This window comes from Kribbella sp. NPDC004536, from assembly GCF_042873835.1.
GTDB lineage: Bacteria > Actinomycetota > Actinomycetes > Propionibacteriales > Kribbellaceae > Kribbella.
On sequence record NZ_JBIALY010000002.1, the window covers coordinates 1801853 to 1916333 of the forward strand.

Annotated in this window: 104 protein-coding genes, 1 tRNA gene and 1 riboswitch (2 of these 106 cut by a window edge); of the genes, 38 read left to right on the forward strand and 67 right to left on the reverse strand. The window is 69.3% G+C overall.

Annotation, left to right across the window (positions count from 1 at the left end; all coding sequences use genetic code 11):
* Together ACFYRU_RS23415 and ACFYRU_RS23420 are read left to right on the forward strand one after the other, a co-directional pair.
* Nucleotides 1-456: the end of a glycoside hydrolase family 15 protein gene (locus tag ACFYRU_RS23415; RefSeq protein ID WP_387662309.1), read on the forward strand. The gene continues 1398 nt to the left of window position 1, outside the view; the window shows 456 of its 1854 coding nt (coding positions 1399-1854); its start codon lies beyond the left edge, outside the window; the stop codon is at nucleotides 454-456.
* A 49-nt stretch (nucleotides 457-505) separates the two neighbouring features.
* A complete protein-coding gene (locus ACFYRU_RS23420; protein WP_387662311.1) occupies nucleotides 506-1288 on the forward strand; it encodes an SDR family oxidoreductase in 783 nt (260 codons plus the stop codon).
* Between the two features lie 90 nt (nucleotides 1289-1378).
* Here the strand turns inward: ACFYRU_RS23420 and ACFYRU_RS23425 are convergent, their stop codons facing one another.
* Complete coding sequence (locus ACFYRU_RS23425; protein WP_387662313.1) at nucleotides 1379-1852, reverse strand: carboxymuconolactone decarboxylase family protein; 474 nt, start codon at nucleotides 1850-1852, stop codon at nucleotides 1379-1381.
* Between the two features lie 64 nt (nucleotides 1853-1916).
* Nucleotides 1917-3005: a DNA polymerase domain-containing protein gene (locus tag ACFYRU_RS23430; RefSeq protein ID WP_387662314.1), complete on the reverse strand. Its 1089-nt coding sequence runs from the start codon at nucleotides 3003-3005 to the stop codon at nucleotides 1917-1919.
* Between the two features lie 157 nt (nucleotides 3006-3162).
* Here ACFYRU_RS23430 and ACFYRU_RS23435 point away from each other — a divergent pair, with 157 nt between their 5' ends.
* From ACFYRU_RS23435 to ACFYRU_RS23460, 6 genes are all read left to right on the forward strand, one after another.
* Entirely contained in the window at nucleotides 3163-4758 is a 1596-nt protein-coding gene (locus ACFYRU_RS23435; protein ID WP_387662316.1) for a M4 family metallopeptidase, read from the forward strand.
* Nucleotides 4759-4860: 102 nt separating this feature from the next.
* Nucleotides 4861-6585: an FAD-dependent oxidoreductase gene (locus ACFYRU_RS23440; RefSeq protein ID WP_387662318.1), complete on the forward strand. Its 1725-nt coding sequence runs from the start codon at nucleotides 4861-4863 to the stop codon at nucleotides 6583-6585.
* Nucleotides 6578-7960, forward strand: a complete 1383-nt coding sequence (locus ACFYRU_RS23445; RefSeq protein WP_387662320.1) for an adenylate/guanylate cyclase domain-containing protein — start codon at nucleotides 6578-6580, stop codon at nucleotides 7958-7960. Before ACFYRU_RS23440 ends, ACFYRU_RS23445 begins: the two co-directional genes overlap by 8 nt.
* A 73-nt stretch (nucleotides 7961-8033) precedes the next feature.
* Nucleotides 8034-10418: a lamin tail domain-containing protein gene (locus ACFYRU_RS23450; RefSeq protein WP_387662321.1), complete on the forward strand. Its 2385-nt coding sequence runs from the start codon at nucleotides 8034-8036 to the stop codon at nucleotides 10416-10418.
* A gap of 71 nt (nucleotides 10419-10489) precedes the next feature.
* On the forward strand, nucleotides 10490-10906 hold the full coding sequence (gene msrB / locus ACFYRU_RS23455) for a peptide-methionine (R)-S-oxide reductase MsrB (RefSeq protein WP_387662323.1): 417 nt from the start codon (nucleotides 10490-10492) through the stop codon (nucleotides 10904-10906).
* Nucleotides 10907-10942: 36 nt separating this feature from the next.
* Complete coding sequence (locus ACFYRU_RS23460; RefSeq protein ID WP_387662325.1) at nucleotides 10943-12988, forward strand: AAA family ATPase; 2046 nt, start codon at nucleotides 10943-10945, stop codon at nucleotides 12986-12988.
* Here ACFYRU_RS23460 and ACFYRU_RS23465 read toward each other — a convergent pair.
* The 5 genes from ACFYRU_RS23465 to hemE are packed head-to-tail and all read right to left on the reverse strand — an operon-like array spanning nucleotide 12985 to nucleotide 16995.
* Nucleotides 12985-13332, reverse strand: coding sequence for a VOC family protein (locus ACFYRU_RS23465; RefSeq protein ID WP_387662327.1), 348 nt, complete (start codon nucleotides 13330-13332; stop codon nucleotides 12985-12987). The genes ACFYRU_RS23460 and ACFYRU_RS23465 overlap by 4 nt on opposite strands.
* Before the next feature lie 19 nt (nucleotides 13333-13351).
* A complete protein-coding gene (gene hemQ / locus ACFYRU_RS23470; protein ID WP_387662329.1) occupies nucleotides 13352-14056 on the reverse strand; it encodes a hydrogen peroxide-dependent heme synthase in 705 nt (234 codons plus the stop codon).
* Nucleotides 14053-15453, reverse strand: coding sequence for a protoporphyrinogen oxidase (gene hemG / locus ACFYRU_RS23475; RefSeq protein WP_387662331.1), 1401 nt, complete (start codon nucleotides 15451-15453; stop codon nucleotides 14053-14055). Before hemG ends, hemQ begins: the two co-directional genes overlap by 4 nt.
* Nucleotides 15450-15947: a GNAT family N-acetyltransferase gene (locus tag ACFYRU_RS23480; RefSeq protein ID WP_387662333.1), complete on the reverse strand. Its 498-nt coding sequence runs from the start codon at nucleotides 15945-15947 to the stop codon at nucleotides 15450-15452. Before ACFYRU_RS23480 ends, hemG begins: the two co-directional genes overlap by 4 nt.
* Entirely contained in the window at nucleotides 15934-16995 is a 1062-nt protein-coding gene (hemE, locus tag ACFYRU_RS23485; protein ID WP_387662335.1) for a uroporphyrinogen decarboxylase, read from the reverse strand. Before hemE ends, ACFYRU_RS23480 begins: the two co-directional genes overlap by 14 nt.
* Before the next feature lie 95 nt (nucleotides 16996-17090).
* Here hemE and ACFYRU_RS23490 point away from each other — a divergent pair, with 95 nt between their 5' ends.
* Both ACFYRU_RS23490 and ACFYRU_RS23495 read left to right on the forward strand, forming a co-directional pair.
* Complete coding sequence (locus tag ACFYRU_RS23490) at nucleotides 17091-17705, forward strand: DUF3000 domain-containing protein (protein ID WP_387662337.1); 615 nt, start codon at nucleotides 17091-17093, stop codon at nucleotides 17703-17705.
* Nucleotides 17702-18961, forward strand: a complete 1260-nt coding sequence (locus ACFYRU_RS23495; protein WP_387662339.1) for a ribonuclease D — start codon at nucleotides 17702-17704, stop codon at nucleotides 18959-18961. The genes ACFYRU_RS23490 and ACFYRU_RS23495 overlap by 4 nt, the downstream gene beginning before the upstream one ends.
* Nucleotides 18962-19302: 341 nt before the next feature.
* Here the strand turns inward: ACFYRU_RS23495 and ACFYRU_RS23500 are convergent, their stop codons facing one another.
* The 6 genes from ACFYRU_RS23500 to ACFYRU_RS23525 all read right to left on the reverse strand — a co-directional run bounded on the left by ACFYRU_RS23500 (nucleotide 19303) and on the right by ACFYRU_RS23525 (nucleotide 23549).
* Nucleotides 19303-19785, reverse strand: coding sequence for a VOC family protein (locus ACFYRU_RS23500; protein ID WP_387662341.1), 483 nt, complete (start codon nucleotides 19783-19785; stop codon nucleotides 19303-19305).
* Complete coding sequence (locus tag ACFYRU_RS23505) at nucleotides 19724-21040, reverse strand: MFS transporter (protein ID WP_387662343.1); 1317 nt, start codon at nucleotides 21038-21040, stop codon at nucleotides 19724-19726. The genes ACFYRU_RS23500 and ACFYRU_RS23505 overlap by 62 nt, the downstream gene beginning before the upstream one ends.
* Nucleotides 21037-21627 carry a winged helix-turn-helix domain-containing protein gene (locus ACFYRU_RS23510; protein WP_387662345.1) on the reverse strand — a complete coding sequence of 197 codons (591 nt, stop codon included), beginning with the start codon at nucleotides 21625-21627 and terminating at the stop codon, nucleotides 21037-21039. The genes ACFYRU_RS23505 and ACFYRU_RS23510 overlap by 4 nt, the downstream gene beginning before the upstream one ends.
* Before the next feature lie 121 nt (nucleotides 21628-21748).
* Nucleotides 21749-22237, reverse strand: coding sequence for a glutathione peroxidase (locus ACFYRU_RS23515; protein ID WP_387662943.1), 489 nt, complete (start codon nucleotides 22235-22237; stop codon nucleotides 21749-21751).
* 2 nt (nucleotides 22238-22239) lie between these two features.
* Nucleotides 22240-22884, reverse strand: coding sequence for a dienelactone hydrolase family protein (locus ACFYRU_RS23520; protein WP_387662346.1), 645 nt, complete (start codon nucleotides 22882-22884; stop codon nucleotides 22240-22242).
* Nucleotides 22881-23549, reverse strand: coding sequence for a hypothetical protein (locus ACFYRU_RS23525; protein ID WP_387662348.1), 669 nt, complete (start codon nucleotides 23547-23549; stop codon nucleotides 22881-22883). Before ACFYRU_RS23525 ends, ACFYRU_RS23520 begins: the two co-directional genes overlap by 4 nt.
* Before the next feature lie 267 nt (nucleotides 23550-23816).
* Between ACFYRU_RS23525 and ACFYRU_RS23530 the strand changes: the two genes are divergently transcribed.
* Nucleotides 23817-25016: a thiolase family protein gene (locus ACFYRU_RS23530; protein WP_387662350.1), complete on the forward strand. Its 1200-nt coding sequence runs from the start codon at nucleotides 23817-23819 to the stop codon at nucleotides 25014-25016.
* Nucleotides 25013-27124 (forward strand): 3-hydroxyacyl-CoA dehydrogenase NAD-binding domain-containing protein, encoded by a 2112-nt coding sequence (locus ACFYRU_RS23535; RefSeq protein ID WP_387662351.1) that lies wholly within the window; start codon nucleotides 25013-25015, stop codon nucleotides 27122-27124. Before ACFYRU_RS23530 ends, ACFYRU_RS23535 begins: the two co-directional genes overlap by 4 nt.
* 407 nt (nucleotides 27125-27531) lie before the next feature.
* Here the strand turns inward: ACFYRU_RS23535 and ACFYRU_RS23540 are convergent, their stop codons facing one another.
* The 6 genes from ACFYRU_RS23540 to dxs all read right to left on the reverse strand — a co-directional run bounded on the left by ACFYRU_RS23540 (nucleotide 27532) and on the right by dxs (nucleotide 35312).
* Entirely contained in the window at nucleotides 27532-27744 is a 213-nt protein-coding gene (locus ACFYRU_RS23540) for a hypothetical protein (RefSeq protein ID WP_387662353.1), read from the reverse strand.
* Nucleotides 27745-27785: 41 nt separating this feature from the next.
* Nucleotides 27786-29072: a hypothetical protein gene (locus ACFYRU_RS23545; RefSeq protein ID WP_387662355.1), complete on the reverse strand. Its 1287-nt coding sequence runs from the start codon at nucleotides 29070-29072 to the stop codon at nucleotides 27786-27788.
* Nucleotides 29073-29134: 62 nt separating this feature from the next.
* Nucleotides 29135-30613 (reverse strand): amino acid permease, encoded by a 1479-nt coding sequence (locus ACFYRU_RS23550; protein WP_387662357.1) that lies wholly within the window; start codon nucleotides 30611-30613, stop codon nucleotides 29135-29137.
* A gap of 70 nt (nucleotides 30614-30683) precedes the next feature.
* Nucleotides 30684-31964 (reverse strand): hypothetical protein, encoded by a 1281-nt coding sequence (locus ACFYRU_RS23555; RefSeq protein ID WP_387662358.1) that lies wholly within the window; start codon nucleotides 31962-31964, stop codon nucleotides 30684-30686.
* A gap of 117 nt (nucleotides 31965-32081) precedes the next feature.
* Nucleotides 32082-33422 carry a hypothetical protein gene (locus ACFYRU_RS23560; protein WP_387662360.1) on the reverse strand — a complete coding sequence of 447 codons (1341 nt, stop codon included), beginning with the start codon at nucleotides 33420-33422 and terminating at the stop codon, nucleotides 32082-32084.
* Nucleotides 33423-33431: 9 nt separating this feature from the next.
* Complete coding sequence (dxs, locus tag ACFYRU_RS23565; protein WP_387662362.1) at nucleotides 33432-35312, reverse strand: 1-deoxy-D-xylulose-5-phosphate synthase; 1881 nt, start codon at nucleotides 35310-35312, stop codon at nucleotides 33432-33434.
* Nucleotides 35313-35420: 108 nt separating this feature from the next.
* Between dxs and ACFYRU_RS23570 the strand changes: the two genes are divergently transcribed.
* Complete coding sequence (locus ACFYRU_RS23570) at nucleotides 35421-35939, forward strand: DUF402 domain-containing protein (protein ID WP_387662944.1); 519 nt, start codon at nucleotides 35421-35423, stop codon at nucleotides 35937-35939.
* A 147-nt stretch (nucleotides 35940-36086) separates the two neighbouring features.
* A complete protein-coding gene (locus ACFYRU_RS23575) occupies nucleotides 36087-36581 on the forward strand; it encodes a DUF402 domain-containing protein (protein ID WP_387662364.1) in 495 nt (164 codons plus the stop codon).
* On the opposite strand, the gene ACFYRU_RS23580 is transcribed toward ACFYRU_RS23575, so the two are convergent.
* A complete protein-coding gene (locus ACFYRU_RS23580; RefSeq protein ID WP_387662366.1) occupies nucleotides 36578-38086 on the reverse strand; it encodes a CocE/NonD family hydrolase in 1509 nt (502 codons plus the stop codon). The two genes, ACFYRU_RS23575 and ACFYRU_RS23580, sit on opposite strands and share 4 nt — an antisense overlap.
* Before the next feature lie 132 nt (nucleotides 38087-38218).
* On the opposite strand from ACFYRU_RS23580, the gene ACFYRU_RS23585 reads away from it, so the two are divergent.
* Complete coding sequence (locus ACFYRU_RS23585) at nucleotides 38219-40126, forward strand: Na+/H+ antiporter (RefSeq protein WP_387662368.1); 1908 nt, start codon at nucleotides 38219-38221, stop codon at nucleotides 40124-40126.
* A complete protein-coding gene (locus tag ACFYRU_RS23590; RefSeq protein WP_387662369.1) occupies nucleotides 40126-40542 on the forward strand; it encodes an HIT family protein in 417 nt (138 codons plus the stop codon). Before ACFYRU_RS23585 ends, ACFYRU_RS23590 begins: the two co-directional genes overlap by 1 nt.
* Here ACFYRU_RS23590 and ACFYRU_RS23595 read toward each other — a convergent pair.
* From ACFYRU_RS23595 to ACFYRU_RS23630, 8 genes are all read right to left on the reverse strand, one after another.
* The gene (locus ACFYRU_RS23595; protein ID WP_387662371.1) at nucleotides 40519-40986 is read right to left on the reverse strand and encodes a GNAT family N-acetyltransferase; all 468 of its coding nucleotides are present in this window, start codon (nucleotides 40984-40986) and stop codon (nucleotides 40519-40521) included. The two genes, ACFYRU_RS23590 and ACFYRU_RS23595, sit on opposite strands and share 24 nt — an antisense overlap.
* Before the next feature lie 46 nt (nucleotides 40987-41032).
* The gene (locus ACFYRU_RS23600; RefSeq protein ID WP_387662373.1) at nucleotides 41033-41584 is read right to left on the reverse strand and encodes a HEAT repeat domain-containing protein; all 552 of its coding nucleotides are present in this window, start codon (nucleotides 41582-41584) and stop codon (nucleotides 41033-41035) included.
* A 213-nt stretch (nucleotides 41585-41797) separates the two neighbouring features.
* Nucleotides 41798-42022, reverse strand: coding sequence for a cold-shock protein (locus ACFYRU_RS23605; protein ID WP_387662375.1), 225 nt, complete (start codon nucleotides 42020-42022; stop codon nucleotides 41798-41800).
* A 1-nt stretch (nucleotide 42023) separates the two neighbouring features.
* Nucleotides 42024-44798 (reverse strand): aconitate hydratase AcnA, encoded by a 2775-nt coding sequence (gene acnA, locus ACFYRU_RS23610; protein ID WP_387662377.1) that lies wholly within the window; start codon nucleotides 44796-44798, stop codon nucleotides 42024-42026.
* 145 nt (nucleotides 44799-44943) lie between these two features.
* A complete protein-coding gene (locus tag ACFYRU_RS23615) occupies nucleotides 44944-45876 on the reverse strand; it encodes an LLM class F420-dependent oxidoreductase (protein WP_387662379.1) in 933 nt (310 codons plus the stop codon).
* A gap of 10 nt (nucleotides 45877-45886) precedes the next feature.
* The gene (locus ACFYRU_RS23620) at nucleotides 45887-50776 is read right to left on the reverse strand and encodes a hypothetical protein (protein ID WP_387662381.1); all 4890 of its coding nucleotides are present in this window, start codon (nucleotides 50774-50776) and stop codon (nucleotides 45887-45889) included.
* A gap of 37 nt (nucleotides 50777-50813) precedes the next feature.
* Nucleotides 50814-52013 (reverse strand): class I SAM-dependent RNA methyltransferase, encoded by a 1200-nt coding sequence (locus ACFYRU_RS23625; RefSeq protein WP_387662946.1) that lies wholly within the window; start codon nucleotides 52011-52013, stop codon nucleotides 50814-50816.
* Between the two features lie 8 nt (nucleotides 52014-52021).
* Nucleotides 52022-54049 carry an APC family permease gene (locus tag ACFYRU_RS23630; RefSeq protein WP_387662383.1) on the reverse strand — a complete coding sequence of 676 codons (2028 nt, stop codon included), beginning with the start codon at nucleotides 54047-54049 and terminating at the stop codon, nucleotides 52022-52024.
* 95 nt (nucleotides 54050-54144) lie between these two features.
* Here ACFYRU_RS23630 and ACFYRU_RS23635 point away from each other — a divergent pair, with 95 nt between their 5' ends.
* From ACFYRU_RS23635 to ACFYRU_RS23645, 3 genes are read left to right on the forward strand one after another with little or no spacing between them, the layout of a single operon-like run.
* Complete coding sequence (locus ACFYRU_RS23635; protein ID WP_387662384.1) at nucleotides 54145-54807, forward strand: potassium channel family protein; 663 nt, start codon at nucleotides 54145-54147, stop codon at nucleotides 54805-54807.
* A 9-nt stretch (nucleotides 54808-54816) separates the two neighbouring features.
* A complete protein-coding gene (locus ACFYRU_RS23640; protein WP_387662386.1) occupies nucleotides 54817-55509 on the forward strand; it encodes a potassium channel family protein in 693 nt (230 codons plus the stop codon).
* 43 nt (nucleotides 55510-55552) lie between these two features.
* The gene (locus ACFYRU_RS23645) at nucleotides 55553-56410 is read left to right on the forward strand and encodes a phosphotransferase family protein (RefSeq protein WP_387662388.1); all 858 of its coding nucleotides are present in this window, start codon (nucleotides 55553-55555) and stop codon (nucleotides 56408-56410) included.
* 4 nt (nucleotides 56411-56414) lie between these two features.
* Here ACFYRU_RS23645 and ACFYRU_RS23650 read toward each other — a convergent pair whose 3' ends face one another.
* The 4 genes from ACFYRU_RS23650 to dut form a co-directional block, all read right to left on the reverse strand.
* Nucleotides 56415-57110: a DUF3159 domain-containing protein gene (locus ACFYRU_RS23650; RefSeq protein WP_387662389.1), complete on the reverse strand. Its 696-nt coding sequence runs from the start codon at nucleotides 57108-57110 to the stop codon at nucleotides 56415-56417.
* Nucleotides 57103-57492, reverse strand: coding sequence for an OB-fold nucleic acid binding domain-containing protein (locus tag ACFYRU_RS23655; RefSeq protein WP_141861856.1), 390 nt, complete (start codon nucleotides 57490-57492; stop codon nucleotides 57103-57105). The genes ACFYRU_RS23650 and ACFYRU_RS23655 overlap by 8 nt, the downstream gene beginning before the upstream one ends.
* 19 nt (nucleotides 57493-57511) lie before the next feature.
* On the reverse strand, nucleotides 57512-58153 hold the full coding sequence (locus tag ACFYRU_RS23660) for a DUF3710 domain-containing protein (protein WP_387662390.1): 642 nt from the start codon (nucleotides 58151-58153) through the stop codon (nucleotides 57512-57514).
* Nucleotides 58154-58240: 87 nt separating this feature from the next.
* Entirely contained in the window at nucleotides 58241-58693 is a 453-nt protein-coding gene (dut, locus tag ACFYRU_RS23665; RefSeq protein WP_387662392.1) for a dUTP diphosphatase, read from the reverse strand.
* 24 nt (nucleotides 58694-58717) lie between these two features.
* Between dut and ACFYRU_RS23670 the strand changes: the two genes are divergently transcribed.
* Nucleotides 58718-59185 carry a DUF3093 domain-containing protein gene (locus ACFYRU_RS23670; protein ID WP_387662394.1) on the forward strand — a complete coding sequence of 156 codons (468 nt, stop codon included), beginning with the start codon at nucleotides 58718-58720 and terminating at the stop codon, nucleotides 59183-59185.
* Nucleotides 59186-59212: 27 nt separating this feature from the next.
* A complete protein-coding gene (locus tag ACFYRU_RS23675) occupies nucleotides 59213-59524 on the forward strand; it encodes a DUF4235 domain-containing protein (protein WP_387662396.1) in 312 nt (103 codons plus the stop codon).
* Nucleotides 59525-59615: 91 nt separating this feature from the next.
* Here the strand turns inward: ACFYRU_RS23675 and ACFYRU_RS23680 are convergent, their stop codons facing one another.
* The 3 genes from ACFYRU_RS23680 to ACFYRU_RS23690 all read right to left on the reverse strand — a co-directional run bounded on the left by ACFYRU_RS23680 (nucleotide 59616) and on the right by ACFYRU_RS23690 (nucleotide 62087).
* A complete protein-coding gene (locus tag ACFYRU_RS23680; RefSeq protein ID WP_130379292.1) occupies nucleotides 59616-59915 on the reverse strand; it encodes a DUF4193 domain-containing protein in 300 nt (99 codons plus the stop codon).
* A gap of 295 nt (nucleotides 59916-60210) precedes the next feature.
* Nucleotides 60211-61005 (reverse strand): inositol monophosphatase family protein, encoded by a 795-nt coding sequence (locus ACFYRU_RS23685; protein ID WP_387662398.1) that lies wholly within the window; start codon nucleotides 61003-61005, stop codon nucleotides 60211-60213.
* Nucleotides 61002-62087, reverse strand: a complete 1086-nt coding sequence (locus tag ACFYRU_RS23690) for a ferrochelatase (RefSeq protein ID WP_387662399.1) — start codon at nucleotides 62085-62087, stop codon at nucleotides 61002-61004. Before ACFYRU_RS23690 ends, ACFYRU_RS23685 begins: the two co-directional genes overlap by 4 nt.
* 48 nt (nucleotides 62088-62135) lie before the next feature.
* Between ACFYRU_RS23690 and ACFYRU_RS23695 the strand changes: the two genes are divergently transcribed.
* Together ACFYRU_RS23695 and ACFYRU_RS23700 are read left to right on the forward strand one after the other, a co-directional pair.
* The gene (locus tag ACFYRU_RS23695) at nucleotides 62136-63335 is read left to right on the forward strand and encodes an MFS transporter (RefSeq protein ID WP_387662401.1); all 1200 of its coding nucleotides are present in this window, start codon (nucleotides 62136-62138) and stop codon (nucleotides 63333-63335) included.
* Between the two features lie 40 nt (nucleotides 63336-63375).
* Nucleotides 63376-64086, forward strand: a complete 711-nt coding sequence (locus ACFYRU_RS23700; RefSeq protein WP_387662403.1) for a MerR family transcriptional regulator — start codon at nucleotides 63376-63378, stop codon at nucleotides 64084-64086.
* Here the strand turns inward: ACFYRU_RS23700 and ACFYRU_RS23705 are convergent.
* The gene (locus ACFYRU_RS23705) at nucleotides 64069-64674 is read right to left on the reverse strand and encodes a trimeric intracellular cation channel family protein (RefSeq protein ID WP_141861874.1); all 606 of its coding nucleotides are present in this window, start codon (nucleotides 64672-64674) and stop codon (nucleotides 64069-64071) included. The two genes, ACFYRU_RS23700 and ACFYRU_RS23705, sit on opposite strands and share 18 nt — an antisense overlap.
* Before the next feature lie 45 nt (nucleotides 64675-64719).
* On the opposite strand from ACFYRU_RS23705, the gene ACFYRU_RS23710 reads away from it, so the two are divergent.
* Together ACFYRU_RS23710 and fdhD are read left to right on the forward strand one after the other, a co-directional pair.
* Nucleotides 64720-65709: a phosphotransferase family protein gene (locus ACFYRU_RS23710; RefSeq protein ID WP_387662405.1), complete on the forward strand. Its 990-nt coding sequence runs from the start codon at nucleotides 64720-64722 to the stop codon at nucleotides 65707-65709.
* Nucleotides 65706-66539, forward strand: coding sequence for a formate dehydrogenase accessory sulfurtransferase FdhD (gene fdhD / locus ACFYRU_RS23715; RefSeq protein WP_387662406.1), 834 nt, complete (start codon nucleotides 65706-65708; stop codon nucleotides 66537-66539). The genes ACFYRU_RS23710 and fdhD overlap by 4 nt, the downstream gene beginning before the upstream one ends.
* On the opposite strand, the gene ACFYRU_RS23720 is transcribed toward fdhD, so the two are convergent.
* Both ACFYRU_RS23720 and ACFYRU_RS23725 read right to left on the reverse strand, forming a co-directional pair.
* On the reverse strand, nucleotides 66523-69285 hold the full coding sequence (locus ACFYRU_RS23720; protein ID WP_387662408.1) for an AAA family ATPase: 2763 nt from the start codon (nucleotides 69283-69285) through the stop codon (nucleotides 66523-66525). The genes fdhD and ACFYRU_RS23720 overlap by 17 nt on opposite strands.
* Entirely contained in the window at nucleotides 69282-70406 is a 1125-nt protein-coding gene (locus ACFYRU_RS23725; RefSeq protein ID WP_387662410.1) for an exonuclease SbcCD subunit D, read from the reverse strand. The genes ACFYRU_RS23720 and ACFYRU_RS23725 overlap by 4 nt, the downstream gene beginning before the upstream one ends.
* A 141-nt stretch (nucleotides 70407-70547) precedes the next feature.
* Between ACFYRU_RS23725 and ACFYRU_RS23730 the strand changes: the two genes are divergently transcribed.
* Together ACFYRU_RS23730 and ACFYRU_RS23735 are read left to right on the forward strand one after the other, a co-directional pair.
* Nucleotides 70548-71108 carry a GNAT family N-acetyltransferase gene (locus ACFYRU_RS23730; RefSeq protein ID WP_387662412.1) on the forward strand — a complete coding sequence of 187 codons (561 nt, stop codon included), beginning with the start codon at nucleotides 70548-70550 and terminating at the stop codon, nucleotides 71106-71108.
* A complete protein-coding gene (locus ACFYRU_RS23735) occupies nucleotides 71101-71595 on the forward strand; it encodes an HAD family acid phosphatase (protein ID WP_387662414.1) in 495 nt (164 codons plus the stop codon). Before ACFYRU_RS23730 ends, ACFYRU_RS23735 begins: the two co-directional genes overlap by 8 nt.
* Nucleotide 71596: 1 nt before the next feature.
* Here the strand turns inward: ACFYRU_RS23735 and ACFYRU_RS23740 are convergent, their stop codons facing one another.
* From ACFYRU_RS23740 to ACFYRU_RS23760, 5 genes are read right to left on the reverse strand one after another with little or no spacing between them, the layout of a single operon-like run.
* Entirely contained in the window at nucleotides 71597-73243 is a 1647-nt protein-coding gene (locus ACFYRU_RS23740; RefSeq protein ID WP_387662416.1) for an ABC transporter substrate-binding protein, read from the reverse strand.
* A 28-nt stretch (nucleotides 73244-73271) separates the two neighbouring features.
* Nucleotides 73272-74264 (reverse strand): ABC transporter ATP-binding protein, encoded by a 993-nt coding sequence (locus tag ACFYRU_RS23745; RefSeq protein WP_387662418.1) that lies wholly within the window; start codon nucleotides 74262-74264, stop codon nucleotides 73272-73274.
* A complete protein-coding gene (locus ACFYRU_RS23750; RefSeq protein WP_387662420.1) occupies nucleotides 74261-75259 on the reverse strand; it encodes an ABC transporter ATP-binding protein in 999 nt (332 codons plus the stop codon). Before ACFYRU_RS23750 ends, ACFYRU_RS23745 begins: the two co-directional genes overlap by 4 nt.
* Nucleotides 75252-76250: an ABC transporter permease gene (locus ACFYRU_RS23755; protein WP_387662421.1), complete on the reverse strand. Its 999-nt coding sequence runs from the start codon at nucleotides 76248-76250 to the stop codon at nucleotides 75252-75254. The genes ACFYRU_RS23750 and ACFYRU_RS23755 overlap by 8 nt, the downstream gene beginning before the upstream one ends.
* Nucleotides 76250-77179: an ABC transporter permease gene (locus ACFYRU_RS23760; RefSeq protein ID WP_387662423.1), complete on the reverse strand. Its 930-nt coding sequence runs from the start codon at nucleotides 77177-77179 to the stop codon at nucleotides 76250-76252. Before ACFYRU_RS23760 ends, ACFYRU_RS23755 begins: the two co-directional genes overlap by 1 nt.
* A 157-nt stretch (nucleotides 77180-77336) precedes the next feature.
* On the opposite strand from ACFYRU_RS23760, the gene ACFYRU_RS23765 reads away from it, so the two are divergent.
* The 4 genes from ACFYRU_RS23765 to ACFYRU_RS23780 are packed head-to-tail and all read left to right on the forward strand — an operon-like array spanning nucleotide 77337 to nucleotide 81807.
* On the forward strand, nucleotides 77337-78191 hold the full coding sequence (locus ACFYRU_RS23765; RefSeq protein WP_387662425.1) for an alpha/beta fold hydrolase: 855 nt from the start codon (nucleotides 77337-77339) through the stop codon (nucleotides 78189-78191).
* The gene (locus ACFYRU_RS23770) at nucleotides 78191-78877 is read left to right on the forward strand and encodes a nucleotidyltransferase domain-containing protein (RefSeq protein ID WP_387662427.1); all 687 of its coding nucleotides are present in this window, start codon (nucleotides 78191-78193) and stop codon (nucleotides 78875-78877) included. The genes ACFYRU_RS23765 and ACFYRU_RS23770 overlap by 1 nt, the downstream gene beginning before the upstream one ends.
* A gap of 21 nt (nucleotides 78878-78898) precedes the next feature.
* Nucleotides 78899-80410 carry a TldD/PmbA family protein gene (locus tag ACFYRU_RS23775; RefSeq protein WP_387662429.1) on the forward strand — a complete coding sequence of 504 codons (1512 nt, stop codon included), beginning with the start codon at nucleotides 78899-78901 and terminating at the stop codon, nucleotides 80408-80410.
* Nucleotides 80407-81807: a metallopeptidase TldD-related protein gene (locus ACFYRU_RS23780; protein WP_387662431.1), complete on the forward strand. Its 1401-nt coding sequence runs from the start codon at nucleotides 80407-80409 to the stop codon at nucleotides 81805-81807. Before ACFYRU_RS23775 ends, ACFYRU_RS23780 begins: the two co-directional genes overlap by 4 nt.
* Here ACFYRU_RS23780 and ACFYRU_RS23785 read toward each other — a convergent pair whose 3' ends face one another.
* Nucleotides 81808-82560 (reverse strand): class I SAM-dependent methyltransferase, encoded by a 753-nt coding sequence (locus ACFYRU_RS23785; RefSeq protein ID WP_387662433.1) that lies wholly within the window; start codon nucleotides 82558-82560, stop codon nucleotides 81808-81810.
* 666 nt (nucleotides 82561-83226) lie between these two features.
* Between ACFYRU_RS23785 and ACFYRU_RS23790 the strand changes: the two genes are divergently transcribed.
* The 3 genes from ACFYRU_RS23790 to ACFYRU_RS23800 all read left to right on the forward strand — a co-directional run bounded on the left by ACFYRU_RS23790 (nucleotide 83227) and on the right by ACFYRU_RS23800 (nucleotide 86642).
* Entirely contained in the window at nucleotides 83227-84561 is a 1335-nt protein-coding gene (locus ACFYRU_RS23790) for a PfkB family carbohydrate kinase (protein WP_387662434.1), read from the forward strand.
* Between the two features lie 225 nt (nucleotides 84562-84786).
* The gene (locus tag ACFYRU_RS23795; protein ID WP_387662436.1) at nucleotides 84787-85053 is read left to right on the forward strand and encodes a hypothetical protein; all 267 of its coding nucleotides are present in this window, start codon (nucleotides 84787-84789) and stop codon (nucleotides 85051-85053) included.
* Nucleotides 85054-85121: 68 nt separating this feature from the next.
* Nucleotides 85122-86642 carry a PfkB family carbohydrate kinase gene (locus ACFYRU_RS23800; protein ID WP_387662437.1) on the forward strand — a complete coding sequence of 507 codons (1521 nt, stop codon included), beginning with the start codon at nucleotides 85122-85124 and terminating at the stop codon, nucleotides 86640-86642.
* Between the two features lie 4 nt (nucleotides 86643-86646).
* Here ACFYRU_RS23800 and ACFYRU_RS23805 read toward each other — a convergent pair whose 3' ends face one another.
* The 21 genes from ACFYRU_RS23805 to ACFYRU_RS23905 form a co-directional block, all read right to left on the reverse strand.
* Nucleotides 86647-87597, reverse strand: a complete 951-nt coding sequence (locus ACFYRU_RS23805) for a hypothetical protein (protein ID WP_387662439.1) — start codon at nucleotides 87595-87597, stop codon at nucleotides 86647-86649.
* Between the two features lie 67 nt (nucleotides 87598-87664).
* Nucleotides 87665-88381: a hypothetical protein gene (locus tag ACFYRU_RS23810; protein WP_387662441.1), complete on the reverse strand. Its 717-nt coding sequence runs from the start codon at nucleotides 88379-88381 to the stop codon at nucleotides 87665-87667.
* 192 nt (nucleotides 88382-88573) lie between these two features.
* Entirely contained in the window at nucleotides 88574-90265 is a 1692-nt protein-coding gene (locus tag ACFYRU_RS23815) for an IucA/IucC family protein (protein WP_387662443.1), read from the reverse strand.
* Nucleotides 90262-91518: a lysine N(6)-hydroxylase/L-ornithine N(5)-oxygenase family protein gene (locus ACFYRU_RS23820; RefSeq protein ID WP_387662444.1), complete on the reverse strand. Its 1257-nt coding sequence runs from the start codon at nucleotides 91516-91518 to the stop codon at nucleotides 90262-90264. Before ACFYRU_RS23820 ends, ACFYRU_RS23815 begins: the two co-directional genes overlap by 4 nt.
* 1 nt (nucleotide 91519) lies before the next feature.
* A complete protein-coding gene (locus ACFYRU_RS23825; protein ID WP_387662445.1) occupies nucleotides 91520-92035 on the reverse strand; it encodes a GNAT family N-acetyltransferase in 516 nt (171 codons plus the stop codon).
* Nucleotides 92032-93648, reverse strand: coding sequence for an IucA/IucC family protein (locus ACFYRU_RS23830; protein ID WP_387662447.1), 1617 nt, complete (start codon nucleotides 93646-93648; stop codon nucleotides 92032-92034). The genes ACFYRU_RS23825 and ACFYRU_RS23830 overlap by 4 nt, the downstream gene beginning before the upstream one ends.
* Nucleotides 93645-95135, reverse strand: coding sequence for a pyridoxal phosphate-dependent decarboxylase family protein (locus ACFYRU_RS23835; RefSeq protein WP_387662449.1), 1491 nt, complete (start codon nucleotides 95133-95135; stop codon nucleotides 93645-93647). Before ACFYRU_RS23835 ends, ACFYRU_RS23830 begins: the two co-directional genes overlap by 4 nt.
* Before the next feature lie 105 nt (nucleotides 95136-95240).
* The gene (locus ACFYRU_RS23840) at nucleotides 95241-96953 is read right to left on the reverse strand and encodes a hypothetical protein (protein ID WP_387662451.1); all 1713 of its coding nucleotides are present in this window, start codon (nucleotides 96951-96953) and stop codon (nucleotides 95241-95243) included.
* A gap of 24 nt (nucleotides 96954-96977) precedes the next feature.
* Nucleotides 96978-97047 (reverse strand) — tRNA-Gln (locus ACFYRU_RS23845).
* Nucleotides 97048-97084: 37 nt separating this feature from the next.
* Nucleotides 97085-98401: a serine hydrolase domain-containing protein gene (locus ACFYRU_RS23850; RefSeq protein WP_387662453.1), complete on the reverse strand. Its 1317-nt coding sequence runs from the start codon at nucleotides 98399-98401 to the stop codon at nucleotides 97085-97087.
* Nucleotides 98401-101253, reverse strand: coding sequence for an aminomethyl-transferring glycine dehydrogenase (gene gcvP / locus ACFYRU_RS23855; RefSeq protein ID WP_387662455.1), 2853 nt, complete (start codon nucleotides 101251-101253; stop codon nucleotides 98401-98403). Before gcvP ends, ACFYRU_RS23850 begins: the two co-directional genes overlap by 1 nt.
* Nucleotides 101254-101326: 73 nt before the next feature.
* Nucleotides 101327-101416: riboswitch (glycine riboswitch) on the reverse strand.
* A 15-nt stretch (nucleotides 101417-101431) separates the two neighbouring features.
* Nucleotides 101432-102292, reverse strand: a complete 861-nt coding sequence (locus ACFYRU_RS23860; protein WP_387662456.1) for a dihydrodipicolinate synthase family protein — start codon at nucleotides 102290-102292, stop codon at nucleotides 101432-101434.
* A gap of 47 nt (nucleotides 102293-102339) precedes the next feature.
* Nucleotides 102340-102957, reverse strand: a complete 618-nt coding sequence (locus ACFYRU_RS23865) for a MerR family transcriptional regulator (RefSeq protein WP_380196031.1) — start codon at nucleotides 102955-102957, stop codon at nucleotides 102340-102342.
* A gap of 192 nt (nucleotides 102958-103149) precedes the next feature.
* Nucleotides 103150-103644, reverse strand: a complete 495-nt coding sequence (locus tag ACFYRU_RS23870; protein WP_387662458.1) for a bifunctional nuclease family protein — start codon at nucleotides 103642-103644, stop codon at nucleotides 103150-103152.
* 61 nt (nucleotides 103645-103705) lie between these two features.
* Nucleotides 103706-104404: a MerR family transcriptional regulator gene (locus tag ACFYRU_RS23875; protein ID WP_387662460.1), complete on the reverse strand. Its 699-nt coding sequence runs from the start codon at nucleotides 104402-104404 to the stop codon at nucleotides 103706-103708.
* Entirely contained in the window at nucleotides 104391-104927 is a 537-nt protein-coding gene (locus ACFYRU_RS23880; RefSeq protein WP_387662462.1) for an FHA domain-containing protein, read from the reverse strand. The genes ACFYRU_RS23875 and ACFYRU_RS23880 overlap by 14 nt, the downstream gene beginning before the upstream one ends.
* A gap of 122 nt (nucleotides 104928-105049) precedes the next feature.
* Complete coding sequence (gene gcvH / locus ACFYRU_RS23885; RefSeq protein WP_387662464.1) at nucleotides 105050-105433, reverse strand: glycine cleavage system protein GcvH; 384 nt, start codon at nucleotides 105431-105433, stop codon at nucleotides 105050-105052.
* 42 nt (nucleotides 105434-105475) lie between these two features.
* A complete protein-coding gene (locus tag ACFYRU_RS23890) occupies nucleotides 105476-106234 on the reverse strand; it encodes a DUF881 domain-containing protein (protein ID WP_387662465.1) in 759 nt (252 codons plus the stop codon).
* A gap of 83 nt (nucleotides 106235-106317) precedes the next feature.
* A complete protein-coding gene (locus ACFYRU_RS23895) occupies nucleotides 106318-106650 on the reverse strand; it encodes a small basic family protein (RefSeq protein WP_132285273.1) in 333 nt (110 codons plus the stop codon).
* Entirely contained in the window at nucleotides 106647-107525 is an 879-nt protein-coding gene (locus tag ACFYRU_RS23900) for a DUF881 domain-containing protein (RefSeq protein ID WP_387662468.1), read from the reverse strand. The genes ACFYRU_RS23895 and ACFYRU_RS23900 overlap by 4 nt, the downstream gene beginning before the upstream one ends.
* Complete coding sequence (locus tag ACFYRU_RS23905) at nucleotides 107522-108118, reverse strand: CDP-alcohol phosphatidyltransferase family protein (protein WP_387662470.1); 597 nt, start codon at nucleotides 108116-108118, stop codon at nucleotides 107522-107524. The genes ACFYRU_RS23900 and ACFYRU_RS23905 overlap by 4 nt, the downstream gene beginning before the upstream one ends.
* Before the next feature lie 126 nt (nucleotides 108119-108244).
* On the opposite strand from ACFYRU_RS23905, the gene ACFYRU_RS23910 reads away from it, so the two are divergent.
* Both ACFYRU_RS23910 and ACFYRU_RS23915 read left to right on the forward strand, forming a co-directional pair.
* Entirely contained in the window at nucleotides 108245-108613 is a 369-nt protein-coding gene (locus ACFYRU_RS23910; protein ID WP_387662472.1) for a YciI family protein, read from the forward strand.
* The gene (locus tag ACFYRU_RS23915) at nucleotides 108613-109806 is read left to right on the forward strand and encodes an RNA polymerase sigma factor (RefSeq protein WP_387662474.1); all 1194 of its coding nucleotides are present in this window, start codon (nucleotides 108613-108615) and stop codon (nucleotides 109804-109806) included. Before ACFYRU_RS23910 ends, ACFYRU_RS23915 begins: the two co-directional genes overlap by 1 nt.
* Here ACFYRU_RS23915 and ACFYRU_RS23920 read toward each other — a convergent pair.
* The gene (locus ACFYRU_RS23920; RefSeq protein WP_387662476.1) at nucleotides 109784-110545 is read right to left on the reverse strand and encodes a class I SAM-dependent methyltransferase; all 762 of its coding nucleotides are present in this window, start codon (nucleotides 110543-110545) and stop codon (nucleotides 109784-109786) included. The two genes, ACFYRU_RS23915 and ACFYRU_RS23920, sit on opposite strands and share 23 nt — an antisense overlap.
* A gap of 151 nt (nucleotides 110546-110696) precedes the next feature.
* On the opposite strand from ACFYRU_RS23920, the gene ACFYRU_RS23925 reads away from it, so the two are divergent.
* Complete coding sequence (locus ACFYRU_RS23925) at nucleotides 110697-112904, forward strand: glycoside hydrolase domain-containing protein (protein WP_387662478.1); 2208 nt, start codon at nucleotides 110697-110699, stop codon at nucleotides 112902-112904.
* Nucleotides 112901-114202: a glycosyltransferase family 4 protein gene (locus ACFYRU_RS23930; RefSeq protein ID WP_387662480.1), complete on the forward strand. Its 1302-nt coding sequence runs from the start codon at nucleotides 112901-112903 to the stop codon at nucleotides 114200-114202. The genes ACFYRU_RS23925 and ACFYRU_RS23930 overlap by 4 nt, the downstream gene beginning before the upstream one ends.
* Here the strand turns inward: ACFYRU_RS23930 and ACFYRU_RS23935 are convergent.
* A protein-coding gene (locus ACFYRU_RS23935) for a hypothetical protein (protein WP_387662482.1) crosses the window boundary here: on the reverse strand, nucleotides 114199-114481 show its 3' end. Its footprint extends 524 nt past the window's final position; only the last 283 of its 807 coding nucleotides appear in the window; its start codon lies off the right edge, out of view — the gene reads right to left on this strand; the stop codon is at nucleotides 114199-114201. The genes ACFYRU_RS23930 and ACFYRU_RS23935 overlap by 4 nt on opposite strands.

Here is a 114481-nt window from a genome sequence, read left to right on the forward strand (position 1 = left end):
CCGGACCGGAACACGTTCACGCAGGCGTACGGCAGCAAGGCGCTGGACGCCGCCGTGCTGCTGATCCCGCAGGTCGGGTTCCTGCCCGCGGACGATCCGCGGGTGGCCGGCACCGTGGACGCCGTCCAGCGCGAACTGGCCTCGGACGGCTTCGTCCGGCGCTACCTGACCGAGCACACCGACGACGGGCTGAGCGACGACGAAGGTACGTTCCTGATCTGCTCGTTCTGGCTGGCCGACGCACTGGCGATGATCGGCCGGGTCGGCGAGGCCCGCGACCTGTACGAGAAGCTCGTTGCCCTGCGCAACGACGTCGGCCTGCTCGCCGAGGAGTACGACGTGCGCTCCGGGCGGATGCTCGGCAACTTCCCGCAGGCGTTCTCGCATCTCGGCCTGGTGAACACCGCCTGGCACCTGACCACAGCCGAGTCCCCACTGCGGAAGTCCGCGTACTAGACGCCCTCCAAGTTCTTGCCGTTGGCTACAAGATGCGCGTGGTGGTGCAGTGCGGCAGGATGGTGTCGTGGACCTCGGACTGCGCGATCGCACCTACATCGTCACCGGCGCCAGCGCCGGACTCGGCTTCGCCACTGCGAAGGCGCTGGCCGCCGAAGGCGCGCGGCTGGTGATCTCCAGCCGCAGCGAGGAGTCGATCGCGCGGGCCGCCGCCGAACTGTCGGAGCTCGGTGGGGAGGTCGTCGGGATCCCCGTCGACAACGCCGACCCGGAGAGCGCCGAGCGGCTGGCCGCGACCGCGATCGCCAAGTGGGGCGACCTGCACGGTGCACTGATCAGCGTCGGCGGACCGCGGGCCGGGACCGCGCTGGACTCCGCCGAGGACGACTGGCGGGCCGCGTTCGACAGCGTGTTCCTCGGCGGCTTGCGGATCGCCCGCGCGGTCGCCCGGGCCGGGGCGGAGGGTACGTCGATCGCGTTCGTGCTGTCGTCGTCGGTGAAGTCCCCGATCAACGGGCTGGCGATCTCGAACGGCCTGCGCCCCGGGCTGGCGATGGTCGCGAAGACGCTCGCCGACGAGCTCGGCCCGAACGGCATCCGGGTGAACGGCCTGATGCCGGGCCGGATCTCCACCGACCGGCTGAAGGAACTCGACGGCAAGTCCGGCGACCCGGAAGCGGTCCGGCGCGCGTCGGAGAAGACCATCCCGCTGCGCCGCTACGGCACGCCGGACGAGTTCGGCCGGGTCGCCGCCTTCGTCCTCTCCCCGGCCGCCTCCTACCTGACCGGCGCCATCATCCCGATCGACGGCGGCGCCCTCCGCACGATCTGAACCGCCAGGCCATCACATTCGGGCGCGGCGGCACCGCCCACGCTCAGGCCCGCGGTTCGGCGGCGATTGTGATGGCCTGGGCGTCCGCCATCAGCCCCACTGGCCCGGGACGTAGTCGCCGGCGGGCTGTTGGGTGATGACGTTCAGGCGGTTCCAGGTGTTGATGCCGGCGATGGCGGCAACCAGAGCGGCCAACTGGTTCTCGTCGTAGTACTTGGCGGCGTTGAGCCAGACGTCGTCGGAGACTCCACCGGCCGCGTCGGCGAGCCGGGTGCCTTCCTCGGCGAGGGCGAGCGCGGCGCGTTCCGCGTCGGTGAAGACCGTCGCCTCGCGCCAGACCGCGACCAGGTTGATCCGGACCGCCGTCTCGCCGTGGTGGGCGAGGTCCTTCGAGTGCATGTCGACGCAGTACGCGCAGCCGTTGATCTGGCTGGCCCGCAGCTCGACCAGCTCGAGCGTCGCGAGCGGAACTCCGGCGTCGAGAACGGCCCGCCACGCGGAGTTGAGGTGCTTGATGAACTTGCCGAGCACCGGGTTGGTGAACATGTCCAGCCGTGCATCCATGACAACTGTCTCCTAGCGAATGAGCTTGTTCGATACCCATCCGACGAGACAGCCCACACAAGTGTCAGTCCGGGATCCGGTTTCCCTGCTCGTCCCAGTGCTCCGCGACCTTCTTGCTCGGTTGTACGCGCGGCGGTTCGCCCGGCATCTTCGGGTAGTCGGGCGGGAAGTTCAGCTCGCCGCCGGGCAGCTCCTCCCACAGCCGGAGCAGCGGGTCGAGGGCGTACGCCGTACTGTCCATGTCGGCCCACGGGTCGCCGTCGGCGAGGTACTCCGGGACGGTGTGCAGGTTGAACGCGCGCGGGTCGTCGACCTCGGCGAGCCGCTCCCACGTCATCGGCGTACTGACCGGGGCGCCCGGCCGCGGCCGCAGCGACCACGCACCGGCGACGGTCCGGTCGCGGAGGTTCTGGTTGAAGTCGAGGAAGATCGACGCCTCGCCGCGCTCCTCCTTCCACCAGGCCGTGGTGACGCCGTCGTCGCGGCGCTCGAGCTCGCGGCCGAGGCCGATCGCGGCGTGCCGGACCTCGTCGAACGACCACTCGGGCCGGATCCGGACGTAGATGTGGATGCCGCGGTTGCCGCTGGTCTTCGGGTACCCCCGCAGGCCCAGCTCGTCGAGCAGTTCGCGCGCGACGGCGGCCACCCGCCGGGCGTCGGCGAACGTCGCCCCGGGCTGCGGGTCGAGGTCGATGCGCAGCTCGTCAGGCCGGTCGAGATCGGTTTTCCGGACCGCCCACGGGTGGAAGGTCAGCGTGCCCATCTGCGCCGCCCAGACGGCCGCCGCGGGCTCCGACAGGCACAGCTCGTCGATCGGTCGGCCGTTCGGAGTCAGCACCCTGCAGGTCTCCAGCCAGTCCGGAGCGCCCTTCGGCAGGCGCTTGGAGTAGAACCCGTCGCCGGTCTGCCGGCCGATCGAGTCGACCGACAGCGTCATCCCCTCGCGCCACCCGCCGGGCCAGCGCTCGAGCGCCACCGGCCGGTCCCCCGAGGCACGCATGAACGCCGGCGCCACGGCGACGAAGTACTCGCAGACCTGCAGCTTGGTGACCTCCGGAGCCCAGTCGGTCGCCTCGTAGACGACCCGCTCGGGACTCGAGACCCGGACCTCACGCTCCCCCACGGTGAGCATCACCGCCGTGCTCTTCGCCATGCCGAGACGCTATCGCCCCGGACCGACCAAATCCGGATCCGCGGCGGAACGGCAACTTTTCCCAACCTCTGGCCACCTTAGGTGACCGGGCGGTAACGTTCCAGCACCTCGTTCCTGGGGCGTGAGGCCCCCGGGACACCTGACAAGGAGCGCGAGGATGAACAGATCCGCCCTGTTCGCCGCTGCGACAGCAGTGGCGACAACCACCGCCCTCGGACTGACCAGCGCATCTACTGCCACCGGTGCGCCGACGGCGTCCCCCGTCCCCACCCCGGCCGCGGCCGTCGCGAAGGCCAAGGAGGCGATCAGCAGCAACCTGACCGCACTGCGGGCCAGCACCGCGGACGCGTTCGTGGTCAAGGACGTGATCGTCGACAAGGACGGCAGCAGCCACGTCCGGATGGACCGCACGATCGGGGGTCTCCCGGTTCTCGGTGGCGACGTCGTCGTCCACGAGACCAAGGACGGCGCCTTCAAGGGCGCCAGCCTGACGCTCACGAAGAGCGCGAACATCAGCCGGACGCCGAAACTCGCTGCCGCCACCGCGACCGCGAAGGCGCTCACCAAGGGCCTGAAGGCCCAGGGCAAGCCCAGCCTGGTGATCGAGGCCCGCAAGGGCGCGCCGCGGCTGGCCTACCTGGTCACCACGGCCGGCACCCAGAAGGACGGCACGCCGAGCCTGATCACCACGACCGTCGACGCCCTGACCGGCGCCAAGCTGATCAGCGAACAGCACATCGAGACGGCCACCGGCGACGGCAAGAGCCTGTACTCCGGCACCGTGCCGCTGGACACCAGTACGGCGACCGGCGGCTACACGCTGACCGACGCGACCCGCGGCGGCGGCTGGACCGGCGACGCGAACAACAAGACCGACTCGATCCTGTGCCAGCTCTTCCAGCTGGGCTGCACGGCGGCGACGAAGTTCACCGACGCCGACAACCACTGGGGCACCGGCACGACCGCCGACCGGGCCAGTGCGGCCGTCGACGCGCACTACGGCGCCGCGACGACGTACGACTACTACAAGAACGTCCACGGCCGGAACGGGATCTTCGGCGACGGCAAGGGCGTCCCGAGCCGCGTGCACTACGGCTCCAACTACGTCAACGCGTTCTGGGACGGCAAGCAGATGACGTACGGCGACGGTGACAACGTCGCTGCCGGTCCGCTCGTCTCGCTGGACGTCGCCGGTCACGAGATGTCCCACGGCGTCACCGAGCACACCGCGAACCTCACGTACTCCGGTGAGTCCGGCGGCCTGAACGAGGCCACCAGCGACATCCTCGGCACGATGGTCGAGTTCTACGCGAACAACGCGTCGGACCCGGGTGACTACTACATCGGCGAGAAGATCATGAAGGACCGGGTTGCGCTGCGGTACATGGACAAGCCGAGCCGGGACGGCAACTCGCCGGACTGCTACTCCTCGAGCGTCGGAAACCTGGACGTGCACTACTCCTCCGGGATCGCCAACCACTTCGCGTACCTGCTCGCCGAAGGCACCGGCGCGAAGACGATCGGCGGCCTGCCGCACAACTCGCCGACCTGCAACGGTTCGACGCTGACTGGCATCGGGCATGACAAGCTCGGCAAGATCTGGTTCCGCGCGCTGACCACCTACATGACCAGCGGTACGACGTACGCGCAGGCCCGGACCGCGACACTGAACGCGGCCACCGACCTGTACGGCGCCAACAGCGCGGAGAAGGCCGCCGTCGCGGCCGCCTGGTCCGCGGTAGCCGTCAACTAGCAAGGAGCTTCGCCGGGGCCTGTCCCACTGGGGCGGACAGGACCCGGCGAACAAGCGTTTTGTCCATTGCCTCCTCGTGGGTCCGGACCTACCGTCACAGCTATGGGTGGGGACCCCGGGGACGGCCCACGGCTACGTGGTGCGCGGCCGCTGCTGCTCGTCGTGGACGCTGACCCGGAGCGTCTGGAACGGTGCGAGACAGAGCTCGACCGTGGTTTCGGCGCGGACTTCCGGGTCCGCGGTGAGCTGACGGCAGCGGCCGCGCTCGACTGCCTGCGGCGGGCGCACGACTGGGAACAACGGGTGGCCGTCGTACTGGTCGACCACGCCCTGCCCGACGACGAACGGGCCGGCGTGCTCGCGGCGTCGCGGACGCTGCACCCGGACGCACGCCGCGCCCTGCTGATCGAATGGGGTGCCTGGGCCGACCGTACGACCGCGTCGGCGATCCTGTCGGCGATGTCGGTCGGCGACATCAACTACTACGTGCTGAAGCCCTGGATCGCGCACGACGAACTGTTCCACCGGACCGTTGCGGAGTTCGTCCAGGAGTGGTCGCGGTACGAGGTCGCCAACCTGCGGGAGGTGGTCGTGATCGCGGCCGGCAACTCGGTCCGCGGTCAGGCGATCCGCAGCCTGCTGGCCCGCAACGGGATCCCGAGCGCGTTCCGGGAGAGCGGCTCGGCGCTCGCGAACGACGCACTGGAGTTCATCGGCGAACCGGATCCCGGTGCCGGAGTGCTGGTGTGGATGCCGGCCGTCGGCGGAACCGTACTGCACGATCCGACCGATGCTGAGATCGCGGAGGCGTGGGGAGTCCCGACGACGCTGGAGTCCGACGACCCGGCGTTCGACGTGCTGGTGATCGGGGCCGGGCCGGGTGGGCTCGCAGCCGCGGTGTACGGATCGTCGGAGGGGCTGCGGACGCTGGTCGTGGAGCGCGAGTCGATCGGCGGGCAGGCGGGGACGAGCTCGCTGATCCGGAACTACCTCGGGTTCTCCCGCGGCATCCGCGGATCGGAACTGGCCCAGCGCGGATACCAGCAGGCGTGGGTGTTCGGCGCCCACTTCGTCCTGATGCGGACCGTCCGGCAACTGGAGCGGCGCGACGGCCGGTTCCACGCGGTGATCGGCGACGTCGGTGAGGTCACGGCCCGTGCGGTCGTGCTCGCGACCGGCGTCTCGTACCGGCGGCTCGACGTACCGTCGCTCGAGCGGCTGGTCGGGAACGGCGTGTACTACGGCGCAAGCGTCTCGGAGGCGCACGGGCTGAAGGACCGGGACGCCTGCGTGGTCGGCGGTGGCAACTCGGCCGGGCAGGCGGTGCTGCATCTGGCCCGGTACTGCCGGCACGTACTGCTGGTGATCCGCGGCGAGGCCCTGTCGGCGAGCATGTCGCAGTACCTGATCGACGCGATCGATGCCGCGGGCAACGTCACGGTCCGGTCGTCCAGCGAGGTGGTGGACGGTGGCGGCGACGGGCGGCTGCAGCGGTTGACGCTGCGGGACCGGAAGACAGGTACCGACGAGGACCTGCCGATCGACGGGCTGTTCGTGATGATCGGTGCGGTGCCAGGGACGAGTTGGCTGCCGGACGAGGTCGCGCGGGACAAGCTCGGCTTCGTACTGACAGGCTCCGACGCGGGTGCGGATCCGCTCTGGCCGGAGAGGCGCCCGCCGCTGCCGTACGAGACGACGCTTCCCGGGCTGTTCTCGGTCGGCGACGTGCGATCCGGATCGGTCAAACGAGTGGCGTCCGCGGTCGGCGAAGGGTCGGTGGTGGTGTCGCAGATCCACACGCACCTCAAGGTCGCCCCCGATGCGTGAGCGGCGGTTCGTCTACACGCCCGCCATGGTCGGGCTGACGGCGCTCGCCCTGCTGATTCCGATCGCGGGCCTGTGGTTGCTGCGCCGCGAACCCACGCTCGATGTGCACTGGGAACATCACCCAACGCACTTCTGGCTGGTACTGCTCACCGCGTCACTGGGCGCGGTACTGGCGTATCTGACGGGTGCTGCGGCGCTGCGGCGAGGTGATGCGCGGGTGTTGTTCGTGTCGCTGGCCTTCCTGTCCGCGGCCGGGTTCCTCGGCCTGCACGCGCTGGCGACGCCCAAGGTCCTGCTGGACACCCCGAACGCCGGGTTCACCCTCGCGACGCCGGTGGGCGTGGCGCTGGCTTCGGTGTTCGCGTTCCTGTCCAGCCTGACCGTCTCCGGCACCACTTGGGGACGGCGAGCGCGGGCCGGGCTGCTCGTACTGATGGCGTTGTGGGCCGTGGCCTCCGTACTGCGGCTGCCGCCCTTGCACGCGACGTCGGTCCCCGAGGTCGCCGACGGCATCCTGCGCGGCCTCGCCGTACCCGCCGTCCTGCTGTACGGCGTCGCGGCGGCCCGCTACCTGCGGACCTGGTGGGCGCGGCCGTCGCTGATGGTGCTGTCGATGATCTCCGCGTTCGTGCTGCTCGGCGAGGCGATGATCGCGCTGGTGTTCGCGCGGAACTGGGCGCTGTCGTGGTGGGAGTGGCACGTGCTGATGCTGGCCGCGTTCGTCCTGGTCGTGGCCGGGGTACGGATCCAGTGGTACGAGGAACGGTTCGCGGATCTCTACCAGCCGGACACCGTGTCGGGGCGCCGGGAACTCAGCGTGCTGTTCGCCGACCTGCAGGGGTTCACGACGTTCTCCGAGCAACACGACCCGGCCGAGGTCACGGCGATGCTCAACACGTACTTCGAGGTCGTCGTCCCGCCCGTGGTCCGGCGGCACGGCGGTGAGGTCGACCGGATCATCGGGGACGCGCTGATGGTCACGTTCAACAAGCGCGGCGACCAACCGGATCACGCCGCCCGCGCTGCCGCGGCCGGGCTTGCGTTGCAGGAGGCTGCGACCGCCGTTCGCGCGGCTCATCCCAACTGGCCGCAGTTCCGGGTCGGGATCAACAGTGGGATCGCGTCGGTCAGCCTGCTCGGCACGGAGGGCGGGCGGACGTTCACCGTCATCGGTGACACGGTGAACGTCGCGTCCCGGATCGAAGGCAAGGCACCTGCTGGTGGGGTCGCCATCGGGGTGGCCACGAAAGCGCTACTGCCGCAGGCACGCACCGAGTCCCTCGGACTGGTGAGTTTGAAGGGGAAGGCCGAGCCCCTCGAGGTGTACAGGTTGCTCGGGCTGGACGCGGCATCGCCGCCGACGTCGCGTGCATGATCACCCCTGCCTTCGGCACGTGTTCACGTGTTGGACCTTGGAACGACCACGTGCCGGTGTGAGAATCCGGGCCATGTCTGCCCTGATCCGACCGCGGCGCCGCCTGGGCGTACTCGTGGTCACTTCGAGTCTCGTCCTGGCCGGCGCCGCCGCGCTGGTGGCCCGGCCTGCTGACGCCGCATCCACCGATGTGGTCATCACCGAGGTGTACGGCGGTGGCGGCAACAGCGGCGCGCCGTACACCAACGACTTCGTCGAGCTGACCAACAACAGCTCCGCGCCGGTCGACGTGAGCGGCTGGTCGATCCAGTACGCGTCCGCGGCCGGTACGTCGTGGCAGGTCACGAAGCTGACCGGCAGCATCGCGCCGGGCGCCGCGTACCTGGTCCAGGAGAGCGGCGGCGTGAACGGCCAGCCGATGCCGACGCCGGACGTGACCGGGACGATCCCGATGTCCGCGACGGCCGGGAAGGTCGCGCTGGTCACCAACCAGACCGCGCTCGCCTGCGGCTCCGTCTGCCACGCCGACCCGGCGGTCCGCGACTACGTCGGCTTCGGTACGGCGAACGACTCCGAGACCGCGCCGGCGCCGGGTCTGTCGAACACGACCTCGGCCGCCCGGTCGAACCCCAAGCAGGACACCGACAACAACAGCGCGGACTTCACCGCGGGCAACCCGTCGCCGGGCACGCTCACCGGCGGACCGGCCCAACCGCCGCTCGACGCGAAGATCCACGACATCCAGGGCGCCGCACACCGTTCGCCGCTGGACGGCAAGCGGGTCGGCAACGTCACTGGTGTGGTGACCGCCAAGAGCAGCAACGGGTTCTGGTTCCAGGACACCCAGCCGGACGACAACCCGGCCACCAGCGAAGGCATCTTCGTCTTCACCAGCTCCGCGCCGACCGTGTCGGTCGGCGACGCACTGAACGTCGAAGGCACGGTCGCCGAGTTCCGCCCGGGCGGCTCCGGCGGTACGACGAACCTGACGACGACCGAGCTGACCAACGCCAAGATCACCGTCACGGGCACGGCTCCCGTACCGGCTCCGACGATCGTCGGTCCGGGCGGCCGGGTGCCGCCGTCGACCGTGATCGAGGACGACTCGAACGGCGACGTCGAGACGACCAGCACCGCGTTCGACCCGGCGAACGACGGCATGGACTTCTGGGAGTCGCTCGAGGGCATGTGGATCGGCATCGACCAGCCGGAGGTCACCGGCCCGACCAGCTCGTTCCGCGAGCTGTCGGTCGTACCGGCCGGCTCCGGCGTACGTACCGTGCGCGGCGGGATCCTGCTGCAGAAGACCGACTCGAACCCGGAGCGGATCCTGCTGGACGACGTCCTGACGCCGATCCCGGACGCGAAGACCGGGGACAAGCTGGCCAGTACCGTGACCGGTGTCGTCGACTACTCGTTCGGCAACTTCAAGTTCCTGCCGACCACGACGCCGACCGTGATCGACGGCGGCGTGCAGCGTGAGGTCACCAAGGCCTCGTCGCCGGTCCAATTGTCGGTGGCGACGTTCAACGTGGAGAACCTGGATCCGTCCGACGGCGACGCCAAGTTCGACGGGCTCGCGCAGGCCGTCGTGCACAACCTCGCGGCGCCGGACATCCTCGGGCTCGAAGAGGTGCAGGACAACGACGGCGCGGTCAACTCCGGTACGACGGCCGCCGACAAGACGCTGAACATGCTGACCGCGGCGATCGTGAAGGCGGGCGGACCGCAGTACGCATGGCGGGAGATCGACCCGGTGAACAACGCCGAGGGCGGCGAGCCGGGCGGCAACATCCGGGTCGCGTTCATGTACCGCACCGACAAGCCGCTGAAGTTCGTCGACACGCCGGGTGGCGGCTCGACCACCGCGACCGCGATCGTCACCGACCACGCGGGGCGTCCGCACCTGAGCTCCTCGCCGGGGCGGGTCGACCCGGCCAACCCGGCCTGGGCCGCGACCCGGGTGCCGCTGGCGGGCGAGTTCAAGTGGCACGGGCAGACCGTGTTCGTGGTGGTGAACCACTTCAGCTCCAAGGGTGGCGACGACCCGCTCTGGGGCCGGTTCCAGCCGCCCGTGCAGTCCAGCGCCCCGAAGCGGCACGAGCAGGCCGCCGCGGTGCGCGGCTTCGTGGACCAGATCCTGGCCAAGGACAAGGGCGCGAACGTCGTCGTACTCGGTGACCTGAACGACTTCGACTGGTCGCAGACCGCCGACATCCTGGTCGGCTCGGGCAACACCGCGCTCGTCGACCTGCCCCGGACGCTGCCGCTGCCCGAGCGGTACAGCTACGTGTTCGAGGGGAACAGCCAGATCCTGGACCAGATCCTGATCTCGCAGAACCTCCGCCCGGCGTCCTCGTACGACGTGGTGCACATGAACGCGGAGTTCCCGGACCAGATCTCCGACCACGACCCGCAGGTGGTGAAGCTGATCCCGCTGCCCTCCTGGGTGCGCTGACCCCACTTACACCAGTGTTACGTCGGTCGCCCGGGCGGGGTTTTCGCGTCCGGGCGACCGATACTGGTGTCGTGACAGATGACACCAAGCAGTACGCCGTCCAGAAGTCCGACGCGGAGTGGAAGGCCCAGCTCTCCCCCGCCGAGTTCCACGTCCTGCGCCAGGCCGGTACCGAGCGGCCGTTCGTCGGCGAGTACACCGACACCAAGACCGTCGGTGTCTACAAGTGCCGCGCCTGCGACGCCGAGCTGTTCCGCAGCGAGACCAAGTTCGACTCGCACTGCGGCTGGCCGTCCTTCTTCGCCCCGCTCGCCGAGGACCGCGTCGAGTACATCGAGGACTCCACCCTCGGCATGAAGCGGGTCGAGGTCCGCTGCGCCAACTGCGGCTCCCACCTCGGCCACGTCTTCGAGGGCGAGGGCTACGGCACCCCGACCGACCTGCGGTACTGCATCAACAGCATCAGCCTCACCCTCGCCCCGTTGTAGATTGGATCGGCTGGTCGAGTCTGGGGAAGGAAATCGGTGGCTGACGAGGTCCGTAGACCGCGGGTTCTGGATGTGCTGTCGGCAGTGGAGCCGTGGGAGGTGCCGTCGGCCTGGGTCGAGGGCGTTCGGGCTCAGCTGAAGGCGTGGGCCGCCGATCCCGAGGCGTTGCGGCCGTTGCGCGCGGAGGCCTTCCCGGACTTCGTCAAGGGCACCCCGGCGGCCGTCTGGTTCACCCATCAGGTGGCGCCGCTGCTGACCGGCTGGATCCCGGTCCTGCACGGCGAGTATGCCGACCTGTCCACCGAGCTGACCCACGACTTCTACCGGCCGTCCTCGCGCCTGGGCGGGAACGGCCACGTGATCTACGTGGCCCCGACCGACTGGCACCTGCAGGCGATCGCCGGAGCGCGCGGCTTCCGCGAGCTCGGTCGCAAGCACGCGCTGCAGGTGTCCCGGGACGTGGTCCGGTTGTTCGTCGACGCTCCCCCGATGGCCGCCCGCGCCGAGGCACTGACCACGGCGTTCGACCGGGTCCTCGCCGACCGTGAGGCGACCCACCTGCACATCACCGGCGAGTACGACGAGATCGCGAAGTACTGGCGTACCGACGCCCTGCGGCCCGGCGAGCGGGCGGTACTGCCCGAGCTGGCCGGCCCGACCGCCGCCCTGCGGTACTCGATCAACTCGATCCGCGACACCCACGCCCGGCTGCTGATGACGAGCCCGGACGAGTACGCCGGCGACTTCGCCCAGGTGCTGGCCGAGCTGATCCTGGCATCCGGTCTGCGCGGCATCCCGCAATCGGTGGCGAACATCCTCGGCGACGCGACCATCGACGTCCACCACGCGCTCGAGGAGATCGCGCCGCGGTTCAGCCTGCAGACCTGGCACGGTCACGTCAACCAGTGGATGTCGCGCGCGATCCGCAGCGGGCAGTCGCCGCTCGCCCGGGCCTGGGGCGCCGCTGCTGCGCGGGTCGGAGTACACCTGTCCGGCGTACTGGCCAAGCAGCCGTGGCCGGAGCCGGAGATTCCCGACCTGACCACGCTGTTCCGGATCCTCGACCGGGAACGCTGGAGTGCCCTCGAAACCGCCGCCGCGGCCGAGCAGGACAACTCGCTCTCGGCCGCCTGGGACAGCGTCAAGAAGGACGCCGCGGAGGAGCGGGCGCCGGCGAAGAGCAGCGGCTTCGACGAGAACCAGCCGCTGCCGCCGAAACCGGTCGACCTGACCGACAACCCGATCGCCGAACTCGACTCGCTGATCGGCCTGGAGTCGGTCAAGGACGCGGTCCGCAAGATGGTCGCCGAGGTGAAGACCAACCTGCGCCGCACCGAGCTCGGTCTGCCCAGCCACGAGCGGGCCCGGCACATGGTGTTCGTCGGCAAGCCCGGTACGGCGAAGACGACGATCGCGCGGCTGCTCAGCCGGATCTACCACCAGCTGGGCGTCCTCGAGAAGGGCCACGTGGTCGAGGTCGACCGGTCCGACCTGGTCGGCGCCGCGGTCGGTTCGACCGCACCGATGACCGCGGCGAAGTTCCGCGAGGCGCTCGGCGGCGTGCTGTTCATCGACGAGGCGTACAGCCTGACGCCGGAGAACACCCCCGGCGACTACGGCCTCGAAGCGGTCGCGACGATCCTGAAGATGATGGAGGACCACCGCAACGACTGCATCGTGATCGTCGCCGGGTACCACCGCGAGATGCAGCGCTTCATGGAGTCGAACACCGGTCTGCAGTCCCGGTTCCCGAAGCTGCTGTCGTTCAGCGAGTACGACACCGACCAACTGGTCGCGATCTTCGAACTGCAGGCCCGGCAGAAGGGCATGATCTACGGCGAGGAAGTGCTGGACAAGGTCCGCAGCGTGATCCCGCCGGCGCCGCGCGGCCACAGCTTCGGCAACGGCCGTTTCATCCGGAACGTCCTCGAAGAGGCCGTCTCCAACCAGGCCACCCGGCTGTCCGCGAGCGACCCGGACAAGCTCACCGAACGCGACCTCCGCGAACTGATCCCCGCGGACGTCCGCCCCCCGACGTCGATGCGCGCCGAGGACTACCTACTGCAGAAGCCAGGCACCTAGACCGGGGTCGCGAGTGCTACTGGGTTGCCGTCCGGGTCGGCGAGGTAGGCCTGGCGTTCGCCCCAGGGCATCGTGGCCGGTTCCTGCAGGACCGGGTGGCCGGCCGTGCGGAAGCGTTCGACCTCGGCCTCGACGTCGTCGACGTACACGAACAGCTCGAAGCGTGGCGCCGTACCGACCGTGATGCCCAGCTGGGCCTCGGGCCAGTTCGCGTCGGACAGTCCGAGGGACGACTCGCCGCGCTCGAGGCCGACGTAGTGCGGGTCGCCCTCGAGCGGGAACTGGTACGTCGGCTCGTACCCGAGCAGGGCGTAGAACTCGACCGCCCGGCGAACGTCGGTCACGTACAGGACCGGGAACGCCTTAGACAAGGTTCGCGATCAGGTCGGCGACCTCGGTCCGCTTGCCGGTGTAGAACGGGACTTCCTCGCGGGTGTGCCGGCGCGCCGACGCCGCGCGCAGCTCACGCATCAGGTCGACGATCCGGTGCAGCTCGTCCGCCTCGAAGGCCAGCATCCACTCGTAGTCGCCGAGCGCGAACGCCGCCACGGTGTTCGCCCGCACGTCGGGGAAACCGCGCGCCATCTTGCCGTGCTCGGCGAGCATCGCGCGCCGCTCCTCGTCGGGCAGCAGATACCACTCGTAGGACCGGACGAACGGGTACACGCAGACGTACGCCCGCGGCTCCTCGTCGGCCAGGAACGCCGGGATGTGGCTCTTGTTGAACTCGGCCGGCCGGTGCAGCGCGAACTGCGACCAGACCGGGACCAGGTGCCGGCCCAGCCGCGACCGGCGGAGCGCGTGGTACGCCTGCTGCAGAGCGTCCGAGGACGGCGCGTGCCACCAGATCATGAAGTCGGCGTCGGCCCGGAACCCCTCGACGTCGTAGATCCCGCGGATCACCACGTCGTCGGCCGCCAGCTTCCCGACCAGATCGTTCAGCTCGGCGGTCAGCTCGTCCCGGTCCGCCTGGGAGTCTGGGCCCAGCGGCGTCTCGACCTTGAACACCGACCACAGGGTGTAGCGGATGACGTTGTTCAGCTCACGGGCTTTCGGCTTACCAGTCACGAACTCATTGTCTCCCTTGCGTTCAGGTGCTCCCGCACCCGGGTGGCCGCCTTGCCACCCGATGCCACACACGCGGCGATCCCGACACCCCGGTACGCCGCACCACAGACGGCCAGGCCCGGTACGCCGGACACCGCAGCCTCCACCCGGTCGACCCTTTGCAGGTGCCCAACGGCGTACTGCGGGAGTCCGCCGCCCCAGCGGGTCACGAGCGATCCGACTGGGTTTTGGAGCCCGATCGCCGTGGACAGGTCCGACACCGCGAGCTTCACCAGCTCCTCATCGGAGCGCTGCAGGACGTACTCCTCGCCGAGTCGACCGACGGAGGTCCGCAGTACGGCGAGCTCTCCCCCGGCCGCCGCGGACCACGCCCACTTGGCGTGCGAGTACGTCGCCGCCTTGATCGTCCGGTCCTCCACCGACGGGACCAGGAAACCCGACCCGGTCGCGCCCGCCGGCCAGTCGGCCTTGCGGACGGCCAGCGTGACGATCGCCATACTCGCGTACTCGATCGCGGCCAGCTCGGTCGTTGCCGCGGGCACCAGTTCGGCAAGCATCCGGGCGGCCGGGGTCGCGGGTACGGCGACCACGACCGCGTCCGCGCTGAGGTAGGTCGGCGCGGGCACCGGCCCGGCCTCGAGCTCGAACCCGTCGGCGGTGCACGTGATCCGCCGTACGGCGAGCTTGGTCCGGATCTGCACTCCGCGGGCGGTCAGGTCCTGCTCGAGAGCGGTGACGACCCGGTTGATGCCGCCGACGACGCCGGCGAAGACAGGCTGTCCGGCGCGCTTCTGGCCCAGCTCGCGGAGCTCGGCCGTGGCGGCGAGCAGGCTCGGGGCGGTCCGGAGCTTCGCGTACAGGTCGGGGACGGCGGCCGCGAGCGAGATTTCCTCGGCCTTCCCGGCGTACACCCCGCCGAGCAGGGGGTCGACCAGCTTGTCGGTGACCGCGCGTCCCATCCGCTCGGCGACGAACCGGCCGATCGCGACGTCCTCGGTCAGCGCGGGCGCCGGCAGGTCGGCCTCGTGCGCGACCTGCTCGGCGGCGGCCGGCCCGAGTACGTCGGCGGTCGCGGACGGCTCCACCGGTACGCCCATCACGGTCGGCGGGATCGCCCGGATCCGGTCGCCGACCCACAACCCGGCCGAGGTGGTTGCCGGATGCACCACGTCCAGCCCGAGCGCCTTGATCAGGTCGACGGCCTCCGGGCGACGGGCCAGCACCGACTCGGCGCCGAGGTCGACCGGTACGCCTTCGAGGTCCGCGCCGGCCAGCTTCCCGCCGAGCCGCGGCGAGGATTCGAGGATCGTGACCTGCGGCGGGTTCGGCCCGGTCACCAGCGCGTGCGCCGCCGCCAGCCCGCTGATCCCGCCACCGACCACCACGACCCGGCTCACAGTGCCTCCAGTACGTACTTCTTGCCCGGCCCGAGGTCGGTGCTCGAGACCCCGACCTGCCGGAAACCCACCCGGGTGAGGACCGTCTGCGACGCCGGGTTCCGGTCCGAGGCGCCGGCCCGCAGCGACGTCAGCCCGTACCCGCGGGCCAGCTCGACGACCGCCCTGACCGCGGCCGTTGCGAGCCCGTGTCCGGCCGCCTTCTCCGCGATCCGGTAGCCCAGCTCGGCCTGGCCGTCGGCGAGGTCGATCAGGTTCACCCGGCCGACGACCGCGCCGTCGCCGTCGACCAGGACGTGGAAGCGGCAGCTGCCCGCCTCCTGCTCGGCGAGCTGCGCCGCGTGCCGGGCCGGGAAGTCCGTGAAGTACTCGTCGCCGCGGTCCCAGATCCAGGATGCGAAGTACGCCCGATTCTCCAGCTCGAAGGCGAGTACGGCGTCCGCGTGGTCGGCGCGCAGCGGCTCCAGCGTGACGTCGTGGTCAGGCAGATACATGAGTCTCTTGAGAGGCCGCCTGCACGTATTGGGCGATGCGGTGCAACACCTCGGGATCCGCGTCCGGCGGCACCCCGTGGCCGAGGTTGAAGATGTGACCGGGCGCGGCCTTCCCCTCGGCGAGGATCCGGTCCAGCTCCGGCTCGATCGCGTCCCACCCGGCGAACAGCAGCGCCGGGTCGAGGTTGCCCTGCACCGGCTTCGGCCCGGCCCGCCGTACCGCCTCGTCCAGCGGGACCCGCCAGTCGACGCCGACCACGTCCGCGCCGGCCGCGCTCATCAGCCCGAGCAGCTCGCCGGTGTTCACGCCGAAGTGCACCCGCGGTACGTCGTACTGCTTGATCGCCTCGAACACCCGCGCGGTGTGCGGCATCACGAACCGCTCGTAGTCCCGCGGCGACAGCCCGCCCGCCCACGAGTCGAACAGCTGGATCGCCGACGCACCGGCCTCGATCTGGACCGACAGGTACGCGATCGCGACGTCGGCCAGCCGCTCGGCCAGCGAGTGCCACAGCGCCGGGTTGCCGTGCATCATCGCCTTGGTCTTCGCGAAGTCCTTGCTCGGCCCGCCCTCGACCAGGTACGACGCGACGGTGAACGGGGCGCCCGCGAACCCGATCAGCGGCGTACCGCCGAGCTCGGACACGAGCTGCTGGACGGACTCCGTGGTGTACGGCACATCGGCCGGCGTCACCGGCCGGACCCTGGCGACCCCCTCGGCGTCCCGGATCGGCTCCGCCACCACCGGGCCGACCCCGGGCTTGATGTCGACGTCGAAACCAGCCGACTTCAGCGGCGCCACGATGTCGGAGTAGAACACCGCCGCGTCGACCCCGTAACGGCGCACCGGCTGCAGCGTTATCTCGACGACGAGGTCGGGCCGCGTCAGGGACTCGAGCATCGAGATGCCCTCCCGGACCTTGCGGTACTCGGGCAGCGCGCGGCCGGCCTGGCGCATGAACCACACCGGGGTGTGCGGCGGACGCTCACCACGGGCGGCGAGCAGATAGGCGGAACGGTCGAGGCTGGCGGGTGACGTCGGAGGCACACAGCGATGATCGCACGCCCTCCTGGACGCGCTGACAGGGTGTTACCGGCGCGTCTAAGCGGGCGGCGGTGAGTAATCAGTCGTAGGCTGCCGACATGGGTGCCCGCAAGCAGGTCGACGCGCCACCCGCGGAGTTCGCCGAGGCAGTCTCGCAGTTACGAGGTGCCCGGTTCCGGCCCGAGGTTTTCGTCGAGGAGATGCCCGCACCGCAGCGGATCGCACCGCATGCGGCGGCGGTCAGCGCCGACGTGACGGTCGACGGTGACGATGTCGCCACCGGCCGCCTGGTCGTCCTCTACGATCCCGCGGGGAACGACGCCTGGCAGTCGACCTTCCGCTGTGTCGCGTACGTGCGTGCCGCCGTCGAACCGGAGATGGTGACCGACGCGCTGCTCGGCGGCGTGGGCTGGACCTGGCTGATGGAGGCGCTGGCCGACCGCGGCGCCGACTTCCTGGCGCCGAGCGGTACCGTGACCCGCGTGGTATCGGAGAGCTTCGGCGGCATGGCCGACGACGACGCGACCGCGGAGATCGAGATCCGCGCGTCCTGGAGCCCCGTCCCTGGACCTGGTGGCCCAGGAATCGGCACCGTGGACGTGACCCAGCACGCCGAGGCCTGGGGCGAAGTGCTGTGTACGGCGGCCGGCCTGCCGCCCGTTCCGCCGGGGGTGGTCGCGATGCCGACCCGGCGCGGTCAGCGGGGCCGATGAGCCCAGCCGACACCCAGCCGACCGAGCCGGTCGACCCGACCGCAAACCTTCCCTTGTTGGAGCTCAGGGACGGGCTCTCCGAGGTGATCGACACCGACAGTGTGCTGTCCGACACGGTCGAGGCGTTCCGTTCCGGCACCGGTCCGGTGGCCGTCGACGCCGAGCGTGCGTCCGGTTACCGGTACTCGCACCGCGCGTACCTCGTCCAGTTACGTCGTGAGGGCTCCGGCTCGGCGCTCGTCGACCCGATCCCGTTCGGCGACCTGTCCGCGCTGGGCGACGCGATCGTCGACGCCGAGTGGATCATCCACGCCGCGAACCAGGACCTGGCCTGCCTGGCCGAGGTCGGGATGGTGCCGCAGCGGGTGTTCGACACCGAGCTGGCCGGTCGCCTGCTCGGGTACCCGAAGGTCGGCCTCGCCTCGCTCGTCAGCGAAGTACTCGGCTACCGGATGCGCAAGGAGCACTCCGCCGCCGACTGGTCCACCCGGCCGCTGCCGGCGCCCTGGCTGGTGTACGCCGCGCTCGACGTCGAGATGCTGATCGAACTGCGGAACGCGATCGAGCAGGAGCTCCGCCGGGCCGGCAAGTGGGAGTGGGCCGAGCAGGAGTTCGCGGCGATCCTCGAAGCCCCCCCGCGGGAGCCGAAGCCGGACCCGTGGCGGCGTACGTCGGGCATGCACCGGGTCCGGAACCGTCGCAGCCTGGCCGTGGTGCGCGCGCTGTGGGAGGCCCGTGACCAGATCGCGGAATCCGCGGACATCTCCCCCGGCCGGATCCTGCCGGACGCGGCGATCGTCGAGGCGGCGTCCGCGATGCCGACCGACCGGGACGCGCTGCAGAAGCTGACCGCGTTCAAGGGGCGTGGTGCGCACCGGCACATGCGGACCTGGTGGGAGGCGGTCGACCACGCGCGCAAGCTGCCGGAGTCCGAGCTTCCCAAGCAAGGACCGCGGTACGACGGCCCGCCGCCGGCCCGCGCCTGGGCCGACCGCGACCCGGACGCCGCCGCCCGCCTGTCGACCGCCCGCACCGCCGTCGCCGAGATCGCCGAGGCCCACCGCCTCCCCACCGAGAACCTGCTGGCCCCCGACACCATCCGCCGCCTCGCCTGGTCCCCACCACGCGACGTGAACGTAGACGTGGTCACCACCTTCCTCCGCGACCACCACGCCCGCCCCTGGCAAATAGCCCTAACCGCCGAGGTCCTAACCGAAGCCATGTCCTCCGAGGCCCCCGCCAAACCCCTCGACTAACCAAAGGACCCCGCTCCGCGTGCACACGGGCGTGACACGCACAAAGGACACCGCTTCGCGGCGACTGCCTGATTGGCCGCCTTCGGCGGCGTGCTACCGCCGCGACCCGGAGCTGTCGCGCGGTGATGCTTCTCCCGACCCGCCGACCTCCCGACCCACCGAGCCGCCTTCCCGTCGCCCGTGGCACGCAGAACCCGGCGCGCAGCACCCAGCACGTCATCAGCGCGCACTTCGTCCGTGTGACCGGACGGAAAGGCTCCCATCGCCGCGCCCGGTACGAGGCACGCGGTGCGCGGTCGGTGCCGCGCGGTGCTCTGGTCGGTCCGGTGGAGTGGCTCGGGCTAGACCTCGGGGCGGTACAGCGAGCTCTGGACGTACTCCATGGCCTTTAGATACGTCTCGTCGGTCGCGCGTCGGGTGAGCTCCTCCGGTGGGACATCCTCGATGCGGGTTTGGAGCCAGTAGAGGTTGCCGTACGGGTCGTGTACGCGGGCTACCAGGTCGCCCCAGAAGAGGTGGGTGGGCTCGGTGATGACCGTTCCGCCTGCGGCGACGGCCTTCTTCAGTGTCTCGTGGACGTCCGGTACGTACAGCCGCAGGAACGCCGGTGTCGATGGCCAGTCGGGCTTGTCGAACATCATCACCACCGAATCCCCGATCCGCATCTCGGCGTGACCGATGTGGCCGTGCTCGTCGACCACCCGGCCGCCCAGGTCCTCGGCGTCGAAGGCGGCGGTGAGGAAGTTCATCAGGCCGGCTGTGTCATGCCCGATCATCCACGGCGTCACCGCGTGGTACCCAGCGGGAATCGGGTGCACTGTCATCTCCTGCTCCTTCGGTTCGGTTGTCTCCAACCTTAGGAACCGAAGCGGACAGGTTCTGTCCGCTACTCACCAGATCCTGACGGATCTCGCTGCGCAGGCTGAGCAGGGTCTGTAGGGCGCCGACGAGGATGACCGTCGCGATGACGGCGAAGATCTGGCGGTAGCTCAGCAGGCTGACCAGCAGGCTGCCGACAGCGAGCGAGATCGCCTGCGGGGTGGAGATCAGCACCTCGACCGCGGTCGACACGCGGCCGATCAGATGGGTCGGCGACCGGCGCTGCATCAGCGTCGTGAGCGAGACGAACGTCCACGGCAACCCGACACCGCAGATCGCGGCGCCGACGAGTACGACGACGATCGTGGAGGCGGCGGCGCAGACGATGGTCGCCACGGCCAGCGCCACCAGGCCGAGTACGCAGGTGGCGATCTCGCCCAGGCGCCGTACGGCCCGACTCGCGGTCAGGCCGCCGATCACCGCACCGACGCCCTGACACGTCACGAAGACGCCGGAGAACGTCGCCGGCTTGTCGAACGCGTCCAGCAGCGCGTAGATCGACGACTCGAAGAACCCGATCACCAGGATCGAGATCGCCAGCCCGAGGAGTACGTTGCGGAGCACCCGATCCGCGACCAGGAACCGTACGCCGCCGAACAGATCTTCGCGGAACGTGCTCCGAACCGGGGCCGGCGTCTCGGTCACCTTGATCGTCGCGATCAGCAGCCCGGCGATCGCGAACGTGGTCGCGTCGATCACCGCGACCAGCCAGCCGCCCGCGGTCGCGAACACCGCCGCGCCGACGAGCGGCCCGAACAGGCGGTAGCCCTCCTTGATCGTCGCGAGGCTGGAGTTCGCGTCCACGAGCAGGTCATCGGGCAGGAGTTCCTTGAGCAGGCCGTTGACGGCCGCAGGCAGTACGACGAACGAGACGCCGTACAGGAACGCGACGACCCAGATCACCCACACGTCGTCCGCGTCCCGGACGAGAACCAGTGGGAGTACGGCGACCGCGCTGGCGAAATTGCCCCAGACCAGGATGCGCTTGCGCGGCAGGCGGTCCACCCAGACGCCGAGCAACGGCGCACCGAGGGCCGGCAGCACCATGAAGAAGAACGTGAGGCCGGCCTGCGCGTTCGAACCGGTGAGCGTCTTCACCCACATGCTGAGCACCAGCAGCATCACCGAGTCGCCGAGCATCGACGTGCTCAGGCCACCGAACAGCCGCCCGAACCCGGGCTGCGCGAACAGCTTCCTCATGCCGGATCGACCCCCGGGAAGTACGTCGGTACGCCCCAGGTGACGAACTCGCACAGCCGCGAGCCGGCCGGGCGCTGCGCCGGATCGGTCAGCCGCTCGGTGTACCGGTCGAGAACGGCGTTGAGCGCATCGTTCATCTCGCGGAGCTCGTCCGGGGTCAGCCAAGCGACCATCTCCGTACTGTTCTGCGCGGCCCGCCACTCGGCGGACTCCTCGGGCTGCCGCTGCTGTGCCTCGCGCAGCCGGTCCATCGCCCGCCCGAGCGTCACCTCGGACATCGCCTGCGCCGCCCGCCGCTCCTCCAGCGATGGCACGGCGTGCTCGCTGTCCCACGTGAACCCGAGCCCCGGCACCTGCCACGGCCGCTGCCGGCCCTTGCCGCCCTCGGCCTCGACGACGAACCCGTGCTGCGCCAGCTTCCGCAGGTGCCACGAGCAGTTCGCGGGCGTCTCGTCGAGCCGGTCGGCCAGCTCGGTCGCGGTCAGTGGTCCGCTGATCGACAGCAGTTCGATGATCGCCATCCGCACCGGATGGGCCAGGGCGTTGAGTTCACGGGGATCGCTCAGGCGGCGATGCGGGTTCGGCATGCGTCGAAAGTACTCTTTCGAAAGAGTTGTTGCAATCACCCACAAGGAAAACCCACCCCTCGCTTCGCTCGGGGTGGGGTGGTGGTGGCCCGCCCGGTACGGGTTGGGCGGGCTGAGCGGGTCAGGCTGGGAGTTGGGCCTCGATGGCGGCGACTACCTCGTCCGACTCCGGCTCGGTGCGGGGGCGGAAGCGGGCCGCGACGGTGCCGTCGGCGGCGATCAGGAACTTCTCGAAGTTCCACTGGATGTCGCCGGCCTCGCCGTCGGCGTCCGCGGTCTGCGTGAGCTCGTCGTACAGCGGGTGCCGGCCCTCGCCGTTCACCTCGAGCTTGCCCAGCATCGGGAACGTCACGCCGTACGTCGTCGAGCAGAACGTCTCGATCTCCTCGGCGGACCCGGGCTCCTGGCCACCGAACTGGTTGCACGGCGCGCCGACCACGGTGAACCCGCGCGACGCGTACTTCTCCTGCAGGTTCTCGAGACCCTCGTACTGCGGGGTCAGGCCACACTTCGACGCCACGTTCACGACGAGAACAGCCTTGCCCTTGTACTCACCGAGAGACGTCGGCGCACCGGACAGGGTGGTCAGCGGAATGTCGTACAGGCTCATGCTCATCCTTGGGAGGTTGGGAGGTGACGGGCAAGGAAGTCTTCGGTACGGCGCCACGCGAGTGCGGACGCCTCGGGGTTGTGGAACATCGGCAGCGGGTTGTCGAACGCGTGCCCGGCGCCGTCGTACCGGTACACCTCGGCGTCGGCCAAAGCGGGCACGATCGCGTCGACATCCAGGAAGGTGTCGTCGTTGCCGAAGTGGTGCAGCGCCGGCGCCTCGGGCCGGAGGTCGAGCAGCCGCGGAAGGGCCGAGCCGTAGTAGCTGACCAGCACGTCAGGCGACGCGACGGCGGCCACGTTGTACCCGAGTCCGCCGCCGAAGCAGAAGCCGACGACAGCAGTACCTGTGCCACGCGCCTCCAGCTGTTCCAGCACGGACACCGCGTCCGCGACCGCCTGGTTCCAGTCGAGCCGCTGGACGAGGCCCATCGCACGTGGCAGCAGATCCGGCGCAGACTCGTCCAGCTCGGTGTTGTCGAGGCGCCAGTAGATCTCGGGCGCGACCACGTAGTACCCGAGGGCGTGCAGATCCGCGGCACGCTGCTTGATGTAGTCGGAGACCCCGAAGATCTCCTGTAACAGCAGGACTCCGGGCGCATCACTGCTTGCGGATCCCCACTCGTGGACTGGTATCTCCGAGGTCACACTGTGAAGCGTACGACCTCCGGTTCAACCGGCGCGGGCGCGGGTGCGGGCATCCAGGCCTTCGTCTCCGCGATCGCGTCGAGCAGCAGCTTGTACAGCCGGTCGTCCGGGTCCGGTACGCACGCCTGCGAGATGCCCTCGACCGCACACGAGACCGCGCGCGGCGCCGTACGGCGGGCGAAGTCCGGGGTCACGCGGCGCGAGCGGGCGGTGAAGGACCGCGCCCACTTGGCAGCCTGCGGCACAGCCTGCAGGACGGCGAGCGAGTCCGGCTCGAGGTCGTCCGGCGGACGGTCGTCGAGTGCGGCCAACTGCCGCTCCCCCACCAGCAGTGCGACGGCCAGGATGTACTGGCGCTCCTGCGACACAACCGGCAGCGCCAGCTGGATGCAGCGCGCGGTGACCCGCGGTACGACGTGTGGGTCGTTGGGCGTCAGCCCGATCACGGACGGGATCAGTGGCGCGAGCCGGGATCGCCCCGAGTCGCTCGTGCAGTCGTTCACGTCGCGGGCGACGCCGGCCAGCAGCGGGTGCGTACAGGCCGGATGGTCCGACCACGGCTCGCCGGCCAGGTACGACGCGAACTCCATGAAGCAGGCGCCCTTACGCGGACTGCGGTGTTTCCCCCGGCTCAGGACCGGCACGGCAAGATCAAGATTGTTCATAGAACGGCTCCAGATACACGGACCTTGGGTCCAGCATGCGCCGATTCGAGAGCGGATGCCACGGGTAACCGAACCTCCACCACTCACCAACTTCGCCGCTGCCCCGCCGATCACGCTCCGCCACGCCGTGCGGACCGTCGGAGACGGAGGTTGGTGAGTGCTGGCGGTCCGCCCTGTGAGCGGACCCACATGCGCGCCTTCTTTGGCAGTTCTGTTACTCATGGGTAGCATCGGGGTAGATTTCCCGACCTTCAGAGGAGGGCCCTCGTGCCCCGTGAGATCCGCGATGTCGTGTACGTCGACGGCGTTCGCACCCCGTTCGGCAAGGCCAAGGGTCAGTACGCCGAGACTCGCGCCGACGACCTGGTGATCAAATGCATCCGCGAACTGCTGCGGCGCAACCCGACGCTGCCCCCGGAACGGGTGGACGAGGTCGCGATCGCGGCCACCACCCAGATCGGTGACCAGGGCCTGACCATCGGCCGGACCGCGGCCCTGCTGGCCGGCCTGCCCAACACCACGCCGGGCTACGCCATCGACCGGATGTGCGCCGGCGCGATGACCGCCGTCACCACCACCGCGGCCGGGATCGCGTTCGGAGCGTACGACGTGGTCGTGGCCGGCGGCGTCGAGCACATGGGCCGGCACCCGATGGGCGAGGGTGTCGACCCGAACCCGCGGATCATCGCCGAGAAGCTCGTCGACACCTCCGCGCTGGTGATGGGCTCGACCGCCGAGAACCTGCACGACCGGTACCCGACCATCACCAAGGAGCGCGCCGATGCCTTCGCCGTCGCCTCCCAGGAGAAGGCGGCCAAGGCGTACGCGAACGACCTGATCCAGCCGGACCTGGTGCCGATCGCGACCCGGTCGGCCGAGCAGGGCTGGGGCTACGCCGCCACCGACGAGCCGATGCGGCCGGGTACCACGGCCGAGGACCTGGCCGGCCTGAAGACCCCGTTCCGCCCGCACGGGCGGGTGACCGCGGGCAACTCCGCCGGCATCAACGACGGCGCGACGGCCTGCGTACTGACGTCCGCCGAGGCGGCCGCGGAGCTCGGGCTGACGCCGAAGATGAAGCTGGTCTCGTACGCGTTCGCCGGTGTCGAGCCGGAGGTGATGGGTGAGGGCCCGATCCCCGCGACCGAGAAGGCGCTGCGGCTGGCCGGGCTGACCATCGACGACATCCAGGCGTTCGAGGTGAACGAGGCGTTCGCCGTCCAGGTGCTCGCGTTCCTGGAGCACTACGGCATCGCCGACGACGACCCGCGGGTCAACCCGTACGGCGGCGCGATCGCGTTCGGCCACCCGCTGGCGTCGTCCGGCGTCCGGCTGATGAACCAGCTGGCCAAGCAGTTCGAGCAGCGCCCCGAGGTCCGCTACGGCCTCACCACCATGTGCGTCGGCCTCGGCATGGGCGGCACGGTCATCTGGGAGAACCCGAACTGGGAAGGTGCGGCCGCATGAGCCTGCAGGAACTGATCGACTCGGCGTCGGCGTTGTCGACCGACGAGGTCGTCACGGTCGCGCACTCCCGGGACGTCGTACTGCCTGGCAAGGCCGGCACGATGGCGCTCATCACGCTGGACAACGGGCACGACCACACCAAGCCGAACACCTTCGGCCCCAAGGGCCTCGGGTCGCTGAACGAGGCTCTGGACGCGGCGCTCGCGCGGGACGAGATCGTCGCGATCGGTGTCACCGGCAAGCCGTTCATCCTCGCCGCGGGCGCGGACCTGACCGGCGTACCGAAGCTGACCGACCGGGAGCAGGCGCTGGCGCTCGGCCAGATCGGGCACGGCGTCATGCGGAAGCTGGTCGACGGCGGCAAGCCGTCGTTCGCGTTCGTGAACGGCGTCGCGCTCGGCGGCGGCCTCGAGGTCGCGCTGCACGCGACGTACCGGACCGTGTCCGTCGCGGCCGGGATGCTGTCGACGCCTGAGGTGTTCCTCGGGCTGATCCCGGGCTGGGGCGGCAACTTCCTGCTGCCGAACCTGATCGGCGCCGACAACGCGGTCAAGGTCGTCGTCGAGAACGCGCTGAACCAGAACAAGATGCTCAGCGGGCCGGAGGCCGTGAAGCTCGGCATCGGCGACGTACTGCTGGACTCGGCGGACTTCCTCGAGCAGTCGCTGCTGTGGGCCTCTCGCGTCCTCACCGGCGCCGTTGTCGTCGAGCGACCCGCGATCGACCGGGGCGAGGCGTGGGACGCGGCCGTTGCCCGAGGCAAGGCTTTCGCCGACGTCAAGGTCAGTGGCGCGGCACCGGCGCCGTACCGCGCTCTGGACCTGATCGCGGCGGCTCGCGACAACGACCGCGACCGTGGCTTCGCGGCCGAGGACGAGGCGCTCGCGGACCTGATCATGAGCGAGGAGCTGCGCAGCGGGCTGTACGCGTTCGACCTGGTGAACAAGCGGGCCAAGCGGCCGGCCGGTGCGCCGGACAAGTCGCTGGCGCGTCCCGTCAACAAGGTCGGCGTGGTGGGTGCCGGTCTGATGGCGGGGCAGCTCGCGCTGCTGTTCGCGCGGCGGCTCGAGGTTCCCGTCGTACTGACGGATCTGGACCAGGAGCGGGTCGACCGGGGCGTCGGGTACGTCCACGGTGAGATCGACAAGCTGCTCGCCAAGGGCCGGGGACGTCCGGACAAGGCGAACCAGCTGAAGGCGCTCGTCACCGGGTCGGTCGACAAGGGCGTGTTCGCGGACGCGGACTTCGTGATCGAGGCCGTGTTCGAGGAGTTGCAGCTGAAGAAGACGATCTTCGCCGACCTGGAGAAGATCGTCCGGCCGGACGCGATCCTGGCGACCAACACGTCGTCGTTGTCGGTGACCGAGATGGCCGCGGACCTCGAGCACCCGGAGCGGGTCGTCGGGTTCCACTTCTTCAACCCGGTCGCGGTACTGCCGCTGCTGGAGATCATCCGCGCGGACCGTACGGATGACGCGTCGCTGGCGACCGCGTTCGCGGTCGGCAAGAAGCTGAAGAAGTCCTGCGTGCTGGTGAAGGACGCGCCCGCGTTCGTGGTGAACCGCTTGCTGACACGGTTCCTCGGCGAGGTCAGCGCGGCGGTCGACGAGGGTACGCCGATCCTGTCCGCGGACCGTGCGCTGTCCGCGCTGGGTCTGCCGATGCCGCCGTTCGTACTGCTGCAACTGGTCGGCCTGCCGGTCGCGCTGCACGTCGCGGAGACGATGAACCGCGCTTACCCGGAGCGGTACGCGGTGTCGGAGAACCTCGCGAAGGTCGTTGCCGCGGGCAAGAGCTCGTTCTACGTCTGGCCGGAGGGCAAGCCGGTCGTGGACCCGGAGGTCGAGGCGCTCGTCACGGTCGGCGACAAGCCGTCGACTCCCGACGAGCTCCGCACCCGGGTGCTCACCGCGCTCGCCGAGGAAATCAAGATCACGCTCGACGAGGGCGTGGTCGCCGAAGCCCAGGACATCGACCTCTGCCTCCTCCTCGGCGCCGGCTGGCCGTTCCACCTCGGCGGCATCACCCCGTACCTGGACCGCACCGGCATCGCCGAGAAGACCAACGGCACCCGCTTCCTCCCCAAGGGCACAGCCAGCCTCACCTAGTACCGCTGGGGGTCGGTGCGGCGCCGGAAGCCCGCTCCGGCCCCCAGCAGCAATCAGGACGATCAAGAAAAGAAGTGCGAGATAAAGGTGTGGCTGGCTTCAGCGACCGGCCGCAAGTCTGGCTGCGCAACGGGTTGGCCAGAGGTCCTCGAATCCGTCGTCGGTCTCGTCCCCGAGGGCGTCGGCCGGCCGGCGTGCCGAGTCCGCTCCTGTTGGCGCCACTCGGCGCCGGTTTCCAAGTAGCCGGTTGTCATCGCGAGAAGGACGTCGAGCCCGAACAGTGAGTCCGAGGGAAAGCTCCTCGTGTCGCTACAGTTAGCGAACCGGCCAGGTGGGGTGCCCGCTCGTCGAGCACATCTGTCCGACCACCGCCAACCCCGCCGCCAAGCAACTCCTCTCAGCGCCATTCACCCGATCACCCGCCCGGCTGTCAGCTCCTCCCCACCCGGCAGCCTCTCGGCCGACACATCTCCCTCACCCGGCAGCACCTCGGCCGGCAGCTCTCCCCACCCCAGGTAGGCGCTCGACTGACAGCTCTCCCCACCCAGCAGCACCTCGGCTGGCAGCTCTCCCCACCCCAGGTAGGCGCTCGACTGACAGCTCTCCCCACCCAGCAGCACCTCGGCTGGCAGCTGTTCGTCGCCTGGTAGATGGTGGGTTGTCAGCCTTTGAAGGTTTTGGTGGCGGTGGCTAGTTGGGTTGGGGTTTGGCCGGTGTCCTTTTGCAGGACTGATTGGCCGTGTTGGGCCAGGTCTGTGTAGAGGGTGGCCAGTTTCTTTTCGCCTAGTTTGTTGGCCAGGTATTCGACCACCCACCAGCTCGTGCCGTACGCCTGGTCTGCGTTGGTGTCGAAGGTGGTGCGGTCGGGCAGGGTCTTCAGTTTCGGGAGGTACTGGGACCTGACCCGCTTGCGGTACGGGTCGACGGACCAGTGCGGGTCGTCCTCGATCGAGCGGCAGCGGACGTACTCGGCCAACCCCTCGACGGCCCAGATCGGCGCCTTCAGCCCTAGGGTGGCGGTGGCGACGTGGGTCATCTCGTGGACCAGCAGGTCCTTGTCGAGCTTCTTCCGCAACGCCGGGTTCACCACGATCCGGCTCCCGATCGGACGGCCGATCGGCTGACCCATCTGCTCGCCCTCGAACAGCGTCACCGCCTTCGCCGCGATCGTCCACCCCTCACCACTCCCGGACGTCCACAGCGTCGACATCACGCTGTTCTGCGGCATCGCGACCACCAGCACCGCGCCGTTCCACGGCCGCTTCCAGTGCTTCTGTACCGACTTCACCGCTTTCGAGGCGACCTGCGCGACCTTCGTCCCGATGCTCGCTTCCTTCTTGTCCACGACCACCGCGACACTCCCCCGCCGGACGACGACGACCTCGCTGAAGTCCCACGGCTGGTGATGCCCGTCCGCGCTCAGGTACTCGTCGGCCGCCGAGTCGTCGACCAGCACCCAACCACCGGACCGAGGTACGAACGAGTACCCGAGATCGGTCTGCACCGGCTGCGGATCGAGCCCACTTAGCTGGTACCGCATCATCACCCGGGTCGAGAACGTCGCCGCCCCGAACTTGTCCACCAGCCCCGGGATCGGCCGGAACGCGTCCGCGGTGTAGTACTTCAGCGAACTCAGCCCGAACTTGCGCAGGTTCGTGAACAACAACGTCTGCCGCGCCACCAACGCCGGCTGCTTCGGATCCACCGCAGCCAGGAACCCCTTGAGGTCACCTTTCAACACCGCAGTCGACCGCGCGGCCAGCAGTACGTCGACCGCCTTCTTCCGCGCCGTCTCCTGCGCAACGGTAGGGGTCACCGCTACAGCAGCGGGAGCATCACCAGCGGGCGGCGCATCGCCCCCGTGCCGGCCCCGGACAACGACAACCGCGCCGGACGCAGCGAGCGCCAGCGCGGCAACGCCCGCGTACAGGCGTTTCGGGTACTTCATGGGTGGCCCCCTCGAACGGTCGGCCGATCCTATCGGCCGGCCGGCCGTCCGGGGGACGAGGATCAGGCTTTCTGGACCTCGCCGGTCTTCTGCTCGATCCCGACGCGGCTCTTCCGGTAGCCGTACACCGCGTAGATGACGAAGCCGAGCACCATCCAGACCAGGAACCGGATCCAGGTCTCGATCGACAGGTTCAGCATCAGGTAGATGCAGATCAGCGCGGCCAGGATCGGGATCACCGGGTTGCCCGGCACCGTGAACGAGCGCTTGATGTCGGGCCGGCTGCGACGCAGCAGCGGAACGGCGATCGAGACCAGCGTGAACGCGGCCAGCGTGCCGATGTTCACCATCTCCTCGAGCTTCCCGATCGGGGTGACGCCGGCGACGATCGCGACGACGACGCCGATGCCGATCGTCAGGCGGTACGGCGTACCCCACTTGGGGTGCGTCTTGCCGAGCTGCTTCGGCATCAGGTGGTCGCGGCTCATCGCGAACACGACGCGCGCGGCGCCGATCATCAGGGTCAGTACGACCGTCGTCAGACCCGCGACCGCACCGGCCGAGATCAGGGTCGCGAAGCTCCCGCGGCCGACCGACTTGAACGCCTCCGCCAGCGCGGCCTCACTGTTGATGTCGGTGTACTTGATCATGCCGGTGATCACGATGCAGACCAGCACGTACAGCACGGTGCAGATCGCGAGCGAGCCGATGATGCCGCGCGGCAGGTCGCGCTGCGGGTTCTTCGCCTCTTCGGCGGTGGTCGCGACCACGTCGAACCCGATGAACGCGAAGAACACCAGCGACGCACCGGAGACGAGCCCCATCACACCGAACGTCGACGGCACGCCGAAGATCGCCTGGATCAGCGGGGTGGTGATGTCGACGTGCGCGTTGGGCGACGGGACGCTCGGCGGAATGAACGGCGACAGGTTCGAGCCCTTGATGTAGAACAGGCCGGCGACGATCACGAACAGCACGACGAAGAGCTTGATCGCGACCAGCACCAGGTTGACGCGCATGGACTCCTTGATGCCGATCGTGGCCAGCGTCGCGAGCACCAGGACCAGCAGCATCGCGAGCACGTTCACGTGGCTGTCCGGCCCGATCGAGTCCGGCCAGCCGAGGCCGATCTGGTCGAGGAACAGTTTCGCGTACGTCGACCAGCCCTGCGACACGACGCTTGCCCCGAGCATCAGTTCGAGCAGCAGGTCCCAGCCGATGATCCAGGCGAAGATCTCGCCCAGGGAGAAGTACGAGAACGTGTACGCCGATCCCGACACCGGCACGGTGGACGAGAACTCGGCGTAGCACAGGGCGGCCAGCGCGCAGCAGACGGCGGCCAGGACGAACGACAGCGCGATCCCGGGACCGGCGTACAGCTTGGCGGCGCGACCGGTCAGGGTGAAGATACCGGCACCGATGATCACACCGATCCCGAAGACGGTCAGGTCGATCGCGGTGAGGCGTTTCTTGAGCTGGTACTCCGGCTCGTCCGTGTCGGCGATCGACTGCTCGATCGTCTTCTTCCGCACAAGACTCATTAGCGCCTCCTCGAGGTGGACGGATCCTTTCGAGATTGGACCCTCTCACCGGATGAGGTCAAACCGCCACTCAGCGTTGTGGCCGGTATGTTGTCAGTGACGTCCACAACGTCGCCTCGGTGAGGCCTGTCCGGTCCTGAAGGATGCGGTCGCGCGCTGTCTGGTCGACCCCGTTCCGCGCCATGTCCTCGTACAGTTCCTCGACCTTGTCGAGCCCGATCCGCTGCACGAGGAAGCGGACAGCCAGCCAGCTCACGCCGTACACGTCCGCGGAGTTCTGGTAGAAGCCGGCGTCGCTCGGCAGCGAGGTCAGCTGCGGTATCGCGGTGTCGACGACCTCCTGCTCCCACTTCGCGACCTCGCCCGGTCCGCTGAGGGCCTCGATCCCCCGCCAGGACACGTATTCCGCCGACCCTTCGGCGAGCCACAGCGGTTCGTACCCGCCGAGCGCGGCGGTGACGACGTGGGTGATCTCGTGCGACAGCAGGATCTCGTCGACCTGGTCGCGCTGGTTCGGGTTGATCACGATGTACCCGCCGGCGACCGTACCGTCGACGGTGTCCTGACCGGGCAGCGACGAGAACGTGGACCCGGTACTGGCCGCGGACTCGATGTCCTCGTCGGCGAACCTGGCGTCGCGGACGTCGGTCTCGTCGAGCGCGATCACCAGTACCGACCCGTTGAACTTCAGCGGCCAGTACGCCGTGACCTCGGCGAGGCCCTCGTTCGCGGCGTGCACGATCGCCCGCCCGCGCACGGTGTCACCCTTCTCGACGATCGCCATCACCCGCGGCGAGCGTTGCACCTCGATCCGGCCGAGGTCCCACGCCTCCCGGTGCGCGCCCGGCGCGAGGTCGTTGTCGAGTTCGCTGTCCGACGTGAGCAGCCAGTGCCCGCCGCGGGCGATGAACGTGTACCCGAGCTCGGTCGTCACCGGCGTGAAGTCGACCTTGGGGATCTGGTACCGCATCAGCACCCGGACCAGGTACGTCGTACTGCCGTGCGCCTTCAGGAGCTCCGGGTTGAAGCGTTCCTCGGCCTGGCTGTACCCGAGTTCCGCGAAGCCGATCTCGACCAGGTTCGCGAACAGGATCTTCTGCGCCGCGACGAGCTTCTTGTTGGCCGGATCGATGTCGGCCAGGAACAGCTGCTCGTTGCCGGTCTGCACGGCCTGCGCGCGGCGCACCAGGATCAGGTCGATCGCGAGCCGCCGGGCGGCGACGGCGGCCGCGATCCTGGACGGCTTGGGCGTCGTCGTGGCCGGCGGCGGGGCCGTGACGGCGACCCGGGCGCGCGCGTCCTGGTGCCGTTGTTCAACGGTGTAGACGACGCCGCCCGAAACCAGTGCCACCGCCAGCAGGAGACCTGACCAGCGGCGGAGATTGGGCGTCGTTGCACTCACTACGGGCGGTTCCCCTCCGAGTACCCGATGGTTCGCAGCCGGGCCACCCTACTCGACGCCGCCGGTTTACGCTGCCGCGGCAGCTTTCAGCGCGCGGAAAAGTCCGGCCTCGGTCATCCCGACGTGTTCGAGCATGATCCGGTCGCGGTCCTTCTGGGTGGTGCCGAGCGACGCGAGCTCCTGGTACAGCGTGCCGACCTCGACGCTGCCGAACCTGGTCCACAGGTAGTCGACCGCCAGCCAGGACAACGGGTACGAGCTGTCGGCGTGGTCGAAGAACGTCGCGTCCGGCGGCAGGCCGGTGGCCTTCGCCAGGTACTTCGTCCGCACGTCCTGCCGGTACTGCGTGATCGCGAGGTCCTTCTGGCCGGGCATGTTCAGGAACTCGATGTACGTCGCGGCGCCCTCGACCATCCAGCGCGGGGCGTACGGTCCGTACGGCGCGGTGGCCACGTGGGTGAACTCGTGGGCCAGCGTGCGGGCGTCGACCTTGCCCCGGTTGTTCGGGTTCACCACGACGTACGAGTCGGCCCGCTCCCCCTCGCCGGTGACCTCACCGGGCAGCGTGCGGTACACCCAGGTCGCCATCGCGAGCGCGTCCTCGGCGTTCTTCGGCTGGGTGTAGTCGGCGCCGCGGACGACCTTGTCGTCGAGCGCGATCACCAGCCCGGAGCCGTTCCACCCGCCGGGCCAGTTCTTCGAGACGGCCTGTACGGCGCTCTGCGACATCGTGACGAACTTGTTCGCGAGCGCGTCCTGCCCCTGCTCGACCACCACGAGCACCCGCGGCGCACGCTTCACCAGTACCGGGCCGAAGTCCCACGCCTCCTGGTGTGAGCCGCGCGGCAGCCGCTGGTCGAGGTCCGAGTCGGACACCAGCATCCAGGTGCCGTTGGCCCGCCGGCTGAACGTGTACCCGAGCATCGCGCGGACCGGTACCAGGTCGATGCCGCGGATCTGGTACTCCATCGCGATCGCGACCAGGTACGTCGACGGGCCGTACTTCAGCGCGATCGTGTCGTCGTACTGCTGGGCGAGCTGCTGGTACGAGAGCTTGGCGAAGCCGAACTGGCGCAGGTTCGTGAACAGGACCCGCTGCCGGGCGACGAGCTTGGTGTCGGCGGGGTCGACGTCGGCGACGAACTCCTGCTCGTTGCCGGTCAGCACCGCCTGCGACCGCCGCTTCAGCACCTCGTTGACGGCCGCCGACCGCGCCGCCAGATCGATCGCGGGCGTACTCGGACCGGCGTTCGCAGCAGCGTCGTCGTCCTGGCTCGACCTGTGCAGGGCGAGACCGCCCGCGACCGCTGCCGCCACCAGGACGAGCGACAGCAGGATCGGCCAGAGCCGCGATCTCCGGCGGCGGCCGGCCGCATGCCGGCTGTGCCGCCCTCCCCCCTCGGCCATTGACCCTGGCTAGGCGTTCCGGCCGCCGGCCGGCTCGTTGAACGCGTCACCGACGTGCTGCGTCAGCTGCTCGGTGATCTCCCGAGCCACCTCCTGGCCGGTCAGCCCGATCTCCTGCAGTACGGCGGCCCGCTTCGCGTGCTCGAGGAACACCTGCGGTACGCCGAAGTCGCGGAACGGGGTCTGGACGCCGCCGTCCCGGAGCGCCTGCGCGATCATCCCGCCGCAGCTGCCGGCGCGGCCGTTGTCCTCGATCGACACGACCAGCTTGAAGTCCGCGGCCAGCTCGACCAGCTTCTCGTCGACCGGCTTGACCCAGCGCGGATCGACCACGGTCACGCCGTACCCGTGCGCCTCGAGGCGCTGGGCGACGTCCATCGCGGTGGCCGCCATCGACCCGATACCGACCAGCAGGACGTCCTGACCGGATCGCTTCAGGACGTCGAGGTTGCCGACGCGGTCGATCGCCTCGATGTCCGGGAACACCTCGCCCTTCGCGAAGCGCAGCGCGGTCGGCACGTCGTTCACGTCGACCGCCTCGTCGAGCAGCTCCTGCAGGCGCTTGCCGTCCCGCGGCGCCGCGAGCCGCAGGCCCGGGACGAGCTGCAGCAGCGACATGTCGTACACGCCGTTGTGGGTCGGTCCGTCGTCACCCGTGACGCCCGCCCGGTCGAGGACGAACGTGACGCCGCACTTGTGCAGCGCGACGTCCATCAGGACCTGGTCGAACGCGCGGTTCAGGAACGTGGAGTACAGGCACACGACCGGGTGCAGGCCACCCAGCGCGAGGCCGGCGGCACTGGTCACCGCGTGCTGCTCGGCGATCCCGACGTCGAAGGTCCGATCCGGGAACTCCTCCGCGAACGGCGCGAGGCCGGTCGGATGCAGCATCGCCGCGGTGATCGCGACCACGTCCGGACGCCGGTGGCCGATCTTCACCAGCTCGTCGGAGAACACGTCGGTCCAGCCACGTGGCTTGTTCGCCGGGCGGACCTGGTGGAGGTTGTCCTCCTCGTCCTGCTCGGCCGCAGGATAGCCGAAGCCCTTCTTGGTGACCGCGTGCACGATCACCGGGCCGCCGAAGGACTTCGCGTTGCGCAGCGCGTCCTCGAGCGCGTTCCGGTCGTGGCCGTCCACCGGGCCGACGTACTTCAGGCCGAGGTCCTCGAACATGCCCTGCGGGGCGAGCATGTCCTTGAGGCCCTTCTTCACCCCGTGCAGCACCTCGTACATCGGCGGGCCGACGTACGGCGTCCGGCCGAGGTTCTTCTTGATCAGGTCGAGGATCTTCTCGTACCGCGGGTTGGTCCGCAGGCTGGTCAGGTGGGTGGCCAGGCCGCCGACGGTCGGGCTGTACGACCGGCCGTTGTCGTTGACGATGATGACCAGGTTCAGGTCCTTGGCGGCGGCGATGTTGTTCAGCGCCTCCCAGGCCATCCCGCCGGTCAGCGCACCGTCGCCGATCACCGCGACCACGTGCCGGTTCTCGCCGCGCAGCCGGTACGCCTTGGCCAGGCCGTCGGCGTACGACAGCGCGGTCGAGGCGTGGCAGTTCTCGACGATGTCGTGCCCGGACTCGGCCTGGCTCGGGTACCCGGACAGGCCGCCTTCCTGACGGAGCGTGCCGAACGACTTCGCGCGGCCGGTGACCAGCTTGTGCACGTACGCCTGGTGGCCGATGTCGAACACCAGCCGGTCCCGCGGTGAGTCGAACACCCGGTGCATCGCCAGGGTGATCTCGACCATGCCGAGGTTCGGGCCGAGGTGGCCGCCGGTGCGGGTCACGGTGTCGACCAGCACGTCCCTGATCTCGGTCGCCAGATCGGTCAGCTGTTGATCGGTCAGCTTCTTGAGGTCGTCCGGACCCTCAACCGTCTCCAGCACGCGCATCGAGCTCCTCCCGCGGGTCGTCCTCGAATGCTCTCACATTCCAAGACGCTACCCGCGTGTGGCTGGTTCGGAGGTGTGCTTCGTCTCACCTAGGGTGATCAGGTGGAGATGGTGAGGACCTTGTTCCGGAAGTACGACGGGCAGCCGCATCGTCTGGTCGAAGCGATCCGCCTGGGCGAGGACGAGCACGGGCTGTGGGTCGGGTCACTCCCCGGCAGCCAGGGCCAGCGCGCCGACGGCACCTGGAAGTCGATCGACCACCACCGGGTCCGGCTGTTCCCGCGCGGCCAGTGGTGGAGCGCGTTGTTCAACGACACACCGCACCAGACCGCGATCTACTGCGACATCACGATGCCACCCGAGTTCGGCGTCGACTCGGTGACCGCGGTCGACCTGGACCTCGACATCCGCCTGCTCCGCGACGGCACCGTGCACGTGATGGACGAGGACGAGTTCCACGAACACCGGATCCGGTACAACTACCCACCGCAGATCGTCGCCACCGCCCAGGCCGTCTGCGACCACCTGGCGGCCACCATCTCGACCGCCGAGCCCTTCGTGACGGCGTACAAGCCGTACCTCGAGCAGATCCGCGCACTCGGGCGGCAACCGGCCCCCGGCGGCTAGGAGCCCCCCTGAGCCACCTGGGGCCGGTCTCATGACGGCGTGGGCCGGCACCACTCCATCCTGCGGTGGCGCACCGCGACAGGTCCACTCCCGAGCGCAAAGTTGCAGGAACCTGCAGTCGCCCCGTCGAGGGATAGGTTGAGGGTTATGCGTAACGTCCGGGTGGTTTACCGCAAGTACGACGAGAAGCTGCACTGGCACCAGTGGATGCGGTACCTCGGCGAGGACGAGTACGGCGTGTGGCTCGGAGCACCGGCCGGGTCCGTGTCGCAGCGTGGTGACGAACCGGTGGTGACGCAGGAGCAGGCGCACGTCCAGTTGTTCCCGCGGGACAAGTGGTTCACCGCGATCTTCAACGACGAACCGCGCTACACCGAGATCTACGCCGACATCACCACGCCGGTGGAGTTCTCCGGCGACGTGGTGACGATGATCGACCTCGACCTGGACGTCATCAAGCGCCGCGACGGCACCGTGTTCATCGACGACGAGGACGAGTTCGCCGAGCACCAGGTGAAGTACTCCTACCCGCCGGACGTGATCGCCACCGCCCGGCAGACCTGCGACTGGCTGGCCGAGGCCGTGTCGACCGAGGAGCCGTTCCTCACCGTCTACAAGACCCACCTCGACAAGGTCCGCTAGCGCACCTGGTGGACGTTCAGGGTGCCGTCCTTGAGCATCATGGCGCCCGGGAGTGGGCCGCGTTGGCCGGCGTACATGTCTGCGACCGGGGCGACTGTCAGGTAGAGGTTCTGGCCGGCCGGGACGTCCACGGCGATCGCGGGGAGTTCGAACGTACGACGTACTCCGCGGGCTGTGTGCTTCTCGCGTAGCGGCATGGTGTTGTTCTGGACGACCTTCGCGGTGAGCGGGTTCTTGCCGACACTCAAGGCGAAGTACGCCGCCGACTGTGGGATCACCGTGTAGACGTTCGCGGTCACCGTCGGTGTACCGGCGACCGTGATCGGGCCCTTGGCGATCGGCAGGTTGACCGGCAGGCCGATACCGGTCGGCGTGACGATCTTGCCCAGCTTGTACGTCTTGTTCGGCGTCAGGCTTCGTTGCGTGAGGCAACGACCCGCGGCGGTCGACAGGTGGTACGTGCCGAACCCGGTGAGCCCGGTCCGCTGGTGCAGCAGCTGTTGCTGCATGAACCGGAGCGACAGGCCGGCGAAGTTCGGCGAGCCGAGCGCGATCGAGCACGGATCTCCGGCTGTCGCATAGCCGGGTGGTACGACCGCCGGCAGGGTGTGACCGCCGTTGTAGCCGACGAAGATCGACCGCGCCCGGGCTCGTGACGTCAGCGCGTGGTCGAAGTTCATCAGGCCCTGGTTGAGGTTGAACAGGTTGTCCGAGATGCCTTGGCCGAACAGCACCGGGATGTCGAGCTTGCGGCCCTGCGACACGTGCCAGGCGGGGCCGTTGTGCGCGAAGAACGCGGTCAGGTCGCGTCCCGCCTTCCCGGTCGGCCAGGCACCGGTCGCGATCAGCGCCACGAACGCCTTCGACACCGCCGGCGGCAGGTGCGTCCCGCCGCCTGCGAACAGGATCGAGAGCCACATCGTCCGAGCCGCTTCCTGCGGTGCCAGGCTCTGCTTGAGATCCCACCAGGTGATCTCGGGAGCGAGCGCGTCGAACCGGGTCGCGCCGCGGTCCCGGAGCTCGGTGAAGGCGCCGGCGAACTGGTACCCACCGCCGTACGACCCGCCGATCGCGCCGATCAGCGGATCCCCCGGCCGTTGCTGCGTCACCCAGTCCAGCCCGGCGACCAGGTCGGCGAGCTTCACCACGTCGCGGCCCTCGTAGTCCGGGTTCATCACGTGCGCGACGCCGGTGCTCTGCCCGAAACTCCGCTGGTCGAAGCTCAGGACGCCGAACCCGGCGTCGAGCCACGCCTTGAACGCCGCCGGGTCCGTCGTCCGGCTACCGCCCCAGCCGTGACTGTGGAAGATCAGTGGCACGGTGTGCTGCCTCGTCGCCGTCGCAGGCCTGAAGAGGGTGTAGCAGATCCTCACCGGCGTCGTCGTGCCCGGCTCAGGCACCGAGTCGACACAGCCGTTCGTCACAGTCGTGTCCGCTGCGGCCGGGACCACCGGCGACAGCAACAGCGCGAGCACACCGGTGAGGGCAAGTACACGACGGCGCATCAGTCACTCCAGGTGATCGACGGATCCCGCTTCGCACACGCTAGAGGACTGTCCGGCCGCTGACCAGATCCCGTCCTCAGCCGTCGGCGAACCGATGGGCGGAAACCGGCCTCGCGCTGCGACACTGTGCCCGTGCATATCGCGATCGAGGTCGTGGCCCTCGTCGCCGTCGTCGCGGCCGGCGCCGCGCTGGCGCGGCGGATCGGCCTGTCCGCACCTCTGCTGCTGGTGGTCATCGGGATCGCCGCGTCGTACCTGCCGTTCATCCCGCGGGTCGAGTTGTCGCCCGAGGTGGTGCTGGTCGGGTTCCTGCCGCCGCTGCTGTACTCGGCCGCGATCAAGACCAGCCTGGTCGACTTCACCAAGCACCGGCGCTCGATCGGGCTGCTGTCGGTCGGCCTGGTCGTGTTCACCGCACTCGGTGTCGGGGTGGTGACGTGGTGGCTGCTCGGCGCGGTCGCGGAGTCGATCGGCGCAAAGCCACTGCCGTTCTGGGCCGCGTTCGCGATCGGTGCCGTCGTCGCGCCGCCCGACGCGGTCGCCGCCACCGCGATCGCCAAGCGCGTCGGTCTCCCCCGCCGGATCGTGACGATCCTCGAGGGCGAAAGCCTGATGAACGACGCGACCGCCCTGGTCTGCCTGCGGACGGCCGTCGCCGCGGCCCTCGTCGCACCGACCGTGCTGCACGTGGGCCTGGACTTCCTGCGCGCGGCCGGTGGCGGCGTACTCGTCGGGTTCGTGGTGACGTTCGTACTGGCGAAGATCCGCCGCCGGTTCACCGACCCGGTGCTGGACACCACGCTCAGCCTGACCGCGCCGTTCGTCGCCTACATTGCCGCCGAGAACCACTACGTCCACGCATCCGGCGTACTCGCCGTCGTCGTCACCGGGCTGCTGCTCGGGCACAAGGCACCGATCATCCAGTCCGCCAAGTCGCGGATGTCGGAGCGGACCAACTGGCGTACATTCCAGTTCCTGCTGGAGAACACGGTCTTCCTGCTGATCGGCCTGCAGACGCGGTGGATCCTCGACGAGCTCAGCGCCAGTCCGTTGCCCGGCTGGCTGATCGCGACCACGACGATCGCGGTGTTCCTCGCGGTCGTACTGCTGCGGCCGATCTGGATCATCCCGACCACGCTGCTGTCCCGCCGGATCCTCGGCCCGTCGCGCCCGGGGCCGGTGTCGCGGCGGGCGCTGATCGTGGTGTCGTGGGCCGGGATGCGCGGCGTGGTCACGCTGGCGGCGGTCTTCACGCTGCCCGAGAACACACCGCACCGCGAAGTACTCGTGTTCATCGCACTGGCCGTCACCGCGGGCACGCTGCTCGTCCAGGGCTCGACGCTCCCGTGGCTCGTGCGGCGGTTGCGGCTGCCAGGACCCGACCCGGCGGAGGACGCGCTGCAGGAGGCCGCCGTACTGCAGGGCGCCCACCGGGCCGCGATCGCGAAGCTCGACGAGCTCGCGGCACCCTCCGATCCACCGGCCGTGCTCGACGTTCTGCGGCAGCGTGGTGAGGCGCGAGCGCAGGCGGCGTGGGAGCGGCTCGGGCGGCCGGAGACCGAGTACGAGACGCCGAGCGAGGCGTACCGGCGGTTGCGGATCGCGATGCTCGAGGCGGAGCGTTCGCACATCCTCAAGGTCCGCGACGCCGGACTGGTCGCCGACGAGGTGCTACAGCGGGCGCAGAACGCGCTCGACATCGAGGAGTCGATCCTGGACCGCGACGAGGACGACGACGTCGGCGGCCGCTCCGAGGACCTGCGGCCGAAGCTGCCGCCGGGCGGTGCCTGCTCGCACCTCGAGGAGGCACCGGTCGTGGTCACACCGAACACGCCGGAAGGTTGTGAGGAGTGCCTGGCTGAGGGCGGTACGTGGGTACACCTGCGGCTGTGCCTCGGTTGCGGTCACGTCGGGTGCTGCGACTCGTCGGTGATGAAACACGCGAGCAAGCACAACGCCGAGACGCGGCACCCGGTGATGCGCAGCTTCGAACCGGGCGAGACTTGGCGCTGGTGCTTCGTGGACGAGAAACTGGGCTAATGGCGGATTGCTTGTTCTGTTCGATCATCGCCGGTACGACACCTGCGCAGTTCGTGCTGGACACCCCGGAGGTCGTCGGCTTCCTCGACGTCCGGCCGGTGTTCAAGGGGCACACGCTGATCGTGCCGCGGACCCACGTACCGACTCTCGTCGAGCTGCCGGACGAGCTGACCGTGCCGCTGTTCGGCGCGGCCCGCTCGGTGGCGGCCGCCGTTCGTTCCGCCTTCGATGCGCAGGGGTCGTTCGTTGCCGTCAACAACGTCGTGTCGCAGTCGGTGCCGCACCTGCACGTCCACGTCGTACCCCGCACGAAGGGCGACGGGCTGCGCGGGTTCTTCTGGCCCCGTACGAAGTACGCCGACACCGCCGAGGCGGAGGAGTACGCCGGAAAGCTACGCGCTGCCCTCGCGGACTAGCTCGTACTCCACCTGTGGCAGTGGGTTGCCGTCACCGAAGTCCCTGGTCTGGGTGGCTCCCGTCTCGAGGAACCCACACTTGGTGTAGAACCGCCGCGACTGCGGGGTGTCCCGCAGCGTCCACAGATGCACGCGGCTGAATCCGTCCGCTGCGAGCCGTTGCAGTGTCGCCTCCATCAACGCGACCGAGACGCCGGTCCCCCATCCGTCAGGATGCGTGTAGAAACTGTGGATCTCGGCGAACCCGGACCGTGCCGCGGACGGCCCCGACCACGACATCGCCATCGCCCGCTCGCCCACGAACCCGAGCATCACGAGCCCCTCACCATCCGCGAGCCGCGCATGCCACCGGCTCAACCGACTGGCGACACCTTCCTGCGCAACCTCGGCGGAGAAGAGCGGCCCGTACGCCGCGCCCCACGACGCGGCATGAACCTCCCCCACGACCGCCCCATCCGCCGGCGTCGCCGCCCGTGCGGAGATCGGGCGATCAGCGGAGGGGGCGGTCAAGGCGGGTCTCCAGTCTTTCGAGGGCTCGTTCTACGGCGGCTCGGACGGTCTGGTCTGGGTCGTCGGTGAGGGGGCGGATCGCCTCGGCGTGCTCGTACTCGCCGGCGGCGCCGACCGCGCGTACGGCGGCGGCACGGACCCGGGGCAGCTCGTGGTCCAGCAGCGGGAGCAGCGCGTCCACGAGTTGGCCGAGCTCACGCTGCGCGGTGATCTTCGCGACGTGTTCCTGCACCCGCCACGCCGGATCGCCGGCCGCCTTCAGCAGTACGTCGACGAGGTCGTCGCGCCAGACGTACAGGAAGACCCGGGCGGCCCACACCCGCACCCAGTAGTAGTTGACCGGATCCACCGGCAACTTCCACCCGCCCGGGTTGCTCACCCCGGTGATCGCGACCAACTTCGGCAGCGCGGCACCGTACGCCTCCTCCCCCGAGACCTCCCCGGACAAGAAGCCGACGCACCAGTCGATCACGACGTCTTCCCCGAACTCCGCACAAGCAGCCCGGACGACATCCCGCGGCGAGTCACCCATCCCCTCAGTAAACCGCCCCCCACCGACAACTTCCGGCACCCCTGACCCCCAGCCGTCACTACGCTCGCCACCGCCAGCGACAATCTCGCCGAGGACGGTGCCCAGATGCCCGACGGACGACCGCTCGACCCGACGTCGGACGGTGTCACCCGGCGGCAACCCGTCCGTCCACTCGGCGCCGGCCCAGTGGGCCGGTGCCGAGTGGACGGATCATCAGCTCGACCGGTAGACCGCCGTCGCGCGGTAGTCGTACCCGTCCTGGCCGGGTGATTCCCACTCGACCCGGACCGGGCCGCCCGGCGGTAGCGAACGGAACCCCTCGGAGTCGATCACCGAGAAGTGGGTCCAGCAGCCGCCGGGGGTGCTGGGGCAGTCGACGACGCCCCAGCCTTCCTCGTCGTTCCACGAGCGGACGACCCCGTCGTCCTCGCCCGTCATGTCAGCCGGCGATCAGCGACCGCAGCACGTACTGCAGAATGCCGCCGTTGCGGTAGTAGTCGGCCTCACCAGGCGTGTCGATCCGGACGACCGCGTCGAACTCCTGCACGCCGCCGTCGGGCGAGGTCGCCTTGACGTGCACGGTGCGCGGGATCGAGCCGTCGTTCAGCGCGGTGACGCCGGTGATGTCGAACGTCTCCTCGCCGGTCAGGCCGAGGGACTCGGCGTTCTCGCCCTCCGGGTACTGCAGCGGCAGGACACCCATGCCGATCAGGTTCGACCGGTGGATGCGCTCGAACGACTCGGTGATGACCGCCTTCGCGCCGAGCAGCGCCGTACCCTTCGCGGCCCAGTCACGGGACGACCCGGAGCCGTACTCCTTGCCGGCCAGGATCACCAGCGGGGTGTTCTCCGCGGCGTACGCCTGGGCGGCGTCGTAGATCGTGGTGACCGGCGCGTCGTCCTTGGTGAAGTCGCGGGTGAAGCCGCCCTCGGTGCCCGGCGCGATCTGGTTGCGCAGCCGGATGTTGGCGAACGTACCGCGGATCATCACCTCGTGGTTGCCGCGGCGCGACCCGTACGAGTTGAAGTCCTTCCGGTCCACGCCGTGCTCGGCGAGGTACTTGCCGGCCGGGCTGTCGGCCTTGATCGATCCGGCCGGGGAGATGTGGTCGGTGGTGACCGAGTCGCCGAGCTTCGCCAGTACGCGGGCGCCGGCGATGTCGGTGACCGGCGACGGCTCCTTCGCCATGCCGTCGAAGTACGGAGGCTTCCGGACGTAGGTCGACTCGGCGTCCCAGGCGAACGTCTTGCCCTCCGGCGTCGGCAGCGACTGCCAGCGCTCGTCACCGGCGAACACGTCCGCATAGTCTTTCGCGAACATCTCCTTGTTGATCGAGTTCGCGATCGTCGCCTCGACCTCGTCGGCGCTCGGCCAGATGTCCTTCAGGAACACGTCGTTCCCGTCGGTGTCCTTGCCCAGGGCATCGTTCTCGAAGTCGAAGTCCATCGTGCCGGCCAGCGCGTACGCGATCACCAGCGGCGGCGAGGCGAGGTAGTTCATCTTCACGTCCGGGTTGATCCGGCCCTCGAAGTTCCGGTTGCCGGACAGCACGCTGACGACCGCGAGGTCCGCCTCCTGCACGCCGGCCGAGATCGCCTCGGGCAGCGGGCCGGAGTTGCCGATGCAGGTCGTGCAGCCGTAGCCGACCAGGTGGAAGCCGAGCTTCTCCAGGTACGGCGTGACGCCGGCCTTCTCGTAGTAGTCGGTGACGACCTTCGACCCCGGCGCCAGCGACGTCTTCACCCACGGCTTGGACGCCAGGCCCTTGTCGACGGCGTTCTTCGCGAGCAGCGCGGCAGCCAGCATGACCGACGGGTTCGAGGTGTTGGTGCAGGAGGTGATGCTGGCGATCACGACGTGGCCGTGGTCGAGCTCGACCTCCTGGCCCTCCAACGTGACCGTAGTCTTCTTCGACGGCCGGTCCTTGCTCACGGCAACGTCGTGCGGGGCGTCGTCCGGGTGGCCGTGACCGTTCGGCGCGTCGCTGGCCGGGAAGCTCCCGGTCTCCGACGGGTCGACGTCCGTCTCCTCGGTCGCGTAGTCCGGCAGCACGCCGCGGAACGACTCCTTGGCCTTGCTGAGCTCGATCCGGTCCTGCGGGCGCTTCGGGCCGGCGATCGACGGCACGACCGTGGACAGGTCGAGCTCGAGGTACTCGGAGAAGCGCGGCTCGACGTCCGGGTTGTGCCACAGGCCCTGCTCCTTGGCGTACGCCTCGACCAGCGCGACGTCGTCGTCGGAGCGGCCGGTCAGCCGCAGGTAGTCCAGCGTCACGTCGTCGATCGGGAAGATCGCGCAGGTGGAGCCGAACTCCGGGGACATGTTGCCGATGGTGGCGCGGTTGGCCAGCGGGACCGCCGCGACGCCGTCGCCGTAGAACTCGACGAACTTGCCGACCACGCCGTGCTTGCGCAGCATCTGGGTGATCGTCAGCACGACGTCGGTCGCGGTGGCGCCGGCCGGGACCGCGCCGGTCAGCTTGAAGCCGACGACCTTCGGGATCAGCATGCTGACCGGCTGGCCGAGCATCGCGGCCTCGGCCTCGATGCCGCCGACGCCCCAGCCGAGCACGCCGAGGCCGTTCACCATCGTGGTGTGGCTGTCGGTGCCGACGCAGGTGTCCGGGTACGCCTGGCCGTTGCGGACCATCACGGTGCGGGCCAGGTGCTCGATGTTCACCTGGTGCACGATGCCGGTGCCGGGCGGGACCACCTTGAACTCGTCGAACGCGGTCTGGCCCCAGCGCAGGAACTGGTACCGCTCCTTGTTCCGTCCGTACTCGAACTCGACGTTGCGCTCGAACGCGTCCGGCGTACCGAACACGTCGATGATCACCGAGTGGTCGATGACCAGCTCGGCCGGCGCCAGCGGGTTGATCTTGGTCGGGTCACCGCCGAGCTCGCCGACGGCCTCGCGCATCGTGGCCAGGTCGACCACGCAGGGCACGCCGGTGAAGTCCTGCATGATCACCCGCGCCGGGGTGAACTGGATCTCGGTGTCGGGCGCCGCGTTCTGGTCCCAGTTGCCGAGCTTGGTGATGTGGTCGGCGGTGATGTTCGCGCCGTCCTCGGTGCGCAGCAGGTTCTCCAGCAGCACCTTCAGCGAGTACGGCAGCGTGTCCGCACCCTCGATGCCCGCCAACCTGAAGATCTCGTACGACTGCCCGTTGACCTCGAGTGCCCCTTTGGCACCGAAGCTGTCGACGCTCGCCATCAACCTGCTCCTCTGTCCAGTCCGTGTCCGCTACACCCATCCTGCCGAGCGAGCCACCCGCCCGCGAGGTCAGGTCAACCTAACCTCGGGACGGAAAACTCTCTCGACATCAAGATACACGACATCGAGCCAACTTCGTGAGGCCTTAGGAAACCTGTGGAAGAACTTCCGCGGCGATCAGGTCCAGGTGGTCGAGGTCTTTCAGGTCCATGATCTGTACGTACTGGCGCTGTGATCCGACGGCGGCGAACTGGCCCAGGCGGTCCACGACCTCGGCCGGCGTGCCCGCGATGGCGTTCGCCTTGAGGTCCTCGACGGCACGACCGATTGCCTCGGCGCGCTGCTTCACCTCGGCGTCGTCCTTGCCGACCACCACGGTGTGCGCGGTGGACAGCGCGAGCGTCTTCGGGTCGCGGCCTTCGGCCTCGCATGCCGCCTGGACGCGCTGGAAAAGCGTTCCGGTGAGCTCGACGCCGCGGAAGCCGGCGTTGAATTCGGCGGCGTACTTCGCGGCGAGTTCCGGGGTGCGCTTCTTGCCGGCGCCACCGATGATGATCGGTGGGTGCGGCTGCTGTACCGGCTTCGGGAGGGCCGGGGAGTCGGAGATCTGGTAGTGCTCGCCCTGGAAGTCGTACTTCTCCCCGACCGGCGTGTCCCACAGCCCGGTGATCAGCTCGAGCTGCTCGGTCAGCAGGTCGAACCGCCCGGGGGTGTCCGGGAAGTCCAGCCCGTACGCCTTGTGCTCGGCCTCGTACCAGCCGGCGCCCAGCCCCAGCTCGGCGCGGCCGCCGCTCATCTGGTCGACCTGCGCGACCGAGATCGCGAGTACGCCGGGGTTGCGGAAGGTGGCCGAGCTGACCAGCGTGCCGAGCTTGATCCGCTTCGTCTCCCGGGCCAGCCCGGCGAGCGTGATCCACGAGTCCGTCGGCCCCGGCAGCCCGTCGGAGTCGCCCATCACGAGGTAGTGGTCGGAACGGAAGAACGCGTCGAACCCGTTCTCCTCCGTCTTGCGTGCGACAGCGAGAAGGTCGTCGTACGACGCGCCCTGCTGCGGTTCGGTGAAGATCCTCAGAAGCATGGCGCCAACGCTATCTCGCGCTCGTGTACAGCTTCTCGAGGTACGTCGGTTGCCATTGCGGGCCGCGGTTGTACAGCCGGCGTACCAGCCCGTCCACGTCCAGGCGCTCCTCGACCGAGTTGTCCCACCAGTCCGGCACCTGGTCGTACCACCGGTCGATCCGCAACGTCCGCCCGGCCGCATCCAGCCGCGCGAACAACCAACCGCCCTGCTCGTTGTCCGCCTCCGCCAGCCACAGGTCGCCCAACAGCTCGCTCAGCCGGTCCGCGGCGAACTCCGGATCGTCCACGTCCGGCGGCTCCAGGTCGAACCGGTACGACGGCGCCTTCGGATCCAGCACCTGCACCTGGATCGTGAACCCCGACGGCACGATCGCCGTTCGCGCCCGGCACCAGGCCCGCAGTTCCTCCTCCGCCGCGGAAACCTCCGGCCGAGGCCGCGGCCGCTCCACCTCGGCCCGCATCGCCTCCTCCAACGACCCGGCCGCCGGCACAATCCGAGGCCCACCGCCGCCGATGAGCCCCAGCCCCGGCACCACCATTGCCGCCGCCGGCGCCGCGCCTAGACCACGGTCACGCGCCGACTCGTCATCAAACCCGACAGCCTCCACCACACCGGTGACGTCATCGTCAACCACCGGAACAAACCCGGTAGGCGTCTCGTCCTCGTCATCCCCCACAAACCCAGCCGAGCCACCCCACCCAACAGCTCCGGCCTCCCCCACTCCAGCCGCAACCCCACCGACACCACCAGGCTCGACCGAGTCGCCGAGTGCACGACCGGCTCCGTGCTCGGCGGCCGCGACGCGCGTCGGCTCGCCGTACGGGGCCCCGTCGACCCCAGGCGCAAATCCCGGGTCAGGCTGGGGAACCTGCTCGGGACCCGGCTGCGGGACCGATTCGGGCTGAGGAACCGGCTGAGGCTCGGGTTCGGGCTGAGGAACCGGCTCAGGCTCAGGCTCAGGTTGCGGTACCGGTTCAGGTTCGGGTTGCGGTACGGGCTCGGGTTCCGGCGAGGGTGCCGGTTCAGGTTCCGGACCCGGGAACGGCTCCGGCAGCGGCTCCGGCTCGGGGAAGGGCCCCGGCACGGGCGAGGGCTCCGGCTCCGGACCAGGCGTCGGACGCGGTCCAGGCGTCGGACGCGGTCCAGGCGTCGGTCCCGGGCCGGGCGTCGGCGCAGGGCGCGGTGTCGGCTCCGGACCCGGTGTCGGCTCAGGGCGCGGCGTTGGGCCGGGCACGGGCTCGGGGCCTGGAGTCGGGCCAGGGACTGGTTGCGGGCCAGGGGTCGGTTCCGGGCCGGGCAGCGGTGGGGCGGGCTCGGGCCACGGTGCGGGACGCGGCTCAGGCTGCGGCCAGGGCTCCGGCCGGGGTTGCGGCCACGGCTGCGGCTGGGGATAAGGCTCTACCTGAGCTTCAACGTCACCCCGCCGGCCCTGAACCTCCCCAGGCACCCCAAAGATCTCGTCCTCGTCATCATCAGGCCCCGCGTAGCCACGCCCCGGCCCATCCGCACGCCCCTCGTACGCAGCCTCCGCTCCGGCCGCGTCCGGCGTACGGGCGGCGCCAGGGGTCTCGTCGTCGACGGATAGGGAGGACACGACCGGGATCTCAGCGGTCTGGTCGTCCGCGTCGGCGTCGAACTCATCCGCCACCAACTCCGCGTTCGCCGGCACACCCTGGTGCTCATCGGGCTGCTGCAACTCCCCCGCACGATCCCGCAGCAGGTCATCGGGTTGGCGCAGGCCGCCCACAGATTCGCTCCGCCGGTCCACCGATCCGCCCGGGGCATCGAACGGCTCGCGCGGGCGGTCCACGGATCCGCGCTGGGCGTCGACAGGTTCGCGCGGCTGGTTCACGCGGTCGTGCAGGGCGTCTACGGAGTGGTCGTACTCCGGGGAGTGGTCCGGTTCGTCGTACGTGTGTCCGGCCGATCCGTCGTACGCCGCTCCGATCGGCTGGTCGTTCGCGGATTCGCCGTTCGCGCGTTGTGTCACGCCGTCATACCGGTGTCCCGGTGACTGGTCGAACCGTTGTCCAGCTGGCTCGTCAAGCGCCGTCGCGGGAGGCGCCGGCGCCGAGGTTGGCTCGGTGGCCGTGACGGGGGCGAACGGGGACGGCCCGGTGAAGGAAGCCAGGTCCTCTTCCTCGTCGCCTGTCGACTCGGGGTCGAGGACTGCGGCGATCTCAGCGGTCGGCGCGTCGTCGTCCTCGAGATCCATCGAGTCGCCAACGGCAGAGCCTGCCCCCGGCACGTCCGCCCCGGGTCGACCAGGCGCAAACGGCGATCCAAGCAGGCCCGAGTCGCCCGCAGACGACGCGAAGGGTGAGTCGGCAGGTACGTCGCCGGCGGCGGGGGTCGGCGCGAACGGCGATCCAAGTGGGGCCGAGTCCCCCGTTGTCCGGGCGAGCGGTGAGTCGGCAGGTACGTCGTCGCCTGCGGAGGGCGGCGCGAACGGGGATCCGGGTGGGCTCGAGTCGCCCGTGGACCGGGCGAAGGGTGAGTCGGCGGGTACGTCGGGCACGGGGCGCGCGAACGGTGAGTCGAGGGGCGCTGCGTCGGACGGCGCTGCGGGCGGCGTGCTCGGGTGGCGTACGTCGCCGCTTGTGGGATCGGTGGTTCCGATGGGTGCGGGCGCGCTGTGAGCCGTCGCCGGGGGTGCGCCAGCCGCGATGGACGCAGGGAGTGTGGCACCACGTGCGTCCCGAGCGGCTCCGGGGTCGAGCGGGCCGAGGTCCCGGGCGTTCGGACCAACGCCGGGCGTGGTGCCGAGTGCGTTTGCTTCGGGTGCGGGGACGTTCCGCGCGGTGCCGGGTGCGTTCGGCTCGGTGGCGCGTGCGTTCCGCGCGGTGGCGGGTGCGTTCGGCTCGGTGGCGGGTGCGTTCCGCTCGGTTCCGGGTGCGTTTGGCTCGGTGCCGGGGGTGGTCGGGGCGGCGGTGGGGGTGTCGGCTTGGGGGGTGGGCGGCGGGGTGGTGGGGGGTGGGCCTTCTACCCATTGGCCGTTGATCCAGCGGGGGCCGGTCCATTCGCCGGGGCGGTTGTTGGTGGTGTCGTCGGTGAAGGGGGTGTATTCGCTGGTGGCTTCCTGGTCCGGCCAGGAGGGTTGTTCGGTGGTTTCCCAGTCCTGGTCGGGGGCGGGTGTCGCGGCGGCGGGGGCGTCGGCGAAGAGGCTGTTGTAGAAGTCGTCGCCTTCGTACAGCCCGCCGCCCACGCGTGGCGGTTCCGAGGACGGGAGGTTGTGGTCGTACGCCGGGAGCGGGGTCGAGAACGCCGAGCCGGAGGTGGGCGTCTGGCCGCGGTCGCTCGGGTACTGCTGAGGGTCGCTCGGGTGCTGCTCGGGGTTGCTTGGGTACCGGTCGGGGCCGGACGGGTGCTGCGGGACCGTCTCGGGGTACGGCTGGGCCGGGCGCATCGGGAGGCCCGAGCTCGGGGTGTCGTCGGGGATGTACGTGCCGGGCGCGGCCGGGTCGTACCGCGGCGGAGCGGTCGGCGGGTCGTGCGGTGGTGCGGCGGACGGCTGCGGCTCGGGAGCCGGGTCGTGCTTGCGGCGGCGGAGCCAGCCCTGTCGCTTCGGCGTGGTCCCGTAGTCGTCCGGCCGATCCGCCCGGAACCCGAGAATCTGGTCGTCCCCAGAATCAGCATCCCCGTACGGCGAACCACCCGCCCGACCCGGATCACCGTACGACGAGCCGCCGGCCTGGGCCGCCGAACCCTCAGCCAGATCGCGGCGCGACGCAACCGCGCGGGCCGGACGGGCTGCATCGCCGTACGGCGCGGCGTCGGCGCGGGCCGACGAACCGTCGGACAAGTGCCGGTACGGGGCGCCCGGACGGGCTGCATCGCCGTACGGTGCGACGTCGGCGTGGGCCGACGGAGCGTCGGGTAGGTCCCGGTGCAGGGCGCCCGGGCGGGCCTCATCGCCGTACGGCGCGGTGCCGGGGTGGGTTGCCCCGGCGTCGGGCAGGTCGTGGTGCGGGGCGGCTGCGCGGGCGGCGAGGCCGTCGGCTGGAGCGCCCGGTGGGGCGGCGGCTGGGGCGGCGGGTAGAGCGCCGGAGTCGGTGGTGGGTGGTGTGGTGAGGTGGATGGGGGGTGGGTCGGCGTAGGCGGCCGCGGGGTCTATGGGTTGGCCGGTGAAGGGGCTGATGCCTGGGGGGACTACGTAGGACTCTTCGTCCTCCGGCGGGTTTTCTCCGGTCACGGTGGGTTCAACGACCGAGACCTCGGCTGTGTCAGGGTCTTCGGCGAAACTTGCCGGTTCTGCAAAGTTTCGGGTGAAGTCCTCGGCCGCGGCCGACCCGGCGACGAGGTCGGGCTGCAGCGGTGACCGCGGGTCGATCGCGAAGTGCGCGAAGAACGCCCCCAGCGCCTCCACCGACAGCCCGGGATTGGAAGCGGCCCGGATCAGCTCCACCCCGTACGAACGCAACTCGTCCAGCCCGCCGAGATAGTCGGCCCACTCCGCGACCCACTCGATCATCTCGTCGGCGGCGGCCTCGTCGGAGGTGATCCACTCCCCGATCGGCGTGAACCCGTCGTCGACCGGCTGCCACGGGTCGCCCGGGTACGACGCGCGCGCCCAGGTCGAGTTGAACGCGCCGTACACGAACCCGAGCTCACCCGCCGCCTGCCGCTGCCGCACCTCCGGCTGCCCGATCCAGTCGGGCGACCCGGCCAGCAGGTCCTCCCCGGCCGTCTGGCTGTGCTGCGTGTGGAACCCCCACAGCACGGCCCGCCCGTCGGGGAGCCGGGCCATCCGCAGTACGGAAGCGGTCTCGTCCTGGTGGTGGTATCCGTCGGCGTCGGCGTACCAGCGGCGGTCGAAGCCCGTGGCATGCGCGACCGCGGCGAGTGCGGTCCAGCGGGCGCGCAACTCCTCCGGGTCGTCCAGGTCAACGAGCGGCATCAGGTCTCCAAGCGCATTTGGAATCCGTCCCCAGACGCTACCCGAGGCCTCCCCCTGTGACCACCTGACTGTCCACAGGCTCGAGTACGGCGACGCACTCGATGTGGTGGGTCATGCCGAACAGGTCGAACGCGCGCAGCGACGCGATCCCGTACCCGAGCCGCCCGAACGTCTTCAGGTCCCGCGCCAGCGCCGCCGGATCGCACGCCACGTACGCGATCCGTCGCGGCCCGAGCGCCGCGATCCGCCGTACGACGTCCTTCCCGGCCCCGGTCCGCGGCGGGTCGAGGACGACGAGATCCACATGCTCCAGCCCCTTGCCGGCCGCCTGGTTGAGCACCCGGTCGACGTCGCCGTTCTCAAGCGTCACCCCGTCGAGGTCGCGCAGGTTGCGCCGGGCGTTCCGGACCGCGTCCTTGTCGCCCTCGATCGCCAGCACCGGACAACCGGCCTCGGCCAGGAACGCGGCGAACAGGCCGACACCCGAGTAGAGGTCCAGCGCGGTCTCCCCCGCCGCAGGCTCCAGTCCGCTCAGTACGGCGTCCACCAGCATCTCCGGCGCCGCCGGGTGGACCTGCCAGAAGCCCCCGGCCTCCACCAGGAACCGCCGGTCCCGTACCACCTCGACCAGCCGCTCCCCTGGGTCCTGATCCGTCTGGACGGCGGTCTTGCCCTCGGAGGACACCACGGCCTGTACGGACGACGCGCCCGGCCACCGCGAGCCCAGTACGTCGGGAGTCCCCGGGTGTGCGATCAGGCACCGGTCGATCGGGATCAGGTCGTGTGAGCGGTGCGCGTACATCCCGGGCCGCCCGTCCACGACGGCGTACCGCATCCGTGTCCGCCAGCCGAGCCCGTCGTCGCCGGGAGACTCCATCACCACGGTCCGCTCGATGCCACCGATCCGGCGCAGCGTGTCCGACACGACGGTCGCCTTCAACCGGCGCTGCTCGACGATGTTCGCGTGCTGGAAGTCACACCCACCACACAGACCCGGGCCGGCGTACGGGCACGGCGGCTCGACTCGCTGCGGCGACGGTGTCAGTACGGACACCGCGTCGGCCCGCAGGTACTTCGCGGTCTGCTCCGTGATCCGGGCGTGCACCAGCTCGCCCGGCAGCGCGTGCCGGACGAACACCACCTGCCCCTCGTGCCGGGCGACGCAGTGCCCCCCGTGCGCGACTGGACCTACCTCCAGCTCGACTACCGCCCCGACCAGACTGTTGTCGCCTGGCATAAATGCAGTCACCGATCTCCTGACGCCTTGCGAGCACCGCGCCGTACCTGGCCGGCTACCCGTTCCACCCGGTCCTGCCGCTCCTCGGCCCCCTGCGACGAGAGCAGTTGGTAAGGAACGGACGTAACCATCACACCAGGTGTGAACAAGAGCCGCCCCTTGAGCCGCAGTGCGCTCTGGTTGTGGAGCAGGTGCTCCCACCAGTGCCCGACCACGTATTCGGGGATGTAGACCATCACGACGTCCCGCGGCGACTGCCTGCGGATGTCCCGTACGTACTGCAGGATCGGCCGGGTGATCTCGCGGTACGGCGAGGCGAGCCGCTTGAGCGGTACCGGGATGCCACGGGCGTCCCACTCGGCCTGCAGCGCGTCCGACTCCTCACGGTCGACGTCGACGGTCACGGCCTCCAGCGTGTACGGCCGGGCCGCCTTGGCGAACGCCAGCGCCCGCAGCGTCGGCCGGTGCAGCTTGGAGACCAGGATGATCGAGTGCACCCGGGACGGCAGCATCAGCGGCTCGTCGTCCTCGGCCGACATCTGCCGGCGGACCGTGTCGTAGTGCCGGTGGATGCCCTTCATCAGCAGGAACAGCACGGCCATCGCGATGATCGCGATGTAGGCGCCGTGGGTGAACTTGGTCAGCAGCACGATCACCAGCACGATGCCGGTCATCGTCAGGCCGACCGTGTTGATGACCCGCGAGCGGAACATGTGCCGTCGCTTGGCCCCGTCGGTCTCGGTCTTCAGCAGCCGGGTCCAGTGCCGGATCATGCCGAACTGGCTGAGCGTGAAGCTGACGAACACGCCCACGATGTACAGCTGGATCAGCTTGGTGACCTGGGCGTCGAACGCGATGATCAGCGCCATCGCGAACAGTGCCAGCAGGACGATGCCGTTGCTGTACGCCAGGCGGTCGCCGCGGGTGTGCAGCTGGCGCGGCAGGTAACCGTCCCGGGCCAGGATCGAGCCGAGCACCGGGAACCCGTTGAACGCGGTGTTCGCGGCCAGGACCAGGATCAGCATCGTCGCGCCGATGACCACGTAGAAGGCCGGCTGGAAGTTCGAGAACACCGAGTCGCCGATCTGGCCGATCACGGTCTTCTGGGTGTAGCTGTCGCCGACGGGCTGCCCGTTCCGGTACAGCTGGGTGGCCGGGTCCTCGGCGTACCGGAGTCCGATCTTGCTCGCCAGGAACAGGATGCTCATCAGCATCGTGACCGCGATCGTGCCGAGCAGCAGCAGCGTGGTCGCGGCGTTCCTGCTCTTCGGCTTGCGGAACGCCGGTACGCCGTTGCTGATCGCCTCGACACCGGTCAGCGCCGCGCACCCGGAGGAGAACGCGCGGGCCAGCAGGAAGACCGCGGCCAGCCCGGTGAACAGCTCGTGCCCGCCCTCCGGCCGTACCTCGAAGCCGGCGCTCTCCGCTTGCGGGAGGTTGCCCGCGGCGAGCCGGATCAGGCCCCAGATCGCCATCCCGATGATCGAGAACATGAAGATGTACGTCGGTACCGCGAAGACCGCGCCGGACTCGCGGACGCCGCGCAGGTTCATCGCGGTCAGCAACAGCACCAGACCGACCGCGAGCGGTACCTCGTGGCCCTCCAGGAACGGCAGCGCCGACTTCGCGTTCTGCACGCCGGACGAGATCGACACCGCGACCGTCAGTACGTAGTCGACCATCAGCGCGCTCGCCACGGTCAGACCCGCGGTCGGGCCGATGTTCACCGTGGCGACCTCGTAGTCACCGCCACCCGACGGGTACGCGTGCACGTTCTGCCGGTACGACGCCACCACGACGAGCATCACGAACGCGACCAGCAGGCCGATCTTCCACGAGTAGCTGTACGCGGCGAGGCCGGCGATCGACAGCGTGAGGAAGACCTCGTCAGGGGCGTACGCGACCGACGACAGCGCGTCGCTCGCGAACACCGGGAGCGCGATGCGCTTCGGCAGCAGGGTCTCACCCAGCTGGGTGCTGCGCAGTTTGCGACCGAGCAGCAGCCGTTTGCCGATATCGCCGAGAGCGGGAGTCACACCGGTGATGTTAGAGGGCGGCGCGGTCCGGTGTAGCGTCTATCCCTGCCGAACCGAGCCAGCGGCCCCTGTCCGGGGCAAGGAGTGATCACCACGTGCACGTTGTCATCATGGGCTGCGGCCGCGTCGGGTCGATGCTCGCGCGCGGTCTGGAGAAACGCGGACACACGGTCGCCATCATCGACCAGTCCGCGGACGCGTTCCGCCGGCTGAGCCCGTCGTACACCGGCCGGACCATCGTCGGGATGGGCTTCGACCGGGAGGTACTGATCGAGGCCGGGATCGAGGACGCCGAGGCCTTCGCCGCGGTCTCGAACGGCGACAACTCGAACATCCTGGCCGCCCGGGTGGCGCGCGAGACGTTCGGGATCGGCAACGTGGTCGCCCGGATCTACGACCCGGGCCGCGCCGAGGTGTACCAGCGGCTCGGCATCCCCACCGTCGGCACCGTCCGCTGGACCGTCGAGCAGATGATGCGCCGGCTGCTCCCGGAAGGCTCCGAGCCCGAGTGGCGGGACCCGTCCGGCACCGTCCGGCTCGCGGAGGTGCACGTCCACGCGGACTGGATCGGCCGGCTCGCGTTCGACATCGAGAAGGCGACCGGCGCGCGGGTGGCGTTCCTGACCCGGCTCGGCGAAGGCATGCTGCCGAAGGCGGACACTGTCATCCAAGAAGGTGACCTGGTGCACGTCGTGATGCTGGAGCGGGACGCCGCCACGATCGAGGCCCAGCTCGGCACCAAACCTGAAGAGGCCTGAGGAGCTGTGATGCGGGTTGCCATCGCCGGAGCCGGGAACGTCGGACGATCGATCGCCGGCGAACTGCTCGAGAACGGCCACGAGGTACTGCTGATCGACAAGGATCCGCGCGCGATCAAGGCCGAGTCCGTACCGCGCGCCGAGTGGCTGCTCGCCGACGCCTGCGAGCTGTCCTCGCTCGAGGAGGCCGCACTGCAGCGCTGCCAGGTCGCGATCGCCAGCACCGGCGACGACAAGGTCAACCTGGTCGTCTCGCTGCTCGCCAAGACCGAGTTCGGCGTGCCGCGTACGGTTGCCCGGGTCAACCATCCGCGCAACGAGTGGATGTTCAACGAGGCCTGGGGTGTGGACGTGTCGGTGTCCACGCCGCGGATCATGTCCGCGCTGGTCGAGGAAGCCGTGTCGGTCGGTGACCTGGTCCGCCTGTTCACCTTCCGCCAGGGCGACGCCAACCTGGTCGAGCTCACGCTCCCCGAGGACTCCCCGATGATCGGCCAGCGGGTCGGCGACGTCGACTGGCCGCTCGACACGGCGCTGGTCGTCATCCTCCGCGAGGGCCGCGTCCTCCGCCCCGACCCCGAAGGAACCCTCGAACTCAACGACGAACTCCTGTTCGTCGCCGCCGACGAGACCGAGGAACAGCTCGAGGCCATGCTCTCCCCGCACCACCTGCAGCGCCCCGAAGTAAAGGGCCCCGAGTAATTCGGAGGTTTCCGGAAGCGGTCGCGGGTAGGGTCCGGGCCTTATGGAGACTGCACAGATTGCGCGGGCGGTGGCGGCTGCGGAATGGGTCGCGGGCTCGGCCGGGTTGGACGTCGGGGACGCGGTCGTCCTGCACAACTCGAACAAGTTGGCGCTGCGGTTGACGGCCTCCGACGTGATGGCTCGGGTTGCTCCGTTGGGGCAGGAGGTTGCCGAGCTCGAGGTGGAGATCGCTCAGCAGCTGGCTGCGGTCGGGGCTCCGGCTGCGGCGTTGGACCCGCGGGTCGAGCCCAGGGTTTATGTGCGTGACGGGTTCGCGGTGACGCTGTGGACCTATTACGAGCCGGCGGCACCTCAGGTCGCGGCGGCTGACTATGCGAAGTCGCTCGAGCGGTTGCACGCCGGCATGCGCGAGGTCGAGGTGCAGGCGCCGCGGTTCACGGATCGGGTGACAGAGGCTGAGGAGATCGTTGCCGATCGAGAGCGTTCGCCGGAACTCGGCGACGCCGACCGCGCTTTCCTTGGCGACCGACTGCGGGACCTTCGCAACGCGATCGAAGAACAGCTCGGCGACGAGCAGTTGCTGCACGGTGAGCCGCATCCGGGAAACCTGCTCGGTACGAAGACAGGCCCGCGGTTCATCGACTGGGAGACGTGCTGCCGTGGCCCGGTCGAGTTCGATCTGGCTCACGTACCCGCCGCGGTGTGCGAGCACTACCCAGGGATCGACCGAGGACTGCTCGACGACTGCCGCCAGCTCGTCCTCGCGATGGTCGCGGCCTGGCGTTGGGACATCGGCGACGAGTTCCCGGACGGGCGGTACTTCGGTGAGGAGCTGATCCGTCTGCTCCGCGCGGGTTCGCCCTGGCCGACGCTGGACGAGATCGCCAAGAGTCCGTAGCGGATCAGGCGCGTTCTTCGGGCTTGTTCTCGGGCTTCGTGCCGCGGAGCAGGTGGGCGAAGTTGTCCTTGACCTCGTCCCACTTGTCCGCCGGCATCGACGCGCGGAGTACGGCGTACGCGGCCCACAGCGTGACGGCGTAGAACGGGAGTCCCAGCCCGATCTTCGCGATGCCGAGCGCGTTGACGTTGTGCGTCAGGTACAGCGGCACCATGATCGCCAGCCGGATCCCGACCTGGCTGGCGAAGACGATCGTGACGCGGTTCAGACCGCGGAACAGGACCGGGTCGTTGCGCCAAGCGAGCCAGGTCTGGGTGATCACGCCGTACAGCAGGCCGAACAGCGGATACCGGGACACGATCGTCACCAGGTAGAGCACGCCGTAGCCGGCGTTCAGCAGGATGCCCGGCAGGAACGCGTCCTGGGCCTGGCCGGTGTGGTGCGCGGTCCAGGCGGAGATCAGTACGCCGATGAAGCCGGCGATCACGCTGGCGATCGGCTTGCGCCGGACCAGCCGGTACAGCGCGACGACGGCAGCGGACGAGATCGCGACGATCAATGCGAGCTTGAGGTTGTGGTCGCTGAACCCGTACACCAACGTGAACGCGATCCAGGGCAGGCCGACGTCGACCATCATGCCGACCCAGCTGCCGATGCCCTTCCCCGAAGCCGGCGCTGCAGGCGCTGTGGGCTCAGCCATGGGCTTCTTGGGGCCGGAGCTCGTAGCGCGGGTTGAACATCACCCGGTCGCCGTCGACGACGCCGATCCGGCCGGAGGCGATCAGCTCCGAGCCGGCGTGGATGCCGCCGATCTTGCGCCGGCCGAGCCAGATCAGCTTGACCGTGCCGGTTCCGTCGTACAACTCACCCTCCAGGGCCGGTACGCCGCCGCGCGGGCTGAACGTAATCGTGCGCAGCGTGCCGTACAGCGTGACGAGTTCGCGGTCGTGGCAGCCGGTGATCGAGCGCGCGCCGCAGTCCTGCGCGAAGTCCTGGAGGACCTCCGCGTCCTGCTGGTCACGGTCGCCGGCCAGACCGCGGAAGGCACGCTTCCACAGCCCCGCGGGTTTGTTGCTACCCATGGTCTCGAGTGTAGTCCGCTCAGGCCTGCTCGGCGTCGTTCGGCTGGGCGCCCTCGGGCAGCCGCAGCGGCAGCGACTCGCGGACCGCCATCGGCTCGTTCCCACGCACGACGATGACGTTGCGGAGCGTGTCGATCATCGGTTCGGCGGCGTCCGGCTCGACCGCGGCGCGGCCCAGTACGGTGGCGCGGAGCAGCCAGCGCGGGCCGTCGACGCCGATCACGCGGGACGTCTGGCTGAAGACCTGGCCCTCGGGGTCCTCGACCGGGACGACCAGGACCAGTTCGGTACCGAACGGGCCGTCGGTCTCGGTCGCCGTACCGCCCATCTTCGCGGCCTCGCCGACGATCTCCTGCCGTACCTCGTCCCAGATGCCGGCGGTCTTCGGCGCGGCGAACGCGCGCAGCTCCAGCGCGGAGTCGTCCATCATCAGCAGCACGGCCTGCACCACACCGCTCTGCTCGTCGACCTGCAGCCCCAGCTCCATGCCGGGCATGCCTGCGACCCGCAGCGCGCCCAGGTCGATCCGGTCCTCGGCCTCCAGGTCGGCGGCCTCGACCTCGGTCGAGTCGAACGGGCCTTCGGCGCGGGCGTCCGGCGCGGTCTCCTCGACGGTCTCGCTCGTCTCGGGCTCGTTCTTGCCCTTACGGCGGAAGATCACAGCTGTTGCCTACTTCCTCGATGTTGGTACCGGCGCTGACACCGCGCCGTAGTCTCGCGCATCCGACAGGTCAACGGGTGCACCTGCTCAGCGTGTCACATCGCCGAAACCACCGGTGGACCCGTGCCCCTGGTCGCCGCGCGCGGATCCGGGCAGCGTGCTGACCTCGACGAACCGGACCTTCGCCACCTGCTGGACGATCAGCTGCGCGATCCGGTCACCGCGCCGGATCGTCACCTCGGCGTGCGGGTCCAGGTTGATCAGGTTGATCTTGATCTCGCCGCGGTACCCGGCGTCGACGGTGCCGGGGGCGTTCACGATCGAGACGCCGTGTTTGGCGGCCAGCCCCGAGCGCGGGTGCACGAACGCGGCGTACCCGTCCTGCAGGGCGATCGCGATGCCGGTGCCGACCAGCCCGCGCTCTCCCGGTTTCAGGGTCAGGTCGGCGGCTGCCACCAGGTCCGCGCCGGCGTCGCCGGGGTGCGCGTAGGACGGGAGCGGGAGGTCGGGGTCGAGTCGCTGGATGAGTACCTCGGTCACAAGACGTGACCCTATCCTTGTCCCGTGGTCCTCGAACAAAGTACGTATCGCGAAAGTCTGCGGGTCCCGGTGTCGTGGTGGATCATCGCCACCGCCACCGTGGTCACCCTGTTCGTCATCGTCGCCGTACCGGTGAACACGATCGCGGGCGCGCTCGTCGGCGGTCTCGCGGCGGTGGGCCTGCTGGCGTTGTTCCTGCGGTACGGCGGGGCACGCGTCGAGGTCGACGAGCAACACCTGCGGGCCGGGCGGGCCGAGATCGACCGTACGTACCTGGGTGACGTCGAGGCGCTGACCGGTGACGCGGCGCGGAACGCGTTCGGCCGGGACTGCGACCCGAAGGCGTACCTGGTGCTGCGCAGCTACCTGCCCGGCGCGGTCCGGGTGCAGATCACCGACCCGGGCGACCCGGCGCCGTACTGGCTGATCGCCACGCGGCACCCCGACCGGTTGGCTGCCGCCCTGAGCGGGCACAGCGTGGGAAGATCCTAGAGGTCAGCAGTCGTACGAGGAGGGTGTGTGGTGGTCGGAGCGAAGATCGGCTGGAAGCTGGTGCAGGCCGCGTTCACGATCGTGGTGGGCCTGGCCGCGAGCAAGGCGGTCAGCACGGCCTGGAAGCTGGGATCGGGCGGTAAACCGCCGAAGAACGGCCAGGGCGGGTACGCCGAGATCGTCACCTGGGCCGCCGTCAGCGCCGGAGCCGCGGCCGCCGCGAGGTTGTTCGCGGAACGCCGGGCCGCCGCGTACTGGCTGAAGTCGACCGGCTACGCGCCGCCCGGCTACGACGAGGACACCCTGCGCAAGAGCATCACCAAGGACGACGAGGCCTGACAAGACGGCACAGCGAAGACAGCACAGCGGGACCGTTCCACTGGTGTGGAACGGTCCCGCTGTCGTTCTGCAGACGAAGAAGGGCTACCGGTCAGGCTGCGCAGTCGCGGCAGATCAGCTGCCCGTTCTTCGTCTCGGCGAGCTGGCTGCGGTGGTGAACCAGGAAGCAGCTCGAACAGGTGAACTCGTCGGCCTGGCGCGGAAGGACCCGGACCGCCAGCTCCTCGTGGCTCAGGTCGGCGCCGGGCAGCTCGAAGCTTTCCGCCGCCTCGGCCTCGTCCTCGTCGACCTTGCCGGAGTTCTTGTCGTGACGGCGTGTCTTCAGCTCCTCGATCGACTCTTCGGAAGCGTCCTCGTCCGTCTTGCGCGGGGCGTCGTAATCAGTCGCCATGGTGTTTCCCTGCCCTCTTCGTACCCGTGGTGTTGCCTGCTGAGCCCTTGAACGGGTGGAGCGGCCGAGAAATTCCGCGTCGGCGCACCGCGCTGAATCTTCGTCCCCCGAAACCCTTGACAGCCAGGCCGGGACCGGCAATCACCGTTCCCGAGGACGGGATTGTGCCCTATAAAGGCCCGCAATGCACGACTGGGTCCATGGTGTGACCCGCGTGTCGCCACAAATGTCAGGACCGAACACCAGAATGCTCGTTAGTGCTCGGTACTGCGCAGAAAGGAACACTCAGAAGACTCTAAGCGCGTAGCGGATCGGTTGCGGTCAGCAAGTCGTGGAACGGCTCGAAGAGCGCCGGACTGGCCGCGATCGACATCTCCGGCGACACCGGCGCCCCGTGCAGCCCACCGACCCGCGCCCCGGCCTCGGACGCGATCAGCGCACCCGCTCCGTAGTCCCAGGGGTTCAGTCCGCGTTCGAACACCACGTCGAGCCGGCCGCAGGCCACGTAGCAGAGGTCGATCGCGCCGACCCCGATCCGGCGGATGTCGCGGACCTTCGTGATCAGCTGCTGGATCACCTCGGCCTGCACCTGCCGGCGGGCCGGGTCGTACCCGAAACCGGTGCCGACCAACGCCTTCGCGAGGTCGGTCTCCCCCGACACCCGGATCGGCCGGCCGTCGGAGAACGCGCCACCACCGAGCGTCGCGGTGAACACCTCACCCTTCGGCGCGTCCACGACCACCCCGGCGACCGTCCTGCCGTCCACCTCGACCGCGATCGAGACCGCGTACGTCGGGATGTCGTACAGGTAGTTGACCGTGCCGTCGATCGGGTCGACGACCCAGCGCACCCCGCTGGTGCCGACCACGTCGTCGCCCTCCTCGCCGAGGAACGAGTCGTCCGGCCGGGCCTTCAGCACCCGGGCGCGGATCAGCTCCTCGGACTCGCGGTCGACCGCGGTCACCACGTCGGTGATCGTGCTCTTGGTGTCCGCGACAGTGATGTCGCCCCGGCGACGCTCGACGATCAGCCGCGCAGCCTCCTCCGCCACGTCGACCGCAAGCTTCAGCAACTCGTCCGGGGAAGTCATGCGTTTTCCTTAACTGGGGTCGGTCGGCGGAGCGGTGGGCAGCAGTCGTGGCGGCAGTCGTCCCAGGCCGGGCCCAGCTTGCCGACGCACGGGCGGTCCGGCTGTTCGCCGCGCTCGGCGGCGGCCCGCTCGACCACCAGGTCGCGGAGCATCGTGACGAACTTCGGGTCGGTCCCGGGGGTCGCGGCCCGCGCCATCGGCAGGCCGAGCTTCGCGGCGGTCTTCGCGGCCTCGGTGTCGAGGTCGTAGATGACCTCCATGTGGTCGCTGACGAACCCGATCGGTACGACCGCCACGCCCGGCTGTCCCTCGGCGGCGAGCGCCTCGAGGTGGTCGTTCACGTCCGGCTCCAGCCACGGCACCTGCGGCGGCCCGGAGCGCGAGCAGTAGACCAGGTCGGTCCGCCGCTGCCGGCCCGTACGGCGCTCGAGCTCCGCTGTGATCTCCGCGGCGACGTCGTTGTGCCAGTCGACGTACCCGTTGCCGTCCGGTCCGCTGGTGGCGTTCATCGCGGTCGGGATCGAGTGCGTCACGTACGCGATCGCGGACCCCTCCGGGAGCTTGCTCAGCGCCTCGGCGGTCGACTCCACGAACGAGCCGACGAAGCCTGGGTGGTTCGCGTAGTGCCGGAGCTTGTCGATCCGCGGCGCGTCCGGGACCTCGCGGGCGGCGTCCTCCAGGTTCTCCCGGTACTGCCGGCAGCCGGAGTACGACGGGTACGCGGACGTGACGATCACCACGGCCCGGCGGACGCCGTCGGCGGCCATCTCGCGCATCGTGTCGGTCAGGTACGGCGCCCAGTTGCGGTTGCCCCAGTAGATCGGCAGGTCCAGCCCGAGCTCGTCGAACGACTCCCGCAGCGCCGCGAGCAGCGCCCGGTTCTGGTCGTTGATCGGGCTCTTGCCGCCGAACGCGTAGTAGTGCTCGCCGACCTCCTTCAACCGCTCGTCCGGGATCCCACGGCCGCGGGTCACGTTCTGCAGGAAGGGGAGCACGTCCTCGGGCTTCTCGGGCCCACCGAAGGAGAGGAGCAGGACTGCATCGTACGGAGCTTTGCCGATCGGGGGTGCAGCTGGCGACATGTTCCAAGCTTCTCAGACGCCGATGACCTAAGCTGCTCCCGGTCTCTCATGCTCAAGCCCTACTTCCATCTCATCCGCCGTCCCGGCGCCGGTGCGTTCTTCGCGGCCGGCATCCTCGGGCGGATGCCGATCTCGATGATCGGCCTCGGAATCGTCATCCTGATCGCCCAGGAGAGCGGCTCGTACGGTCTGGCCGGCGCGGTGTCCGGCGTGGCCGTGATCGCCGGTGCCCTGACGGGCCCGATCCAGGGGCGCCTCGTCGACCGGTTCGGTCAGCGCGGGCTGATCCTGATCGGCTCGGTCGCCTGTACGGTCGGCCTCGCCGGTCTGCTCGTCGCCGTCCGTGCCGGAGCGGCTACCTGGGTGCTGTACGCGCTGTCGTTCGTTGCCGGTGGCACCCGTCCGCAGGTCGGCTCGTTCGTCCGGGCCCGGTGGACGCATCTGCTCGGCCGCGGGCGGGCGCTGCAGACGGCGTTCGCGTTGGAGGCGGTCGGGGACGAGGTCGTCTTCATCGTCGGCCCGGTCCTGGCGACCACCCTGGCGACCCAGGTCAGCCCGTACGCCGCCTTGTCGGCAGCTGGGTTACTGGGACTGGCCGGGGGCATCTGGCTGGCCCTGCTGCGCGCGTCCGACCCGCCTGGGCGGGGTAAGTCCGACGGAGCCGAGCAGGCGCCGCTGCCCTGGCTGTCGATCATGTTGCTCAGCCTGATCGGTCTGGGCCTCGGCGCGACCCTTGGCGGCGCTGAGGTCATCACTGTTGCGTTCACGACCTCGCGGGGCGAAGCAGGGCTGGCAGGTGTCGTACTGGCGATCTGGGCGTTCGGGAGCCTGCTGGCGGGTCTCTGGTACGGCTCGGTGCACTGGCGCGCTCCGGTGGAGCGCCGGCTGCTGTTGGGGACGGTCGCGCTCGCGATCACGCTCGCGCCGCTGCCGTGGGTCAACAGCATCCCGCTGCTCGGCGTCGTACTGTTCTGCTGCGGAATGACGATCGCGCCGACGATGGTCGCGGTCACCGCGTGCGTCGAGGAGTGGGTGCCGCCGGAGCGGCTGACCGAGGCGATCACCTGGACCGTCACGGGCATCCTGCTCGGTGTCGCCCCCGGGAATGCGGCCGCCGGCCACGCCGTCGACGTGTGGGGACCGTCGAACGCGTACTGGGTCCCGTTCGGCGTCGGGATCGCGTGCGCGATCGTCGCGGCCGTCTCGATCACGTTCGCCCGGCCGAAGGAACGCTTCGCCCACAACTAGGCTTGTATCTCCTGTTACGGGAGGTGTGAGGGTGGCGGGTATGGACCACTCGATCGGTGCGGTGGCGCGGCTGGCCGGGGTGTCGGTGAAGGCCGTGCGGCACTACTCCGACCTCGGGCTGCTGACGTCACGGCGTACTGCCGCCGGCCATCGACGCTACGACGACAACGCCGTCGTACGGCTGCGGCTGATCCGGACGTTGCGTGCCCTGGACCTGGACCTGCCGACGATCCGTGCCGTACTGCGGGACGAACGCCCGCTCGCCGAGGTCGCCGCGACCCACGCGGACGCGCTCGCGATCCAGATCAGTACGCTGCGCCGGCAGCAGGCCCTGCTCACGGTCCTGGCCCGAAATCCCGACCTGGAGGACCTTCACCTCATGACCGAACAGTCCGAACAGGACCGCCGCGCGCTGATCGAGGACTTCCTCAGCACGACGCTCGAAGGCGTCACCCCGGCGGTCCGCCAGAACCTGACGCCCGTACTGCCCGAGGACCCCGACCCGCAGCAGGTCGAGGCCTGGCTGGAGCTGACCGCGCTGGTGTCGTCGCATGACTTCCAAGAGTCGGTACGGCGTCTGTTGGCCGGCTATCTCGCGCTGGCCGGAGACGATCCGCTGCGCGCGGACCCGGTGTACCGCGGGAAGCTGATCGAACTCCGTCGGACCGAGGCCGGACCCGACTGGCATCGGTACCAGGAACTGGTTGCCGTGGTCAACGGATGGGCGCCGCCGTCACGGGTTGCGGGGTAGCGGGGCGTTCCAGCCGCGGCGGATCGCGATCAGCCGGATCGTGAAGCAGACCAGCGCGGCGGCGATCGGGACCCACAACGCGTGGTACTCGAGCCAGGCGGCGATGACGACGATGCCCGCGCCGAGGAGTGCGGGGGTGGCGTAGATCTCGGAGCGCAGTACGACGGGTACGCGGCCGCTGAGGACATCGCGGAGTACTCCCCCGCCGATGCCGGACAGCGTCCCGAGCAGAGCGGCCGAGATCGGCGACAGGCCGAAGTCGATGGCCTTCAGAGCGCCGGTCACGCAGAACAGCGCCAGACCTGCCGCGTCGAAGATGTTCACCAGGCGTTCGACGCGGCCGATACCGGGATGGAGGAAGAACGTGAGCAGACCGGCGACGATCGGCACGACCAGGTAGCGCCAGTCGCGGAGCGCGGCCGGAGGGGTCTGGCCGATCAGGACGTCCCGGATGAACCCGCCGCCGAGGCCGGTGACGAGCGCGAGCACCTGGATACCGAAGACGTCCAGCTTCTTCCGTACGCCGACCAGCGCACCGGTGATCCCGAACACGAAGATCCCGACCAGGTCGAGCACATGCAACACCATGAGCCGAACGCTAAACCACAGGCGCCGCTCCTATCGTTGGTGGACATGAGCCGCGCCCCCGACGTCGACTACACCGCCACCTCCGTCCGCCCCGACTGGACCTCCCTCCCACCGGCCCTCCACAACGCCCTGACCGTTGCCCTCGGCACCGACATCGAGCACGTCGCCGCCCCGGTAACCTCCGGCTTCACCGGCGGCTTCGCAGCCCGCGCGGAACTGGCCGACGGCCGCCGAGTCTTCATCAAGGCGGCTCCCGAGGGCCTGCACGCCTACGAGGCCTACCAACGCGAGGCCGAGGTAGTCCCCCAACTCCCACCCTCGGTACACGCACCCCGGATCATCACCACCGCCCACACGCCTGGCGGGTCCCGGTGGTTTGCTGTGGTTTCTGAGTGGGTGGACGGGCGGATGCCTGGTGGACCGTGGACGGGTGCGGACTTCGGGCGGGTGACTGCTGCTTGTGAGCGGACCGCGGAGGTGATGCGGCCGAGTCCGTTGGGTGGGTTGGATCCGTTCGGGTCGCTCGTGGGTGATGAGCTGCGGATTCCGGCGGAGATTCTGGCGGGTGAGCGCGCCCTGCCGGCGGGGTTGCAGGTTTGGGTGCCGCGGGTGTTGCCGGAGTTGGTCGAGTTGGTGGAGCTGGCACCGGAAGCGTTGGCCGGGGATACGGCGGCGCACTCGGATCTGCGGCCGGACAACCTGCTGATCGACGACACCGGGACCTGCTGGACGATCGACTGGAACTGGCTGACGCTCGGACCCGCCTGGGTCGACTGGGTCGGACTACTGCCGGTCGCGCAGTACCAAGGCATCGACACCTTCACAGCAATCACCCGCAGCCCGCTGACCGCCGACGTACCCAAGGATCACCTCGACTGCTTCGTCGCCGTCATCGCCGCGTACATGATGAAGAACGCCGACGCCCCACCCCCGCCCGGCTGCACCCCGGCGTTGCGCGATCACCAGCGGCTGTACGCGTGGACATTCCTGGACTGGCTCGCCGTACGGCGGAAGTGGCCTACCGTGGAGGTATGACGAAGGCGCCCTCCAGCAGGTTCAAGGTCGAAGTGCTCGACGGTGACCGCACCTCGCGGCGAGAGGACGTCGTCAGCACCGAGGAACCACTGGAGCTCCGGCTCGAATGGCCGGCCCGGCCACCCGAGCCGCTCGTCGTGACGATGCGCACCCCTGGCTCCGACTTCGAGCTCGCCGCTGGGTTCTGCCTCGGCGAAGGGTTCGCGGTCCGACCCGACGCGATCCGCACGGTCGCGTACTGCACCGACGTCACCCTCACCCGCGAACAGCAGTTCAACACCGTGACCGTCAGCTTCGACGGTCCCCCGGACCGCGAGCCACCCCAGCGGTACGGCGTCACGTCCGCCGCGTGCGGGGTGTGCGGCCAGCAGAGCCTCGACGAACTCGCGGAACGCCAGTACGACCCGGTCGATCCCGTCGAAGCACCGGTGGAGGTCGTACGCCGCCTGCCCGATCTGCTGCGCGAGGCCCAGCCGATGTTCAGCCGGACCGGAGGACTCCACGCCGCGGGCCTGTTCACCACCGACGGCCGCAAGGTCGTCGTGAAGGAGGACATCGGCCGCCACAACGCCGTCGACAAGGTCGTCGGCTGGACCGTCCTCAACCAGCACAGCCGCAAGGGCCTCGTCCTCGCCGTCAGCGGCCGCGCCGGCTACGAGATCGTCCAGAAGGCGGTCGCCGCCGGCCTCGGCATGATCGTCGCCGTCGGCGCCCCCTCCAGCCTCGCCGTCGACCTGGCCAGAAAGTTCAACATCACCCTGGCCGGCTTCGCCCGCGGCAACCGCTGCGTCGTCTACTCGGCCCCGGAACGGATCATCCGTCCAGCGTGATGAAGGTGGCCTTCGGGACGTATTCGTAGCGGTCGGGCATGCAGGTCAGGACGATGATCTGGCCGTGGTCGCCGGCGCGGCCGAGCAGGGCGCCCATGTCGCGGAGGCGGGCCTTGTCGGACCAGCCGAGGGCGTCGTCGAAGATCACCGGAACGCTGCCCTCGCCGGTGCTCACCAGGTGGCTGATCGCCAGCCGCGTGATGATCGCGAGCTGTTCCTGGGCGCCGGTCGACAACGCCTCGACGGACAGCCGTACGCCGTCCAGCTCGCGTTCCGCGACCGCCAGGTCGTCGTCGAGCCAGACCCGGAACGACGGCCCGTAGACGCTCCGGCCGAGTGCCTCGATCCGGCTCTGCAGCGGCTCGGAGTACTTCGTCTGCGCCTCGGCCCGATGCCTGCTCAACGTCTCGTGCACACGCCGCGCGGCCTCGGCGCGGCGCAGCAGGCTCTCGTGTTCGGTCCGTACGGCGGCCAGCTCCAGCTCGGCGAGATCGCGGCGCGTCGCGAGCCCGTCCCGGCCGGACTGCTCCAGCCGGCCTTCCGTCGTACGCAACGCGTCCCGCAACCGATCACGCTCGTCCTGCAGCCGTTTCGCGACCGCGAGCGCGTGGTTCAGCTCGCCCGCGACCTCGTCTGCGCCTGCCTCGGCGGCCTGCGCTTGTACGGCGGTCAGCTCCTCGAGCATGGCCTCGACCTCAGCGGTCGCCTCGGCTTCCGCCGTAGCGACGGCCTCGTCGTCGAGCACCGTCCGCGCGGCCTCCAGCGACTCGAGCGCAGCCGCCAGCCGTTCGCCGGCGAGTTCCGAACGGGCGCGCGCGTTCTGCGCCTCGGACCGATCCTCGTCGGCCGCCTTGCCGGCCTGTGCCCGGGCGAACTCCGCATCCGTCAGCAGCCGCTCCGCCTCGGCCAGTCCGTCGCGTGCGGTCTCGAGCGCTCGTTGTGCGCCCGCAAGGTCGTCGGGCTCGGCCTCCGGCTGCTCGAACCCGTCGAAGAGCGTGTCATGCGGTGAGGCGAACTCCTCGAACAACGACATCTGTCCGGGCACGCCCTCGACCGCCGCGCGCTTGGCGCCGCTGTCGCCGGCCTCGGCCTCCTCATCCTCGCCGACCCCCAGCCGCGCCGTCAGGACAGCGATCCGCTCCCCCGGGTCACCGCCGGCCGTCAGCGCCTTCTCGGTCCGCCGCGCCTCGTTGAGCTCGGCAAGCGCCGTGTCCGCCTTGCGCAGCAGTTCCCGCGCCGCGGCGACGTCCTTCACGCCGGCCTTCTTCAGCAGGTCCTTCTCCCGCCGTACGGCGTCGTCGACCCGCGAGCGCAGCGTCGCCGCCTCGCCACCGGCGCGTACGGTCACCTCGACCTGCCCCGGGACACCGACCACCAACTCGCCCGACACCAGGAGGTTGGCGGTGTCGTCGAACCCGAGCTCCGCCGGTACGTCGCCCTCCAGGCCCGTCCCGGACAGCTCGACCGCCTCCGCCCCGAGCCGTCGCACCGTCACCTCGGGTACGCCGGCCGCGAGCGCCGCGCGGGCCTCGACCACTGCGGCGCGGCCGTCCTCCAGCGCCGCCACGATCGCGTCGTCGACCTTGATCCGATCGAGGATCGTCCCGGCCGCGGCGATCCGCGCCCGGACGTCGACGAGCTCGGTCTGCTGGCCGACCAGCCGGTCCAGTTCGGCCCGGTCCATCAGGTCGGACACGCGCCGTTCGGCGATCTGCACTTCGGTACGCCGCAGGTCTTTGAGCTCGACGACATCGGCGAGCGCGGCCTCGGCTGCCTGGACGGTCTCGGCGGCGGTCTTCGCAACGAGTTCGGCATCGGCCCGGCGGGCGGCCAGGTCGGCCTCGAACTTGGTGAACCGCTCGACCTCGTCGAGGAGGCGTTCGCGGTCGAGCCGGGTGCGGGTGTGATTCTCCAACCGGGCCCGGGCGGTCTCGGCGCGGGACCGGACCGAGTCGCGGCGGAGCAGGATCTCGTCGGTCGCCTGCTTGCGTTCGCGCAGCGCCTCGACGGTGGTCAGGTGGTCGGTGAGGCGGTTCGCCACGTCGTCGACGTCGAGGTTCAGCCGCTCGGCGCGACGAATGTCGGACTGCACTTCCTCCATCGCCTGCAGCGCCTGCTTGAACGCCAACTCGGCCGCATCGACAGACTTCGCGGACCGGGCGAAGTCACCGGTCGGCTTGCCGCGGGGTGTCCAGTACCGCAGGTACTCGTGCTCGACCGCGGTCACCAACGGCATCGACGCACCGTCGACCGGCGTACCGGACTCGGCCGTCACCGCGGTGATCAACGGCTCCGCATCGGCCGGCGTTGGCAGCACCAACGACTGACCCTGGCTCACCATCAGCGTCTGCCAGAGCACCGGATCCACGTGCTCGCGGAACAGCCGCTCGGCCTCGTTGTGCGCCTCGCGCCCGGTCCAGGACTGCCGCCGCCCGTCGGCCTCGACGATCGTCAGCTCGGTGGAACGGTTCTTCAGCCAGCGCTTCGAGTACGTCAACTCGCGGCCGCCGAGGCTCAGCTCGGCCGTCACCTCCGGCCCGACGTCCTGGCCGACCGGCTGGATCTCCTTGATCCGGGTCGACTTCGAGTCGTCCGGCAGGTCGAAGATCAGCCCGAACGCCTCGACCAGGCTGGACTTCCCGACCTCGTTGTCGCCGACCACCACGGTGGTACCGAGCGCGCGGAACCGGACAGTACGGTCCTTGACGCCGCGGAAGTCCCGCAGCGCCAAGCTGTGTAATCTCATCCCGCGTCCCGCGCCAATCGGTGCATCAGCGAGAGCGCGGCGCCGGCGGCCTCGTCGCCACCGGCCAGTGCCTGCCGCAACTCCTCCATCGCGGCCCGGGCCGGACCGCTCAGCTGCAGCGACTCCAGGTCCGCGGCGTCCGGTGCGGGACGTACCGTCCAGAACTTCGCCCAGCGCTCGACGCTCGCGAACACCTCGCCCTGCGCGTCGATGATCGAGTCGAGCCGGGCCAGCAATGGCAGCGACAACGAGCCGTCGCCGGCCAGCCGTACGTACGTCCGCTCCTTGTCGGGGAGCTCCGCGAACCAGTCCTCCAGCGCGGTGATCGACTCCTCGTCGAACAGTTCGACGCGGTGATCCACCATGTGCCAGGCGCCGACGCGGACCGGGTCGACGTCGATCGTGTCGCCGGCGATCGTGACCTTGAGGACGTTGCCGGGCGCGTCCTCCTCCGGCGACGTGACCTCCTGGGTGCCGGAGAACCAGATCCGGTCCGTGACCCGGGTGGTCGAGTGCCGGTCGCCGAGGCCGGCGTACTGCAGGCGGCCGTCCGCGACGGCCGCCTCGAGGGCCGGCTGGTCGATCGGGGGTACGTCGGACATGCCGCCGGACAGGCTCGTCAGCTGGCCGTGGGCGAGCAGGATCCGGAGCTTGCCCGGGTCGGCGGTCAGGTCGGCGTAACCCGGCGCCGCGGGATCGGAGAGCGGGCGGCGGGAACGCCACGGCGCGCCGACGATCTCGACGCCGGGCAGGATCTGAAACGGTGTCGTTTCGGTCAGCACCGTGACGTGGTCGGGGGCGTGCGCGAGCCACTGGCTCGACGTCCAGAGCGAGCCCGGTTCGAGCGCGTCGTGGTTGCCCGGGAGCAGGACGACCGGGACCGGGATCCGCTTGAGGGCCTCACACGCGCGCAGGATCGTCTGCCGCTCGACCTGGTTGTGCTCGAACACGTCCCCGGTGACGACCACGAACGCGGCACCGGTCCGCTCCGCGACCGCGCCGATCCGTGCGACGGCATCCAGCCGCGCCTGACCCCACCGGGCCTGGCCGTCCGGCCCCAGGAACCGGCGCATCATGCCGAGCTGCCAGTCCGAGCTGTGCAGAAACGTGAGCGAGTCCATTGCGGACAGAACGCTAACCCGAGCCGCCGACAGTCGCACAGTCAACACACAGAATCACCGCACACCGCCCACACTCCGGACACCCACCACCCACGCCCGGCCCCCGCCGCCTGTTGCCGGGAGTAGGGGATCCGGTGGACGATGCGGCGCGTGCACGTTTACCTGGAGACCGAGCGGCTGCGGCTGCGGCGGTTCACGCCGGCGGACGCCGGGTTGCTGGTCGAACTCGACTCCGATCCGGAGGTGATGCGGTTCCTGACCGGCGCGCCGACCCCGCCGGCCGAGATCGAGGACGTCGTACTGCCAGGGATCTTGAAGGTGTACGCGGAGCACCCTGGGCTCGGGACGTTCGCGGCCTCGGACGCCGGCGGGTTTGTCGGGTGGTTCGGGATGCAGCCGACGGCGGATCCGCGGGCTGTTGGGGTTGGGTACCGGTTGTTGCAGAGTGCTTGGGGTAACGGGTATGCGACCGAGGGGACGAAGGCGCTGATCGCGCAGGCGTTCACCGAGCTCGGGATGGAGCGGGTGGAGGCGGACACGATGGCGGTCAACCATCGGTCGCGGGCGGTGATGCGGCGGGCGGGGCTGCGGTTCGAGAAGGTGTTCCACGTGCAGTTCGACGATCCGCTGCCGGGGACCGAGTTCGGCGAGGTGCTGTACTCCGTGGATCGCGCGACCTGGGAAGCTGTACGGCATGGATGACGCCCGGCCGTACGCCGTACTCGACATCGACGCGACCCTGTCCGACACGAGCAAGCGGATCCGGTTCATCGAGCAGAAGCCGAAGGACTGGGACTCGTTCTTCGAGCACGCGAAGGACGATGCGGTCCTCGAGGAAGGGCTCGCGGTCGCGACCACACTCGCGGCGGACCACGTGATCGTGTACCTCACCGGCCGCCCGGAGCGGCTTCGCCGCGACACCGAGAAGTGGCTGAAGGACAACGGGTTCCCCGAGGGCAAGGTCTACATGCGCGGCAACACCGACCGCCGCCCGTCCATGCTGATGAAGCTCGGCCGCCTCAAACGGCTCGCCGAACAACGCCCGATCGCCGTCCTCGTCGACGACGACGCCAAGGTGATCGCCGCCGCCGAGAAGGCCGGCTACACAGTGATGAGGGCCGACTGGGGCCTCGATGCCGAGACCCAGCCGACCCTCTTCGACGCTCAGGAGTCCGAAGGACGCACCTGAGCTACTTGCTGAGGCCGATGATCAGGGTGTTCGCGTACGGCGGGTACGACGACAGGTAGAAGTTCTGCACCTTCGACCCGTGCAGGAACGCGTTCCGCGCGTAGATCAGCGGAACGACAGGTGCGTCGGCCATGATCTGCTTGTCCACCGCTCCCCACAGCCCGGCTGCCTTCCCGCGATCCGGCTCGGCCGTGGCCGCCGCGATCGCGCTGTCGACCGCGGGGTTGGAGTAGCGGGAGATGTTGTACCCGCCGTTGCCGATCTCCGAAGTACCGAACAGTGGCTGGATGTTGCCGATCGCGGACGGGAAGTCCGGCAGCCAGCTCGACACGGTGAGGTCGAAGTCCGGCTTGTTGCCGGTGATCAGATCGGTCAGCGGCTCGGTGTCCAGGGGCTTGATGGTGACAGTGATCCCGGCCCGCTTCAAACCCTGCTGGATCGCCTGGGCCACACCGAGACCCGTGGTGTTGTCGGCAGCCAGCACCAGGTTCAGGTTGCTGACGCCGGCCGCGGCGAGCATCTGCTTCGCCTTCTCCGGGTCACCTGCCGGCGGGGCCTGGTACAGGTCGTACTTGTTGTAGCCGTCGATGCCCGGCGTGATCAGGGTGCTCGCGATCTCACCGCCGAACTCCGGACCGCCTTCGGCGACCTGGACGGCCTGCTTGTCCACGGCGTACTCGATCGCCTTGCGGACCGCGGGGTTGGCCAGCGCCGGGCGCTTGGTGTTCATCGCCAGGTACTCCAGCGCGCCGGACGGCGACGTCGCCACGCGGGCCTTGACCGCCGGGTTGCCGGTCACCGTCGGGATCAGTGCGGCCGGTACCGAGACGCCGGTGGTGGCGGCGAACTTGTCGTCGCCGGAGTCGGCGATCAGGCGCTGGTTGACGACGTCGGGCTGCAGGCCCATGTCGGTGACGATCGAGTCGGGCAGGCCCGTGCGCGCCGGGTCGGTCGACTTGTCCCAGTTCGGGTTGCGGACCAGGACGAGCTTCGAGCCCGGGGTGTACGACTGCACCTGGTACGGCCCGCTGGCCACCGGCTTCTCGCCGTAGTGCGCCGGGTCGGTGTCCGCCTTCTTCGGAACGGGCGCGAACGCCGGCATGCTGACGATCCACGGCCAGTCGCCGTACGGCTTGTTCAGCTTGAAGATGATGGTAGTGTCGTCCGGCGTCTCGATCGACGCCAGCTCACCGCCCTTGTACGGACCGGTGTACTTGTCACCACCGACCAGCAACGACTTGTGGTACCCAAGCCCACCGGACAGCTCCGGCGCGAACGACCGCTCCACCCCATACTTGATGTCAGCGGCAACGATCGGCGAACCGTCGGAGTACTTCAGGCCGGGCTTCAGCTTGTAGGTCCAGGTCTTGCCGTTGTCGCTCACCTGACCGGTGTCGGTGGCCAGGTCCGGTACCAGCTCGGTGGCCTTGTTCGGGTCGGTCTTCCACGACGTCAGACCGCGCAGTACCAGGTGGATGCCGCTGATCCCGAGGTTCTGGCTCTTGGCCGGGTCGTAGCTGATCTCCTTGCTGGTGCTGAGGATGTGCAGCGTGCCGCCCTGCTCCGCGGCCGCCGTACTGCCGCCGCTCGGGGTGGACTTGTTGTTGGCGTTGCAGGCCGCGGCCGCCAGCGCCAGCACAGCGGCCATCGCCACTGCGCGGGATATGCCCTTCGAATCAAGCACTGAATTGGTTCCTCTCAGAGGTGGGGGGCTCAGGGAAGTAGCAGGCGGCCCGGTGTTCGGCGGAACCCTGCACGGGTTCGAGTACCGGTCGTACGGTCGCGCAGACGTCCTCGGCCTTGTAACAGCGGGTCCGGAAGGGGCATCCGGACGGCGGGTCGATGGGCGTCGGCACGTCGCCGGTGAGCACGATCCGCTCGCGCACCACGCCTGGCTCAGGCACGGGTACGGCGGACAGCAACGCCTTGGTGTACGGGTGTGCGGGCGACTCGTACACCTGCGCCGCCGGTCCTTCCTCGACGATCGTGCCGAGGTACATGACCGCGATCCGGTCCGCGACCTGCCGTACGACCGCGAGGTCGTGCGCGACCAGCACGTACGACAGGCCGAGCTCGTCGCGCAGATCGGCCAACAGGTTCAGCACCTGCGCCTGCACCGAGACGTCCAGCGCGGACACCGGCTCGTCGCACACGAGTAGATCGGGCTTCACCGACAGCGCCCGGGCGATCCCGATCCGCTGCCGTTGACCGCCGGAGAACTCGTGCGGATACCGGACCAGGTGCTGCTCGGACAGTCCGACCTGCTCGAGCAGCTCGACCAACTGAGCGCGGGTCGGCCGGATCCCCTGCGCGCGGAACGGCGTACTGAGGATCGTGCCGACCGACTGCCGCGGGTTCAGCGAGGCCTGCGGGTCCTGGAAGACCATCTGGATCTGCCGGCGGATCGGGCGCAGCCGGCGGCCCTTGACCTTGGTGACGTCCTTGCCGCCGATCTCCACCCGGCCCTGTGTCGGGTCGAGCAGCCGGGTCGCGACCCGGGCCAGCGTGGACTTGCCGGACCCGGATTCGCCGACCAGGCCGAGGGTTTCGCCCTTGCGGACAACGAGATTCACGCCGTCGACCGCCCGTACGGCCTGCGCCTTCTGCCAGGGGACGCCGCGCAGACCGAAGTACTTCTTCACGTCCTTCAAATTCAGTAGATCGCTCACTGGATCACCTCCGGACGACGCCCGAGATGGCACGCGGCCTCGTGATCGCCCTGTCCCGGACGCGGCGTGAGCTCGGGGCGCTCGGTGATGCAGCGCTCCCCCACCAGATGCGTGTACGCGCACCGCGGCTGGAACGGGCACCCGGTGGTGATCGATCCGGGCGTCGGCGGGCTGCCCGGAATCGTGGTGAGCCGCGGCTTCGGCGGTACGTCGACCCGCGGCATCGCGCCGAGCAGGCCGAGCGTGTACGGGTGGGCAGCCCGGAAGAAGATGTCCCGGACGGTGCCACGCTCGGCGGCGCGTCCGGCGTACATCACCAGGACGTCGTCGGCGACTTCGGCGACGACGCCCAGGTCGTGCGAGATCAGCACCAGCGCCGTACCGAACTCCTCCTGGACGTCGGCGAGCAGACGCATGATCTGTGCTTGCACGGTCACGTCGAGTGCGGTCGTCGGCTCGTCCGCGATCAGCACTCTGGGGTCGTTCACCAGAGCCATAGCAATCACGACCCGCTGCCGCATTCCCCCGGAGAACTCGTGCGGGTAGCTGTCGGCGCGCCGGGCCGCGTCCGGGATGCCGACCTTGTCGAGCATCTCGACCGCTCGGACCCGCGCGACCTTGCGGGAGACGTCGTGGTGCAGGCGGTACGCCTCGGCGACCTGCCAGCCGACGCTGTAGTACGGGTTCAGGGCCGACAGCGCGTCCTGGAAGACCATCGCGATGTCGTTGCCGCGGATCTTGCGCAGCTCGTCGTTCGGCAGGCCGTTCAGCTCACGGCCGTCCAGCAGCACCTCGCCGGTGACGGCGGCGTTCGACGGCAGCAGGCCCATCACCGCGGACGAGCTGACACTCTTCCCGGACCCGGACTCACCGACGATCGCGAGCGTCTGCCCGGGCGCGACCGCGAAGTCGATCCCGTCGACCGCCGGCACCGGGCCGTTCTCGGTCGCGAACGTGACGTGCAGGTCGTGCACTTCGAGCACTGGTTCAGCCATGGCTCACCCTCGGGTCGAGCACACCGTGCACTATGTCCACCACCAGGTTCGCCAGGATGATCAGGAACGCCGAGAACAGGGTCACGCCGACCACCACGGCCACGTCCAGCTGGCCGACCGCGCTGATCAGCAGGTCGCCGAGGCCCTGCATGCTGAAGACCTTCTCGGTCAGGATCGCGCCGCCCAGCAGGCCGCCGAGGTCGAGGCCGAACAGCGTGATCACCGGTACGAGTACGCCGCGCAGACCGTGCGTGATCACCACCCGCGCCTCGCTCGCGCCCTTCGCCCGGGCGGTGGTGATGTAGTCGAGGTTCAGCTCCTCGAGCATCTGCGACCGGGTCAGCCGGATGTACGCAGCGGCTTGCAGGACGGCGAGCACGATCCACGGCGTGACCAGGTGCCACGCCCAGTCGACCGGGCTCTCGGTGAGTGGTACGTACCCGTTGACCGGAACCATGTTCAGCCAGAACCCGAACACCAGGATCGCCAGCAGCCCGAGCAGGAACGACGGCGTCGACACCCCGACCAGCGCGACGCCGACGGACAGCCGGTCCAGGATGCGGCCCCGGTTCAGCGCGGCGACCACGCCGAGCGAGACGCCGAGGAGCAGCCACAGTACGGCGGCACCGAGCGCGATCGAGGCGGTGATCGGCAGCCGGTCCAGGATGAGCGTGGTGATCGGGCGGGCCAGTGGGAACGAGTACCCGAAACACGGAGCGTTGCAGTGCACCGCCGCCGTACCGTCACCGAACGTGCGACCGGCGAAGATTCCCTTCAGGAAGCTCAGGTACTGCTGCAGCGTGCTCTGGTCGAGCTGCATGAAGTGACGCGCCTGCTCCAACCGGTCCGGCGTACACGGCTTGCCGCACGCGAGGTGCGCCGGGTCGGCCGGGATCGCGTAGAACACCAGGTAGACGGCCAGGCTGAGCGCGAGCATCACGAGCAGCGTGCCGAACAGCCGGCGAGCGACGAACCAGACGAGATCGGGCATCAGTTCGTCCTCCGCAGCCGTACGTCGAACGCGTCCCGGACGCCGTCGCCGAGCAACGTGAACCCGAGCACCGCGATGAACAGCATCGCGCCCGGGAACAGCAGGAACCACGGGTCCGCGCCGGTGTACACCCAGGCGATCGAGTCCGAGATCGACCGGCCCAGACTCGGTGTCGGTGGTGGTACGCCGACGCCGAGGAACGACAGCGCCGCCTCGGCACCGACGTACCCCGGGATCGCCAGCGTGGCGATCACCAGGACCGGGCCGAGCAGGTTCGGCAGCAGCTCGCGGGTGATCACCATCCAGCCGGACGAGCCGACGCTGCGGGCCGCCTCGACGAACTCACGGGTGACCAGCGAACGGGCCTGGTTGCGGATCAGCCGGGCCAGACCGGCCCAGCCGAACACGCTCAGCACGCCGATCAGCAGCAGCGGCCGCGGCACCTTCGCCGGAACAATGATGCCCAGGGCAATCATGAAGACGAGCTGCGGGAAGCCGAACAGGAAGTCCAGCAGCCGGGACACGACCGCGTCGTACCAGCCGCCGAAGTACGCGGCGCTGATGCCGAGCAGCGTACCGATCACGCTGGTCACGACGGTGACGGAGATCGCGATTACCAGCGACGTCCGCAGCCCGAGCACCACGATCGAGAACAGGTCCCGGCCGGTCAGCGGCTCGACCCCGAACCAGTGGTCGCCGCTCATCCCGCCGGCCGTACCACGCGGCGCGTTCCCGCGGGCCGGATCGAGCAGGTCGATGTGGTACGTCGTCGCGTCCTGTCCGGCCAGCCGCACCAGCAACGGCGCGGCCGCGGCGACCACGATCAGCACGACGACCAGGAAGAACCCGACGCGCGCACTGCGGTCACGCCGGACCCGGCGCATCGCTTGCCGGGTGGGCGATACGGCCCCGGCCACCGAGGTACTCACAAGCACTCCCGACTGGTTGAATTCTTTTGTGATTCATAGAGCCGACAAAACCTAGGCCGCATCCTTCCACCACCCGTACTCCATCTCGAATCCCGAGAATCTCGGGTCGATAACTCCACATTCGGATAGCTCTTGCTGGTTGGTTACGCTCCGCTGCGTGGAGGACAGCTTCGTGCGGGTGGGTGAGCGGATTCTGCTGTACAACATGTACGGCACGGAAGGCGGCGTGCCCGCGATCTCCTTCGGCGGTTCGCCGAGCACCCGGTGGAAACGGCCGGACGCGGTCGCGGTGATGCGCGATTCCGGGCTGTGCGTGGCGGTGCCTGACCGGCCCGGGTACGGCGGATCGACGCGGCAGCCAGGTCGTACGGTGGCGTCCGTCGTACCGGACACCGTGGCGCTGGCGGACGCGCTCGGGTGGGAGCGGTTCGCGGTGACGGGCGGGTCGGGCGGCGGACCGCATGCGCTCGCCTGCGCGGCGTTGCTGCCGGACCGGGTGACGCGGTGTGCGGTCAGCGCGAGCATCTCACCGCCGGTGATCGACGGCCCGGAGCCGACAGAGGAGGAAGAGGCCGCGGATCCACGTCGCAATCGCACCTCCTGGAAGGCGCTGCACGGCGACCTGCGCCCCGGCATGGAAGAAGCCGCCCGCTCGATCATGACCGCCGTCGAAGCGGGCGGTCCGGAGTTCCCGCCGGACCCAGGTGCTGAGCCCGGCCCACCTGCCCGCGAGGACGCAGCCGCGATGGCCCGCCTCAGTGCGACGTTCGTCACCAGCCATGACGGCTGGGAGGACGACCTGATCGCGTTCGCCAAACCTTGGGGGTTCTCCCTCAGTGACATCCGCGTTCCGGTCACGCTGTGGCACGGGTCGGCGGACTTGCGGGCCGGCAAGTACGCCGACTACCTGGCGGCGGAGATTCCCGGCGCCGAGCGACGGTTCTACGTGGGCGGACACATCCCGCCGGTAAATGCGTACCGCGAACTGTTGCGGTGGCTGAAACTGTCCTGATGGACGTCGCTCGGAAGTTGGTGCTGGAGTTGTATCCGGACGCGCGGGCCGCGTGGCTCGGCGGCAGTGTGGTGCGGGGCGACGCGAGTCCGACGTCCGATCTGGACATCACCGTCCTGCACGACGGGCCGTCGTGGCGCCGGTCCTTGAAGTACGGCAGGTGGCCGGTCGAACTGTTCGTACACAACGAGAAGTCGCTGCGGTACTTCGCCGACAAGGACCAGGCCCGGCGCCAGCCGACGATGATGCGGCTCGTCGGCGAGTCTGTCGTACTGGTGGATGCCGACGGTTCGGGAGCACGGCTGCAGCAGGAGTTCTTGGCCGAAGTGGCTGCGGGGCCTGAGCCGTTGTCGGCGGATGAGCTGAAGCTGTTGCGCTACACGGTCACTGACCTGGTGGAGGATCTGGCTGGTGCGGCTGGTGACGTACGGCTGGCTGTTGCGTCGGTGTTGTGGCAGGAGGCCGCGCGGCTGTTGCTGACGGGATCTGGGCGCTGGTCCGGCACCGGGAAGGGGCTACTGCGGGAAGTGCTCGCGTACGACGTTGCTTGTGGCACCGATTACGCTCCCGCCCTGCTGGACGGTGTGCGCTCAACTGATGATCGCCTGGTCGCAGTTGTGGACCGGATCCTCGCGGCCCACGGCGGGCGGTTGTTCGACGGGTTCGAGCTGTCCGCGGGGATCTGATCGTTGGATAAGGTCGGATTCGTGCCCGATATCGATGCAGCGTTTCTCGTCCTGCCCCGCCACGAGCTGGCCGCGGCCGCCCTGCAGCGTGCCCGTGACCTGGGGGCCACGTTCGCCGAGTTCCGGCTGGAACGGATCCGGTCCGAGTCCATCTCCCTGCGCGACAGCGTCCTGGAGAGCGCGAAGGACGACGAGGACCTGGGCCTCGCCGTCCGCGTCATCCACGACGGCACCTGGGGGTTCGCGGCCGGCGTCGCACTGACCGTCGACGAGGCGGTCGGGCTCGCCGAGCAGGCGGTGAACATGGCGCAGGTGTCCCGCCCGATCAACGCGGAGACGATCGAGCTCGCCGACGAGCCGGTGTACGACGACGTCAGCTGGATCTCGTCGTACGAGATCGACCCGTTCAGCGTCCCGCGGGCGGAGAAGGTCGCACTGCTCACCGAGTACAGCGACCGCCTCGTCAAGGCCGACGGGGTCGCGCACGTCAGCGTCCACGTGGCCACCGTCCACGAGTGCAAGTTCTACGCGAACTCGGCCGGTACGTCGTACACCCAGCAGCGCGTCCGGATCGGCCCGTCCATCACCGCGCACGGCGTCGCCGAGGACCGGTTCGACTCGATGTCGTCGACCGCCCCGCCCGCGGGCCGCGGCTGGGAGTACATGACCGGCACCGGCTGGAACTGGGACGACGAGCTCGCGCAGATCCCCGGCTGGCTGGCCGAGAAACTGGCCGCACCGAGCGTCGAGGCCGGTACGTACGACGTGGTCATCGACCCGTCCAACCTGTGGCTGACGATCCACGAGTCGATCGGCCACGCCACCGAGCTCGACCGCGCCCTCGGCTACGAGGCGAACTACGCGGGCACCAGCTTCGCCACCCTCGACCAGCTCGGCACGCTGAAGTACGGCTCGCCGGTCATGCACGTCACCGGCGACCGGACCGCGGAGAACGGCCTGTCCACGGTCGGGTACGACGACGAGGGCGTCGCCGGCCAGCAGTGGGACCTGGTCAAGGACGGCATCCTGGTCGGGTACCAGGTGGACCGCCGGATGGCGAAGAAGAACGAGGACGTCCTCGGTACGCCGCGCTCGAACGGTTGCGCGTACGCCGACTCCTCCGGGCACATCCCGATCCAGCGGATGGCGAACGTGTCGCTGCAGCCCGCCGCGGACGGCCCGTCCACCGAGGAACTGATCAGCCGGGTCGAGAACGGGATCTACATCGTCGGCGACAAGTCATGGTCGATCGACATGCAGCGGTACAACTTCCAGTTCACCGGTCAGCGGTTCTACAAGATCACCAACGGCAAGCTCGACGGCCAACTGCGCGACGTCGCGTACCAGGCCACCACGACCGACTTCTGGGGTTCGATGGAGGCGGTCGGCGGCCCGCAGACGTACGTCCTCGGCGGCGCGCTGAACTGCGGCAAGGCCGAGCCCGCGCAGTCCGGTGCGGTCAGCCACGGGTGCCCGTCGGCGCTGTTCCGCGGAGTCCGCATTCTCAACACCACCCAGGAGGCCGGCCGGTGACCGCCGTACAGCTCACCCCGCAGGACACCGTCGAGCGGGGCCTGGCCCTGGCGGCGGCCGAGGGCGCCGACGGTTGTGTCGTACTCGTCGCCGAGACCTCGAGTACGAACCTGCGCTGGGCGAACAACACCCTGACCACGAACGGCGCGATGCGCGGATCGAGCGTGACCGTGATCGCCACGGTCGGCTCGGGCGAAGGTACGGCGGCCGGCGTCATCGGCCGCTCGTCCGTCACCGAGGACTCGCTCCGGGAGATCGTCTCCGCCGCGATCGCGACGGCCCGCGCCGCGGGTCCGGCCGAGGATGCGCGACCGCTCGTGGACGGCTCGGTGTCCGCGGACTGGGAGCTCGAGCCGGAGGAGACGTCGGTCTCGGTCTACGAGAAGTTCGCGCCGTCGCTCGGGGAGTCGCTTCGTCGGGCCGCGGCCGAACAGCGCCGGCTGTACGGGTTCGCCGACCACGAGGTCGTGACGCTGTACGTGGGGTCCTCGACCGGGCTGCGGTTGCGGCAGGCACTCCCCCGTGGGTACGTGTCCTCGACCGGGAAGATCGGCGCCGCCTCGGCCTGGGTCGGTACGGCGACGCGGGACTTCACCGACGTCGACGCGCTCGCGCTGGACACCGAGCTGACCCGCCGCCTCGGCTGGGCCGGGCGGACTGTGTCGGTGGACGCAGGCAGGCACGCCACGATCCTGCCGCCGGCCGCGGTCGCGGACCTGATGACGTACGTGTACTGGCAGCTCGACGGCCGGGACGCGTTCGAGGGCCAGACGGTGTTCTCGAAGCCGGGCGGCGGGACGCGGATCGGTGACACCCTGTCGTCGCAGCCGGTGAACCTGCACTCGGATCCGGCGCTCGCGGGGCTCGAGTCGTTCGCGTTCGCGGTGGCCCGTTCGTCCGGCGGGTCGGCGAGCGTGTTCGACAACGGCCTCACGCTCGCGGCGACGGACTGGATCCGCGGCGGGAAGCTCGAGCACCTGATGACCAGCCGGTACACGGCGGACCTCATCGACGTACCGACGGCAACGCCGGGCATCGACAACTACGTACTCTCCGTCGACGGCGCCACCGGCTCGACCGACGACCTGGTCGCCGGGCTCGACAACGGGCTGCTGGTGACCTGTCTGTGGTACATCCGGGTGGTCGAGCCGCAGACCTTGCTGCTCACCGGGCTGACCCGCGACGGCGTCTACCTGGTCGAGAACGGCGAGGTCACGGGCGCGGTCAACAACTTCCGCTTCAACGAAAGCCCGGTCGACCTACTGGCCCGCTTCACCGCCGCCGGCGCGACGGTGCCGTCGTTCTCGCGGGAGTGGGGCGACTACTTCTCCCGCACCGCGACGCCGCCGCTGCTGATCCCCGACTACAACATGTCGAGCGTCAGCCAGGCGAACTAGCTATTTGGACAGCGCCACGCGCCACATCACGCGCTGTCCCTCGTGGTACGAGGTGAGCTCGTCGAGGTTCCAGTTCTCGGCGAGCTCGCGCACCAGCTCCTCGTCGAAGAACCGGCCGACCAGCCCGTCGCGTACCGACAGTCCGTCCTCGAGCTGCTGCCAGTGCCGCGAACACGGGTCGTCGGTCGACCACACGGCGTACACGAAAAGCCCACCAGGGCAGAGCACGCGATGCACCTCCGCGACGAGCGAACGCAGCTCGGACGGCGAGAACGCCATGTTCAGCAACAGATTCGCGAACACCGCGTTCACCGTCGCATCAGCGGGTGGCAGCGGATCCCGTACGTCGTGCAACGCCGCCGTCACCCGGTCGTCGAGCCCCTCCCGCTGCGCCTCGAGCCGCAACTGGTCGAGCGCCGTCTCACTGAAGTCGGTCGCATGCACGCTGAACCCCTGCCGAGCCAGGAAAAGCGCATCCCGCCCGTGCCCCGCCCCCAGCTCCAGCACATCATCGATGCCCCCGGCACCGAACACCCCCGCCGCCCACCGAGCGAGCGCCGACGGCTCCGCCCCATGCAACCGAGACCGACGCGCATACGCCGAGTCCCACCGCTCCTGCTGAACCCTAGCAAGCTCAACATGCCCAGTACCCATCGTGAAGCTCCCCGTGTACGCCCAGCCGGCCAAAACGACCAACAGACCGCGCCAGCCTACGTCAGAACTCCGAGTACACGAACCCATCACCCACATCATCTCGGTACCGACTGCATCCTCAGCCAGTTGTCCACAGACTTACCCACAACCCCAACCCCACCTTCCACCGCCTGCGCCACGACGTGCCGCGCCGTACACCCCGGCTACGAGAGGAGCTGCTGGTTCATACGCCCCCGCCCACCGCGGGTCCCCGGCGCCGATGCTGCTCTCCCTCGGAATCCTTGCCTTGCGCAACCAGCCCAGCGAGATCTCGCTGGGGTCCCGGTCTCCTGGTCGCCCTCTTATCTCCCGCTGGATCACCCTGACCGCCTGCCGGCCTCATCCTCCTCACCGCCGGAGCCGCCTGCGAACGCCGCCTAACCGAACCCGAACAAGCCACCCGATGGGTTGCCTCCCTCAACTGAATCAAGTGCATGCTTCGAGCCCGACGCGCTGGCATACCCGCCGGACTAGCGCGGTTAACCGCATAATGGGCATGTTGACCTCGCTGTGCTGGGGGGCGCGCGCATGTCCGAGACTGATGGCCCAGGACCGGCCGAGCCGTCCATCCTGGTGTCCGTGTTCGAGTCCCTCCGGCGATTCGACGGGCTGACTTCCAAACACCTCCAGTCGGCGCGCGCCGCCCCGCCTCTGCTCCGTCTCCCAGTCGTTCAGAACCAAGCAGTCCGCAGCGGCAACAAACCAGCCGAGGCAGCCGTCGAGGTAGTGATCGAACACGTCCCGCAGCTCGAGTCCGTCACCGACCGCATCATCGCCGACGCGGTCCTCAATCTCGGTATCTACCTGGGTCTCTACCGGCAGCACGAGATCTCCCGACGCGCCCTCCACACACTGCAGCAGGGAGGTCTTGGCCAGCGCCGCGAAACGCTCATCAAGTATTGGGAAGCACTTCATCACGCCCACGACGCCACCTCAACGTCAGATCCACCGGGCGAGCACACTCTCCGCGACCGGATAGAGAGCGAGGTCTTCGAGCGCCTCGCCAAGCTGCTGGAGGACCCTGCCCCGGTCGTCGAGCTGATCGAACCTGACGAGCCGCCACCGGCACCGGCAGGACGAGCAGCTCGTTCGGCCACGGCCGGAAGGGTCGTGGTCGTCGGCGGCGTTGCGATGGACCACCTGTGGCGGATCAGATCGATACCCGACGTGGCTACCTCGACGATGGCGATGAATTACATCCGTTCACCCGGTGGCAAGGGATTCAGCCAAGCAGTCGCAGCAGCACACCTGAATCTCGACGTCTCACTGATCGCGGCCGTCGCCGCCGACGACGCCGGAGAGGAGATCAAGGCGCACCTTGTGCGCGAGGGTGTCGACACCTCACTGCTGAGGACCATCCCGAACCCTTCCGAGCAGGTAAGACTCCAAACGCCGGCGACCGGGATCCTCGAGCTGCCCGCGGGCAACAGCTCGGCCGTCGTCTGGCGTGACGGTGTCGAGCTTGACAGTTCGGTCATCGATCAGCGCGCCAGCGCCATCAAGTCATGCGACGTACTGCTCCTCACGTTCGAGATGCCGCTCTCTGTCCTTCGACATACGCTGAGCCTCGTCAACTCCAGTTCGACGCGACCGCTCGTGATCGTGACCCCAGGGCAGCCGTACGCCGACGGTCATCTCCTCAGCTCGGCACTGAGACATATCGACTACCTCGTCGCGCATCTGTGGGAGCTCGAAGGGTTCGCCTTTTCCGAGAACTCGATGTACGACCCGCACCTGCTCAGCGGCGAGCTCTTGAGCCTCGGCCTGCCCTCACTCTGCCTGTTGGTCGACCGAGGCGGCACCGTCTACCGGCAAGGCAAGCCACAACAATCGATCGAGGTCCCACCCTCGGACCTGAGAGAGTCCTCGATCACCCGCGACGCCTTCTGTGCCGCGCTGGCCGCGCGCCTGGCAGACCACGCCGAGCTCACCAACCAGGACATCCACTGGGCGGCGGCCGCGATGGCCTGTTTCGCGGAAACCTATCACCGGGCGCCTGCTCACCCACTCCGCGAAACGGTCGACAAGAAATACCGCGAGCTCTTCCCGGACGACGACTGACCCTGCCAATTGGCAGATGCCGTTCCGCCGATTGGCAACCGCCGCTGATCAAGGGTCGTCTGCACGTGCCAAAGCCTCCGATGCTGGTGGCAAAACTCGCCCCTGTCGATCTCAATTGCACGGCCTGACCATGAGATCAGATGCCACCAGCATCTCCAGCGGATTCGACAAACCCGAAACCCCCGGAAGCGTCGAACGCGCGAGATCAAGAATCGAGGGGACACCATGGACGGCAACCAAGCACTCGCACTGCTGCTGATCTTCGCCTTCTCCTTCGCGATCGCCAAGAACTGGAGGAAGGTCCTCATCTTCCTCGGCGCACTGGCAATGACGGCTGTCTGCTTCGGCGTCTACAGCATCGTCGTCATGGTCGACAGCACCGTCGCCCCAAGCCCCGTCGCACCGACAACCTCCGCCCCCACCACGGCCGGCCCCAACGATCTCCATGCAGGCCCGGCGGAAAAGCAGTCGAAGACAACTCAACAGCGCTGACGAACCAACGAAGCAGCGCCGTGGCCACCCAGGCCACGGCGCCCCGGTGAAGGAGATGGCACGGTCCGATGACCACTACTGGCGACGAGCAGTCGACCGACATCCTGTTGCTCGCCAACGTTCTCGAGAAACTCCGTACCCGTGCCGGCCTGACGGCCGATCGCCTCCGCTCGGACCGAACCGGCCTGGCTGCTCCGTTGCGAGAGCTGGTCGCCGGTCGTCATTTCGGGGGCCCTGCTGACGCAGTCCCCGCCGAGGCCGTGATCGTACTGGTCGCTGACTGTGTCCGCGAGCGGCTTCACGGTTCCCAGCGACTCGTGGCAGATGTGATCCTGGCTCTCGGGCTGCACGCCGAGGCTCTCTCAGAAGCTTTCGGCGATCGACTCCAGCAGTCGTTGTACAAGTCCGCGCTCGGCGGGCGTCGCGAGACTCTTCTCGCCAATTGGCACGCGCTGCATGACGCGCTCGGATATCCGCGATCCGTCCCTCCTGGCGACCGAGCACTTCGCGGTTCCATCGAGCTCGAGGTCCTGCAGGAGCTGGCCGGCCAACTCATCCGCGCCGATGACCCAGAAGCTGGTACGTCGACCGAGGTCACGCAGCGCAGGACACCGGCACCCGAAACCTCGCCATCCGGGCGCGTCATTGTCGTCGGTGGCGCCGTCATGGACGCGAGGTTTCGGATCAAGGCGATGCCGGCGCCTGAGACGTCGACCGAGGCGTACGGGTTCGAGCTCTCGCCCGGCGGCAAGGGGCTGACTCAAGCGGTGGCGGCGGCCCGTCTCGGACTCAAGACGTCCCTGGTCGCCGCGGTCGCCGATGACGACTTCGGCGAAGTGATCATGCAATACCTTGAGAACAAGGGCGTCGACACCTCGCTGGTCAAGCGCGTCCGGCGTTCCCAGACCCCCTTCACCGGCGTCCTCGAGCGAGAGATGGGCGACAGCATCGCCATCAACTGGCGCAATCAGAACGCGGTCAGCATCGAGGCCAGGGACATCGACGAGCGGTACGACAAACTGACGGCGGCTGACGTATTGCTTCTGACCTTCGAGGTGCCGCGCGAGGTCATGCAGCACACGCTCGAGGTTGTCCACCGCGTGCCGGACCGCCGACCACTGGTCGTCGTTACGCCAGGTCAGCCCTACCCCGACGAGAGGATCTCCTGGGACGTCTTTGCCCGGATCGACTATCTGATCGCTCACGCGTGGGAACTCGGCTCTTTCGCGCCGTCGGCCCCGGGCCCGTTCGACCCCGATCCGATTGCTCGCAGCCTCCTCGTCTTCGGCCTGGATACCCTCTGTCTCTTGGTGAACGGTGGCTGCACCGTCTATTCGAAAGTGCTCAACGAGCCCTTCAGCGTCCCGAGCATCCCGTCGATCTACAAGGAAGCCTCCGCTGCTCGCGACGCCTTCTGCGCAGCACTCGCGGCAGGCCTGATCGACAACGACCGACGGTTCACCGACGACGTGGCCGTCTGGGCCGCAGCCGCCATGTCCTGCGCGGCGAGCGATTTTCCCCTCGCCAACCCTATGCCCGACCGCCAACGCGTTGACGAGTTACTCGCCAGATCGTCTCTCGCCCGCTGACCGCTCAGCGCCGGAGGAGACGGTACTCGTCCGCCGCAACCTGTTCGGTTTCGCCACGCACCCGGCTGCAGAAGATCACTGAGTCGAGCAGACGGGACCGGCTCTGTTCGAATCGGTGGGCGCGGTTGTCGGCCCGGAGCTGGACGAGGTTGGCGCCGCCGAAGCGGTTCCGGAGCTGGCGGGGGCTCGCGTAAAAGCCATCGACGTACAGGTATGGCCTGGCTGTGATCGACATCCACTGCTTCCAGTTGGCAGAACGGTAGCTGGCCCCGGTGAAGCCGAGATTCGGATCGACCGCTGTGGTCAGCACCTGCAGGCTCGGCAACTCCTGCCGAATCGCCGACCGGACCTTGCCCAATAGGTACGAGATCGCGTTGGCAGGAGCCACGTCGAACGAGTACACGCGAGACACGTCCCACGCCGAACCGAGTGGCACACTGAACTGCGACTGCAGTTGCCGCCCGACCCGCATCCACTCCAACGGCGACACACTGCACAACGTCACTGGGAGACGGCTCAAGGGCTCGACCAGTGCAAAATTTACTGACCCGGCGCGAGCGCTCTGCAGGTAATGGAGGCGGCTGAAGATCGGGTCCGCGACGCTGTTCGTGAGCCGAACAAAGCGAAGATCGGACAGGTCGAACCGATTCTGCGGCGTCAGCTCGCCGATACTGTTCTGATCCGCTCGAAGCCGAAGGGCGTGACGGTTCAACTCGGTCTCGATATTCCGCCGGGACACCGTTCCGTCTGATCGAGCCAGTCGCGGTAGATGCAAGAGGGTACGGACGCTCAGCGCCCGGCCAGGCACTGTGTGCTCGCGGGCAACATCGGCGACCAGGTCGGCGAACTCAGGGTTGTTCGTTCGGCAGTCGTCAAGCGAGGGGCGGCGCGCTGGACTGACCGGGCCGCGACCGGCGCGCAGAAGCGTTTCGGGTCGCGAGGCAATAGTGGACAAGCGAGCTGTCTCCTGTATGAGGGTTGGTGATGTCAGCTCCCCCCGACGTCACCAACGAGTGCCGCGCTCAGGCGACGGTGGATCCGGCGGATTCAGAACCGGCCGCGCCGGACGACGTCTGCTCCGTGGTCACCGATCGGGACCGGACTGCCATCGCCTGATGGAGGCTGCGAAATGCCTTGCGCCAGACCGGGCTCGTAGCCTGGTCGAGCGCTTCGTATCTGTCCCAGACCGAGTCGCCAGGCAACTCCTCAAGGCTTCTTCGGCTGTTCGCCTTGTACTCGATCGACCGATTTGTGAGGTCGCCGTAGTACTCACAGAGAACGGAACGGCCCCGAAGCGTCTCAAATCGGCTGAACTGGTCGAATTGATCGAAAGTCAGATCAATCACCAAACGTCGCGGGGACGCCTCATCGCCTATTTCCACCCAGCAATGGAACTCTGCGACATCTTTGTTCGCACCGAACCAGATATCACCAAAGCAGTAATGAGCCTGTGACCGCAAGGATCGACGGAGCCTGGGCATCAGCCATGCCGAACTGACCCCGCACTGCCCCACCGACAGCGGATCACCAGGGCGCCGTGGCGTCCTCGGATGCCTGGTGGTGTCGTCCCAGTGGCGTGCAAGCCGACACCGGCTCTTCGTCAGGGTCCACCTCAGCAGCCTGAGTCCCAGGTCGGACACCAGCGGCGGGGTGACCGGTACCGCGTCGCTCAGGTTTACATCCGGCGAACCATGAACTGCAGGCGAAGGTCCCGCCGCAGCGCGCTCGACAAGCGTCACCCCGTGCACTCCATCCAGGCGAACTTCGAATCGCCGTCCTTGCAGAGTGAAGCGAATATCGCCGTGAGTGTCAACTCCGCCACCCTGAGTGGCCGGAACCGAGCAGAATGCATGATGCGTTCTACCGGATCCGCGCCGAGGCGTGTCAAGAGTTCGACGACTGTCTTAATAGCCAACTTCTCGGCGAATCAGCTACACCTTGTAGAGCGGGTTCGGGATGGCGCCAGTGGATGGGATGGCGGGGCGGGTGTCGAGATCGCTGTAACCGAGGGTCAGGCGATAGCCGTTCAGTGGGTAGCGAGCGAAGGAGTCGCCGAGGAAAGCTGTGGCGGCCAGGCGCGCGGCGTGCTCCGTATTGGCAGCTGCGTAGCGGTCTATTTCGGCTCGGATCAAGGACCAGAAGGTTGCTTCGGGGATGTGTTCCTGAGCAGCGAGTGGGTTCAGAACGCCTAGCAGGAGCGCGTCGACGATGTACTGGCGGAGAACTTTCCAGGGCTTTCTTGGGAGGACCCTGAAATGAGAGTCCGGCACATTTCCGCGCGCGTGTACCTCGTCAGTAGAAATATTTATGTCGTCTACCAGGTCCTTGATGACGAGGCGGGTGGGGAGGCCTGTGGGGGTGCAGATGATGGCTAGGTTTTCGCCGTGGGGGTTGACGGTGATGCCGTAGTGGTGGAGTAGGTGGAGCAGAGGTCGGAGGATGGTGGCGAGGAGGGTGGCGAGCCAGGTTTCGGGGTCGGTGTTGCTGCGGGCGATCGCGGCCTCGGTGAACCCTGGATGGAGTACTGCGGCCAGTGGCCACGCGGACTCGCCGTCGTGGAGTCGCGGGTCGAGGGGGTCGCGCCAGATGCAGCCGAGGGTTTCGGTCCACTGGTAGGGGATGGTGGTGTGGGTGGAGAGCTCTGGATGCGGAACGGTGACCGAGGCGACCTCGCCTAGGAGTTCGGTGCCTGACAGGGCCTCGTCTCGGGACCAGAGGCCGCGTAGCCATTGGGTGATCATTGGGGCGGAGAGGGAGCAGTGCGGCGGGATGCCTCGGTAGACGGAGGTGTTGAGGATTTTCAGGGGGAGCTTGACCTGGTAGCGCGACGGGTTGGAGATGTTGACCATCGTGCGGATCGACTGGGTCGGGAGGTACTCGTCGGGGCTCTCCCCCAGTACGACGATCTCGCCGGTTGCCAGCTCGCGGGCCCACTGGGTGCGGATGACGTGGTCGAGCTGCCACGGGTGGCACGGCAGCCAGACGTACGCGTCGGGGTCGTCCAGCCGGGCGCGGAATGCCTCGATCACCGGCGGGTCGAGCTCACGGGCCAGGACGCCGTGCTCCGAGAGGTCGGGCGTACCGCGGAACTCCGCGAGACCACGTCGTACGGCCAGCCAGACCAGGTGCAGCGGCGTGCGGGCCTCCGGGGCGTAGCGCTCGCTGTCCGAGGCGGAGAAGCCCAGGCGCCCTTTGTTGGCGACAAGGAGCGGGTGTCCGGTGAGGTGTCCTTCCAACCGGCTGTGGTGCAACGAGAGCAGCTCAGTCGCGGGCACTGCAGTAGAAGCCATCCGTACGTCGGCCGCGAGCGTGCTGGTGAGTTCTGCGACGTACCCGGCCACCGTGGACCCGTCGACCCCCAGTACGTCGGCCGCGTCGACAAAGAACTGCACCGGGTCGGTGGCGGGCTCGCTCTCGTCGTTGCCGAGGATGCCAGCCGTCGTACGGCGGATGGAGGCCGGATCGACCCGCCAACTCCCGAAGGCGCCGCGGGTCGCGTCGAACGCGTACGAGACCGGCCCGAGGTCCAGGCGGTTGTCTACCGGTTCCAGCAACCCCTCCGTGCAGAACTGGGAGATGAGCTTCGCCAGCAGCTCAGACGAGCACTGCGTCCAGACCGTCATCCGGGGATCGCAAACGTCGTGTACGCGGTGGACTTGGGAAGCCGGAACACTTCTCGACCGGCCACGGTGTTCAAGATCGTCGCATTACGCACCGCCCCGATACCGAGGTCCGGCGCTGCGACACCGTGACTGTGCAGGTCGGCGTTAGCGACAAAGATCCGCCCCTCAAGAGCTCCCTGAACACTGTGGTTGCGGTTGATGACCCAGCGACCGCTGGCGTCGTGGGGGATCTGCGACTGCAGAGACTCCATGAACGGCAAGGCACGGTTGCGATAGCCGGTCGCGGCTACTACTGCACCGGTGGTGTGCTGGAACGTCTTGCCGCTGTCGGCGTGGAGCATTGTCAGCTCGAGACCATCCGCACGGGCGACCGCGGACACGACACCGACGCCGACCTGGAGCTCAGCAGGCGCGGTGCTCAGGTCCCGTGCGTAGAGGACGTCGTGGATGTCCTCCAGAGTCTCCGACGAGATTCCCTTGTAGTGGCGCCACTGGTCTTTCACCAGCTGGTCACGGACACTCTCGTCCAATGCATGGAAGTAGTCGACGTACGACGGAGTCGTCATCTCCAGCACGAGCTTCGAGTAGTCCAAGGGAGTGAACGCCGCTGTGCGTGTCAGCCATGACACGGCCGGACCGCGAGAGCGGAGCAGGTCCAAGAAGCACTCGGCCCCTGACTGCCCCGAGCCGACCACGGTCACGTGCCCGGTACGCAGCAGGTCGTCCCGACGGAACAGGTAGTCCCCCGAATGCGCGAACCGTTCGGCAGGCAGCCCAGCGAGCGCAGCAGGTACGAAGGGTTCCGTACCGACACCAACCACGAGGTGCCGCGCCTCGTAGTGCTCCAAAGCATCACCGCGCTCTACGGTCACCTCGAATGCCTGCCCGTTCCAGGCAGCCGAGCGCACGTGGTGCCCGAAGTGCAGCGAGTCCAGCTGCGCCGCACACCAGCGCAGGTACGCCTCGTACTCGCGCCGCGTCGGGTGGAACTTCTCCCGTACGTAGAACTGGTACAGCCTGTCGTTGTCGCGCAGGTACGACAGGAACGACAGGTGGTGCGCCGGCTCCACCAACGACACGAGGTCCGCCAGGAACGACACCTGCAGCATCGCGTCCTCGAACATCAGCCCGCGGTGCCAGGTGAACTCGGGCCGGCTGTCGAACACCGCCAGCCGTACGTCGTCCACACCGTCGGCCAGTGCGGCGAGTCCGAGGTTGAACGGCCCGCAGCCGATCGCGATCACGTCGTACATCTCATGCCTCCTGCACGGTCCTGGTGCGGACCATCAGTACTGCTGTCTTCTCGGGCAGCTGTAGCTCCCCGCGGTTCAAGAAACCGGCCGCTGCGAACGCACGGACGGAGGGTGTGTTCTCGATGTCCGGCTCGGCCACGACCCGCGTACAAGCCGGCTCCGTACGCAACACCGTGTCAACGACCTCGCGGAGCAGCTGACGCCCCAGTCCCCTGCCGACCCGCGTACCGTCGCCGATCGCCACGTGCACGCCCCAGTCCTCGGCGTCGTACGGGTAGTACTGCGCCAGCCGGTCGTGCCGGACGCGGTACAGCTCGACGTACGCGAACTCCTCCGCGTCCAGCGTCACCACGCACGGCATGGAATGCTCCCCCGCAGCCTGGCGGGTGATCTCTTGTGCCCAGCGCTCCACGGACCACCCCTGGTGCCACCAGCGACGTACGTGCGGCTGCGTCATCCACAGTGCGATCCGAGGGGCGTCGGACGGTACTGCGGGCCGCAGTGCGAACGTCGTCACCGCAGCGGATTCGGAATGTCGAGGTAGACCGACTGTGCGTCCAGTGGCGCCACTACCTCGTCGATGCCGCGCAGCCGGGTCAGCATGTTCGCCTTGCACGGCAGGGTTTTCGCTTCGAGCCACCTGCGCGCCAAACGATCCCCGTCGGGTCCAGCCGACTTCAGCAACGGCAGTGCGAGCGTCAGACGCTCGCGAACCACGGCCAGCAGCTCGGCCTCGTCAGCGACTCCCTCAGCAGCCAGGCAGCCGACCACGGCCAGCGCCTGGTTGTGCAGCAAGTAGTAGGTCAGCCGATCGTCGACAATAGGGTCGTCGACAACCGCCAGCGTCGAGTCGCGCAGCCCTGTGACGCCGAGCAGCCCCCGCAGGTACGAGGACGCGAGGTAGTAGCCCTGGTTGTCGCGGTACGCACCGCCCTTGATCCGCCCGGCACCGTCGAGCCGTACGAGGGTGTTCTGCTGATGCGCCTCCAGCCCGATCCCGGTCTCGGCGTACAGGTGCAGCATCGGCACCAGCACGTTGTCGATGTACGCCGACACCCATCCGACCGGATCCTCCGCGGCGAAGGAGCTCAGCCGACTCACCGCACCGGGCCGTGGTGCGACGAGGCCCGCCAGACACGCGTAGCTGTTGACGTCCGCCGGCACCTCGCGGACCGCGACGTCGAGACCCGTCAACGTCGGCCCGCCCTCGTCGAGCGCGACCCAGGCCGGGTCGCGAACGATGCTGAAGCTCGGATGCGCGGTCGCCGTTCCCGCGTTGTACGCGGCGTCGAGCAGCCGGTTGATCTCCAGCCCGCGACGCAGCTCGGTCGGCGTCGACTCGCGCCGCGAGTTCGTGATCCGTAACCCCAGCGACAGCTTCAGCATCACCGGTAGCTCTGGATGGAAGACCGTTCGCAACGAGGACGTCGGGTACCACTCCGCACCCGCTGGGCCCAGCGCCTTGACCCGCCCGGCCGCGATCAGCGCCGCCACCCGCGGCCGCTGCAAGACATCCCCGGCCTGCCACGGATGGGCAGGGATCAGCACCCGGCCCTCGGACGGAGTGATACCGGCCAGCGCGCCCATCAGCTGCACAGCGTCCAGTCCCTGCAGCGAGGGCGCGCCGGCCACCTGGTCCGACGACACCAGTTCGGCGTCGGCTTCGAACCAGTGCACCGCGAAACGGCCGCCGAGCTCCGGCGAGTACGCCGCCAGTTCGTCGCCGCTCAGTCCGTCCCGGCTCTTCGGCGCCGGGTGGTTCAGGTGCCCGAACAGCAACGCCTGCTCGACCTCGAGGAAGCGCCCCGGTCCGCGCTCGCCGCCGGCCTGCTCGACGAACAGCGCGACGTTCCGCACCGACTCCGCGGTACGCGCCGCCAGGTCCTCGATCTCGGTCGGATCCGCGTCCGCCGACAGCACCCGGACGAGCTCCTCCGGTGCCGGCGGTACGCCGTCCAGCCGTACGTCGGTGAACTGGTGCAACCCGGTCCGCGACGCGTGCCGCACCCGCGCCGTCACGGTCGAGGCGCCGGCGTCGAACGTCAACGACCCTTCGGCGACCGGTACCGACGACTCGCGCGTGTAGCAGCGCAGAATCGCGTTCAGATGGGCGTCAACCGCAGTACTCACGCTGCTCCTTCGCCGGCGAGGACGTCGAGGCCGGTGGCCACGACCTGGTCGAGCAGGTCCTCGATGTCGGTCGCGGTGGCGTTCGGGTTCAGCAGCGTCAGCTTCAACGCGACCGCCGCCGGGCGGTCGCCGCGGGCCGGCAGCTTGGTCCGGCCGATCAGCACCCGTCCGGAGGTCAGCAACCGGCGCCGCACCTCTCCTTGCAGGTCGTCCGCGGCGGACCCCTCCAGGCCCGCCACCCGGAACAACACGGTGGTCAGGGTCACCGGCGCCAGCAACTCGAGGTTGCTGTCGGCAACGACCCGGGCCGCGGCGGCGTGCGCGAGCTCGTGGCAGGTGTCGAGCATCGTGCCCAGTCCGGCCCGGCCGTACGCCGTCAACGTGGTCGCAACCTTGACCGCGTCCGGCCGCCGGGTGGTCTGCAGGCTGCGGCCGAGCAGCCCGTCCAGCCCGGAGTCGATGTCGTCGGCCGGGTTCAGGTAGTCCACCGACCGGTCGAAGGCCGCGAACCGGGTCCGGTCCGCGACCAGGAGCACGCTGGTCGCGGCCGGCTGCCAGCCGATCTTGTGCAGGTCCAGCGTCACCGAGTCCGCCAGCGGTACGTCGGCCAGCAGCGGCGCGAGCCGGTCCGAGAACAGCGCCCCGAACCCGTACGCCGCGTCCACGTGCAGCCAGGCGCCGTACGCACGAGCCAGTGCGGCGATCGGCGCGATCGGGTCGATCGACCCGAAGTCCGTCGTCCCGGCGGTGGCGATCACCGCGACCGGCGTCCGGCCCGGCTCGGCGAGCTCGGTCTCGAGTACGTCGACCCGCATCCGGAAGTTCTCGTCGGACGGGATCGTGACCGCGGCCTCCTCCCCGAGCCCGAGGGCGGCACAGGCGCGCTGGACCGAGAAGTGCGCGAGTTCGGAGCAGAACACCACCGGCCGTTCGAACCCCCGCAACCCGTTCCGCCGGACGTCGAGACCGGCCGCGGCGGCGGCGCTGTCGCGGGCGATCAGTACCGCGAGCAGGTTCGAGATCGACCCGCCCGGGGTGAGTACGCCGTCCGCCTGCGGGCCGAACCCGGCCAGCGAGGCGAGCGCGCGGACGACCCACTGCTCGATCGCGAGCGTCGCCGGACCGGAGTCGTACGTGTCCATCGAGGCGTTCGACGCCGACGCCAGCGCGTCCGCGTCGACCGCGACCTGCAGCACCGGCGGCTGCAGGTGCGCCGCGGCGTGCGGATGGCTCAGGTCGATCCCCTGCTCCTCGAGCAGCCCCGCGATCAGGTCGAGCGCGGCCGACTCCCCCACTCCGGTCGACGGCACCCGCGGCTCACCGAGCACCTCGGCGGCCCGCCGCAGTACCGCTCCCGGCGAACCGTGCGGCAACGGTCCACGCTGACGGTCCGAGACCGTCGAGGCCAGCGGCCAGCGTGGGCCGAACGGATCGCGGGCGGGTGCGGGCGGGGCTGTCACGGCGGACAGACGCGCGGGCTGCGACATCCAGTACTCCCGGGAAGTTGTCGAGTAAGGCAACCCTTACTAAGGCATCCCTAACTTTTGTCCGGTGCACCCACCGTGTCAACTCGGCCACCCCAGGAGTGGCGATCACCACAACGATGCGGCCGCTGGAGCAGCCGTGAAACGACGACCGCCGTTCGGGGTGCGGCCTGCGTAGTCGAAGCGGTGGCCGGCGGCGACATCGAGCAGGCCGGTGATGGCTGGCTGGAGATGCGGGGCGTCTAACTCGGCCAGGGGGTCTGTGGGGTCGCAGTAGCTCAGGTAGAAGATCGCCTGACGCCACGCAGTTGTCGTCGGACGGTGGATCGCGGACGTGAAGGCTTTGGCTGCGAGCCGTGGGGCGAGTTCCTGAAGCCAGGAGGTCAGGTCGAGGGCGTCCACGAGCACTGCCAGGTTGTGCGTCGTCAGGATCTGGCTCTGCTCCAGTACGGTGCTGCCGTTCGCGGCTCGGCGGGTACACGTCTGGGTGAAGTCGTCGGCCGGTCGGCGCCGGCGCAGGCGTGAACGGCGCTCGGGCCAGACAGGCAGGTCGTAGTACCGCGCGTAGAGCGTGCCCGCTAGGACCCGGCTCGCGACGACGGCCGCTGCCCGGCGCGCCGAGGCGCAGGTGTGTTCGTCGACGAGTGGCAGGTCGAGTCCGGCCTGTCCGGCCAGCGTTCCCAGTTCGCGGACCAGCTTCGGTGGCAGGATGGCCTCCGGGAACGCCGCCAGCGCGGCGATCGTTGTCTCACGCAACGTTTGGGAAGCGGCCTGGACCGGGTCCGCACGGTGACCGCGGTACGGCGTGAACCACGGCAGCAGGTCTCGCCGACCGGCGGCCGTGGTTTTCGCGTACAGCAGGGCCAGCGATGCGTCCGCGATGTTTGCTGCTAGCAACTGATCCCGGACCTGTGGCAACACGTCGGCGAGCACCTCGCCCGAGGGGATCACACCGCGAGACACCAGCTCACCGATCGGTGCCTCGAGCGCCCGGGACGCCTTGGCCAGCAGGTGTTCCGGCATCGTCGCCCCCGCTGCGGCCGGAGCCTCGGTGCAGTCCACGGGATCCGCGATCGCCTCCAGCGACGGCAGCCCGCCCGCGCGCGGGAAGGCGTCGAGGCGCGCGCTCAGTACGTGCGCCAGCGTCGCGTACGGCGGATGCGCGACGACCTCGCGTTGGGTCGTACGCAAAGCGGTACGCCGCTCGGAACTCGGCGCGCCGTGGGCGCTGATCGTGTTGGCGAGCGCGCGCCGGATCCAGCCGACGTCGCGCCCGTCGAGCGCGGAACTGTCGTCCGGGCACTGCTCCAGCGCCGCCTGCAGCCGCGCGAAGTTGCTCTTCGGCCGACGCGCGTTGTGCAACTCGGCCGCCGTCTTGTGGTCGTCCAGCCAGCGGCGCCGGCGTTCGGCCCAGTCGTCCGGCCACACCCGGCACGGCCACCCGCCCACCACGCCCGACGCGGTCAGTTGCGGGAGCTCGCCGTCGACCGTGTCGCACCAGAGCGCGACGAGTTGGTCGTACAGCGGGTTCCACACCTCGAGCGTCTCCCGCATGGCCGCGACCCGCGGGCGTACTGTTGCCTGCCGCAACTGAGTACGAACCTCGTCCACCGTGTGCCGCCGGACCACCACCCCCGGCGGGAAGGCGGTCAACGTCGGCATCGACGGACGCACCTCGAGCGCCGCAACGTCCCGCCCGCGCTCGAGCAGCCACGCGGCCAGAAGCGCCGCGGCTTCGTCCGGTCCGTCGATCCGGTAGCAGCCGGTCCGCAAGGCCCGCCCGACCTCCGCGTACTGCTCCCCGCTGAGCCCGCCCGACATCCGGAACCCCCCGTTCGCCGTCAGACATGGAGGCAGGACTCGAACCTGCGCCCTCCCGACCAAACCGGGCGATCTACCCCTGATCTACTCCATGCAGTCAACCCCAGACTACCCTCCGTAAGCCCAGTTGGTCAGGACAAACGCGGATCGTCACGCCCGTAGGGGGTTCTGGTTAGGGTGAAGGTGGCTATGGTTAGGTGGGTGATTGTGGTGCCGGTGCGGATTACGTGGAGTTTTTCGCCGGCCAGGTAGCCGTCGCGGCCCTGGTAGAGGTCGGGGGCGAGGGGTGACAGGCGCGACGTCAGACCGCCGGAGAGTTGGAGGATTCCGCCGGAGACTGTGATCGTCATCGGCGTGTTGCCCCAGTACCAGTGGCCGAGGAGATCGGTGCCCTGGGCAAGGGGCGGTTCGGGGACCCACTCCTGGGTGATCGGCGGTTCGTACTTGGCCAGGATCCGGATCAGGTCCGGCGCGAGCGAGGCGACCCGGCCGTACGTCGCGTTGCCGAGGGTGACCGCGCCGATCCGGCGGACCCGGTCCACGAACAGCCCGGCGAGGAAGCCCGGCATCGAACCGGTGTGGCCGATCAGCAGCTGCGGGTCGTCCGCGATCAGCCGCAGCCCCAGGCCGTACGACGCGTTCAGCCCCTCGCGCGGATCGGACGCCACCGGCGTCGCCATCTCCTCGACCGTGTCCCGGCTGAGGAGCTCCTGGACGGGGTCGATCCAGAACGACGCGTACCGCGCCAGGTCCTCGATCGTGCTCCACAGCTGCCCGGCCGGTGCCATCGCACCCGAGTCGTGCGCCGGCTCCGGGTCGAGCTGCCCGCTGAACGGGTGCACCGAGAACCCCTGCGCGGCCGGGGCCTGCGGGAAGTACGTCGTACGCCGCATCTCCAACGGCCCGAGGATCCGCTCCTGGACCAGCTCGAGCCAGGACGTACCGCGCAGCCGGGCGACGATCTCACCGAGCAGGCCGTACCCGAGGTTCGAGTAGTGGTGCCGGCGATCGGCCGGGCCGGCCGCATGCGTTTCGCTCATCGCCGCGGTCAGCTCGTCGAACGAGACACCCGGATTCCGTTCCCACCAAGGGCCTTCCGGCTCCGCGTTCATCCCGCCGCTGTGCGCGAGCAGGTGCCGGACCGTCCGGTCCCCGAACGCGACCCCCGGCAGATGCTTGCCAACGGCATCGTTCAGCGACAGCAACCCGTCGTCGCGGCACTGCATCACCAGGATCGCCGTCATCGTCTTGGTGATCGACCCGATCCGGTACTGCACATCCGCCCCCGGCAACTCACCACCGGCAGTGGCGAACCGCCCCCGGGCCCCGGTCCACACCAACTCCCCGTCCCGCACCACCCCCGCGTTGACCGACGGCAACCGCGACTCCCCCTGCGCCGCCGCAACCTCGGCGAACAGGGCAGCGGCGGTGTCAGGACGAAGCGACATTACTCGAAGGCCTCCGGGGACGGGCAGGAGCAGATCAGGTTGCGGTCGCCGTAGGCGCCGTCGATGCGGCGGACGGGGGGCCAGTACTTGGAGGCGCGGTCCACCGAGCGGGGGAAGGCGGCCTCTTCGCGGGTGTAGGCGTGCTCCCACTTGTCGTTGATCACCGACTCGGCGGTGTGCGGCGCGTTCACCAGCGGGTTGTCGGTGGCCGGCCACTCGCCCGCGGCGACCCGGTCGATCTCGTGCCGGATCGCGATCATCGCGTCGCAGAACCGGTCCAGTTCGCCCAGGTCCTCGGATTCCGTCGGCTCGACCATCAGCGTGCCGGCCACCGGGAACGACATCGTCGGCGCGTGGAAGCCGTAGTCGATCAGCCGCTTCGCGACGTCGTCGACGGTGATGCCGGTGTCCTTGGTCATCGGCCGCAGGTCCAGGATGCACTCGTGCGCGACCAGGCCGTTCTCGCCGGTGTAGAGCACCGGGAACGCGCCTTCGAGCCGCTTCGCCACGTAGTTCGCGGTCAGTACGGCGGCCTTGGTCGCGTCGGTCAGCCCGGACGCACCCATCATCCGGATGTACGCCCAGGAGATCGCCAGCACGCCCGCGGACCCGAACGGCGCGGCGCTGATCGGGCCGACGCCCGACTCCGGGCCCGCCTGGTCGAGCAGCGGGTGGTTCGGCAGGTACGGCGCGAGGTGCGCCGCGACCGCGACCGGCCCGACGCCCGGACCGCCGCCGCCGTGCGGGATGCAGAACGTCTTGTGCAGGTTCAGGTGCGAGACGTCGCCGCCGAACTCCCCCGGCTTCGCGAGCCCGAGCAGGGCGTTCAGGTTCGCGCCGTCGACGTACACCTGGCCGCCGTGGTCGTGGACGACCTGGCAGACCTCGCGGACACTCTCCTCGTACACGCCGTGCGTCGACGGGTACGTGATCATGATCGCCGCCAGCCGCGACGCGTGCTCGGACGCCTTCGCCCGCAGGTCGTCCAGGTTGATCGTGCCGTCCTCGTTGCCCTTGACAACGACAACCTTCATGCCGGCCATCACCGCGGAGGCGGCGTTCGTGCCGTGCGCGGAGGCCGGGATCAGGCAGATGTCGCGGTCCAGGTCGCCCCGGCCGTGGTGGTACCCACGGATCGCGAGCAGACCGGCGAGCTCGCCCTGGGAGCCGGCGTTCGGCTGGATCGAGACCTTCGCGTACCCGGTGACCTCGGCCAGCCAGCGCTCCAGCTGACCGATCAGTTTCACGTACCCGGCCGCGTCCTCGATCGGCGCGAACGGGTGTACGTCGGCGAACTCCGGCCAGGTGACCGGCTCCATCTCGGTGGTCGCGTTCAGCTTCATCGTGCAGGACCCGAGCGGGATCATGCCGCGGTCCAGCGCGTAGTCCATGTCGGACAGCTTGCGCAGGTAGCGCAGCATCGCCGTCTCGGACCGGTGCGTGTTGAAGACCGGGTGCGTCAGGTACTCCGTGGTGCGCGGCACGTTCACGGCCGCCGCCTCGAGCGTGTTGTCGTACCGACCGCCGAAGGACTGGCAGACCCGGGTCAGCGTCGCGACGTCCGTCTTCTCGTCGCAGGAGATGCCGACGTGGTCCGCGTCGACGAGCCGCAGCCAGATCCCGTTCTGCCGCGCGGCGTCCACCACGTCGGCGGCGCGGCCCGGCACGCGGGCCAGGACGGTGTCGAAGAAGTCGTCGTGCACGACCTCGACGCCGCTGGCGCGCAGCGACGCGGCGAGCTTGCCGGCGTAGTCGTGCACCCGCTCCGCGATCGCGCGCAGACCGTCCGGACCGTGGTAGACGGCGTACATCGACGCGACGACCGCGAGCAGGACCTGCGCGGTGCAGATGTTCGAGGTCGCCTTCTCGCGGCGGATGTGCTGCTCACGGGTCTGCAGCGCCAGCCGGTACGCCGGGGCGCCGTCGGCGTCGACGGACACGCCGACGAGGCGACCCGGCAACGACCGCTCGAGACCGGACCGTACGGACATGAAGCCGGCGTGCGGACCGCCGTAGAACAGCGGTACGCCGAAGCGCTGCGAGGAACCGATGACGATGTCCGCCCCGGCCTCACCCGGTGCCTCGAGCACCGTCAGCGCGAGCAGGTCCGACGCGACGGCGACCAGGGCGTCACGCTCGTGGGCCGCCTCGATCAGCGGCTTCAGGTCGCGGACGGCGCCGTTGGAGCCCGGGTACTGCACCAGCAAGCCGAAGAAGTCGCCCTCGGGCAGACCGTCGGTGGTGTCGGCGACCACGACCTCGATGCCGAGCGCCTGCGCGCGGGTCTGCACGACCGCGATCGTCTGCGCGAAGCAGTCGGCGTCGACCAGGAACCGCTCGGACTTGCTCTTCTTGTTCGAGCGGTGGGCCAGCGTCATCGCCTCGGCGGCCGCGGTGCCCTCGTCGAGCAGGGAGGCGTTCGCGGTCGGCAGGCCGGTCAGGTCGGAGACCACGGTCTGGAAGTTCAGCAGCGCCTCGAGCCGGCCCTGGGAGATCTCCGGCTGGTACGGCGTGTAGGCCGTGTACCAAGCCGGGTTCTCGACCAGGCGGCGGACGATGACGGACGGGGTGAAGGTGCCGTAGTACCCCTGGCCGATCATCGTGGTCGCGACGTTGTTGCGGGCGGCGAGCTGGCGCAGCTCGGTCAGTGCGTCCACCTCGGAGGCCGGCTCGGGCAGCCGCAGCGCCTCCGCGGACCGGATCGAGGCCGGGACCGCGGCGTCCACGAGCGCGTCGACGTCGTCGTACCCGAGGGCCTGGACCATCCGGGCGATCTCGTCCGGGCGCGGACCGATGTGCCGGTCGGCGAACGTCGCCGAAACACGCGCCGAAAGCTGAGGGGTGTCGTTCACTAGAGGCTCCGATGCTGACTGTCGCTGCCGGTGGCCTCCCCCTCTGTCACGCACGAACACGCTCCAGAGTCGCCTGTGGCACTCGGTCCATGGGCCTGAGAGGTTCCGGGGAGGAATTGCCCCTTCGGCGCCCGACGAAACGGGACTCTCCCGAGTGCTGTGTACGGCTGAAACGAGGCTACCAGGAATTTCCGAACAGTTCGGGCAGCAGGCTCCGGGCGGCCGGCCGCGCCGCCGCGACCTGCTCGTCGGTGGCCGCCTGCATCGGCCAGCGGACCCGGGTACCGACGTCCGCCCAGCCGCCGACCGCGGCGAGGAACTTGTCCAGCGCGGGGTTCGACAGGCCGGCCTTCTGCAGTGGTACGACGTGCGCCGCGAAGAACTCGACCACCCGGCGCTCCACGTCCAGGTCGTGCGCGGTGGCAACCGCACCGTTCGGGGACAGCGCCGCCACGTTCGAGTAGCTGCCGTGCGCGCCGAGTAACGACATACTCGCGAGGAAGTGACCGGGTACGAAGATCGCGAGCCCGGACCGCAAGGCCTCGTCGAACCACGCTCTGTCACCACCGGCCGTCTTCAACCCGATCAGGTTCGGCACCGCCGCCGCCAACTCCCCCAACTGCCGTGGCGTCACGGAAGTCTTCGCATGCGGCGGGTTGTACAACACCAGCGGCACCTCCCCCGCCACCGTACCCACCCGCCGCAAGAAGGCGAGCATCTCGGCAGGGTTCAAAGGCAACCAGTCCGGGGCTATCACTTGAATCGCTCCGGGCGCGAGCTTCGCCGCACGCTCAACCCGGGACAACTGCACCTGTGCCGACGGATGACTCGCCCCGATCTGGAACGGCTTCCCGACGGCGGCGAGGATGTGGTTGACCCGGTCGTACTCGGATTCGGTAAGGGTCTGGAACTCCCCCGCCGTCCCGTGTGCGTACAACCCAGCAACGGAAGTCTCACCCAGAGCCTGAGCTTGAGCCTCCAACCGCGTGAAGTCGATCGAGTCGTCGGCGTTCAGCGGTAACAACAAAGTCGCCCACACACCGCGGAGCGAGTCTGCAGTGAGTGGGCGCACAGTGAAGAACTAGGTCAGCCGGTCATCCGGGCGCGACGGCGGGCGGCGAGTTCGTCGCCGGCGTGCCCGTCGGAGCCTTCGTCGTCGTGGCCGTCGGCCCGCTCGGTCGGCAGCTCGGACAGCGATCCCTCGACCTCCCGCCAGACCCCGCCGAGCGCGATCCCGAACACGCCCTGGCCGCCGGCCAGCAGGTCGATGACCTCGTCCGGCGAGGTGCACATGTACACCGAGGCGCCGTCGCTCATCAGCGTGATCTGGGTCAGGTCGTCGAAACCGCGCTTGCTCAGGTGCGCGATCGCGGTCCGGATCTGCTGCAGCGAGATCCCGGCGTCCAGCAGCCGCTTGATCACCTTCAGCAGCAGTACGTCGCGGAAGCCGTAGAGCCGTTGCGTACCCGAGCCGGTCGCCGGGCGCACCGACGGCGAGACCAGGCCGGTACGGGCCCAGTAGTCGAGCTGCCGGTAGGTGATCCCGGCGGCCGCGCAGGCCGTCGGACCCCGGAACCCGACGTCCTCCGGCATCGGCCGCAGGTCGTCGTCGAACAGCAGACCCTGGACGCCGGCGGTCTCCGCCGCCTCGGCGTGCGCGTCGGAAGCCGACTGCGTCAGATCCGTGTCCCCGGTGCGTGTCACGCCTGAGCCTCCCTGGATACCGACTGGTACGAGTCATCTCCGTGGAGTGACAGCACCCCACGACTTCTTCACGGTAAGCCGCCGCCCGAGGCGGGTCAACGACAACCGCGTCGAGCCGGGAGCGTGTCGCGACCGCCGTACGAATCGTTACCTAGTCGCTCTTGTACGGATTCCCCGTCTCCAGGGGTCGCGTCAGCTCTTGTCGAAGTCCTCCGGCGTCACCTGGTCCAGGAACTCCCGGAACCGCTCGACCTCCTCTTCCTCCTGCACCTCGTCGGTGCCGGTGGCCTCACTGTCCGGAATCGGTACGCCGGCCTCGGCGAGGATCTCCTCCGCGCAGAACACCGGGGTGCCGGTCCGGAGGGCGATCGCGATCGAGTCCGACGGCCGGGCCGAGATCTCGGTCTGGTCGTCGAACACCAGGATCGCCTCGAAGACGCCGTCGGTCAGGTTCACGATCCGGACCTCGCTGAGCGTGTGCCCGAGCACCCGGATGGTTTCCGCGAACAGGTCGTGGGTCAGCGGCCGGGGCGGCTCCATGCCCTGCTGGGCGAAAGCGATCGCACTCGCCTCGGCCGCGCCGATCCAGATCGGCAGGTATCGCTCACCACCGACCTCCCGGAGCAGCACGATCGGCTGACTCGAGGGCATCTCCACCCGGACTCCGACCACGTCGACTTCGCGCACAGCTCCAGCCTACTCCGAGGGGAAGCCCCTAGCAGGCCCGCGGGGTTCGGGTGTGGACGGCCTACGGACGTGGCAGCCGCGACCGGACCAGTGCGGTATGCAGGCGGACCGTGAGTGCTGCCAGTTCGGCGGTCTGGTCGGTCCGCCGCGGCCCGGTGACCTGCTCGATCAGGCCGACCTCGCGGTCCGCCGCGGTCCGGAACGCCCGCAGGTGCCGGGGCTCCAGCCCGTACGCCGCCAGCTCGGCCGCGACCTTCGCGATCACGATCGCGTCGCCGCCGTAGTGGTTGCCGGTGGCCACCACCAGGCCGTGGCTCTCCAGCTCGGCGAGCAGCCCGTCCGGTACGCCGGCCGCGGTCCGCAGCTCGTTCCGGGTCAGCCGCAGTTCGGTGCCGGTGGCACCGAAGTCGTCGGCGACCGGCTGACCGGGGGTCTGCGGCAACGAACTCGGCGCGACCGGCGGACCCGCGGCGGACGGCTGCAGGCCGCGGTCGATGGCGCCGAGGTGTTCCTTGATCACCTTGAGCGGCAGGTACTGGTCGCGTTGCGCGGTCAGTACGTACCGCAGCCGCTCGACGTCGGCGGCACTGAACTTCCGGTAGCCGGACGCCGTCCGGGCCGGTGTCACCAGCCCCTCGGCCTCCAGGAAGCGGATCTTGGAGATCGTGACGTCGGCGAACTCCGCCTGCAGGAGCTGCAGCACCTCGCCGATGCCGCGCGCGCCCGCAGGTCCTCCGGCGTTCGGGTCAGGCCTGGCCACTGGCGTAGTACACCAGCCGGTACTTGCCGATCTGGACCTCGTCGCCGTTGTTCAGCTGGACCTCGTCGATCCGGTCGCGGTTCACGTACGTCCCGTTCAGGCTGCCGACGTCGCGGACCTTCACGCCGTACGCGTCGCGGCGGAACTCGGCGTGCCGGCGCGAGACCGTCACGTCGTCCAGGAAGATGTCGCTGTCCGGGTGCCGGCCGGCGGTGACCACGTCGACGTCGAGCAGGAACCGGCTGCCCGCGTTCGGCCCGCGCTGGACGATCAGCAGGGCAGCCCCGGCCGGCAGCGCACCGACGGCGGCCTGGTCGTCGGCGGTCAGCGGCTCGCCGGTCTGCTCCGGTTCCGGCTCGACGCCGATCGGGGCCAGCATCGCGGTGTCGGTGACGCCCGGCTGCTGCTGCGGCTGGGCCGGAGCTGCCGCGGGGCGGTCCGCGCCAGGCAGCATCGCTCCGCACTGCGAGCAGAACCTGCTGCCCTCGGAGTTCTCGTGCCCGCACTGGTTGCAGAACGGCATGCTGTGATCCTCCCGATCGCCGGTGGTCCGGCGACGTTTTCGATAGACCCCGTGTTGACAGTGTGGCAATAGGCCCCAACCCTCGACCAGCGGTTGAGGCCCGTAACGCTATCAGTGGGCGGTCAGCCCTGGTCGAGTTGGCCTTGGTACGCGTCGGCGTCCATCAGCGCGGCCACCTCGGCGGCGTCCTCGACGTCGATGTCGAGCAGCCAGCCCTCGCCGTACGGATCGGTGTTGATCAGTTCCGGCTGGTCCGCGAGCGCCTCGTTGACCGCGGTCACGGTGCCGTTCACCGGGGCGTACAGGTCGCTCACGCTCTTGGTCGACTCCAGCTCCCCACAGGCGTCGCCGGCCCGCACCGTGCTGCCGACCTCGGGCAGCTGCACGTACACGATGTCGCCGAGCTGGTCCTGGGCGTAGTCGGTGATACCGATCCGCACCGGGCCTTCCTCGCCGGCCTTCACCCACTCGTGCTCGGCCGTGTACTTCAGGTCTTCGGGGTACACCTTCGGTCCCTCTCTCTGATGGGTGGCGCTGCCTACTTGCTGCTACTTGGTGGGGCTTGGCGCCGGGCGAGCGTAACGATGCTCGTCCGGCGCGTGCAAGGCGGTGATCGACACGCTGTCCAACTCGTTGACCTCGGCCGTTCCGCCGACCTGCGGACCGGTCACCTCACTCACCAGACCGCCCGGGAAGTTGGCTGCCTCGGCCAGGTTGTGCGACTCCCCGATCGCCTCGATGACGTACGGCGAGTTCACCTTCTGGCCGTCGATCCGGATCCCCGGCGGGTCGTCCACGAAGTCCGTACTGGCCACCACGCGGACCGCCCCGTTGATCTGGATCGCCTCGGCACCGGCGTCACGCAGTTCCTCGATCGCGTCCAGCAGGTTGCTCGAGGTCATCTTGCCCTGCGGGTCGTTCAGTGTGATCCGGACCCCCTGGCCGACGGCCGCCACGGTGCCGGCCAGGATCTCGAGGGTACGGATCTGGGCCTCGGCCTGCTCGCGGGCGGTCTGCGCCTTGTCGGCGCTGGAGGACAGCGAGTTCTTCCGTTCCTCCAGGTCGGCGATCTCGCTCTCCAGCCGGCGGGTGTTCTGGCCGAGGCCGTCGAGGATCGCGATCAGGTCCTCGCGGCGGGCGTTCTGATAGCCGTCGTCGGCGCGGTTCACCCGGACCTGGACGACCGCGACGCAGCCGACCAGCGCGAGCACGACCGCGACGATCGCCTGGCCGCGGGACGGCTTGAACCCGGTCCGCAACCGGCGCAGCGCCAGGTTCGGCGTCCGCGGCTTCTTCGGCGCCGGCATCGGGGTCGGCACCTCGGGCCCTGCCCCGGGCTGCTGTTCTGGCGCCTGTTCTGGCCTCTGTTCGGGCTGCTCGTCGGTCATGGTCAGGCCCGGAAGATGTGCCGGCGGATCGCGGCCATGTTGGTGAAGATGCGGATGCCGAGCACGACGACCACACCGGTGGACAGTTGCGAGCCGACGCCGAGCTGGTCGCCCAGGTAGACGATCAGCGCCGCGATCAGCACGTTCGACACGAACGAGACGACGAACACCTTGTCGTCGAAGATCCCGTCCAGGAACGCGCGCAGCGCACCGAAGACAGCGTCGAGCGCGGCGACCACTGCGATCGGCAGGTACGGCTGCGCCCACTCCGGGACGTCCGGTGCGACCAGCAGGCCGACCACGACACCGATCACCAGGCCGAGGACGGCGATCATCTCGTCTTCTCCTTCGCATAGCGCAACGCGATCGTCGCATCGGCCGGCACCAGCAAGGAATCCTCCGTCGTGATCGTCATCCGGACATCGAAGTTGCTCACCAGGTACTGCACCCACTGACCGCCCGAGCTCTGCGCGAACCGGGCCGGCATGGTCGCGGTGTCCCCGATCGCGAGCACCGTGTACGGCGGGGTCAGCGAACTGTAGTCGACCGTGATCGCGCTGCCCGCGCCGCGGATCGCGGTCAGCGACGTGAGCCGGTGGCCGTTCACCGAGATCGCCTCCGCGCCGGACGTCCACAGCCCGTTCACCAGCTGCTGCAGGTCGACGTCGAGCAACCGGCCTTCCTTGGCGTCGGCGTTCTTCGCGTCGTCGATGACCGCCTTGATGCCGGGGCCGGTGACCGCGATCGCACCCGCCTGCAGTTCGAGGCCGTCGAGCTTCTGTTGCAGCGCCGCGCCGGTGCTGTCGTTGCTCAGCCCGCTCGCCTGCAGCCCGCGCACCTCGTCGGACAGCTGCGACTGGTGGGTGCGCAACTGGTTCAGCCGGTCGTCGGCCTGGTTGATCCGGTCGATCAGTTCCTTGCGCTGCTTCTCGGCCTCGGGCGCGGCCCGGTAGTTCTGCGCGGCGGCGACCGCGAGCAGGAAGCCGAGCACGGCCGCAGCGATCACCAGCATGGTCCGGTGCCGCGAGCGGGCCGGCTTGCCGCCGGAGCCGGAGCGGGTCCGGGCCGCGACGGCGTACCCCTCGTCGATCGGGTGCGCCATCAGGTTGTTCAGCAGTGACATCGACGCGTCGACGCGCCGAGGTGGCGTCTGCCCAGACGGCTGCCCAGGAGGCTGCCCAGGAGACTGCGCAGCGGGTTGCTGGGTCACCCGGCCGTGTCCTTGATCGGTTTCACCGTCTGGACCAGGTGCCGCAGCTGGGCGAAGTACAGCGCGCCGGCCCAGTAGTACAGCCCGGTGCCCCAGATCGCGAACGCCCAGCCGATCACGCGGGCGAGCAGGTTGAGGGTGCTGCCGCCGTCGCCGAGCAGGAGCAGCGGGAACGCGTACAGCAGGCAGAAGGTGGCGGACTTGCCGAGGAAGTGCACCGGCAGCGCGTTGAAGCCGCGGCGGTGCAGGGCCGGCAACGTCAGCGTGAGCAGCACGTCCCGCAACGGCAGCGCGATCGCCAGCCACCACGGGATGATGTCGCGCAGCGCCAGGCCGAGCACGGTGGCGAAGATGTACAGCCGGTCGGCGACCGGGTCGAGCATCTGGCCGAGGCGGCTGGTCTGGTTCATCCGGCGGGCGATCTGGCCGTCGGCCCAGTCGGTGAACCCGGACACCGCGAGCACCAGCAGCGCCCAGCCGTCCGCCTTCGGCCCGAGAATCAGCCACAGGAACAGCGGCACCCCCAGCAACCGAAGGAAGCTGAGCGCGTTCGGGATCGTCCACACCCGGTCGGACACTTCCAAGTCCGGCACGCGACCCCTCCCTCTCTCCACCCTGGATACCCGTCGTAACTCTACTGGGGTGCTTCGACGGGTTTGCGCGCGGCGTACCGGGGGAAGCCCCAATCGATATCCCCCGGTGATGCTTACGCTGGGCAGATGAAGTTCCTCGTACTGATCTACGGCAACCCGGAGTCCCGTGCGGTGTGGGACTCGTTGACCGACGAACAGAAGAAGGAAGGCATGGCGGGGTACGCCGCTCTGCACGCGGAGCTGGCCGAACACCAGGAGCTCGTCGCGTCCGAATCGCTCGACGACCCGGCCCTCACCAAACAGGTGTTGGTCCGCGACGGCAAACCGTTCACCACCGACGGCCCGTTCGCCGAGGTGAAGGAGCAGCTGGCCGGCTTCTACCTGCTGGACTGCGACTCGATGGACCGCGCGGCGGAGATCGTCGCGCGGATCCCGGAGGCGCCGTTCAGCGTCGTCGAGGTCCGCCCGGTGCGGGATCTCGGCGCGTACAGCTGATGCTCGAGGAACTGCTCCGCGAGCAGGCGCCCCAGGTGCTGGGCGCGCTCGTCCGGCGGTACGGCGACTTCGACGCGTGCGAGGACGCCGTACAGGAAGCGCTGCTGGCGGCGTCGCTGCAGTGGCCGACCGACGGCGTACCGGCGAATCCGCGGAGCTGGCTGATCACGGTCGCGTCCCGGCGGCGGATCGAGGTACTGCGCAGCGAGGCGGCGCGGACGCGGCGCGAGGAGACCGTCGCGTCGTGGACTCCCCCGGAGCCGGCCTCGTCCGAGGACGACTCACTGACGTTGCTGATGCTGTGTTGTCACCCGGACCTGACGGCGCAGTCGCAGGTGGCGCTCACGTTGCGGGCGGTCGGCGGGTTGACCACCGGCGAGATCGCCCGCGCGTTTCTGGTGCCCGAGGCAACGATCGGGCAGCGGATCAGCCGGGCGAAGGCGAAGCTGCAGGGCGCGCGGTTCGCGCTGCCGCCGGCCGCGGAGCAGCCCGAGCGGCTGGCTGCCGTACTGCATGTGCTGTACCTGATCTTCAACGAGGGCTACACGGCCTCGTCGGGCACGTCGCTGCACCGGGTCGAGCTGTCCGCGGAGGCGATCCGGCTGACCCGGCTGCTGCGTGCGCAGTTGCCGGCCGAGGGCGAGGTTGCCGGGTTGCTGGCGTTGATGCTGCTGACGGACGCGCGGCGGCCCGCACGTACTACGGCCACCGGGGCGCTGGTGCCGTTGCCGGAGCAGGACCGGAGCTTGTGGGACGCGGCGTCGATTGCCGAAGGCACCGAGTTGATCGAGTCGACGTTGCGTACGGCGCCGGTCGGGCCGTACCAGTTGCAGGCGGCGATCGCGGCCGTGCACGACGCGGCCAAGGACGCCGGCGAGACGGACTGGCGCGAGATCCTGATGCTGTACGAACTCCTCGAGTCGACGGCGCCCGGGCCGATGGTGACCCTGAACCGGATCGTCGCGGTCGCGATGGTGCACGGCCCGGCCGCCGGGCTGGCGTTGCTAGCCGACGTGGAACCGGCATTGCGCGACCATCACCGGCTGGCCGCCGTACGCGCGCACCTGCTCGAACTGGAGGGCGATGCCGCGGCCGCGCGGGAGGCGTACGAGCTCGCCGCACGACTCACGCAGAGCACTCCCGAGCAGGTGTATCTGCTGGGTCGCGCGGCTACCTTGGGCGCCCCCAACTGAGCTCGGCCTGGATCGTCAGGTCCAGCACGCCGTCCTTCGCATAGGGCCGGAGCACTTCCGCGACGCTCGCGTCGAACGTGGCGGCCTCCTCGGCGGGCATCAGGTCGCGCGCCAGGCTGGAGGTCGAGTGCAGCCTCTCGATGTAGTCGGCGACTGTCTGCCGATAGCTGACCGGCGTCGTGCGCGTCCTGCCGGTCAGGTCGAGGAGGCCGCGTTCCACGATCGCCTCGACGACGTCGAACTTCGGGTCGTGGTTCTGCTTGCGGGAGTGCCGCTCGATCACCGGGATCAGGTCCCCCAGCCACGGCTCGTCGACCGCTCCGTGGTCGATCACGGCGAGCTGCGCCTTCGGGGTGAGGTGCGGGACGATCCGCGCGAACGTGGCCTCCCAGGGCATCCAGTGGATGCTGGCGCCGGCCGTCACCAGTGCGTACGGGCCGTCGAGGTCGGCGGTCTCGATCGGGTTGACCTGCCAGCTGAGGTTCGGGTGGTCGCCGCCGGCGCGCTGCCTGCCGGCGTCGACCATCGGCCGGGAGAAGTCGATCGCGTCGACGTGCTCGACCCGGGGCGCCAGCGGGCGGGCGATCGCTCCCTCCCCCGCACCGATGTCGAGGACCCGGCGCGGTGCGTCGGTGATCAGGTCGAGGAGCCGGTCGAAGACCTCGTCCGGGTACGGCGGCCGATGCTGGTACGCCTCCGCCACTGCCTGTTGCTTGAACGTCGCCGCGAGCTCTGTCATGTCTGGGAGCGTAGGCCCGGAATGCGCCCGGATCACCGGCTTCTGCTGTCAGCCGACACCCGGACGTAACCTGCGCGTTTCCTTCGGACATCCGGCTGAAATCTGCGCTTCCTACTTTGAGAGTCCACGTCGTGCGAGGGGGGTGAGCCCGATGTACGAGTACGTCGACCCTTTCATCGGGACCGGCGCCACCGACCTGCCTACGCCCAAGGGCCTGGCAGCGACCTGGTGGTGGCCCAAACCGCAGGTCGGCAACACCCATCCGGGCGCCATGCACCCGTTCGGGATGGTGTCGGCCTGCCCGTACTCGGGCGCCTACCCGACCGGCTACGGGCTCTACGACTTCAACACCGAGGGCGTGCCCGACCTGTTGCACGACCGCCCGGTCGCCTCCGGCTTCACCCACTTCCAGCAGTCCGGTACCGGTGCGATCCGCAAGTACTACAACTACTTCCAGGTCACGCCGATGCTCGGTCCGCTCGACGACCTGGGCACCAACTGGGACCTGGTCGACGAGGTGGCCGCGCCGGGCTACTACGCGGCGACGCTGAGCTCGGGGGTGCGCTGCGAGCTGACGGTCGGCCCCAAGTCGGCCGTCCACCGGTACACCTTCCCGGCGAACGACGCCGCCCGGATCGTCATCGACGCCTCGACGGGTGGCCTGGCCATCCCGCACAGCCGGACCGTGCCGCTGAAGGCGCATCTGGCGCTGCTCGAGCCCGGAGTCGCCCAAGGCGAGATCCACGTCGAGGGCGTACCGCTGGCCGTGCACCTGGAGGTCGACGCGCCCGGCTGGCGGCAGTTGCTGTGGTACGACCGGCGGCTGATGCCCGGCGGCACCCGCCTCGACTTCGACTACATCAGGCCGACCACCCTGCGGCCGTTCGGGCTGATCTTCATCGGCCCGTCGCGCGCCGAGCAGACCGTCGAGGTGCGGCTGGGGTTCTCGCTGCGCGGGTGTGAGACCGCCCGCGACAACCTGCACACCGACGTCGGCAGCGGCCGGACCACGTTCGCCGGGCGGCGCGAGCGGACGGCAGCCGGTTGGCGCGACCATCTCGGCACGGTCCAGATCAAGGCCGAGTCCGACGACCAGGCGACGATCTTCGGCACGGCGCTCTACCACTCGCTGGTCAAGCCGTGCTTCGCCCCGGACGAGAGCCCGTCGTGGACGACCGAAGGCCCGTACGCGTTCGACATCTGCACGATGTGGGACATCTACCGGACCCAGCTGCCGCTGATGACCACGCTGTTCCCGGAGCGTTCGGTCGCACTGGCCGGCGCACTGCTGTCGATCTGCGAGCAGGAGGGCAACCTGCCGATCGGCTACCGGATGGCCAAGGGCGCCGACCGGTTCTCCCGGCAGGGCAGCGCGCTCGCGCACACGTTCCTGGCCGACCTGTGCCAGCTGGACCTGCCCGGTATCGACTGGGACTGGGCCATGGTGCACCTGGAGATGGACCTGCGCCGGACGTACGGCGAGGACTACCTGGTGCACGGTGTGGCGCACCCGATCAGCCACACGCTCGACCTGGCGTACGCGTATCACTGCACCGCGGCGATCGCCGACAAGGTGCGCGACCGGCCGTTGGTCCAGCAGATGCGCGACCTCGCCAAGGGCTGGCAGGCGGCGTACGACCCGGGCACCGGCCTGCTGCGCGACTCGACGTTCTACGAGGGCGGGCGGTGGAACTACTCGTTCCGGCTGCTGCACGACATGCGCGCACGCATCGCGCTCGCGGGCGGCGACGACGCGTTCGTCGGGCTGCTCGACCGGTTCTTCGGGTACGACGCCGTACCGGTCACCCAGCCGGGAGTCGCGCCGAGCGTGGCCGAGATGAACGCGGGGTACGACCTGTGCCGCTTCGAGGGGCTGAACAACGAACCCGACTACGAGGCACCCTGGTCCTACCACTACGCCGGGCGGCCGGACCGAACGGCCGAGGTGGTGCATGCCGCGGTCGCCAACCAGTTCGGCACCGGCCGGGGTGGGCTGCCGGGCAACGACGACTCCGGCGGGCTGTCCGCGTGGTACGTCTGGGCGACGCTCGGGCTGTTCCCGGTCGCCGGGCAGAACCTGTTCCTGCTGAGCGCGCCGGCCGTGGCGGAGTCCACCGTCCGGCTGCCGGCAGGCGAGCTGTCGATCACCACGACCGACTTCGAGCCGGTCGAGGCCGGCGGACCGGTCTCGTACGTCCAGTCGGTCGCGGTGGACGGCAAGACCCTCGAACGCCCGTGGATCTCCGGCCGCGAACTGCGGCGGATCCGCAACCTGCACATCGAACTCGGACCCCGGCCCTCCGGCTGGGGCACCCGGATCAGGCCACCGTCGACATCCGATCCTGGAGGTGAGGCATGACCATCACCAACGACACGTCCATACCCGCGCGCCGGCTGGTTGTCGTCGTCCGCGCCGACCCGGTGATCTGCGGGCACTCCGGTGAGGCCCGGTGCCTCGCGGAGGTGGCGCTCACCCGCGGGTTCGACGACGTACGTATCGTGACCTGGCCGCTGGATGCGCTCGAGGCGGCCGGGCTGCCGATGAAGCCACTCGATCGCGTGCTGCCGTACAGCCCTGGTATCACCGTGGAGCGGCCGGGTCCGGTCGGCGACTACCGGGTCCCGGACGGACGGTACCTGTCCGGGCTGATCGGGCGGCTGGTCGAACTGTTCAGCGACGGGGTGCCGACGGTGGCGATGTCGCTGTACCTGAGCCCGCACGCGATCGCCGTCCACGAGGCCGTCGAGGTGGCGCGCCGGATCGGGCCTGCCCGGGTCACCACGATCGCCGAGGCGGTGGGTTCCGACATCACCAACGTGGTCCGCGACTGCGTGAACAGCGGCCGGTTCGGGGCGGCCGCGCACATCCTGTCGGTCTACCTGGCCGCTGACCACTGCGTGGCGGTGTCGGAGTACACCAAGGAGCTGATCGTGGCCTCGGCCGCGACCCTCGACGGGATGCACGGTACGACGTTCGCGCAGCGGTGCCGGGAGCGGATCGCCATCTCGTACCCGGCGGTCGACTCCTTCTCGTACCTGTCGCTGACCGACGACGGGATCGCCGAAACCCTTGCCCGGCGTGGCCTTTCGCGGAACGGGTACGTGCTGTTCCTGTCCCGGATCGCCGCGGCGAAAGGTGTCGACGACCTGATCGCCGCCTATGCCGGCTCGCGGTCGGCCGAGCGGGTCGAGCTGGTCCTGGCCGGGCGCGGGCCGCAGGAGGACGAGGTGGTGGCGCAGGTGGCGGCCATGGGGCTGGGCGACCGGGTGCGGCTGCTGACCGACGTGGACGACGCGGAGAAGCCGGCGCTGATGGCCGGCAGCGCCGCGTTCGTACTGCCGACCCGCGAGCAGCCGGAGTTCGTCGAGACGTTCGGGATCGCGCTGGTCGAGAAGGCGCTCGCCGGCGGCGGACCGGTCATCACCTGCGCGACCGGCGGCGTACCGGAAGCGGTCGGCGACACTGCCCTGCTGGTGCCGCAGCGCGACCCGGCCACGCTGCGGACGGTGCTCGACGAGGTCGTCTGCGACTGGACTCCCGAGCAGCGGGCCGTGGCCGAGCAACGCGCGCGGGAGTACGCGTTGCGGTTCGACCGGGCTGCGGTGTTCGACCGGCTCTTCGCGCTCGCCGAACCATCCGCGGTCCCGGTCGCCTAGTTCGTCAGCCAGTTGCGGAGTTCTTTCAGGGCCTCGTCCGTGGACCAGCGGGCGAGGTCCGGCCATTCGTGCTGCTCGCGCAGGTGCTGGATGAATCGCGTGCCGACGTAGTAGCCGATCCGTTGCGGGAACGCGGACTCACCGCTCAGCGTGAGGAAGCGACGGCTGACGTCTTCGTCCTCCGAGTCGAGGTTCGCGAGGATCTCGGCGCGCGCGGCGGCCTCGTGTCGTCGGCAGTCGGCGAACCACTCGTCGTACCCGGGGCCGAACCACAGGTGC

Bases quoted from the DNA above. Each gene is read 5' to 3' on its own strand.
- ACFYRU_RS23535 (WP_387662351.1), top strand. From the start codon at position 25,013: ATGAGCCTGCAGGAACTGATCGACTCGGCGTCGGCGTTGTCGACCGAC.
- ACFYRU_RS23915 (WP_387662474.1), top strand. From the start codon at position 108,613: ATGCTCGAGGAACTGCTCCGCGAGCAGGCGCCCCAGGTGCTGGGCGCG.
- ACFYRU_RS23430 (WP_387662314.1), bottom strand. From the start codon at position 3,005: ATGGCGAAGAGCACGGCGGTGATGCTCACCGTGGGGGAGCGTGAGGTC.
- ACFYRU_RS23795 (WP_387662436.1), top strand. From the start codon at position 84,787: ATGGACGGCAACCAAGCACTCGCACTGCTGCTGATCTTCGCCTTCTCC.
- ACFYRU_RS23545 (WP_387662355.1), bottom strand. From the start codon at position 29,072: ATGAAGTACCCGAAACGCCTGTACGCGGGCGTTGCCGCGCTGGCGCTC.
- ACFYRU_RS23740 (WP_387662416.1), bottom strand. From the start codon at position 73,243: ATGGCCGCTGTGCTGGCGCTGGCGGCCGCGGCCTGCAACGCCAACAAC.
- acnA (WP_387662377.1), bottom strand. From the start codon at position 44,798: ATGGCGAGCGTCGACAGCTTCGGTGCCAAAGGGGCACTCGAGGTCAAC.
- ACFYRU_RS23925 (WP_387662478.1), top strand. From the start codon at position 110,697: ATGTACGAGTACGTCGACCCTTTCATCGGGACCGGCGCCACCGACCTG.
- ACFYRU_RS23435 (WP_387662316.1), top strand. From the start codon at position 3,163: ATGAACAGATCCGCCCTGTTCGCCGCTGCGACAGCAGTGGCGACAACC.
- ACFYRU_RS23580 (WP_387662366.1), bottom strand. From the start codon at position 38,086: ATGCGCCGTCGTGTACTTGCCCTCACCGGTGTGCTCGCGCTGTTGCTG.
- ACFYRU_RS23655 (WP_141861856.1), bottom strand. From the start codon at position 57,492: ATGGGTAGCAACAAACCCGCGGGGCTGTGGAAGCGTGCCTTCCGCGGT.
- ACFYRU_RS23515 (WP_387662943.1), bottom strand. From the start codon at position 22,237: ATGAGCCTGTACGACATTCCGCTGACCACCCTGTCCGGTGCGCCGACG.
- ACFYRU_RS23645 (WP_387662388.1), top strand. From the start codon at position 55,553: ATGGAGACTGCACAGATTGCGCGGGCGGTGGCGGCTGCGGAATGGGTC.
- ACFYRU_RS23640 (WP_387662386.1), top strand. From the start codon at position 54,817: ATGCGGGTTGCCATCGCCGGAGCCGGGAACGTCGGACGATCGATCGCC.
- ACFYRU_RS23840 (WP_387662451.1), bottom strand. From the start codon at position 96,953: ATGTCGGGCGGGCTCAGCGGGGAGCAGTACGCGGAGGTCGGGCGGGCC.
- ACFYRU_RS23850 (WP_387662453.1), bottom strand. From the start codon at position 98,401: ATGTCGCTTCGTCCTGACACCGCCGCTGCCCTGTTCGCCGAGGTTGCG.
- ACFYRU_RS23890 (WP_387662465.1), bottom strand. From the start codon at position 106,234: ATGCCGGCGCCGAAGAAGCCGCGGACGCCGAACCTGGCGCTGCGCCGG.
- ACFYRU_RS23895 (WP_132285273.1), bottom strand. From the start codon at position 106,650: ATGATCGCCGTCCTCGGCCTGGTGATCGGTGTCGTGGTCGGCCTGCTG.
- ACFYRU_RS23735 (WP_387662414.1), top strand. From the start codon at position 71,101: ATGGATGACGCCCGGCCGTACGCCGTACTCGACATCGACGCGACCCTG.
- ACFYRU_RS23750 (WP_387662420.1), bottom strand. From the start codon at position 75,259: ATGGCTGAACCAGTGCTCGAAGTGCACGACCTGCACGTCACGTTCGCG.
- ACFYRU_RS23600 (WP_387662373.1), bottom strand. From the start codon at position 41,584: ATGGGTGACTCGCCGCGGGATGTCGTCCGGGCTGCTTGTGCGGAGTTC.
- ACFYRU_RS23755 (WP_387662421.1), bottom strand. From the start codon at position 76,250: ATGCCCGATCTCGTCTGGTTCGTCGCTCGCCGGCTGTTCGGCACGCTG.
- ACFYRU_RS23440 (WP_387662318.1), top strand. From the start codon at position 4,861: ATGGGTGGGGACCCCGGGGACGGCCCACGGCTACGTGGTGCGCGGCCG.
- ACFYRU_RS23505 (WP_387662343.1), bottom strand. From the start codon at position 21,040: ATGAGGAAGCTGTTCGCGCAGCCCGGGTTCGGGCGGCTGTTCGGTGGC.
- ACFYRU_RS23700 (WP_387662403.1), top strand. From the start codon at position 63,376: ATGGACCACTCGATCGGTGCGGTGGCGCGGCTGGCCGGGGTGTCGGTG.
- dxs (WP_387662362.1), bottom strand. From the start codon at position 35,312: ATGCGCGTGCTGGAGACGGTTGAGGGTCCGGACGACCTCAAGAAGCTG.
- ACFYRU_RS23930 (WP_387662480.1), top strand. From the start codon at position 112,901: ATGACCATCACCAACGACACGTCCATACCCGCGCGCCGGCTGGTTGTC.
- ACFYRU_RS23525 (WP_387662348.1), bottom strand. From the start codon at position 23,549: ATGAACAATCTTGATCTTGCCGTGCCGGTCCTGAGCCGGGGGAAACAC.
- ACFYRU_RS23560 (WP_387662360.1), bottom strand. From the start codon at position 33,422: ATGGCCGAGGGGGGAGGGCGGCACAGCCGGCATGCGGCCGGCCGCCGC.
- ACFYRU_RS23820 (WP_387662444.1), bottom strand. From the start codon at position 91,518: ATGTACGACGTGATCGCGATCGGCTGCGGGCCGTTCAACCTCGGACTC.
- ACFYRU_RS23445 (WP_387662320.1), top strand. From the start codon at position 6,578: ATGCGTGAGCGGCGGTTCGTCTACACGCCCGCCATGGTCGGGCTGACG.
- ACFYRU_RS23880 (WP_387662462.1), bottom strand. From the start codon at position 104,927: ATGCCGTTCTGCAACCAGTGCGGGCACGAGAACTCCGAGGGCAGCAGG.
- ACFYRU_RS23500 (WP_387662341.1), bottom strand. From the start codon at position 19,785: ATGACAGTGCACCCGATTCCCGCTGGGTACCACGCGGTGACGCCGTGG.
- ACFYRU_RS23710 (WP_387662405.1), top strand. From the start codon at position 64,720: ATGAGCCGCGCCCCCGACGTCGACTACACCGCCACCTCCGTCCGCCCC.
- ACFYRU_RS23575 (WP_387662364.1), top strand. From the start codon at position 36,087: ATGCGTAACGTCCGGGTGGTTTACCGCAAGTACGACGAGAAGCTGCAC.
- ACFYRU_RS23425 (WP_387662313.1), bottom strand. From the start codon at position 1,852: ATGGATGCACGGCTGGACATGTTCACCAACCCGGTGCTCGGCAAGTTC.
- ACFYRU_RS23620 (WP_387662381.1), bottom strand. From the start codon at position 50,776: ATGCCGCTCGTTGACCTGGACGACCCGGAGGAGTTGCGCGCCCGCTGG.
- ACFYRU_RS23835 (WP_387662449.1), bottom strand. From the start codon at position 95,135: ATGTCGCAGCCCGCGCGTCTGTCCGCCGTGACAGCCCCGCCCGCACCC.
- ACFYRU_RS23615 (WP_387662379.1), bottom strand. From the start codon at position 45,876: ATGCTTCTGAGGATCTTCACCGAACCGCAGCAGGGCGCGTCGTACGAC.
- ACFYRU_RS23510 (WP_387662345.1), bottom strand. From the start codon at position 21,627: ATGCCGAACCCGCATCGCCGCCTGAGCGATCCCCGTGAACTCAACGCC.
- ACFYRU_RS23650 (WP_387662389.1), bottom strand. From the start codon at position 57,110: ATGGCTGAGCCCACAGCGCCTGCAGCGCCGGCTTCGGGGAAGGGCATC.
- ACFYRU_RS23725 (WP_387662410.1), bottom strand. From the start codon at position 70,406: ATGGACTCGCTCACGTTTCTGCACAGCTCGGACTGGCAGCTCGGCATG.
- ACFYRU_RS23705 (WP_141861874.1), bottom strand. From the start codon at position 64,674: ATGGTGTTGCATGTGCTCGACCTGGTCGGGATCTTCGTGTTCGGGATC.
- ACFYRU_RS23450 (WP_387662321.1), top strand. From the start codon at position 8,034: ATGTCTGCCCTGATCCGACCGCGGCGCCGCCTGGGCGTACTCGTGGTC.
- ACFYRU_RS23815 (WP_387662443.1), bottom strand. From the start codon at position 90,265: ATGACGGTCTGGACGCAGTGCTCGTCTGAGCTGCTGGCGAAGCTCATC.
- ACFYRU_RS23910 (WP_387662472.1), top strand. From the start codon at position 108,245: ATGAAGTTCCTCGTACTGATCTACGGCAACCCGGAGTCCCGTGCGGTG.
- ACFYRU_RS23570 (WP_387662944.1), top strand. From the start codon at position 35,421: ATGGTGAGGACCTTGTTCCGGAAGTACGACGGGCAGCCGCATCGTCTG.
- ACFYRU_RS23550 (WP_387662357.1), bottom strand. From the start codon at position 30,613: ATGAGTCTTGTGCGGAAGAAGACGATCGAGCAGTCGATCGCCGACACG.
- ACFYRU_RS23690 (WP_387662399.1), bottom strand. From the start codon at position 62,087: ATGTCGCCAGCTGCACCCCCGATCGGCAAAGCTCCGTACGATGCAGTC.
- ACFYRU_RS23920 (WP_387662476.1), bottom strand. From the start codon at position 110,545: ATGACAGAGCTCGCGGCGACGTTCAAGCAACAGGCAGTGGCGGAGGCG.
- ACFYRU_RS23590 (WP_387662369.1), top strand. From the start codon at position 40,126: ATGGCGGATTGCTTGTTCTGTTCGATCATCGCCGGTACGACACCTGCG.
- ACFYRU_RS23770 (WP_387662427.1), top strand. From the start codon at position 78,191: ATGGACGTCGCTCGGAAGTTGGTGCTGGAGTTGTATCCGGACGCGCGG.
- ACFYRU_RS23605 (WP_387662375.1), bottom strand. From the start codon at position 42,022: ATGACGGGCGAGGACGACGGGGTCGTCCGCTCGTGGAACGACGAGGAA.
- ACFYRU_RS23495 (WP_387662339.1), top strand. From the start codon at position 17,702: ATGAGCCCAGCCGACACCCAGCCGACCGAGCCGGTCGACCCGACCGCA.
- ACFYRU_RS23480 (WP_387662333.1), bottom strand. From the start codon at position 15,947: ATGTATCTGCCTGACCACGACGTCACGCTGGAGCCGCTGCGCGCCGAC.
- fdhD (WP_387662406.1), top strand. From the start codon at position 65,706: ATGACGAAGGCGCCCTCCAGCAGGTTCAAGGTCGAAGTGCTCGACGGT.
- ACFYRU_RS23490 (WP_387662337.1), top strand. From the start codon at position 17,091: ATGGGTGCCCGCAAGCAGGTCGACGCGCCACCCGCGGAGTTCGCCGAG.
- ACFYRU_RS23625 (WP_387662946.1), bottom strand. From the start codon at position 52,013: ATGCCAGGCGACAACAGTCTGGTCGGGGCGGTAGTCGAGCTGGAGGTA.
- ACFYRU_RS23730 (WP_387662412.1), top strand. From the start codon at position 70,548: ATGCGGCGCGTGCACGTTTACCTGGAGACCGAGCGGCTGCGGCTGCGG.
- ACFYRU_RS23685 (WP_387662398.1), bottom strand. From the start codon at position 61,005: ATGACTTCCCCGGACGAGTTGCTGAAGCTTGCGGTCGACGTGGCGGAG.
- ACFYRU_RS23695 (WP_387662401.1), top strand. From the start codon at position 62,136: ATGCTCAAGCCCTACTTCCATCTCATCCGCCGTCCCGGCGCCGGTGCG.
- ACFYRU_RS23785 (WP_387662433.1), bottom strand. From the start codon at position 82,560: ATGATGTGGGTGATGGGTTCGTGTACTCGGAGTTCTGACGTAGGCTGG.
- ACFYRU_RS23680 (WP_130379292.1), bottom strand. From the start codon at position 59,915: ATGGCGACTGATTACGACGCCCCGCGCAAGACGGACGAGGACGCTTCC.
- ACFYRU_RS23800 (WP_387662437.1), top strand. From the start codon at position 85,122: ATGACCACTACTGGCGACGAGCAGTCGACCGACATCCTGTTGCTCGCC.
- ACFYRU_RS23720 (WP_387662408.1), bottom strand. From the start codon at position 69,285: ATGAGATTACACAGCTTGGCGCTGCGGGACTTCCGCGGCGTCAAGGAC.